This is a genomic window from Streptomyces sp. SM10 (assembly GCF_002910915.1).
Taxonomy (GTDB): domain Bacteria; phylum Actinomycetota; class Actinomycetes; order Streptomycetales; family Streptomycetaceae; genus Streptomyces.
Genome location: NZ_NEUF01000048.1, coordinates 170155 through 285497, shown reverse-complemented (window position 1 = coordinate 285497; position 115343 = coordinate 170155). Strand labels below are relative to the sequence as shown.

95 protein-coding genes and 6 pseudogenes (2 of these 101 only partly in view) are annotated in these 115343 nt (G+C 71.1%); 45 read left to right on the top strand and 56 right to left on the bottom strand.

Annotation, left to right across the window (positions count from 1 at the left end):
* From B9S57_RS06380 to B9S57_RS06335, 9 genes are all read right to left on the bottom strand, one after another.
* A protein-coding gene (locus tag B9S57_RS06380; RefSeq protein WP_103514533.1) for a ThuA domain-containing protein crosses the window boundary here: on the bottom strand, nucleotides 1-692 show its beginning. 3016 nt of this gene lie to the left of the window's left edge; only the first 692 of its 3708 coding nucleotides appear in the window; the start codon lies at nucleotides 690-692; its stop codon lies off the left edge, out of view.
* Between the two features lie 359 nt (nucleotides 693-1051).
* Complete coding sequence (locus B9S57_RS06375; protein WP_103514532.1) at nucleotides 1052-2056, bottom strand: sugar phosphate isomerase/epimerase; 1005 nt, start codon at nucleotides 2054-2056, stop codon at nucleotides 1052-1054.
* 12 nt (nucleotides 2057-2068) lie between these two features.
* On the bottom strand, nucleotides 2069-3289 hold the full coding sequence (locus tag B9S57_RS06370; protein WP_103514531.1) for a Gfo/Idh/MocA family protein: 1221 nt from the start codon (nucleotides 3287-3289) through the stop codon (nucleotides 2069-2071).
* 47 nt (nucleotides 3290-3336) lie between these two features.
* Nucleotides 3337-4374 (bottom strand): substrate-binding domain-containing protein, encoded by a 1038-nt coding sequence (locus tag B9S57_RS06365; protein ID WP_103514530.1) that lies wholly within the window; start codon nucleotides 4372-4374, stop codon nucleotides 3337-3339.
* Nucleotides 4375-4471: 97 nt separating this feature from the next.
* A complete protein-coding gene (locus B9S57_RS06360; protein ID WP_103514529.1) occupies nucleotides 4472-5524 on the bottom strand; it encodes an ABC transporter permease in 1053 nt (350 codons plus the stop codon).
* A complete protein-coding gene (locus B9S57_RS06355) occupies nucleotides 5521-7044 on the bottom strand; it encodes a sugar ABC transporter ATP-binding protein (RefSeq protein WP_103514528.1) in 1524 nt (507 codons plus the stop codon). Before B9S57_RS06355 ends, B9S57_RS06360 begins: the two co-directional genes overlap by 4 nt.
* A 300-nt stretch (nucleotides 7045-7344) precedes the next feature.
* Nucleotides 7345-8526 carry an ROK family transcriptional regulator gene (locus B9S57_RS06350; RefSeq protein ID WP_103514527.1) on the bottom strand — a complete coding sequence of 394 codons (1182 nt, stop codon included), beginning with the start codon at nucleotides 8524-8526 and terminating at the stop codon, nucleotides 7345-7347.
* A 615-nt stretch (nucleotides 8527-9141) separates the two neighbouring features.
* Nucleotides 9142-9819: a GntR family transcriptional regulator gene (locus B9S57_RS06340; RefSeq protein WP_103514526.1), complete on the bottom strand. Its 678-nt coding sequence runs from the start codon at nucleotides 9817-9819 to the stop codon at nucleotides 9142-9144.
* 74 nt (nucleotides 9820-9893) lie between these two features.
* Nucleotides 9894-10844, bottom strand: coding sequence for a beta-ketoacyl-ACP synthase III (locus B9S57_RS06335; protein ID WP_103514525.1), 951 nt, complete (start codon nucleotides 10842-10844; stop codon nucleotides 9894-9896).
* A gap of 242 nt (nucleotides 10845-11086) precedes the next feature.
* Between B9S57_RS06335 and B9S57_RS06330 the strand changes: the two are divergent.
* Both B9S57_RS06330 and fdhD read left to right on the top strand, forming a co-directional pair.
* A pseudogene (locus tag B9S57_RS06330) lies at nucleotides 11087-11371 on the top strand (4Fe-4S binding protein); the annotation flags it as partial.
* A 6-nt stretch (nucleotides 11372-11377) separates the two neighbouring features.
* The gene (gene fdhD, locus B9S57_RS06325; protein ID WP_103514524.1) at nucleotides 11378-12226 is read left to right on the top strand and encodes a formate dehydrogenase accessory sulfurtransferase FdhD; all 849 of its coding nucleotides are present in this window, start codon (nucleotides 11378-11380) and stop codon (nucleotides 12224-12226) included.
* Between the two features lie 81 nt (nucleotides 12227-12307).
* Here fdhD and B9S57_RS06320 read toward each other — a convergent pair whose 3' ends face one another.
* Complete coding sequence (locus tag B9S57_RS06320; protein WP_103514523.1) at nucleotides 12308-13339, bottom strand: bile acid:sodium symporter family protein; 1032 nt, start codon at nucleotides 13337-13339, stop codon at nucleotides 12308-12310.
* 116 nt (nucleotides 13340-13455) lie between these two features.
* Between B9S57_RS06320 and B9S57_RS06315 the strand changes: the two genes are divergently transcribed.
* The 3 genes from B9S57_RS06315 to B9S57_RS06305 all read left to right on the top strand — a co-directional run bounded on the left by B9S57_RS06315 (nucleotide 13456) and on the right by B9S57_RS06305 (nucleotide 17338).
* Nucleotides 13456-14349, top strand: a complete 894-nt coding sequence (locus B9S57_RS06315; protein WP_103514522.1) for a LysR substrate-binding domain-containing protein — start codon at nucleotides 13456-13458, stop codon at nucleotides 14347-14349.
* A 228-nt stretch (nucleotides 14350-14577) separates the two neighbouring features.
* Nucleotides 14578-16377: a long-chain fatty acid--CoA ligase gene (locus B9S57_RS06310; protein ID WP_103514521.1), complete on the top strand. Its 1800-nt coding sequence runs from the start codon at nucleotides 14578-14580 to the stop codon at nucleotides 16375-16377.
* 124 nt (nucleotides 16378-16501) lie between these two features.
* Nucleotides 16502-17338 (top strand): aldo/keto reductase, encoded by an 837-nt coding sequence (locus B9S57_RS06305; protein ID WP_103514520.1) that lies wholly within the window; start codon nucleotides 16502-16504, stop codon nucleotides 17336-17338.
* A 59-nt stretch (nucleotides 17339-17397) separates the two neighbouring features.
* On the opposite strand, the gene B9S57_RS06300 is transcribed toward B9S57_RS06305, so the two are convergent.
* From B9S57_RS06300 to B9S57_RS06275, 6 genes are read right to left on the bottom strand one after another with little or no spacing between them, the layout of a single operon-like run.
* Entirely contained in the window at nucleotides 17398-20427 is a 3030-nt protein-coding gene (locus B9S57_RS06300; protein WP_103514519.1) for a glycoside hydrolase family 38 C-terminal domain-containing protein, read from the bottom strand.
* A 48-nt stretch (nucleotides 20428-20475) separates the two neighbouring features.
* A complete protein-coding gene (locus tag B9S57_RS06295) occupies nucleotides 20476-22542 on the bottom strand; it encodes an endo-beta-N-acetylglucosaminidase (RefSeq protein WP_103514518.1) in 2067 nt (688 codons plus the stop codon).
* Nucleotides 22543-22596: 54 nt separating this feature from the next.
* Entirely contained in the window at nucleotides 22597-23856 is a 1260-nt protein-coding gene (locus B9S57_RS06290; protein WP_103514517.1) for a glycosyl hydrolase, read from the bottom strand.
* A 40-nt stretch (nucleotides 23857-23896) separates the two neighbouring features.
* On the bottom strand, nucleotides 23897-24757 hold the full coding sequence (locus B9S57_RS06285) for a carbohydrate ABC transporter permease (RefSeq protein WP_103514516.1): 861 nt from the start codon (nucleotides 24755-24757) through the stop codon (nucleotides 23897-23899).
* Nucleotides 24754-25773 carry a carbohydrate ABC transporter permease gene (locus tag B9S57_RS06280; protein WP_258036247.1) on the bottom strand — a complete coding sequence of 340 codons (1020 nt, stop codon included), beginning with the start codon at nucleotides 25771-25773 and terminating at the stop codon, nucleotides 24754-24756. The genes B9S57_RS06285 and B9S57_RS06280 overlap by 4 nt, the downstream gene beginning before the upstream one ends.
* Before the next feature lie 6 nt (nucleotides 25774-25779).
* The gene (locus B9S57_RS06275) at nucleotides 25780-27066 is read right to left on the bottom strand and encodes a sugar ABC transporter substrate-binding protein (protein WP_103514515.1); all 1287 of its coding nucleotides are present in this window, start codon (nucleotides 27064-27066) and stop codon (nucleotides 25780-25782) included.
* A gap of 405 nt (nucleotides 27067-27471) precedes the next feature.
* Here B9S57_RS06275 and B9S57_RS06270 point away from each other — a divergent pair, with 405 nt between their 5' ends.
* Complete coding sequence (locus B9S57_RS06270) at nucleotides 27472-28518, top strand: LacI family DNA-binding transcriptional regulator (RefSeq protein ID WP_103514547.1); 1047 nt, start codon at nucleotides 27472-27474, stop codon at nucleotides 28516-28518.
* Between the two features lie 97 nt (nucleotides 28519-28615).
* Here B9S57_RS06270 and B9S57_RS06265 read toward each other — a convergent pair whose 3' ends face one another.
* Complete coding sequence (locus tag B9S57_RS06265; RefSeq protein WP_103514514.1) at nucleotides 28616-29359, bottom strand: class I SAM-dependent methyltransferase; 744 nt, start codon at nucleotides 29357-29359, stop codon at nucleotides 28616-28618.
* A gap of 63 nt (nucleotides 29360-29422) precedes the next feature.
* On the opposite strand from B9S57_RS06265, the gene B9S57_RS06260 reads away from it, so the two are divergent.
* A complete protein-coding gene (locus B9S57_RS06260; protein WP_103514513.1) occupies nucleotides 29423-30391 on the top strand; it encodes a LysR family transcriptional regulator in 969 nt (322 codons plus the stop codon).
* Nucleotides 30392-30437: 46 nt separating this feature from the next.
* Here B9S57_RS06260 and B9S57_RS06255 read toward each other — a convergent pair whose 3' ends face one another.
* The 5 genes and pseudogenes from B9S57_RS06255 to ligA form a co-directional block, all read right to left on the bottom strand.
* On the bottom strand, nucleotides 30438-30743 hold the full coding sequence (locus B9S57_RS06255; protein ID WP_103514512.1) for a 4a-hydroxytetrahydrobiopterin dehydratase: 306 nt from the start codon (nucleotides 30741-30743) through the stop codon (nucleotides 30438-30440).
* A 113-nt stretch (nucleotides 30744-30856) separates the two neighbouring features.
* The gene (locus B9S57_RS06250) at nucleotides 30857-31600 is read right to left on the bottom strand and encodes a DUF1275 family protein (protein ID WP_103514511.1); all 744 of its coding nucleotides are present in this window, start codon (nucleotides 31598-31600) and stop codon (nucleotides 30857-30859) included.
* 169 nt (nucleotides 31601-31769) lie between these two features.
* Complete coding sequence (secD, locus tag B9S57_RS06245; protein ID WP_103514510.1) at nucleotides 31770-34061, bottom strand: protein translocase subunit SecD; 2292 nt, start codon at nucleotides 34059-34061, stop codon at nucleotides 31770-31772.
* Nucleotides 34062-34716: 655 nt separating this feature from the next.
* Nucleotides 34717-34998, bottom strand: a pseudogene (locus B9S57_RS06240) (rod shape-determining protein); the annotation flags it as partial.
* A 119-nt stretch (nucleotides 34999-35117) separates the two neighbouring features.
* Nucleotides 35118-37214, bottom strand: a complete 2097-nt coding sequence (ligA, locus tag B9S57_RS06235) for an NAD-dependent DNA ligase LigA (RefSeq protein WP_181011247.1) — start codon at nucleotides 37212-37214, stop codon at nucleotides 35118-35120.
* 369 nt (nucleotides 37215-37583) lie between these two features.
* Here ligA and B9S57_RS06225 point away from each other — a divergent pair, with 369 nt between their 5' ends.
* A complete protein-coding gene (locus B9S57_RS06225) occupies nucleotides 37584-38639 on the top strand; it encodes a LacI family DNA-binding transcriptional regulator (protein ID WP_103514509.1) in 1056 nt (351 codons plus the stop codon).
* Between the two features lie 13 nt (nucleotides 38640-38652).
* On the opposite strand, the gene B9S57_RS06220 is transcribed toward B9S57_RS06225, so the two are convergent.
* Nucleotides 38653-40962, bottom strand: a complete 2310-nt coding sequence (locus tag B9S57_RS06220; protein WP_181011246.1) for a phage holin family protein — start codon at nucleotides 40960-40962, stop codon at nucleotides 38653-38655.
* Nucleotides 40963-41067: 105 nt separating this feature from the next.
* Complete coding sequence (locus B9S57_RS06215) at nucleotides 41068-41469, bottom strand: hypothetical protein (protein ID WP_103514508.1); 402 nt, start codon at nucleotides 41467-41469, stop codon at nucleotides 41068-41070.
* 173 nt (nucleotides 41470-41642) lie between these two features.
* Here B9S57_RS06215 and B9S57_RS06210 point away from each other — a divergent pair, with 173 nt between their 5' ends.
* Both B9S57_RS06210 and B9S57_RS06205 read left to right on the top strand, forming a co-directional pair.
* Nucleotides 41643-42419: an MBL fold metallo-hydrolase gene (locus B9S57_RS06210; RefSeq protein ID WP_103514507.1), complete on the top strand. Its 777-nt coding sequence runs from the start codon at nucleotides 41643-41645 to the stop codon at nucleotides 42417-42419.
* Nucleotides 42416-43036: a DedA family protein gene (locus B9S57_RS06205; protein ID WP_103514506.1), complete on the top strand. Its 621-nt coding sequence runs from the start codon at nucleotides 42416-42418 to the stop codon at nucleotides 43034-43036. Before B9S57_RS06210 ends, B9S57_RS06205 begins: the two co-directional genes overlap by 4 nt.
* Nucleotides 43037-43079: 43 nt before the next feature.
* Here B9S57_RS06205 and B9S57_RS06200 read toward each other — a convergent pair whose 3' ends face one another.
* The 4 genes from B9S57_RS06200 to B9S57_RS06185 all read right to left on the bottom strand — a co-directional run bounded on the left by B9S57_RS06200 (nucleotide 43080) and on the right by B9S57_RS06185 (nucleotide 47100).
* Nucleotides 43080-44105, bottom strand: coding sequence for an MBL fold metallo-hydrolase (locus B9S57_RS06200; RefSeq protein WP_103514505.1), 1026 nt, complete (start codon nucleotides 44103-44105; stop codon nucleotides 43080-43082).
* Between the two features lie 13 nt (nucleotides 44106-44118).
* Nucleotides 44119-45357 (bottom strand): aminotransferase class I/II-fold pyridoxal phosphate-dependent enzyme, encoded by a 1239-nt coding sequence (locus tag B9S57_RS06195; RefSeq protein WP_103514504.1) that lies wholly within the window; start codon nucleotides 45355-45357, stop codon nucleotides 44119-44121.
* A 118-nt stretch (nucleotides 45358-45475) separates the two neighbouring features.
* On the bottom strand, nucleotides 45476-46330 hold the full coding sequence (locus tag B9S57_RS06190; RefSeq protein WP_103514503.1) for an SMP-30/gluconolactonase/LRE family protein: 855 nt from the start codon (nucleotides 46328-46330) through the stop codon (nucleotides 45476-45478).
* Nucleotides 46327-47100: an IclR family transcriptional regulator gene (locus B9S57_RS06185; protein WP_103514502.1), complete on the bottom strand. Its 774-nt coding sequence runs from the start codon at nucleotides 47098-47100 to the stop codon at nucleotides 46327-46329. The genes B9S57_RS06190 and B9S57_RS06185 overlap by 4 nt, the downstream gene beginning before the upstream one ends.
* Nucleotides 47101-47337: 237 nt before the next feature.
* Here B9S57_RS06185 and B9S57_RS06180 point away from each other — a divergent pair, with 237 nt between their 5' ends.
* The 3 genes from B9S57_RS06180 to B9S57_RS06170 all read left to right on the top strand — a co-directional run bounded on the left by B9S57_RS06180 (nucleotide 47338) and on the right by B9S57_RS06170 (nucleotide 50154).
* Nucleotides 47338-48834 carry a bifunctional phosphatase PAP2/diacylglycerol kinase family protein gene (locus tag B9S57_RS06180; protein ID WP_103514501.1) on the top strand — a complete coding sequence of 499 codons (1497 nt, stop codon included), beginning with the start codon at nucleotides 47338-47340 and terminating at the stop codon, nucleotides 48832-48834.
* Nucleotides 48835-48930: 96 nt separating this feature from the next.
* Complete coding sequence (locus tag B9S57_RS06175) at nucleotides 48931-49740, top strand: methyltransferase domain-containing protein (RefSeq protein ID WP_103514500.1); 810 nt, start codon at nucleotides 48931-48933, stop codon at nucleotides 49738-49740.
* A gap of 60 nt (nucleotides 49741-49800) precedes the next feature.
* A complete protein-coding gene (locus B9S57_RS06170; RefSeq protein WP_103514544.1) occupies nucleotides 49801-50154 on the top strand; it encodes a VOC family protein in 354 nt (117 codons plus the stop codon).
* Nucleotides 50155-50589: 435 nt separating this feature from the next.
* On the opposite strand, the gene B9S57_RS06165 is transcribed toward B9S57_RS06170, so the two are convergent.
* The 8 genes from B9S57_RS06165 to B9S57_RS06130 form a co-directional block, all read right to left on the bottom strand.
* Nucleotides 50590-51678: a glutamate--cysteine ligase gene (locus B9S57_RS06165; protein ID WP_103514499.1), complete on the bottom strand. Its 1089-nt coding sequence runs from the start codon at nucleotides 51676-51678 to the stop codon at nucleotides 50590-50592.
* Between the two features lie 199 nt (nucleotides 51679-51877).
* Nucleotides 51878-52111 carry a LapA family protein gene (locus B9S57_RS06160; RefSeq protein ID WP_103514498.1) on the bottom strand — a complete coding sequence of 78 codons (234 nt, stop codon included), beginning with the start codon at nucleotides 52109-52111 and terminating at the stop codon, nucleotides 51878-51880.
* 114 nt (nucleotides 52112-52225) lie between these two features.
* Complete coding sequence (locus B9S57_RS06155) at nucleotides 52226-54001, bottom strand: CocE/NonD family hydrolase (RefSeq protein ID WP_258036244.1); 1776 nt, start codon at nucleotides 53999-54001, stop codon at nucleotides 52226-52228.
* A gap of 131 nt (nucleotides 54002-54132) precedes the next feature.
* Nucleotides 54133-55077, bottom strand: coding sequence for an LD-carboxypeptidase (locus tag B9S57_RS06150; protein WP_103514496.1), 945 nt, complete (start codon nucleotides 55075-55077; stop codon nucleotides 54133-54135).
* Nucleotides 55074-57074, bottom strand: coding sequence for a prolyl oligopeptidase family serine peptidase (locus B9S57_RS06145; protein ID WP_103514543.1), 2001 nt, complete (start codon nucleotides 57072-57074; stop codon nucleotides 55074-55076). The genes B9S57_RS06150 and B9S57_RS06145 overlap by 4 nt, the downstream gene beginning before the upstream one ends.
* A gap of 78 nt (nucleotides 57075-57152) precedes the next feature.
* Complete coding sequence (locus B9S57_RS06140; RefSeq protein WP_103514495.1) at nucleotides 57153-58496, bottom strand: M20/M25/M40 family metallo-hydrolase; 1344 nt, start codon at nucleotides 58494-58496, stop codon at nucleotides 57153-57155.
* Nucleotides 58489-59322: a M55 family metallopeptidase gene (locus tag B9S57_RS06135; protein WP_103514494.1), complete on the bottom strand. Its 834-nt coding sequence runs from the start codon at nucleotides 59320-59322 to the stop codon at nucleotides 58489-58491. Before B9S57_RS06135 ends, B9S57_RS06140 begins: the two co-directional genes overlap by 8 nt.
* A 201-nt stretch (nucleotides 59323-59523) precedes the next feature.
* Entirely contained in the window at nucleotides 59524-60525 is a 1002-nt protein-coding gene (locus B9S57_RS06130) for an aldo/keto reductase (protein ID WP_103514493.1), read from the bottom strand.
* A gap of 124 nt (nucleotides 60526-60649) precedes the next feature.
* Here B9S57_RS06130 and B9S57_RS06125 point away from each other — a divergent pair, with 124 nt between their 5' ends.
* The gene (locus B9S57_RS06125; RefSeq protein WP_103514492.1) at nucleotides 60650-61543 is read left to right on the top strand and encodes a LysR family transcriptional regulator; all 894 of its coding nucleotides are present in this window, start codon (nucleotides 60650-60652) and stop codon (nucleotides 61541-61543) included.
* Between the two features lie 6 nt (nucleotides 61544-61549).
* Nucleotides 61550-61978: pseudogene (locus B9S57_RS06120) on the top strand (acyltransferase); the annotation flags it as partial.
* A 48-nt stretch (nucleotides 61979-62026) separates the two neighbouring features.
* Here the strand turns inward: B9S57_RS06120 and B9S57_RS06115 are convergent.
* Together B9S57_RS06115 and B9S57_RS06110 are read right to left on the bottom strand one after the other, a co-directional pair.
* Complete coding sequence (locus B9S57_RS06115) at nucleotides 62027-64504, bottom strand: MFS transporter (protein ID WP_103514491.1); 2478 nt, start codon at nucleotides 64502-64504, stop codon at nucleotides 62027-62029.
* Between the two features lie 200 nt (nucleotides 64505-64704).
* Entirely contained in the window at nucleotides 64705-65148 is a 444-nt protein-coding gene (locus tag B9S57_RS06110) for an SRPBCC family protein (protein ID WP_103514490.1), read from the bottom strand.
* A gap of 148 nt (nucleotides 65149-65296) precedes the next feature.
* On the opposite strand from B9S57_RS06110, the gene B9S57_RS06105 reads away from it, so the two are divergent.
* The 6 genes from B9S57_RS06105 to B9S57_RS06080 all read left to right on the top strand — a co-directional run bounded on the left by B9S57_RS06105 (nucleotide 65297) and on the right by B9S57_RS06080 (nucleotide 71169).
* Nucleotides 65297-66328 carry an Rv2578c family radical SAM protein gene (locus B9S57_RS06105; protein ID WP_103514489.1) on the top strand — a complete coding sequence of 344 codons (1032 nt, stop codon included), beginning with the start codon at nucleotides 65297-65299 and terminating at the stop codon, nucleotides 66326-66328.
* A 127-nt stretch (nucleotides 66329-66455) separates the two neighbouring features.
* The gene (locus tag B9S57_RS06100) at nucleotides 66456-68030 is read left to right on the top strand and encodes an alpha/beta hydrolase (RefSeq protein WP_103514488.1); all 1575 of its coding nucleotides are present in this window, start codon (nucleotides 66456-66458) and stop codon (nucleotides 68028-68030) included.
* A 37-nt stretch (nucleotides 68031-68067) separates the two neighbouring features.
* Nucleotides 68068-68655, top strand: coding sequence for a GNAT family N-acetyltransferase (locus B9S57_RS06095; RefSeq protein ID WP_258036243.1), 588 nt, complete (start codon nucleotides 68068-68070; stop codon nucleotides 68653-68655).
* Between the two features lie 82 nt (nucleotides 68656-68737).
* A complete protein-coding gene (locus tag B9S57_RS34125; RefSeq protein ID WP_146057720.1) occupies nucleotides 68738-68995 on the top strand; it encodes a hypothetical protein in 258 nt (85 codons plus the stop codon).
* Between the two features lie 303 nt (nucleotides 68996-69298).
* Entirely contained in the window at nucleotides 69299-70522 is a 1224-nt protein-coding gene (locus B9S57_RS06085; protein WP_103514487.1) for an AAA family ATPase, read from the top strand.
* A complete protein-coding gene (locus B9S57_RS06080) occupies nucleotides 70519-71169 on the top strand; it encodes a hypothetical protein (protein WP_258036242.1) in 651 nt (216 codons plus the stop codon). Before B9S57_RS06085 ends, B9S57_RS06080 begins: the two co-directional genes overlap by 4 nt.
* A 35-nt stretch (nucleotides 71170-71204) precedes the next feature.
* Here B9S57_RS06080 and B9S57_RS06075 read toward each other — a convergent pair whose 3' ends face one another.
* The 3 genes and pseudogenes from B9S57_RS06075 to B9S57_RS36330 form a co-directional block, all read right to left on the bottom strand.
* Nucleotides 71205-71456 carry a DUF397 domain-containing protein gene (locus B9S57_RS06075; protein WP_103514486.1) on the bottom strand — a complete coding sequence of 84 codons (252 nt, stop codon included), beginning with the start codon at nucleotides 71454-71456 and terminating at the stop codon, nucleotides 71205-71207.
* Nucleotides 71410-71616: pseudogene (locus B9S57_RS35215) on the bottom strand (hypothetical protein); the annotation flags it as partial. The pseudogene B9S57_RS35215 and the gene B9S57_RS06075, both read right to left, overlap by 47 nt.
* A 133-nt stretch (nucleotides 71617-71749) precedes the next feature.
* Nucleotides 71750-72475: a protein kinase gene (locus B9S57_RS36330; RefSeq protein ID WP_365910683.1), complete on the bottom strand. Its 726-nt coding sequence runs from the start codon at nucleotides 72473-72475 to the stop codon at nucleotides 71750-71752.
* Here B9S57_RS36330 and B9S57_RS35210 point away from each other — a divergent pair.
* Nucleotides 72437-72595, top strand: a complete 159-nt coding sequence (locus B9S57_RS35210; protein WP_258036241.1) for a hypothetical protein — start codon at nucleotides 72437-72439, stop codon at nucleotides 72593-72595. The genes B9S57_RS36330 and B9S57_RS35210 overlap by 39 nt on opposite strands.
* 162 nt (nucleotides 72596-72757) lie before the next feature.
* On the opposite strand, the gene B9S57_RS06060 is transcribed toward B9S57_RS35210, so the two are convergent.
* Nucleotides 72758-73330 carry an adenylosuccinate lyase gene (locus B9S57_RS06060; protein WP_374935914.1) on the bottom strand — a complete coding sequence of 191 codons (573 nt, stop codon included), beginning with the start codon at nucleotides 73328-73330 and terminating at the stop codon, nucleotides 72758-72760.
* A gap of 348 nt (nucleotides 73331-73678) precedes the next feature.
* On the opposite strand from B9S57_RS06060, the gene B9S57_RS06055 reads away from it, so the two are divergent.
* Both B9S57_RS06055 and B9S57_RS06050 read left to right on the top strand, forming a co-directional pair.
* Complete coding sequence (locus tag B9S57_RS06055; protein ID WP_103514483.1) at nucleotides 73679-75460, top strand: 3-hydroxyacyl-CoA dehydrogenase family protein; 1782 nt, start codon at nucleotides 73679-73681, stop codon at nucleotides 75458-75460.
* 139 nt (nucleotides 75461-75599) lie between these two features.
* Nucleotides 75600-76415, top strand: a complete 816-nt coding sequence (locus B9S57_RS06050; protein WP_103514540.1) for a TetR family transcriptional regulator — start codon at nucleotides 75600-75602, stop codon at nucleotides 76413-76415.
* 19 nt (nucleotides 76416-76434) lie between these two features.
* Here the strand turns inward: B9S57_RS06050 and B9S57_RS06045 are convergent, their stop codons facing one another.
* Nucleotides 76435-77187: a restriction endonuclease gene (locus B9S57_RS06045; RefSeq protein ID WP_103514482.1), complete on the bottom strand. Its 753-nt coding sequence runs from the start codon at nucleotides 77185-77187 to the stop codon at nucleotides 76435-76437.
* 127 nt (nucleotides 77188-77314) lie between these two features.
* Between B9S57_RS06045 and B9S57_RS06040 the strand changes: the two genes are divergently transcribed.
* The 9 genes from B9S57_RS06040 to B9S57_RS06000 all read left to right on the top strand — a co-directional run bounded on the left by B9S57_RS06040 (nucleotide 77315) and on the right by B9S57_RS06000 (nucleotide 88544).
* Nucleotides 77315-78100, top strand: coding sequence for a GNAT family N-acetyltransferase (locus B9S57_RS06040; RefSeq protein WP_103514481.1), 786 nt, complete (start codon nucleotides 77315-77317; stop codon nucleotides 78098-78100).
* A 364-nt stretch (nucleotides 78101-78464) separates the two neighbouring features.
* Nucleotides 78465-79802, top strand: coding sequence for a crotonyl-CoA carboxylase/reductase (ccrA, locus tag B9S57_RS06035; RefSeq protein ID WP_181011244.1), 1338 nt, complete (start codon nucleotides 78465-78467; stop codon nucleotides 79800-79802).
* 8 nt (nucleotides 79803-79810) lie between these two features.
* Nucleotides 79811-81823: a protein meaA gene (locus B9S57_RS06030; RefSeq protein WP_103514480.1), complete on the top strand. Its 2013-nt coding sequence runs from the start codon at nucleotides 79811-79813 to the stop codon at nucleotides 81821-81823.
* Complete coding sequence (locus tag B9S57_RS06025; RefSeq protein ID WP_103514479.1) at nucleotides 81820-82797, top strand: CoA ester lyase; 978 nt, start codon at nucleotides 81820-81822, stop codon at nucleotides 82795-82797. The genes B9S57_RS06030 and B9S57_RS06025 overlap by 4 nt, the downstream gene beginning before the upstream one ends.
* Nucleotides 82798-82799: 2 nt before the next feature.
* Nucleotides 82800-83327 carry a MaoC family dehydratase gene (locus B9S57_RS06020; RefSeq protein ID WP_103514478.1) on the top strand — a complete coding sequence of 176 codons (528 nt, stop codon included), beginning with the start codon at nucleotides 82800-82802 and terminating at the stop codon, nucleotides 83325-83327.
* Between the two features lie 2 nt (nucleotides 83328-83329).
* Nucleotides 83330-84535 carry an acyl-CoA dehydrogenase family protein gene (locus B9S57_RS06015; protein ID WP_103514477.1) on the top strand — a complete coding sequence of 402 codons (1206 nt, stop codon included), beginning with the start codon at nucleotides 83330-83332 and terminating at the stop codon, nucleotides 84533-84535.
* Nucleotides 84536-84717: 182 nt separating this feature from the next.
* Nucleotides 84718-85365, top strand: coding sequence for a phosphatidylserine decarboxylase (locus tag B9S57_RS06010; protein WP_103514476.1), 648 nt, complete (start codon nucleotides 84718-84720; stop codon nucleotides 85363-85365).
* A gap of 22 nt (nucleotides 85366-85387) precedes the next feature.
* On the top strand, nucleotides 85388-86206 hold the full coding sequence (gene pssA, locus B9S57_RS06005; protein WP_181011249.1) for a CDP-diacylglycerol--serine O-phosphatidyltransferase: 819 nt from the start codon (nucleotides 85388-85390) through the stop codon (nucleotides 86204-86206).
* 196 nt (nucleotides 86207-86402) lie between these two features.
* A complete protein-coding gene (locus B9S57_RS06000) occupies nucleotides 86403-88544 on the top strand; it encodes a SpoIIE family protein phosphatase (protein WP_103514474.1) in 2142 nt (713 codons plus the stop codon).
* Nucleotides 88545-88683: 139 nt separating this feature from the next.
* Here B9S57_RS06000 and B9S57_RS05995 read toward each other — a convergent pair whose 3' ends face one another.
* A complete protein-coding gene (locus tag B9S57_RS05995; protein WP_103514473.1) occupies nucleotides 88684-90057 on the bottom strand; it encodes a glycoside hydrolase family 5 protein in 1374 nt (457 codons plus the stop codon).
* Nucleotides 90058-90340: 283 nt separating this feature from the next.
* Between B9S57_RS05995 and B9S57_RS05990 the strand changes: the two genes are divergently transcribed.
* Entirely contained in the window at nucleotides 90341-92692 is a 2352-nt protein-coding gene (locus B9S57_RS05990; RefSeq protein WP_103514472.1) for a discoidin domain-containing protein, read from the top strand.
* A 60-nt stretch (nucleotides 92693-92752) separates the two neighbouring features.
* On the opposite strand, the gene B9S57_RS05985 is transcribed toward B9S57_RS05990, so the two are convergent.
* From B9S57_RS05985 to B9S57_RS05965, 5 genes are read right to left on the bottom strand one after another with little or no spacing between them, the layout of a single operon-like run.
* The gene (locus B9S57_RS05985) at nucleotides 92753-94006 is read right to left on the bottom strand and encodes an ABC transporter substrate-binding protein (RefSeq protein WP_103514471.1); all 1254 of its coding nucleotides are present in this window, start codon (nucleotides 94004-94006) and stop codon (nucleotides 92753-92755) included.
* Nucleotides 94003-95130: a branched-chain amino acid ABC transporter permease gene (locus B9S57_RS05980; RefSeq protein ID WP_103514470.1), complete on the bottom strand. Its 1128-nt coding sequence runs from the start codon at nucleotides 95128-95130 to the stop codon at nucleotides 94003-94005. The genes B9S57_RS05985 and B9S57_RS05980 overlap by 4 nt, the downstream gene beginning before the upstream one ends.
* On the bottom strand, nucleotides 95123-96013 hold the full coding sequence (locus tag B9S57_RS05975; RefSeq protein ID WP_103514469.1) for a branched-chain amino acid ABC transporter permease: 891 nt from the start codon (nucleotides 96011-96013) through the stop codon (nucleotides 95123-95125). Before B9S57_RS05975 ends, B9S57_RS05980 begins: the two co-directional genes overlap by 8 nt.
* Nucleotides 96010-96795 carry an ABC transporter ATP-binding protein gene (locus B9S57_RS05970; protein WP_103514468.1) on the bottom strand — a complete coding sequence of 262 codons (786 nt, stop codon included), beginning with the start codon at nucleotides 96793-96795 and terminating at the stop codon, nucleotides 96010-96012. The genes B9S57_RS05975 and B9S57_RS05970 overlap by 4 nt, the downstream gene beginning before the upstream one ends.
* Nucleotides 96783-97580, bottom strand: a complete 798-nt coding sequence (locus B9S57_RS05965; RefSeq protein ID WP_103514467.1) for an ABC transporter ATP-binding protein — start codon at nucleotides 97578-97580, stop codon at nucleotides 96783-96785. The genes B9S57_RS05970 and B9S57_RS05965 overlap by 13 nt, the downstream gene beginning before the upstream one ends.
* Before the next feature lie 183 nt (nucleotides 97581-97763).
* Here B9S57_RS05965 and B9S57_RS05960 point away from each other — a divergent pair, with 183 nt between their 5' ends.
* Nucleotides 97764-98543 carry a helix-turn-helix domain-containing protein gene (locus B9S57_RS05960; RefSeq protein WP_308457382.1) on the top strand — a complete coding sequence of 260 codons (780 nt, stop codon included), beginning with the start codon at nucleotides 97764-97766 and terminating at the stop codon, nucleotides 98541-98543.
* A gap of 37 nt (nucleotides 98544-98580) precedes the next feature.
* On the opposite strand, the gene B9S57_RS05955 is transcribed toward B9S57_RS05960, so the two are convergent.
* Entirely contained in the window at nucleotides 98581-99696 is a 1116-nt protein-coding gene (locus B9S57_RS05955; RefSeq protein WP_103514465.1) for a glycerate kinase, read from the bottom strand.
* Between the two features lie 131 nt (nucleotides 99697-99827).
* On the opposite strand from B9S57_RS05955, the pseudogene B9S57_RS05950 reads away from it, so the two are divergent.
* The 5 genes and pseudogenes from B9S57_RS05950 to B9S57_RS05925 all read left to right on the top strand — a co-directional run.
* Nucleotides 99828-99968, top strand: a pseudogene (locus B9S57_RS05950) (NUDIX hydrolase); the annotation flags it as partial.
* A 163-nt stretch (nucleotides 99969-100131) separates the two neighbouring features.
* Entirely contained in the window at nucleotides 100132-101532 is a 1401-nt protein-coding gene (locus tag B9S57_RS05945) for a site-specific integrase (protein WP_258036240.1), read from the top strand.
* 180 nt (nucleotides 101533-101712) lie between these two features.
* A complete protein-coding gene (locus B9S57_RS05935; protein WP_146057718.1) occupies nucleotides 101713-103485 on the top strand; it encodes a hypothetical protein in 1773 nt (590 codons plus the stop codon).
* Nucleotides 103482-105839, top strand: coding sequence for a hypothetical protein (locus B9S57_RS34120; protein ID WP_146057717.1), 2358 nt, complete (start codon nucleotides 103482-103484; stop codon nucleotides 105837-105839). The genes B9S57_RS05935 and B9S57_RS34120 overlap by 4 nt, the downstream gene beginning before the upstream one ends.
* Entirely contained in the window at nucleotides 105839-106243 is a 405-nt protein-coding gene (locus B9S57_RS05925) for a hypothetical protein (RefSeq protein ID WP_103514460.1), read from the top strand. The genes B9S57_RS34120 and B9S57_RS05925 overlap by 1 nt, the downstream gene beginning before the upstream one ends.
* Nucleotides 106244-106357: 114 nt before the next feature.
* On the opposite strand, the gene B9S57_RS05920 is transcribed toward B9S57_RS05925, so the two are convergent.
* The gene (locus B9S57_RS05920; RefSeq protein WP_103514459.1) at nucleotides 106358-107017 is read right to left on the bottom strand and encodes a response regulator transcription factor; all 660 of its coding nucleotides are present in this window, start codon (nucleotides 107015-107017) and stop codon (nucleotides 106358-106360) included.
* Entirely contained in the window at nucleotides 107014-108183 is a 1170-nt protein-coding gene (locus B9S57_RS05915) for a sensor histidine kinase (protein WP_103514458.1), read from the bottom strand. The genes B9S57_RS05920 and B9S57_RS05915 overlap by 4 nt, the downstream gene beginning before the upstream one ends.
* A 133-nt stretch (nucleotides 108184-108316) precedes the next feature.
* Between B9S57_RS05915 and B9S57_RS05910 the strand changes: the two genes are divergently transcribed.
* The 4 genes and pseudogenes from B9S57_RS05910 (at nucleotide 108317) to B9S57_RS05895 (ending at nucleotide 111420) form a co-directional block, all read left to right on the top strand.
* On the top strand, nucleotides 108317-109228 hold the full coding sequence (locus B9S57_RS05910; protein ID WP_181011243.1) for an ABC transporter ATP-binding protein: 912 nt from the start codon (nucleotides 108317-108319) through the stop codon (nucleotides 109226-109228).
* The gene (locus B9S57_RS05905) at nucleotides 109225-110088 is read left to right on the top strand and encodes an ABC transporter permease subunit (protein WP_103514456.1); all 864 of its coding nucleotides are present in this window, start codon (nucleotides 109225-109227) and stop codon (nucleotides 110086-110088) included. The genes B9S57_RS05910 and B9S57_RS05905 overlap by 4 nt, the downstream gene beginning before the upstream one ends.
* A 174-nt stretch (nucleotides 110089-110262) precedes the next feature.
* Nucleotides 110263-110622, top strand: a pseudogene (locus B9S57_RS05900) (NUDIX domain-containing protein); the annotation flags it as partial.
* 69 nt (nucleotides 110623-110691) lie between these two features.
* A complete protein-coding gene (locus tag B9S57_RS05895; protein WP_103514454.1) occupies nucleotides 110692-111420 on the top strand; it encodes a Sir2 family NAD-dependent protein deacetylase in 729 nt (242 codons plus the stop codon).
* Nucleotides 111421-111439: 19 nt separating this feature from the next.
* On the opposite strand, the gene B9S57_RS05890 is transcribed toward B9S57_RS05895, so the two are convergent.
* On the bottom strand, nucleotides 111440-112279 hold the full coding sequence (locus B9S57_RS05890) for a glycoside hydrolase family 16 protein (protein ID WP_258036239.1): 840 nt from the start codon (nucleotides 112277-112279) through the stop codon (nucleotides 111440-111442).
* Nucleotides 112280-112326: 47 nt separating this feature from the next.
* Nucleotides 112327-112737: a (2Fe-2S) ferredoxin domain-containing protein gene (locus B9S57_RS05885; protein ID WP_103514452.1), complete on the bottom strand. Its 411-nt coding sequence runs from the start codon at nucleotides 112735-112737 to the stop codon at nucleotides 112327-112329.
* 316 nt (nucleotides 112738-113053) lie between these two features.
* Between B9S57_RS05885 and B9S57_RS05880 the strand changes: the two genes are divergently transcribed.
* The gene (locus tag B9S57_RS05880) at nucleotides 113054-113638 is read left to right on the top strand and encodes a TMEM165/GDT1 family protein (RefSeq protein ID WP_103514451.1); all 585 of its coding nucleotides are present in this window, start codon (nucleotides 113054-113056) and stop codon (nucleotides 113636-113638) included.
* Between the two features lie 87 nt (nucleotides 113639-113725).
* On the opposite strand, the gene B9S57_RS05875 is transcribed toward B9S57_RS05880, so the two are convergent.
* A complete protein-coding gene (locus tag B9S57_RS05875; RefSeq protein WP_103514450.1) occupies nucleotides 113726-114244 on the bottom strand; it encodes a methylated-DNA--[protein]-cysteine S-methyltransferase in 519 nt (172 codons plus the stop codon).
* 19 nt (nucleotides 114245-114263) lie between these two features.
* Nucleotides 114264-115343, bottom strand: partial view of an AlkA N-terminal domain-containing protein gene (locus B9S57_RS05870; protein WP_103514449.1) — the 3' portion only. It continues 393 nt past the right edge of the window; 1080 of the gene's 1473 nt are visible here — the last part of the coding sequence; the start codon falls outside the window, past its right edge; the stop codon is at nucleotides 114264-114266.

Here is a 115343-nt window from a genome sequence, read left to right as displayed (position 1 = left end):
GGGTTGCGGTCGGCCCGGTCGTCCAGCGGGGAGAAGCCGTCGGAGGCGAAGGGGTTGGAGTCGTCACCCGTCGACAGGTAGAGGTTGCCCTGCGCGTCGAAGTCGATGTCGCCACCCACGTGGCAGCACATGCCGCGGGTGGTCGGGATGTCGAGGACCTTCTTCTCGCTGGCGTTGTCGAGCGTGCCGTCCTCCTTGAGCACGAAGCGCGAGAGGCGGTTCACCCCGTCGAACTTCGCGAAGTCGGCGGCCGTGCCGTTCTCCGGGGCGTCACCGGCCGGGGTGTCCAGCGGGGGCGCGTAGTAGAGGTAGACCGCCCGGTTCTCCTCGAAGTCCGGGTCGATCCCGACGCCCTGGAGGCCCTCCTCGTCGTGCGAGTAGACGGGGATGGTGCCGGAGACCCGGGTGTTGCCCGCGCTGTCGGTGATGCGCAGCTCGCCGCTGCGCGAGGTGTGCAGCACACTGCGGTCGGGGAGCACCGCGAGCGAGATCGGTTCACCGGTCTCGGCGGCGCCCTTGGCGAGGGTGACCTGCTGGAAGTCCTCGGCGGCGTCCTGCGCGGCCGGGGCCTGCGGGGCGTCTGCGGTGGCGGCCGGCGAGGAGCCCAGCGTGAGGGTTGCGGCGGCGAGCAGTCCGCCGGTGAAGAGGGCGAGTGTCTTTCGGGCGCGGAGCCGTCTGCTGCTTCTGTGCACGTGCGTCCTCCGGGGGTGCCGGTTGTTCGGGCGGGTGCGGTCTGCCGTTCCGCGCGGGGACTGCCGCGCTCGTCACCAGGGGTGGTTGAGCCCCCCGGTGACGCGAGTCATGTTGTGTACACGTAAGGGACGGTAGCTGCGATCGTCCTGTACGGAAAGCCCTTGCGCACGGGGTGAGTTGAACTTTTCCCCGCGAGAGGACAAAGGCGTTTCAGGGCATGGCGAAGCGCCCCCGGGCGCCGGTGCAGGGCGGGGCCGGGCACGGCGGGCCACCCGACAGCCGGCGGAACCCGTCGGCAGTCGGGCACGGGACCGGGAGACCCGGAGTGCCCGGGGGCCTGGACCCCCAGGCGTCCCTGCTAGTCGCCCCCGCCGAACGCCGCGTCGAAGGACGCGCTCGGCGGATCGAAGTCGAAGCGCTTCAGCGAGGCCAGCGCCTCCGGCGCCCCCGTCAGCCGGTCCATGCCCGCGTCCTCCCACTCCACGGACACCGGCCCCTCGTAGCCGATGGACCGCATCATCCGGAAGACGTCCTCCCAGGGCACGTCGCCGTGGCCCGCCGAGACGAAGTCCCAGCCGCGCCGTGGATCGCCCCACGGCAGGTGGGAGCCGAGGCGCCCGTTGCGCCCGTCGAGGCGCTTGCGGGCCTCCTTGCAGTCCACGTGGTAGATCCGGTCCCGGAAGTCGTAGAGGAAGCCGACCGGGTCGAGGTCCTGCCACACGAAGTGGCTCGGGTCGAAGTTCAGCCCGAACGCGGGCCGGTGGTCCACGGCCTCCAGGGCGCGGTGCGTGGTCCAGTAGTCGTACGCGATCTCGCTCGGGTGCACCTCGTGGGCGAAGCGCACCCCCTCCGCGTCGAAGACGTCCAGGATCGGGTTCCAGCGCTCCGCGAAGTCGTCGTAGCCGCGTTCGATCATGTGCGGCGGGACCGGCGGGAACATGGCGACCAGGTGCCAGATGGACGATCCGGTGAAGCCGATGACGGTGTCGACCCCGAACGCGGCCGCCGCGCGGGCGGTGTCCTTGATCTCCTGGGCGGCCCTTCGGCGTACGCCCTCGGGCTCCCCGTCCCCCCAGATGCGGCCGGGCAGGATCCCCTGGTGGCGTTCGTCGATCGGGCTGTCGCAGACCGCCTGGCCGACCAGGTGGTTGGAAACGGCCCAGCACTTCAGGCCGTACGTGTCGAGCAGCTGCCGCCGCCCGTCGAGATAGCCGGGGTCGGACAGGGCCTTGTCGACCTCGAAGTGGTCTCCCCAGCAGGCGAGTTCGAGTCCGTCGTAGCCGAAGTCCCGGGCGAGCCGGCAGACCTCCTCCAGCGGCAGGTCGGCCCACTGGCCGGTGAAGAGAGTGAAGGGACGGGGCATGCGCACAACCTCCTAGAAGGCGACCGGGGTATGGACGGAGTTCTTGGCGGCGCTCTCCTCGACCGCGGCGAGCACGCGCTGCACCTGGAGTCCGTCGGCGAACGACGGTACGGGGGTGCGCCCTTCGACGATCGTGCGCACCACGTCCCGGGCCTGGTGGACGAAGGTGTGCTCGTACCCCAGGCCGTGGCCGGGCGGCCACCACGCCTCCAGGTACGGATGCTGCGGCTCGGTGACGAGGATCCGGCGGAAGCCCGCGCTGGTGGCGGGTTCGGTGTGGTCGTGGAAGGAGAGTTCGTTGAGCCGTTCCAGGTCGAAGGCGATCGACCCCAGCTCCCCGTTGATCTCCAGGCACAGGGCGTTCTTGCGGCCCGCCGCCATCCTGGTCGCCTCGAAGGAGGCGAGGGCGCCCGACGCCAGCCGTCCGGTGAAGAGTGCCGCGTCGTCGACAGTGACCGCCCCCCGTGCGGCACTGTCGGCGGTGCCCGAGAGCCCCGCGGCCGCCCCGGCGAGCACGGGCCTCTCCCGTACGAAGGTCTCGCTGACCGCGGAGACCCCGGTCAGTGGTTCCCCGGCCAGGTACTGGGCGAGGTCGACGATGTGCGCCCCGAGGTCCCCCAGCGCCCCGGAACCGGCCCGCTCCCGCTGCAGTCGCCAGGTCAACGGCGACTGCGGGTCGACGAGCCAGTCCTGGAGGTAGGTGGCCCGCACGTGCCGCAAGGCGCCCAGCCGACCCTCCTCGATCATCGCGCGGGCGTAGGTGAGGGCGGGCACCTTGCGGTAGTTGAAGCCCACCATCGCCACCTGGCCGCGGGCGGCGGCGCGCTCCGCGGCCTCCACCATGGCCTCCGCCTCCGCCACCGTGTTGGCGAGCGGCTTCTCGCACAGCACGTGCTTGCCCGCCTCCAGTGCGGCGATGGCGATCTCCGCATGGCTGTCGCCTGGGGTGCAGATGTCCACCAGCTGCACGTCGTCCCGGGCGATCAGAGCGCGCCAGTCGGTCTCCGCCGCCGCCCACCCGTGCCGGGTGGCGGCGGCCTCGACGGCCGAACGGTCGCGCCCGCAGATCGCGGCGAGAGCGGGTCTCACCGGCAGGTCGAAGACGTGTCCCGCGGTGCGCCACCCCTGCGAGTGGGCAGCGCCCATGAACGCGTATCCGACCATGCCGACGCCGAGTGTCGCCGTCGGCGGCGGTGCCTCGGTCTCCTGCTCCGACTCTTCCCTACGGGCCATGCGGGCTTCCTCCTCGTCGGTGGTTCGGTGGCGGCGGCGGTGCGGGATCAGCTGAAGCCCGTCGGCAGGTACTGGTCGATGTTCTCCTTGGTGACCACGGCGGAGTACAGCGTCAGCGAGGTCGGGATCTCCATCTCGGAGAGGCCCGCCACGCCCTTGTTCTGGCCCAGGGCCCGCGCCAGGTCGATGGCGGAGGCCGCCATCGTCGGCGGGTAGAGCACGGTGGCCTTCAGGACGCTGTCGTCGGCCTTGATGGCGTCCATCGCGGACTTGGCGCCCGCACCGCCGACCATGATGAACTCGTCGCGCCCGGCCTGCTGGATGGCCCGCAGCGCGCCCACGCCCTGGTCGTCGTCGTGGTTCCAGAGGGCGTCGAACTGCTTCTGGGCCTGGAGGAGCTGCGCCATCTTGGCCTGGCCCGACTCCACGGTGAAGTCCGCGGCCTGACGGGCCACCAGTTTGATGTTGGAGTAGTTCTTCAGGGCGTCGGCGAAGCCCTGGCTGCGCTGCTTGGTGAGTTCGAGGTTGTCGATGCCGGCGAGCTCGACGACCTTGGCGTTCGCCTTGTCCTTGAGCTGCTCGCCGATGTAGTGGCCGGCGTTGAGGCCCATACCGTAGTTGTCGCCGCCGACCCAGCAGCGGTAGGCCTGCGGAGAGGCGAAGACGCGGTCCAGGTTGACGACCGGGATGCCGGCCTTCATGGCCTCCAGGCCGACCTGGGTGAGCGCCTTGCCGTCGGCGGGGAGCACGACGAGGACGTCGACCTTCTTGTTGATGAGGGTCTTGACCTGGCCGATCTGGGCGGCGGTGTCGTTGGACCCCTCGGTGATCTCCAGGGTCACCTCGGAGTACTTCTCCGCCCGCGACTTGGCGTTGACGTTGATCGCGTTGAGCCATCCGTGGTCGGCCTGCGGTCCGGCGAAGCCGATGGTGACGGGCGTGCCCGGTTTGTCGTCGGCTGCGGGCTGGTTGCTCGGCGCCGCTGCCGCCTCCTTGGGCTCGTTGCTGGTGCAGGCGGTGAGGAAGGCTCCCGCGGAGACGGCCGCGGTGCCGAAGAGCAGTCCTCTGCGGCTGGTTTCTGGCATGGCTGTCGAACCCTTCATCCGGTGTGGTGCGTACGGAACAGCGGGTGAGTGATCAGTGCTCTGGTACGGGAGAGGTGCTCGGGCGCGGAAGCGGTGCTCAGGTCTCGCCGCCCCGCAGCGTGCGGCGCTGGACGAGGACGGCGGCGACGATGATGGCGCCCTTGGCGATCTGCTGGACGTCGCTCTGGAGATTGTTCAGGGCGAAGATGTTGGTGATCGTGGTGAAGACGAGCACGCCCAGGACGGAGCCGACGATGGTGCCCCGGCCGCCGCTGAGGAGGGTGCCTCCGATGATCGCGGCGGCGATGGCGTCGAGCTCGTACAGGTTGCCGTTGGTGTTCTGGCCCGACCCGGACAGGATGACGAGCATGAAGGCGGCGATGCCGCAGCAGAGTCCGGAGAGCAGGTAGAGGTAGAGCCGCTGGCGGCGTACGTCGATGCCGGCGAGCCTGGCCGCTTCGGCGTTGCCGCCGACGGCGACCGTGCGGCGTCCGAAGGTCGTGCGGTTGAGGATGAGCCAGCCGGCCACGGTCACCGCGGCGAAGACGAGGACCAGCGGCGGGATGCCGAGGACGTAGCTGTCGGGCAGGCCGAGGTCCAGGACGGACTGCACGGTGACGATCTGGGTCTTGCCGTCGGTGATCTGCAGGGCCAGTCCGCGGGCCGAGGCGAGCATGGCCAGCGTCGCGATGAACGGGACCATTCCGCCGTACGCGATCAGGAGTCCGTTGACGAGACCGGCGGCGAGGCCGACGACCATCGCGGTGAAGAGGATGCCCGCGAAGCCGAACTCCTGGGTCGCGAGGGTCGTCGCCCAGACGGAGGCGAGGGCGACCATCGCGCCGACCGACAGGTCGATGCCACCGCTGATGATGACGAAGGTGACGCCGACGGTGACGACCCCGATGACGGAGGACTGCGTCAGGATCAGCTGGAGGTTCCCGGTGTCCAGGAACGCGTCCGGTTCGGTGAATCCGCCGACGGCTATCAGGACGGCTAGGACACCGAGGAGCGACAGGTTGCGGACGTCGGCGCGCAGACCGAGTGCGCGCGGACCGCCGCCCTTCTTCGAGGGCGGTGCGGCCGCGGGGCCGGACACGGACCCCTTCTCCGGCCCGTGGTGCTGCGCCGACGGTGCGGGCTGTGTCATGACGTCGGGCTCCCTTCCATGACGAGGTCGAGGACACGGTGCTCGTCGAGCTCCCCGGCGTCGGCCGTGTGCACGACACGGCCCTCCCGGAGCACCAGCACCCGGTCGGCGAGGCCCAGCACTTCGGGCACTTCGCTGGATACGAGCAGAACGGCGAGGCCTTCGTCGGCCAGCCGGCGGATCACGGCGTAGAGCTCGGCGCGGGCGCCGACGTCCACACCGCGGGTCGGTTCGTCGAGCAGCAGGACCCGGCAGCCACGCAGCAGCCAGCGGGCCAGGACCGCCTTCTGCTGGTTGCCACCGGACAGGGTGCGGACGGCGGCGTCCGGGTTGTCGGGGCGCAGGGAGAGCTCGCGGGTGGCGGTCCTGGCGGCCTCGCGCTCGGCACCCCGGTCGAGCCAGCCGGCGCGTGCGAAGCGGGACAGCGAGGAGACGGAGACGTTGCGGGTCACCGATTCCGTCAACAGCAGGGCCTGCGCCTTGCGTTCCTCGGGAGCCAGACCGATTCCGGCGGCCACGGCGGCCCGGACGCTGCCGGGGCGCAGCGGTGTCCCGTCGACGAGGACGCGGCCGGCGGTCGGCTTGCGGGCGCCGTAGACGGTCTCCAGGATCTCGGAGCGTCCGGAGCCCACGAGTCCGGCGAGGCCGACGATCTCGCCGGGCCTCAGCTCGAGGTCGACGGGCTCGAACTCGCCCTTGCGGTAAAGCCCTTCGACCGTCAGCACCGGGGCGGCCGTGCCCCGGGTGCCGGGGGCGGGCCGCTGGGGGAAGACGTATTCGACGTTGCGGCCGGTCATCATGGCAACGATGTCGCGTGTGGGGGTGGAGACGGCGGCCAGGCCGACCGCGACGGCCCGGCCGTCCTTGAGCACGGTCACCCGGTCACCGATGCGGCGGATCTCCTCCAGCCGGTGCGAGATGTAGACCACGGCCACTCCGTCGGCGGTGAGCCCGTCGACGATGCGGAAGAGGTTGTCGACCTCGTCGGGGTCCAGGGCCGCGGACGGCTCGTCCATCACGATCAGCCGTACGTCGTGGGAGAGGGCCCGCGCCATGGAGACGATCTGTTGGTGGGCGGCGGAGAGGTCGCCGACGAGGCGGGCCGGGTCGATCTCCGGGTGCCCGAGGCGCTTCAGGAGCGATGCGGCCATGGTGCGGGCCTCGCGGGTGCGGACGAGGAAGCCCGCGCTGGTGGGCTCGTGTCCCAGGAAGACGTTCTCGGCGACCGACAGGCCCTCGACCAGGTCGAGTTCCTGGTAGATGGTGGCGATACCCAGCCGCATGGCGGTGATCGGCGAGGACAGCTGGACGGTCTCCCCGCTCCAGGTGATGGTGCCGTCGTCGGGCTGGTGGGCGCCGGCCAGCACCTTGATGAGCGTGGACTTGCCGGCGCCGTTCTGGCCGAGGAGACAGTGGACCTCACCGGCCTGCACCTCCAGGTCCACACCGTCGAGGGCGCGCACACCGGGGAACGACTTGGTGATGCCGGACATCGTGAGCAGGGGTGGTTCTGGTGCCATGACGAATCCCCTCGGCGAACGAGGTCTCCCCCGCCCGGGCGGGAAGCCCGGGAAGCGTGGAGGAGGCCGGTGAGCGGGCAGGGCGCAGTGCCGGCGGTGCCGTACTGCTGACGGAACTGCTGGTGGTTCGTCTGTGCTCGTGCGGTGCGATCGGGCTCGTGCGGTACGGAGGTGCTCGTGCGGTACGGAGGTGCTCGTGCGGTGCGATCGGGCTCGTGCGGTGCGGGCCCCGGGCGGAGCTCGGGAAGGTCTACGGAGGTGGCTGCGGAGCGTGTGCCTGGCAGCGCGCCGGCCCGGACATCAGGCCGGCGAGAACAGGTGGTCGCTGATGAGCCTGCCCGCACCGGTCACTCCGGCGACGGGCCCCAGCTCACCGAGGACGATGGGCAGGTTGCCCGTGGCCAGGGGCAGGGACTGCCGGTAGACCTGGGTCCGGACACTGGCCAGCAGGTTGTGGCCGAGTCCGGTGACCCCGCCGCCGATGACGACGAGGCCCGGGTTGAAGAAGCTGACGAGTCCGGCGATGACCTGGCCGACCCGGTTGCCGCCTTCTCGGATCAGGTCCAGCGCCGTCGGGTCACCGGCCGCGGCGGCCGCGGCCACGTCGACGGCGGAGAGCTTTCCGGCCGCGTCGAGACGGGCCGCCAGGCCGGCAGAGAGGCCGGCGCGGGCCGCGTCCTCCGCGTCGCGGGCCAGGGCCGCACCACTGAAGTGGGCTTCCAGACAGCCTCTGTTGCCGCAGGCACAGGCGCGCCCGTCCGGCTCCACCTGGATGTGGCCGATGTCTCCGGCGCTGCCCGTCGTGCCGCGGTAGACCTCGCCGCCCACCACGATGCCGCAGCCGATGCCCGTACCGATCTTGACGCAGAGGAAGTCGCCCACGGAACGGGCGACGCCCGCGTGCTGCTCCCCCAGCGCCATCAGGTTCACGTCGTTGTCGACCATGACGGGGCAGCCGAGTTCCTGGCTGAGTGCCTCGCGGACCGGGAAGCCGTCCCACCCCGGCATGATCGGCGGCGCGACGGGCACACCCTCGGGGAAGCGGACGGGTCCCGGTACGCCGATGCCGGCACCGTCGAAGCCTTCGGCGAGTCCGGAGGCCCGGAGTTTGGCGGCCATCGACAGCACCTGCTCGAAGACCGCGACGGGGCCCTCCCGCACGTCCATCGGGTGATTGAGGTGTCCGAGGACCTCCAACTCGGCGTTGGTGACGGCCACATCGACGGATGTGGCGCCGATGTCGACCCCGAGGAAGCGAAGCCCCGGGGCGAGCCTGATGTTGTGGGAACGGCGTCCGCCGCGGGACGCGGCGAGCCCGTCGGCCACGACGAGACCGGTCTCAAGGAGCCGGTCGACCTCGACGGCGAGCTTCGAGCGCGAGAGGTCGATCTGGTCGCCGAGCTGTGCGCGGGAGTTGGGCCCCCCGTCGCGCAACAGCCGCAGCAGTCGCGCCTGATGCGTGTTCGCGGGTCGTGCCGTCATGCGTCTCACGCGTCCCTCCCCCGCCAATCCGGCCAGTCCGTCGGGCTTTCGAGGGGAACGTAGCAGCGGTTTACCCGAGTGGGAAGAAGTTGCGCACGAATCCGGTCCAACTTTCTCCACACTGAGGACAAAGGTGGGCCGTCGGGTGGCGGATCGCCGTCGAGGGCCGGCCGTGCAGAGTGCCGCCGGCCCTCGGCCCGCCGCCGAGACCGCCCGTTCTCACGCGTAGGTGCGCGGTTCGGGCCCGACCAGGGCACCGGCCGCGAGCCACCACCGTGTGTCGCCGGGCGGCCGATCCGCACGACCACGAGGGTGATCGCCGCCCACGCGAGCACCTCGCAGGACGTGGTGTTGGCGATGTGCGCGCCGCCCGGCAGCACGGGCATGGTGGCCGTCGCGATCGCCGCGAGGAACCGGGCCCGCCGCGCGCCGCCGAACTCCCGCGCGGTCATACCGCCGACGAGGACCGTGCCCGCGGCGGCCGGCGCGGGCCACATCCGCAGCCCCGCCTGTGGCCGGCAGGGGCCCCCTCGGCAGCCGGTGAGGTGCCCCGGCCGCGGGACGAGCACGACCGGGCCTGGACGCCGGTGCGTTCAGGCCCGGTCACCTCTGCTCTCAGGCCTGTTCGCGCCGGTGGTAGGTCTGGCGCGTGTGCTCGGTGTGGGCCCGCATGATCTCCGTCGCCCGCTGCTCGTCCCTGGAGGCGATCGCCGCGATCAGCTCCCGGTGCTCGATCCAGGACCGGGTGCCGCGCTGGCGGGCCACCGGCGTGTAGTACCAGCGGACCCGGCGGTCCACCTGGCCGGCGAGCTCGGACAGGACGACATTGCCCGCGAGCTCCATGACCTTGGCGTGGAACGCGGCGTTCGTGGCGACGGCGAGGTCCACCTGGTCGGCGGCGACCGCCCGCTCACCCTGGGAGCACAACTCCTCGAGGGCCTCGATGCCCGGCCGCCCGGCACGGGCGGCCGCCAGCCGGGCGGCCTCGGCCTCCAGGAGCGTGCGGACCGAGAGGAGCTGGTCCGCCTCCTCCTCGGTGGGTTCATGGACGAAGGCGCCCTGCGCCGGACGCAGATCGACCCAGCCCTCGGTGTTCAGCCGCTGGAGCGCCTCGCGGACCGGTTGCCGCGACACCCCCAGATGCCCGGCCAGTTCGCTCTCGACCAGATGCTGACCGGGCCTGAGCGCACGCGTGGTGATCAGCTCCAGGAGCGCCTCGTAGACACGCTCGCGCAGCGGCCCGGGCCGCTCCAGCTTCGGCACCGTTCCTTGCGGCAGTCCTGCGGACAACATCGCGGTCCCCCTCCGGGCGCCCGGCCATTGCTTATCGTCTACAGTCTACCGAGCACAATGCCACGGCGGGGGCATCAGGGGCAGCGGATCACCTGACCCGCGTACGAAAGATTGCCGCCGAAGCCGAAGAGCAGGGCCGGCGCACCGCTCTCGACCTCCCCGCGTTCCACCAGTTTCGACAGCGCCATCGGGATCGACGCGGCCGAGGTGTTGCCCGAATCCACGACGTCCCGTGCGATGACCGCGTTGACCGCTCCGATCCTCCGGGCGACGGGCTCGATGATCCTCAGGTTGGCCTGGTGCAGCACCACCGCGGCGAGATCCTCGGGCGTGACACCTGCCCGCTCGCACACCTTGCGGGCGATCGGCGGCAGTTGGGTGGTGGCCCAGCGGTAGACCGACTGCCCCTCCTGCGCGAACCGCGGGGGCGTGCCCTCGATGCGCACGGCGTTGCCCATCTCCGGCACCGAGCCCCACAGGACGGGACCGATCCCGGGCCGGTCACCCCCGTCCGGGTCGGCGGTGACGACGGCGGCGCCCGCTCCGTCCCCCATCAGGACGCAGGTGGAGCGGTCCGTCCAGTCGACGATGTCGCCCATCTTGTCGGCGCCGATGACGAGGGCGCGGGTGGCGGCACCGGCCCGGATCGCGTGGTCGGCGGTGGCCAGGGCGTGGGTGAAGCCCGAGCAGACGACGTTGATGTCCATCACGGCCGGCGCGCTCATGCCCAGGCGCGCGGCGACGCGCGCGGACATGCTCGGTGAGCGGTCGATGGCCGTGGAGGTGGCGACGAGAACCATGTCGATGTCCGTGGGCTGCAGTCCGGCCGACGCCAGCGCCTTGGCCGCGGCGTGTGCCGCAAGTTCGTCCACGGGTTCGTCCGGGCCGCCCACGTGCCGGGTCCTGATGCCGACCCGGCTGGTGATCCACTCGTCGCTGGTGTCGACCATGGCCGCCAGATCGCCGTTGGTGAGGACCTTGGCAGGCTGGTAGTGGCCGAGCGCCACGACACGTGAGCCGGTCATGTACGGGTTCCCCTCGCTACGTTTGGCAGGAACTATCCAGTCTTGGTTGCTACCGCCCGGTACAGAGGCACGTAACCCCACAGGAATCCGGGCCCGAGGTTGGAGCGTCTCGAACAGCCGCCGGGGAACTTTCGCGGACATCCCCGCGGCAGCACCGCAATGGCGGATGGACACGGCACCCGCTGTCACATCCCTTGACCCTGCGCAAAGGCATACTGTCGACAATATTCTGTCGCGCCCCCGACTCGGCCTGTGTCTTCTGCGGCAACTGCATCGAGGTGTGCCCGACCGGTGCGCTGTCGTTCAGCACCGAGTTCGACATGCGTGCTGCGGGGACGTGGGACGAGCCCGCGCAGACGCGGACCACGGCCGTCTGCGCCTCCTGCGGTGTGGGCTGCAACGTGGCCCTCCACGTGCAGGAGAACGAGATCGTCAAGGTCACCTCACCGCACGACAACCCGGTGACCCATGGCAACCTCTGTATCAAGGGCCGTTTCGGCTTCCAACACGTACAGAATCGGGATTGACGGCTTATGGGACGGGTCACCGAGCGTCGCCGCACCATCCGCGTCCGCGACGGGGCGGTCACGGCCCGCCCCGACACCCTCGTCGCCGAGGAGCCCCTGGAGATCCGGCTGAACGGCAGGCCGCTCGCCATCACCATGCGGACCCCGGGCGACGACTTCGCTCTGGCGGCCGGCTTCCTGGTGAGCGAGGGCGTGATCGCTGTGGGATCCGAGGTGCAGTCGATCGTGTACTGCGCCGGGGCGACGGCCGACGGGGTGAACACGTACAACGTGGTGGACGTGAAACTAGCGCCCGGCGTCGAGGTCCCCGACATCACTCTGGAACGCAACGTCTACACCACCTCGTCGTGCGGCCTGTGCGGCAAGGCGAGCCTCGACGCCGTCCGGACCACGACCCGTCACCCGGTCGCCGACACTCCCCCGGTCCGTGTGGAGCCCGCCCTGCTGTCCGCCCTCCCCGACCGGCTGCGCGAGGCACAGCGGGTCTTCGACCGGACCGGGGGTCTGCACGCCGCCGCACTGTTCTCGCCGGAGGGCGAGCTGATGGACGTCCGGGAGGACGTCGGCCGGCACAACGCGGTGGACAAGCTCGTGGGACGCGCCCTGACGGACGATCGGCTGCCTCTGTCGCAGTCGATCCTGCTGGTGTCGGGCCGCGCCTCGTTCGAACTCGCGCAGAAGGCGGTGATGGCGGGGATCCCGATGCTCGCGGCCGTCTCGGCGCCGTCGTCGCTGGCCGTGGATCTCGCGGCCGAGAGCGGACTGACCCTCGTGGGATTCCTGCGGGGACAGTCCATGAACGTGTACGCGGGTGACCACCGGATCGCTCTCGGGGCGTCGGTGGGGCAGGGCTGAGACGGCCCGCCCGCCGCACGGGGCAGGGGTCCGGCCGGCGGGGAGCGCCCCCTGCGCCGGCCGGTCCCTCTCCTGCGTGCGTCAGCTCACGGTGACGGGGTGCCGCGACACGGACCCGGTGTCCGGCAACGGGTCGCGTGAGCGGCGCTTGGCGATCACCGCGCAGACCATCAGCTGCATCTGGTGGAAGAGCATCAGGGGCAGCACCGCGAGACTCGCGTGCGCACCGAACAGGACGCTGGCCATCGGCAGTCCGGCCGCCAGGCTCTTCTTCGACCCGGCGAACTGGATGGCGATCCGGTCCTCACGCCCGAAGCCGAGCCGCTTCGCGCCGTACCAGCTCACGCTGAGCATGAGGGCCAGGAGTACGGCCTCGGCACCGAGCAGCCCGCCGAGCCGGAGCGGGGTGACCTGGTGCCAGATCCCGGCCACCATGCCCTCGCTGAAGGCCGTGTAGACGACGAGCAGGATCGAGCCGCGGTCGACGTAGCCCAGCACCGTGCGGTGGCGCCCGATGAAGCCGCCGACCCAGCGGCGCAGCAGCTGTCCCGCGAGGAAGGGCACCAGGAGCTGCAGGACGATCTTCACCAGGGAGTCCGCGGAGAACCCTCCCGCGCTGCCGCCGAGGAGCACGGCGGCGAGCAGCGGGGTGAACACGATCCCGGCGATGCTGGAGAAGGAGCCGGCGCAGATGGCGGCGGGCACGTTGCCGCGGGCCATCGAGGTGAAGGCGATCGACGACTGGATGGTCGACGGGACCAGGCACAGGAAGAGGAAGCCGTCCTGGAGCTGCGGGCTCAGCACCTGGGGAGCCAGTCCGCGGCCGGCGAGCCCCAGCAGCGGGAACACCATGAAGGTGCAGGCCAGGACGGTGAGGTGGAGCCGCCAGTGCTTCAGTCCGTCGAGCGCCTCGGCGGTCGACAGGCGCGCCCCGTAGAGGAAGAAGAGCAGGGCCACCGCTCCGGTCGACGCTCCCCCCGCCACCTCGGCGCCGGTCCCCGACACGGGCAGCAGGGCCGCGAGTACCACCGTGCCGACCAACGCCAGGATGTACGGGTCGACCGGGAGCCAGGACGGCAGTGCGGGGATGCGGCGGCTGGTGCGGCGGCTCATGTGCTCCGTGCTCTCTGGGTCGGGGTCGTGCCCTCCCCATCGTGCTCCCCGACACCTCGATCGGGAATCCGGTATACCGCACTTACTGTCATCACGATTCGCGATAGCCTCGGTCCATGTACGACCCCGTCCAGCTCCGCACCTTCCTGGCCGTCGCCCAGACCCTCAGCTTCACCCAGGCGGCGCGCCGGCTAGGCGTCCGCCAGTCCACGGTCAGCCAGCACGTCCGCCGACTGGAGTCCGAGGCCGGACGGCAGCTGTTCAGCCGGGACACCCACCGCGTGGACCTCACCGAGGACGGGGAGGCCATGCTGGGCTTCGCCCGGACGATCCTGCAGGCCAACGAGCGGGCGGCGGCGTTCTTCACCGGCACCCGGCTGCGCGGCCGGGTGCGCTTCGGAGCGTCCGAGGACTTCGTCCTGACCCGACTGCCGGAGATCCTGGAGTCCTTCCGGCGCGAGCATCCCGACGTCGAGCTGGAGCTGACGGTGGAACTGTCGGGCGCGCTGCACCGGCAGCTCGCGGCGGGCCGGCTCGATCTGGTGCTGGCCAAGCGGCGCACCGGGGACACGCACGGTGAGCTGGTCTGGCAGGACACCCTGGCCTGGATCGGCGCTCCGCAGCTGAGGATCGACCCCGACCGTCCGCTCCCGCTGATCGCCTACCCGCCGCCCGGCATCACGAGGGCGCGCGCCCTGGAGGTGCTGGAGGAACACGGCAGGTCCTGGCGCTTCGCGTGCACGAGCGCCAGCCTGAGCGCCCTGGTCGCGGCCGCGCGGGCGGGCCTGGGGGTGATGGCGCACACCCGGGGGCTGATCCCGCCGGGACTCGTGCCGGTGCCGCCCCGGGCCGGGCTGCCGGAGCTCGGAGATGTGGATTTCGTGCTGCTGCACGGGCGTCGCAGGGACAGCGCCCAGGAGGCGGCGGACGCACTCGCGGCGGCGATCCTGGCGGGTGGAGACCGTCTTCACCGCGCCCCGGTCATGCCGCCGCACCGGGACTCGGCGTAAGTGGCGCGTACAGATTCGGTGGAGATTCCCGCCCGAGCCACGTACTCCGTGGTCAGAAGTGCGCCCGAGCCTTGCCCATCTGGCCCGATTTCTACGGTCGGCCTGGCCAGATGCCACGTTTTCCGGAGACTTCGGACTCTCCCACGGCCCCGCCCGGTGAGGTAGCGTCGCGGCGCCGTGCGGAGCGCCACAAGGAGCAGGTCATTGCGCGAGTTCACTGTCCCACCCATGGCCGCTGCCCCTCAAGTCGGCGGTCTTGCCGATACCGTCTTCGATTTCGCGGAGGAAGATCCCCACCGGACGGCCCTCGGCCGCAAGGACGCGGAAGGTCGCTGGCACGACGTGTCGGCCGCCGCCTTCCGCGACGAGGTGATGGCTCTCGCCAAGGGCCTGATCGCCCAGGGCGTCCGGTTCGGTGACCGGGTCGCCCTCATGTCCCGGACGCGCTACGAGTGGACGCTGTTCGACTTCGCCCTCTGGGCCGTGGGCGCCCAGTCCGTACCGATCTATCCGACGTCGTCGGCCGAGCAGGTCCTGTGGATGCTGCACGACGCCGAGGTCGCGGCCGTCATGGTCGAGCACGAGGACCACGCGATGACGATCGGTTCCGTGATCGACCGGCTGCCGAATCTGCACCGCCTCTGGCAGCTGGACGCCGACGCGGTGACCGAGCTCACCGAGGCCGGGGCGCTGATCGACGACGAGGTCGTCCACCGGCACCGCCGCGCGGTGACCCCCGACTCGGTGGCGACCGTCATCTACACCTCCGGCACGACGGGGCGCCCCAAGGGCTGTGTCATCACCCACGCCAACTTCATGTTCGAGGCCGACACCATGGTCGCCCGCTGGCACCCGGTGTTCCTCTCCAAGCCGGGCGAGGAGGCGGCCACACTGCTCTTCCTGCCGCTCGCGCACGTCTTCGGCCGCATGGTGGAGATCGCGGCGCTGCGCGGCAGGGTGAAGCTGGGCCACCAGCCGGAGCTGTCCGCGAAGGCGCTCATGCCGGACCTGGTGTCCTTCCGGCCCAGCTTCATCCTGGCGGTGCCGTACATCTTCGAGAAGGTCTTCCACGGCGCGCGGCGCAAGGCGGAGTCGGAGGGGCGTGTCGGGGCGTTCGACAAGGCCGTCGAGATCGCCGTGAAGTACGCGGAGGCCCTGGAGGAGCGTGCCTTCGGCACCGGTCCCGGGCCCTCCGCCGGGCTGCGCATGCAACACCAGTTCTTCGACAAGGTCGTCTACCGCAAGGTCCGCGACGCGATGGGCGGCCGGGTGCGGCACGCCATGTCGGGCGGTTCCGGCATGGACCGGCAGCTCGGGCTGTTCTTCGCCGGCGCGGGAGTCACGGTCTACGAGGGATACGGCCTCACCGAGACGACCGCAGCGGCCACGGCCAACCCGCCGGAGCGGACCCGCTACGGCACGGTCGGCCAGCCGATCCCCGGATCCACGGTGCACATCGCCCGGGACGGCGAGATCTGGGTACACGGCGCGAACGTCTTCTCCGGCTACCTGGGCGACCCGAAGGCCACGGACTCCGTGCTGCACGACGGATGGCTGGCCACCGGCGACCTCGGCGCGCTCGACGAGGACGGCTATCTGACCATCACCGGGCGCAAGAAGGAGATCCTGGTGACCTCCGGGGGCAAGAGCGTGGCCCCGGGCGGTCTGGAGGAACGGGTGCGCGCGCATCCGCTGGTCGCACAGTGCATCGTCGTCGGGAACGACCGGCCCTACATCGCGGCGCTGGTCACCGTGGACCACGAGGCGGTGGAGCACTGGCTCGCCATGCAGGGCCGTACGCCGATGCGCGCGGCGGACCTGGTCCGCGATCCCGAACTCGAGATGGAGGTGCGCCGGGCGGTGGTGGCGGCGAACACGGCGGTCTCCCAGGCGGAGTCCATCCGTACGTTCCGCATCCTGGCGCACCAGTTCACCGAGGAGCACGGGCTGCTGACCCCCTCGCTCAAGCTGAAGCGGAAGGCGATCGAGACGGCGTACTCGGCCGAGGTCGACGCCCTGTACCGGTGACCGCACCGGGGAAGGTCCCACGGCCGGCCGGAGGCGCTTTTCGATCGTGGGGGCCGGGAATGCTCGGGCCGCCCCGATCGTTCCCCCGGGGAGAACCGACCGACAACGTAAGGATCGACTGCTCGTGAGCCAGGTCCCCACCCTCACCCTCAACAACGGCCTCGAGATGCCGCAGCTCGGCTTCGGTGTCTGGCAGGTGCCGGACGACGAGGCCACCGCGGCCGTGACCACGGCCCTGGAGGCCGGGTACCGGAGCATCGACACCGCCGCGATCTACGGGAACGAGGCGGGTACCGGCAAGGCCGTCGCCGCCTCCGGTGTCCCCCGCGAGGAACTGTTCGTGACCACCAAGCTGTGGAACAGCGAGCAGGGTCACGACTCGACGCTGCGCGCCTTCGACGCGTCGCTGGACAAGCTGGGTCTGGACTACGTCGACCTCTACCTCATCCACTGGCCGGTGCCGGCCAAGGACGCCTACGTCGACACGTACAAGGCGTTCGAGCGGATCCTCGCCGACGGCCGCGCCAAGGCCATCGGTGTGTCCAACTTCCACCCGGAGCACCTGGAGCGCCTCCTGGGCGAGACCTCCGTCGTCCCGGCGGTCAACCAGATCGAGCTGCACCCGCAACTCCAGCAGGCCAGGTCCCGCGCGGTCCACGCCGAGCACGGCATCGTCACCGAGGCCTGGTCGCCGCTGGGCTCGGGCAAGGGCCTCCTCGAGGTCCCGACGGTGGTCGCCGTCGCGCACAAGCACGGCCGGACCCCGGCCCAGGCCGTGCTCCGCTGGCACCTGCAGACCGGCCACGTGGTGATCCCCAAGTCCGTGACGCCGTCGCGGATCGCGGAGAACATCGACGTCTTCGGCTTCGAGCTGGACGACGACGACCTGGCCGCGTTCGCCGCGCTCGACGAGGGCAAGCGCCTCGGCGCGGACCCGGCCGAGTTCAACCTCGGCGCCTGACCCACCGCACACACGAAAGGCGCCCCCACCGCGTGCGGCGGGGGCGCCTTCGCGCGGGGTCAGCGGCGGGCGAGCCGCAGGGTGACCAGCTCGAACGGACGCAACGTCAGGTTCACTGCCCCCTCGGTGAGTTCCGGCACCGTGACGTCGTCGAGCGGCCGCTCCAGCAGGTCCGTCACCGTGAGGCCCGCGGCCTCGAACCCGAGGCCGACACGAACCTTCGCCCGGCCTCCGGTGGACTCGTAGAGCCGCACGACGAGATCGCCGCTCGCGTCGTCGGCGAGCTTGACCGCGCTGACGACGACCGTGTCGTTGTCGAGCGTCACCAGCGGCTCGACCTCACGGTCGCCGGACACCCGGCGCTCCGGCAGGTTGATGCGGAAGCCCTCCCGCACCGCGTCACCGATCCCCGCGCCCGGGGCCAGGGCGTGCCGGAAGCGGTGCACGCCCTGGTCCGTCTCCGGGTCGGGGAACCGCGGGGCGCGCAGCAGCGACACCCTCAGTGTCGTGGTGGTGCCCGCGTCAGAGGGCCTGACCGTCCGGGTCACGTCGTGTCCGTACGTCGAGTCGTTGACGAGCGCCACGCCCCAGCCGGGCTCCTCCAGGTGGACGAACCGGTGGTTGCAGGCCTCGAACTTGGCGGCCTCCCAGCTGGTGTTCGTGTGCGTCGCCCGGTAGAAGTGCCCGAACTGGGTCTCGGAGGCGTAGCGCTCGGCGTGGACGTCCAGCGGGAAGGACGCCTTGAGGAACTTCTCCGTCTCGTGCCAGTCGACCTCGGTGTCGATGTCGAGGCGCTTGGCGCCGGGAGCAAGCGTCAGCAGCTGGGTGACCTTCGATGCGCCGAAACCGCGCACGATCCGGACACCGACCGTGCCCTCGTCCCGGACCTCGGTGAGCTCGTCGAGCGCGGTGAGGTCCGTGACGGTGTTCCGGTAGAACTCGTCGACGTCCCAGGCGTCCCACATGTTCGGGAAGTCCGGGTGGATCTGGAGCAGGTTGGCGGCCTCCCCGGGGGCGACGGCCTCCCGCTCGGCGCCGATGTCGTACGCGGAGACGACCAGGCCGCGGGCGTCGATCTCGACCTGGAGCAGGCCGTTACCGAGCACGAAGCCGCCGCCCTCGCGCGCGGCCAGCTGTCCCCCGCTGCCCGGGACGACGGCGCCGGCTCCACCCGCCGGGACGCCGTCGCGGGCGTGCGGGGCGGAGTTGAACCGGAGGGTCCCCTCCGCGGATGTGTCGCCCGCCAGGGCTCGCTGGGCCGCGTCCACGATGCCGCCCAGCTCCTCGGCGACGGCCGCGTACGTCTTCTCGGCCTCGCGGTGCACCCAGGCGATCGACGACCCCGGCAGGATGTCGTGGAACTGGTGCAGCAGGACCGTCTTCCAGATCCGGTCCAGCTGCTCGTACGGGTAGGCGAAGTCCCCGCGCACGGCGGCCGTGGCGGCCCACAGCTCGGCCTCCCGCAGCAGGTGCTCGCTGCGGCGGTTGCCCTGCTTGGTCTTCGCCTGGCTGGTCAGGGTCGCGCGGTGCAGCTCCAGGTAGAGCTCACCGACCCAGACCGGCGGCTCCGGGTACTCCGCCTCGGCCTTGGTGAAGAACTCGGTGGGCGTCTCCCACCCGACGGTGGCCGAGCCCTCCAGGCTGCGCATCCGGGCGGCCTTCGCGATCATCTCGCGGGTGGTGCCGCCGCCGCCGTCCCCCCAGCCGGTCGGGGCGAGCGAGTGGCGGGCGACGCCCTTGTCCTTGAAGTTGTTCGCCGCGTGGGCGATCTCGCTGCCCTTCATCGAGCAGTTGTAGGTGTCGACGGGCGGGAAGTGGGTGAAGATCCGCGTACCGTCAATGCCCTCCCAACGGAAGGTGTGGTGCGGGAACTTGTTGGTCTGGCTCCACGAGATCTTCTGGGTGAGCAGCCACTTGGAGCCGGCCGCCTTGATGATCTGCGGCAGCCCGGCGGCGAAGCCGAAGGTGTCGGGTAGCCAGGCCTCGTCGTTCTCGATGCCGAACTCGTCGAGGAAGAACCGCTTCCCGTGGACGAACTGACGAGCCATCGCCTCGGACCCGGGCATGTTGGTGTCGGACTCGACCCACATACCGCCGGAGGGCACGAACCGGCCCTCGGCGACCGCCTTCTTGACCTTGGCGTACACCTCGGGGCGGTGCTCCTTGATCCAGGCGAACTGCTGCGCCTGCGACATCGCGAAGACGAAGTCCGGCTCGTCCTCCAGCAGGGCCGTCATGTTGGACGTCGTGCGGGCGACCTTGCGGACGGTCTCACGCAGCGGCCACAGCCAGGCGGAGTCGATGTGCGCGTGTCCCACGGCGCTGATGCGGTGGGCGGACGGCTGGGCGGGCGTGGCGAGCACCTCGGTCAGTTCGGCGCGGGCGGCCGCCGCGGTGCCGTTGACGTCCTGGAGGTCGACGGCGTCGAGCGCGCGGCCGATGGCGCGCAGGATGTCCCAGCGCCGGGCGCCCTCGACGGGCAGCTCCGCCATCAGTTCCCCGAGCACCTCCAGGTCCTGGACCAGGTTCCACACGTGCTCGTCGAAGACGGCCAGGTCCATCCGGGCCAGGGTGTACTGGAGTCCGCTGCCGGCGGTGGTCTTGTCACCGAGCGGCGTCGGCAGGAAGGGGTGGTAGTCCAGGATGACGGGGTTGGAGGCGGCCTCGATGTGGAGCAGGACCTCTTCGCCGCCCTCGACGGGTGCCCCGACGCGGACCCACTGGTTGCGCGGGTTCAGGCCCTTCACCGGGGTGCCGTCGGGCCGGTAGACGAGTCCTTCGCACTGGAAGCCCGGCATGTTCTCGTCGAAGCCGAGGTCGAGGATCGCCTCGACGGTCCGTCCCGCCCAGTGCGCGGGAACGGTTCCGGAGACGCGGAACCAGCAGGTGCTCCAGGGCGCCCCCCACCGGTCACCGGCCGCGATGGGCCCGGTGGGGCCTGCCAGCCCCTCGGCGACGGGGACGGGCTCGCCCGGCGCGTTCCAGACGGCGACGTCCAGCGGTACGGATTCCGGGTATACGGCGGGTCGGATGCGCTCGTCCAGGACACGCTTCAGACGGGCTTCGACCAGGCTGCGGTCGTCGTGCATGAGGGTGACTCCGTTGTGAGGGTGTGCGGGTGTGCGGGTGAGGGCGGGCTACCAGCGGTGCGCGGTGACCGCGGCAGTCGAGGGGGCGTACAGCTCGTCCACGGCCCTGACCTCGAAGCGGGCGGACCTCTCGCCCGGTTCGCGGCGGATGCCGGACAGGAAGAAGGCCGTGCCGCAGGCGCCTCCGAGGAAGCGCCGGGTGCCGTCGGGCAGGATCCGGTGCACCTCGTAGTGGCGTACCGGCCCCGGGGCGCGGCGCCAGCGCAGGCGCAGTTCCGTGCCGTCGGCGCCCGTGGCGGTGCCGGTGACGCGCAGGGCGGCCGGCGGGTGCGGCTTGCCGACCGTATCGCGTACGGCCAGCGCGCCGAGCCTCCACCGCACCGGGCCCGCACCGGTGAGCCGGACACCCACTGCGTGGACGGTGCCGCGCAGGGAGTGCGGCCGCAGCGTCGCGGTGGACCAGCCCCCCGCGGCGGGCCGCAGCTCTCCGGCGGGCAGGTAGGTGTACGCGAGCGGGTCGCCCGGCCGGTCGGGTTCGCGCAGGGCCACGGCGAGTTCGACGGTGACCGGACCGGAGCCCGGGTCGATGCGGTGGACGAGCTCGACGACCGTCCGCCGGGTGAGTGGCAGCCGGGTCCCGAACAGCTCGACGGTGGCGGGGGCGTCCAGGTCGCCGTCGACGAGGAGGCTGCTGCCGCCGTGCCAGGCGTCGTCGAAGTCGAAGGCGACGGACGGGGTACGGCCCTCGGTGCGCACGACCCAGCGGCGGCCGGGAAGCCGGTCCTGCAGGCCGAGGTGGTTCCACGCGGAGTCGGAGAGCGGCCGGCCGTCCTCGTACCACCGCAGGCCGTGACCGGTGTTGAAGGTCGTGGCGAAGGGGAGCCGGTCGACCGTGGAGCGGTCGGCGACCGACGTCGCCGGGGCGCGCCAGGTGTCGGATCCGTCGGGCCTGGCCGGGTCGAGCGAGCTGCCGGTCCAGAACCGCTGGTCGGCCGCGTGGAACTGCCCGGGCGTGCGGTCCTCGGGCAGATGGCTGAGCGTCCACTCGGGGCGGTAGAAGCCGTAGGAGACCGTGTGGTCGCGGTCGGTGGGGACGATCGCGTCCCAGTCGACGGCCCGGTTCCAGCCGGTCGACTCGACGTCGACCCCCGCCCACAGCTCGTAGCGGCTGCGGCCGGCGTCCTCGGCCCGTCCGCCGGAGTCGGCGAGCGTCTGCGGCGTCCAGCGGAAGTCGACGAACATCGAGTCGGCCTCCTGGAAGAGCGCCGTGTTCTCCGCGTCGAGCGCGCCCTGCCAGCCGACCTGGCCCTTCACGGTCATGGCGTCGTACCAGGTGACGCGCAGCCCGGCGGCCTCACCACGGGCGCGCAGGTCGGTGACGAAGGCGAGCATGTCGGCGCCGAGCGCCTCGTCGCCGCCCTCCGTCTCGGCGTTGAGGAACCAGCCGTCGAAGCCGTAGGCGGTGGCGACCTCCACCAGTTTCGCGGCCAGCGGGAAGCGGCCCGCGTCATCGCGCTGCACCAGGTCACGGGTCCAGCGGAGGTCGCCGCCGTGGTGGACCGGAGGCAGGAAGACGGTGCCGAGGACGGGCACCCCGTTGCGGTGGGCGGCGTCGACGACCGGGGCGTTGGGCGCCAGGACGAGTCCCTCGCCCGCCGAGCCACCCCAGAAGACGAGTTCGTCGAGGTAGGCCCACTGGCTCAGTGCGTAGTGGTCGGCGGTGGCCGATCCCTGGGCGGGGTTGCCCGCGGTGTGCCCGAAGGCGACCAGGGAGGCGATGCGCGCCTGGCCGGTGCGGGCGGTGGTGTTGACCGGGACCGGGGTGAAGCGGTCGGCGAGCGGCACGGTCGAGGTGTTGAACTCCAGGTCCCGGTCGTCCTCGGCACGCCAGCTCTTCAGGCTGCGCCAGGTGACGCCGTCGCCGGGGGTGCCGGTGGGCAGCGAGTCGGGGAACCAGTACGAGGCGTAGGGCTGGAGCTTCCCCGGAGCCTGGGCGGTGGCCGCCGCGGCCGTGCCGGGGAAGGCGGGTGCCAGGAGGGCGGCCGCGGCGCCGGCGCCCGCGAGTACCACGGTGCGTCGGGCCGGGGCCACGGGGTGCGGCAGGGGCTGGGTCATGGTCTGCTCCGTATCGTGCGAGAGGCGATTCCGGTGCTGTGCGGGGGCGGTGCGTCAGGCCCCGAGGACCTGGCCGGGGGTGACGACCTCGGTGATTCCGCGGCCGGCGAGGTGGGCCGGATCCTCGGCGTGGCTCGCCAGGACCGTGGTGGGGCGGACGCCGTCCTCCGTGAGGCGGGCGAAGGCCTCGAAGACCGCACCGCCGGGGGCACAGACCGAGCGGTGGGGTGCGGTGTCGTCGTCCCCGGCGTCGACGACGACTGCGGTGGTCCGGGGCGCCGGGCGGTGGGGGGCGGCGCGCCGCTCCTGGACGATCCGGGCGACGGCGTGCCCGGCGGGTTTGACCTGCCGGTCGTTGGTCAGCAGACCGAGGCCGTACTCCAGCTCGGGGAAGTCGGCCAGGGAGCGGGAGACGTCGTGGGAGCACCACCAGGTGACGCCCCACACGTCCTCGCAGTCCAAGGCGTTGGCGATGGTCGCCTCGGTGAACGCGGCGGCGTGGTCGGCGGGGATCAGGGGGGCGGGCGCGCCGACCTCCTGGAGCCAGACCTGGCGGTGCGGTTCGCGCGCCCAGGCCTTGGAGAGCTCGGTCAGGTACGCGGCGTGGTGCTCGGTGGCGGTCCCGGCCCGGCCGTGCCGCTGGGCGGTGCCGTTGAAGACCCAGGAGTGGACGGCGGTGACCGCCCCGATGCGCGCGGCGTGCGCGGGGGTGAAGGCGTGGTCGTCCTGGTACCAGGAGGCGTCGTACTCGGCGTGCAGGTGGAGCTTGCCGGGTGCTCCCTCCTCGCACGCGTCGAGCAGGGTCCGCAGCCAGGTGCCGGCCTGGGCGGGGGTGATCCGGTCGGGGTCGGGGTGCGGGTCTCCGGAGAACTGGTTGATCTCGTTGCCCAGGGTCATGCCGATGAAGTGGGGCCGGTCGGCGAGGGCGGCGGCGAGGGTACGCAGGTACTCGGCCTGCCCGGCCACGACGTCCGGATCGGTGAAGAGGTTCCGCCGGTGCCAGGTCTGTGTCCATGCGGGCAGGAAGTCGAAGCTCGACAGGTGCCCCTGCAGGCCGTCCACGCTGACGTCGAGGCCGCGTTCGGCCGCGGCGTCGGCCAGCTGGACGAGTTGTTCGACGGCGCGCGGGCGGATCAGCGTGCGGTTCGGCTGGAAGAGCGGCCAGAGGGGGAAGACCCTGATGTGGTCGAGGCCGAGCCCGGCGATGGAGTCCAGGTCGGCGCGCACGGCGTCGAGGTCGAAGTCCAGCCAGTGGTGGAACCAGCCCTGGCTGGGCGTGTAGTTGGCGCCGAAGCGCGGCGGTGCGGAGCTCATGAAGGGGGATCCTGGTTCTGTGGTGCGGGGACGGCCGGTGTCAGCCCTTGACCGCGCCTTCGCCGACTCCGCGGAAGAAGAAGCGCTGCAGGCAGGCGAAGAGCGCGATGAGCGGCGCCACGGCGATGATGGTGCCCGCCGCGACGAGCCGTTCGTCGTTGGCGAAGGTGCCGTGCAGGTAGTTCAGTCCGATGGTGAGGGTGAAGTTCTCCGGATCGCTGAGCACGATCAGCGGCCACAGGAAGTCGTCCCAGGCGCCCATGAAGGCGAAGATCGCGACGACGGCGAGGGTGCCCTTGACGGAGGGCAGGGCGATCCGGAGGAAGCGCTGCCAGACGTTGGCACCGTCGACGAACGCGGCCTCCTCGACCTCCTGTGGGAGGTTCAGGAAGGCGTTGCGCATCAGCAGGACGTTCATCGCGCCGATGGAGCCCGGCAGGAGCACGCCGAGCAGGGTGTTGTTCAGGCCGAGGTCCCGCATGGTCGTGAACTGGGCGATGATGATGCCCTCCACGGGGACCAGCATCGCGAGGATGAACGCCAGGGTGGCGGCCCGGCGGCCCCGGTAGCGCAGCCTGGCCAGCGCGTAGCCGGCCAGGGCGGCGCCGACGCAGTTGGTGACCACGTTGGCCGCGGCGACCTTCAGCGAGTTGAACGCGTAGTCCCAGACCGGGATGGTGTCGGCGACCCGGGTGTAGTTGTCCAGGGTCGGATCGTCGGGCAGGAAGCTCGGCGGGGAGCTGAAGATGTCCTCACCCGGGCCCTTGAGCGACGTCGAGAGCTGCCACAGGAAGGGCCCGACGGTCAGCGCGAGGACGAGGAGCAGCAGTACGTACCGCAGGACGAGTTGCCAGACCGGGATACGGCGGCCCTCGGCGTCGGTGGTCCTCAGGATGCTCACGCGTCCTCCTTGCGGTCGGCGCGGAGCACGAGCAGCATCAGCCCGACGGTGACGACGAAGATCACGACCGAGATGGCCGAGGCGTACCCGACCCGTCCGGTCAGTCCGGTGCCGACCCGCTGGACCAGCATCACCAGGGTGGTGTCCTCACCTGCCGGGCCTCCGGAGGGACCGGCCATCAGATAGACCTCGGAGAAGACCTTGAAGGCCGATACCGAGGCCAGGGCCGCGACCAGCACCATCGTGGAGCGGACGGCGGGGACGGTGACGGTGAGGAAGCGGCGCACGGCTCCTGCTCCGTCCACGGCGGCCGCCTCGTGCAGTTCGCGTGGCACGTCGGCCAGCGCGGCGAGGTAGATGATCATGTAGTAGCCGAGGCCCTTCCAGACCGTGACCGTCATCGCGCTCACCAGCAGCAGCCACTGGTCGCTGAGGAAGCCGACCTTGCCGATGCCCACCGCCTCCAGCAGGGAGTTGATCAGGCCGCGGTCGTCGAGCATCCACACCCAGATCAGGCCGACGACGACGATGGAGGCCACGACGGGTGTGTAGAAGGCGGAGCGGAAGAAGGAGATGCCGGGGATGTGCCGCTGGACGAGCATCGCGAGCAGCAACGGCAGGACGACCAGCGCGGGAACCACACCGAGGACGTAGAGCGTGCTGTTGCGGAGGCCGATCCAGAACATCTCGTCGTGCAGCAGTTCCTGGAAGTTGGCCAGGCCGACGAACTTCCCGGGAATCAGGGTCCTGCGGTCGGTGAAGGCGTTGACCAGGGTGCTGAAGAACGGGTACAGGCTGAACGCGCCGACGACGAGCAGCCCGGGCGCCGCGAACAGCCACGGGCTGAGCGGCAGATGGCGGCTGATGCGACCGACGGGCCGGACGCCGGCCGCCTGGCGGCCGGCGCCGCGACGGCGGGGTGACCCGCCCGCCGTCGGGCCCGTGCGAGGCCCCGGAACGTCGTCGGCCGCCGGGCCAGGGCGCGTGGCGCCGGAGGGGGTGGCAGGGGGTTTCATGAGGTCTCAGCTCTGCTGCAGGAGCCGGTCACACGCCTTGACAGCGTTGTCAAGAGCTTCCTTCGGGCTCTGCTTCCCCTGGAGCGCCTTGGCGATCTGGTTACGGAGCTCGGTCTTCATCTGCTCGCTGAACAGGACGGGCGTGTAGTTGACCGCCGTCTTCAGCGACTTGGCGGCGGCCACCCGGACGCGGGTCTCGTCGGTGCCGTCCTCCTCGGTGAAGTAGGGGTCGTCGAGCGATCCCTGGGTGCTCGGGAAGATGGCGACCTGCTTCGCGAACTCCATCTGACGGGTGGCGTCGGTGACGTAGTGCGCGAACGCCACGGAGGCCGGCTTCTGCTGGGTCCGCGCGTTGACCATGAGGCCCATGACGTACATGTTGGCCTTGCCGGTGTTGCTGACCTGTTCGGTGATCCCGATGTTCTTGTAGAGCCCGGGTGCCTGCTTCTTGAAGTTGGCCAGGTCCAGCGCGCTGCCGGGGTTCATGGCCACCGACTCGGTGAGGAACTTGTGCCCCGACGACTCGGGGGTCGCGGTCAGCGCCTGCGGGTCGAGCGCCCTGGCGTCGTACAACTCCTTGTATTTGGTCAGGAGTTCGACCCCCTTTGCGTCGTTGAAGGCGAAGCCGGTGCCGTCCTCGTTCATCAGCTCGCCGCCGTAGCGGCCGAAGTCCTCGATGGTGGGCACGTTCGCCAGGGCGGCGACCTTGCCCTTGCTCGCCCCGGCCAGCTTCATCCCGGCGGCGAAGACCTGGTCGTAGGTGGCGGGCGGCGTCGCCGGGTCGAGCCCGGCATCCTTCAGCAGGCGCTTGTTGTAGAACATCGGCCCGGTGTTGAGGTACCAGGGGAAGGCGAACGTGCCCTCGGTGCCCGGCACCTGATGGCTCGCCCAGGCTCCCGGGAGGTACTCCTTCGCGTACGTCGGCGCCGCCTGGTCGAGGTCCAGGGCGAGCCCCGCCTTGGCCAGCGGGGCCACCAGGTCGGGCGAGACGTTCACGACGTCGGGGAGGGTACCCCCGGCCGCGTCGGCGCTGATCTTGTCGGCGTACCCCTCCCCCGGGCGGTCGACCCACTTGACCTCGGTGCCCGGGTACTTCTTCTCGAAGCCGGCGATCACGCCGTCGAAGTAGTCCTTGAAGTTCGCCTGCAGGTTCCAGGTCTGGAAGGTGATCTTCCCTTCGACCTTGCCGGACGCGTCGGAGGAGCCCGTGCCGGAGCCGCCCCCGCAGGCGCTCAACGGCAGGACGGCGGCGAGGACGACGGCAGCGATGGCTGCTCTTCGGGGGATGCGCACGGTGAACGGCTCCTTTGCTCGGACCAGGCATGCGGTCGGCAGCGGGGTCGCGGACCACCGACCGCCTTCGCTCGGCTGAGACTGCAAGGCGGTCGGCGGAAAGTCAATACATTCACCGTAAGTTCAACCATGACTTCGCCATTTTTACAGGTCAGCGGAGTGCAACTCCCCTGCGAAGAGTGGTAACTAAAGCGCATTAGGGCACTTCAACTCAAGCGCTTTAGGTGTCGGTTCACTTCTCTCGCCCCGGAGAGCCGTAAGGCTTACACTGCGTCGGGGCCGAGCGAACGCGCCGCCCTCTTGGGGACCACGGGGAACGCGGGAAGGAGGCACCGGGTGACACCGCAGGGGCCGCCGGCCGAGGACATCTCGCCGGCCAGACGCACACCGGTACGCCGGCCGACCATGAAGGACATCGCCCAGCGCGCGGGCGTCTCGGAGAGCGCCGTGTCGTTCGCGCTCAACGGCCGCCCGGGCGTCTCGGAGATCACCCGCGACCGCGTCCGGCGGGTCGCCGAACAGCTGGGCTGGCGGCCCAGTACGGCCGCGCGGGCGCTGTCCGGCGAGGGGTCGGCCACCGTGGGTCTCGTGGTGGCGCGGCCGGCCGCCCATCTGGGCGTGGACTCGTTCTTCCTGCAGCTGATCTCGGGCGTCCAGGAGGTACTGGCCGAGCGTCAGCTCGGGCTGCTCTTCCAGGTGGTGGAGGACGTACCGGCCGAGTGCGCCGTCTACCGGCGCTGGTGGGCGGAGCACAGGGTCGACGGAGTCCTCGTGGTCGACCCGCGTACGGACGACCCGCGCGCGGCGCTGCTCGACGAACTGGGTCTGCACGCCGTCGTCATCGGCACCCTGTCCGAAGGGGACACCGGTCCGCACCCCGGCCTCTCGCAGATCCGCGCGGACGACGCGGGCGCCATGGCGGAGGTCGTCGGCCGGCTGCACGAGCTGGGCCACCGGCGCATCGTGCACATCGCGGGCCTGTCCACACTCGCCCACACCGACCGGCGCATCGAGTCGCTGCGGATCGAGGCCGACCGCCGCGGCCTCGCCGAGGCCCACTCGGTGACGACGGACTACTCCGACATCGAGGGGGCGGCGGCGACCCGGCGGGTGCTGGAGCAGCGGACCCCGCCGACGGCCCTGATCTACGACAACGACGTGATGGCGGCGGCCGGGGCCGCCGTCGCCGTGGGCCTCGGGCTCTCGGTCCCCGAGGACGTGTCCGTCGTGTCCTGGGAGGACTCGGCGCTCTGCCGGCTGACCTCGCCGTGGCTCACCGCGCTGTCCAGGGACCCGGTCGCGTTCGGGAGGCTCGCGGCAAGGGAGTTGACCGCGCTGATCGACGGCGGCCCGGCACGGACGGTGCAGGTGCCCCTGCCCCGGCTGATCGAGCGGGACAGCACGGCGCCGGCCCGCGGCGACGGGGAACACGCGGGCGGCGCGGACGGGTGATCCCGGTCGCCTCCCCGTGAAAGACCGTGCGGCGTACGCGGAAGACGTCAGGAACGGCCGTTCACCCGGGGGCGCGCAACGTGTCGAGCACGGTCGTTCACCCTGGTGCGCGGAACGCCGTCAGCCGGAACACGGGGTCGGGCCGCGCCCGGTCGGGCCCGGGCAGAGCGAGGAGTTCCGCCGCGAGCCGTTCGGCCGTCCGCCCGGGGAGCGCCAGCCGCGACGCGTACTCCCCACGCAACACGGCGCGAGCGGCGCGCCGTGGGGAGCGGCCCTGCCCGTGGCCGGCGAACACGGCGCCCCCGGCAGGTTCCAGGCCGAGGCCGGCGGCGTAAGCGCCGACGAGACGGGACGCGTCGGAAGGACACGGGCTGAGGCAGGGGGCGAGCACGGCGTCGATGTCGCTGCCCACGTCGTGGCCGGCGTCCTTGTCGACCGTCGCGACGAACACCCCGCCGGGCCGCAGCACCCGGGCCGCCTCGGTCACGACCTCACGCACCTGCCCTTCGCCCCGCAGCAGATGGAGCAGCCAGACCGCGCTGACGGCGTCGAGCGCCGCGCCGGCCACCGGGAGCCTCCGGGCGTCGGCCAGGGCGACCGCTCCGACCCGGTGGCGGGCCAGCCGCACCATCCCGTGGGATGCGTCCGCCCCGTGCACCCGGAGTCCGGGGCGGCCGCGGGCCACGCGCTCGGTCACCAGCCCTGTGCCACAGGCGATGTCGAGCAGCGTACGGGCGGTCGGGGGCACGAGCGCGAGGACGGCACGGGCGGCGGCCTCGGCGCGGGGAACCCCTCCGCGGGTGGAGTCGTAGCGCGCGGCTTCTGCGTCGTAGTCCAGCACGAGGCCATTCTAGAGCGGCCCCCATGTGTTGCCGGTGAGTGCCGTCGGCCATAACGTGCCCGCATGGAGCTGGAGTTGCGACATCTGCGCACCGTACGGGCCATAGCCGACACGGGCAGCCTCACCAAGGCGGCGGCGGCACTGGGCCTCGCGCAGCCTGCGCTCAGCGCCCAACTGCGGCGGATCGAGAAGGCGTTGGGCGGACCACTCTTCGAGCGGGACCACACGGGCGCGCGGCCGACCCTCCTGGGCGAGTTGGTGCTGGAGCGAGCCCGGGTGGTGCTGCCCGCCGTGAGCGGGCTGCAGGAGGAGGCGGTGCGCTTCGCCAACGCCTGGGCCACCGTGGAGCGCTTCCGGCTCGGTGGCACGCACGGACCGCTGCTCGGCGGTCTCGTCGACCGGCTGGCGTCCGCCCATCCGACGGCTCCGGTGACCACCCATACCTCGTGGTCGGTGACGGAGATCGCTTCGCTGCTGGTCGACGGCAGGCTGGACTACGCGCTGATCGGCACCTGCGGGGAGAGCCCGCCACCGCGGGAGGACCGGCTGGTCTGGCAGGTCATCGGCGTCGACCCGGTGTTCGTGATGCTGCCCGAGAACCATCCGCTGGCGAACCGGCCGGAGCTCGAACTCGCCGCCCTGGCCGACGAGTGCTGGGCCGATGTGCCCGGCGACGGCTGCTTCGCCGACTGCTTCGCGGCGGCCTGCGCGCAGGCGGGCTTCACTCCCGTGTCGGTGTACGAGACGGATACGGCGTCCGTCGTCCATCTGGTCCAGGTGGGCCGGGCGCTCGGACTGTGCCGGGCCACCTTCCCGCCGGCGCCGGGCCTGGTGACCCGGCCGCTGGCGGGCTCGCCGCTGAGCTGGCGTCATCTGCTGGGGCGGCATCCCCGGTCCCCGGGCGCGAGCGCCGAGGCGGCCGCGGCGGCGGTGACCGGGCACACCCGCGCGGCGTACGCGGAGGCGGTGCGGCGCAGCGCCGGCTACGCGGACTGGCTCACGACGCACCCTCGCTTCGGCCCGGCGGACTGAGCCGGCCCGTACGACACCCGGGCCCGCACGAGGGGCCCCGGGCGCGCTACCTCGCGCCGTGCCCGGCGGCGACCGCCTCGACGCGCGCCGCCAGGGCGAGGTCCTTCCGTGTGACCGCGCCACCGGCGTCATGCGTGTGCACCGCGAGAGCCACCGTGTTGTAGCCCAGGGTCAGGTCCGAGTGGTGGTTGAGCTCGTCCTGGATCCCTGCGATGTGGACGGTCAGCCCGGCGGCGGCGAAGTGCGAGGGAAGCCGGTAGGTGCGGGTGATCCGGTCCCCCTCCAGCTGCCAGCCGGGCAGCTCGCGCAGCCCGGCCTCGACGTCGTGCGCGGACAGCGGTTCGGTGGGCATACGCGACTCCTCGGCGTATCGGTGTTGTCGTCGGTGCCTTGTGACGTTACGGTCCGGGAACCTCGGCTGTCGCGTCCGACACGGGTGACGGCGGTCGCCGCGGCGCAGTGTGCTCAGGCAGCGGCGCCCGGCTTCGTCCAGGGCGCGTCACCCCGTACCAGCAGGGACGCGATCGTGCTCACCGCGGCCAGGAGGAGCAGCGCGAGCAGCAGCGGCAGGGCGGGATGCCCGGTCCGCACGGCGAGCGCGCCGCAGGAGGCTCCGGCGAGCAGCGAGAGGGCCGACAGTCCCCGGCGTCCCGCCCTTCCGCCCGGCCCCCTGGCCAGCCGGCTGTCGGCAACGGCCCCGGTGAGGGTGCGGGTCAGGACGGTCGTGGTGAGGTCGGGCACGGCCAGCGCCCGGACGGCGGCGTTCTGCACACCGAGTCCGAGGCCGAGCAGGGTGATGAGCACGAGGCGGACGCCCCCGGTGTACGGCGCGCGCGAGACCAGCACCAGGATCGTGGCGGCGGTGACGAAAGCGGTCTGCAGGAGCAGGGCGCACTGCAGCTGCCGGCCCCGGTGCGCGCGGGCGAGGTGGACGACGGTCCCGCCGGCCAGCGCCCCGGCAGCGAACGATCCGAACGCCAGGACGGAGGCGAGGAGCGGGAACCCGGGGGCACCGGCCAGGGCGAAACCCGTGAAGACCACGTTCCCGGTCATGTTGGCGACGAAGACCCTGCCCAGGACCAGGAAGCTGAACGCGTCGACGAGCCCGGTGAGTACGGTCAGCGCGAGCATCAGCGGCGGCAGCGGGCCCTGGGGGCCGGTCATGTCGGGTACGAGCGTGGCCCGGGCCTCGCGCAGCACGACGGACATGAGCGGCACACTCCGATCGCTGGACGTGATCAGGATTGTGCCGCAGTCCGCCGGCCACGCCCCGCGTACGCGCCCGGGACCGTCCGGACGGTCCCGGGCCCGGGCCGCTCACGCGGGTCAGGCCTGTCAGTGGAGGACAGGGAGACCGGCGCGACCCGGACGACAGGACCTAGACGCGCGCCCCGTTGTCCGCGGGGTCCCCGGGGGACCGCCCGTCCGCGGGCCGGCGCCTCGGCGCCCTCTTCGCGGCCGGGGGCGGGGCCTTGCCGGTCCGCTCCAGGAGAAGTGCCGCGGGCACGGCGGTCAGCACGGAGGAGTACGTCCCCACGCAGACGCCGATGAGCAGGGCGAGCGCGAAGTCCGCCAGCGAGTCGCCGCCGAGCGCCGCGAGGGCGACCAGGATGAACAGCGCGCCCATCCCGGTGTTGACGGTGCGTGGGACGGTCTGCAGCACGGCGCGCTCGGCGATCCGGTCGACCGGTGTACGGCGGTTCCTGGCCCACAGCTCCCGCACCCGGTCGAAGACCACCACGGAGTCGTTGACGGAGTAGCCGATGACGGTGAGGAGGGCGGCGAGGAAGATCCCGTCGACGGGACGGCCGAGCCACGCGAAGGCTCCGACCAGCAGGATGACATCGTGCACCAGCGCCCCGACCGAGGCCACGGCGAACGTCCAGCGGAACCGGACCACGAGGTAGACGAGTTGCACGGACACGGCGACCGCGAGGGCGATCAGGGCGTTGCGTCGCAGTTCGTCGCCGAGGCTGGGCCCGATCAGCTCGTCGCTCACCTTGAGCGTCTCGCCGCCTTCCCGGGAGAGCGCCGCCCGCAGCGCGTGCTCCCCCTCGTTGTCCAGCGTGCCCGTGCGTACGGAGAGGTCACGCTCGCCCGCGGTGGTGACCTCGGCGTCGGTGAAGCCGGCGGCGGTGATCGCGTCCCGGGCCGTCTCGACACCGACGGGACGGCTGGTGGAGTACTCGACGAGCCGCCCGCCGGTGAATTCGACCCCCAGGTCGACCCCGCGCACGAGGATGCCGGTCATGGCGACGAGGACGAGTGCCGTGGAGAGCGTCAGCCAGCGGTGCGGTGAACGGAACAGCCGGGGGTCCCGGACGCGCAGCCAGGTGCGGACACGGCCGGGCCGGCCGATGCCGTTGACGCCCCGGTAGTCGTTGACGAACCGGGAGCCCGTCGCGATCTCGGTGAGCGCGCGGGCGACGACGAGCGCCGAGAACATCGAGGCCAGGACCCCGATGGCGAGCGTGACGCCGAAGCCCTTGACCGGGCCGGAGCCGAGGAGGAACAGCAGGGCGGCGGCGATGAGGGTGGTGACGTTGGAGTCGACGACGGCGCTGCGGGCGTTGCGGAATCCGGCCGTGAGCGCGGAGCGCAGCGTCCGGCTCGACCGGTCGGCGTACTCCTCCCGGGCCCTCTCGAAGACGAGGACGTCGGCGTCGACCGCCACGCCGACCGCGAGGACGAATCCGGCGAGGCCCGGCAGCGTCAGGGTGACCCCCAGGGCCACGAGGGCGGCGTAGGAGATCACGCCGTAGGCGGCGAGGGCGAGGGCGGCGAGTGCTCCGAAGAGCCGGTACACGACGGTGATGAAGAGCGCGGTGGCTGCCGCGCCGATGAGTGCGGCCCGGGCGCTCGCGTCGATGGCCAAGGCGCCCAGTGTCGGGCCGACGGTCCGCTGTTCGACCGTTTCGACGGGTACGGGAAGTGCGCCGCCCTTGATGAGCAGCGCGAGGTCGTGTGCCTCGTCGGCGCTGAAGGATCCGGTGATCCGGGTGGAGCCGGAGGGCAGGCCGCTCCCGCAGCCGGTCGACGGGTCGACCTGTGGCGAGGAGATGACCCTTCCGTCGAGGACGATCGCGACGCGGCGCCGTTCGTCTCCGGCCGGGTGGCAGGCGGCGTCGCCGGTGAGCCGCTTCCACTCCTGGCCCGCGTCCTCGTGGAAGTCGAGGGAGACGGTCCAGCCCGTGCCCTGCTGGGCGTGGAACTCCGCGGTGGCGTCCTTGACCCCCGCGCCGGAGAGCCGCTCCGGGCCGAGGGAGAGGAGACCTCCCTGTTCGTCGGGCAGCGTCGTCGCTCCGTCCTGCCCGGCGCCGGTTGTGCCCACCGCGTGGAAGCCGAGCTGAGCCGTCCTGCCGAGGACCTCGGCCGCCTGACGCGGGTCCTGGACATCGGGCAGCTCGACGATGATCCGGTCCTCGCCGGAACGCGTCAGGACCGGTTCGGCGACACCCAGCGAGTCGATGCGCTGCCGCAGGACCTCCAGGGTGCGATCGGTGCTCTCCCGGTCGGCCTTCGCCGTACCGGAGTCCTTGGCCTGCAGCACCATCCGGGTGCCGCCCTGGAGATCGAGGCCGAGTCTGGGCGGCATGGTCAGCGTGATGAACACGGAGACGAGCAGCACGGCGGCAGCCAGCACCGCTCGCACCGCGGTGGCGCGAGTCATGGAAATCCCCTCGGGTGGGCGTCGCCCGCCCCGGACTCAGAAAGGGCGCGACGACAGGTCGGTGGAACAGGACCGGTGAAGGACCGGCTGACCGGCCGTCACCCGAGGAGGCCCCCGTACGCCCGGCAGCGCCGTCCGGATCCGTACGACCACGACGGGTCCGGGTCCCGCGGCCACGCACGAGGCGCCCCTCGGCGGGTCAACCCCCTGCGGGTGCGGCGGCAGTGCGCCGTGGGCGGGCGGCGGCACCTGGTGCGGGACGTGCGGCCGGTCGGCATGCGCGCCGGAACGAGCCGGGCGGTGGCCGGCGGCCGGAAGACCGGTGCGGCACCGCCGGGCGCATGTGCGGCGCCCACGACGGTCGGCGCCGTGCGCGCGGAGGGAGCCGTCCGGGAAGACGCGAGCGGGGCTGCGGGCCGGGAGGCCGGTCGCGAGAGGTGCGTGGCGTGTCCGGCAACGGACACGGTGGACGGGGCGGTCTCCGTGGCTGCGGGGCCTCGCACAGGGAGCGCGGCTCCGGGTGCCGAGGGCGCGCCGCCGAGAAGGGGCAGGAGGGTGAGGAGCAGCCCGGCGAGGAGGGCCCTCGCCCGGTGCGGCGGCGTGCTGTGCCGCTCCCCCGGGGGAGCGTTCCCCCGGGGCGCGCCCCGGAGGGGGCTCACCTCGTCCGGACCGGGACGACCGGCACCGCAGCCGCGCCCGTACCCGCGCTCGCGGGGCTCGGAGCGGAGCCCAGGATCAGGGCAGCGCCGCGGACGACAGCGGTCGCCGGGTCGCTGTCGACACGCACCGGCACACCGAGGTGGGCGGCGATCGTGCCGGTGACATCGTTCCGGAGCGCTCCGCCGCCGGTGAGCAGGGGGCCACGGCGTAGCGCGCCGCGCAGAGCGCCGTGCCGGTCCTCACGCCGCATGGACGAGACCATGTCGAGCACGTTCCGGCCCCTCACTCCAGGCCGAGCTACTGATAGCAAGGCATGATCGAACCCTCACTATGCAATACAAGGTCAGAAAAGGCCAGAGCCTTCATCATTCCTGGAGCCATGCTCGCCTGCGACTTTCACACCTCCGGGGCGAGGTGGGCCTGGACCAGCTCGGCGAACTCCTCCGGCGCGGCTATCCGGACCCCCAGATCCTCGGCCTTGGCCCGCTTGGATCCGGCCTTCTCCCCGGCGACGAGCAGACTCGTGCGCTTGGAGACGCTGGAGGAGGACTTCCCGCCGGCCCGCTCGATCAGTTCGTTCATCTGATTGCGCGAGAGCTTCTCCAGAGCTCCGGTCATGGCTCCGGTGACCACGACGGTCATACCGGCGAGCGGCAGCCCGGCCGCACCCTCGGCCTGGACACCGCCCTCCGGCTCGGCCCCGGGCTCGGGCGGCGGGGTGGCGCCGGGCTCGGTCATGTTGACCCCGGCCGCCACCAGCTTGCCGATCAGCGGCGCCAGCTCCTCCAGCTCACTGACGACCGCCGCCGCCTTCTCCTTGCCGATGCCGTCTACCCGCTGCAACTCCTCCGCGTCGGCGGCGGCGATCCGGTCCATCGACGCGAAGTACCGAGCGATCCTGCGGGACATGGAGCGGCCCGTGCCCCGCACACCCAGCGCGCAGAAGACGCGGGACAGCGGGCGGGTCCTGGCCGTCTCGAAGGCCGCCAGCAGATTGTCGGTGGACGTCTCTCCCATCCGCTCCAGGGCGAGCAGCTGATCGCGCTCCAGCGTGAAGAGGTCGGCGAAGTCCTGGACGAGGCCCGCGTCGACGAGCTGGACGACCCGGGTGGCACCGAGACCTTCGATGTCGAGCTGATCGCGCCCGGCCGCGTACGAGATGGAGGCCACCAGACGGCAGTTGCGGCCCCGGGTACAGCGCCAGCGCTGCTCGCTCGCGTCGATCTCCGAGCCGCACCGGGGGCAGGCCTCGGGGAATTCGATCGGCTTCTCGTCACCGGTGCGCAGATGGGCGACGGGCGCCTCGATACGGGGGATGATGTCGCCCGCCTTGTAGACCATCACCTGGTCACCCAGACGCAGATCGCGGCGGGTGATGTCGGCCGGATTGTGCAGCGTGGCGTAGCCGACGGTGGATCCGTCGATCTCCACGGGCTCCAGCACGGCGCGCGGTGCGATGATCCCGGTCCTGCCGACATTCCACTCCACGCCCAGCAGCCTGGTGACCTTCTCCACGGCCGGCAGCTTGTAGGCGATGGCCCAGCGCGGCGCCCGCGTCCCGGAGCCCGCGTCGCGCTGGTCCGCCGCCAGATCGGCCTTGATCACGATCCCGTCGATCCCGAACGGCAGCGAGGCGCGCAGAGCGGCGATGCCCTCGACCCCGGCCTGCACCTCAGCGACCGTGGTGACGGTGCGCGGGGCGACCGCGGTCTCCGCCGCCGTGTGCACGCCGAGCCCCGCGACGTACTCCAGGACCTCGCCGTGCGGCAGGGCGGCCAGCGCGGCCGTCAGCTCACCCGAATCCGGGAGCGCGAGCGCTCCGTACGCGAAGAAGGTCATCTCCACCCGGTACGGCCGGTCCTTGGCCCGCAGCGTGCCGGCGGCGCCGTTGCGCGGATTGGCGAAGGGCGCCGCACCGTGTTCCGTACGCACCGTGTTGGCCTGCTCGAACTGCTCCTGGGTCATGAGGATCTCGCCACGCACCTCAAGGGTGACGGACTCTCCGAGCCGCTCGGGCAGGCCGAGCACCGTGCCGATCGCGTGCGAGACGTCCTCCCCGGCCGTCCCGTCCCCGCGGGTGATCAACCGGTCGAGGCGGCCCTCCTGGTAACGCGCGGCGACAGCGAGGCCGTCGAGCTTGGGCTCCACACTCCACGCGGCGACGGGTCTGCCTATCCGCCGCTCCACGGACGCGGTCCACGTGACGAACTGCTCGGCGGAGAAGACGTTGTCCAGGGAGAGCATCGGGACGGTGTGCGGCACGTCCCCCGACATCGCGCCCCCCGCGACCTTCCCGGTCGGCGAGGCGTCCAGCACCTCCTGCGGGTGCTCCTCCTCGTAGGCCGCGACCCCGCGCACCAGCCGGTCGTACGCGTCGTCGTCGAGCCTGCTCTCACCTGCGGTGTAGTACGCGGCGGCGGCGCGCTTGACCTCCTCCACCGCGGCGGCGTAGGAGGCGGTATCGGCGAGCGCACCAGCTGAGTTCGTCGTCATGACCACCATCCTGCCGCCCACCACTGACAACGCCCCACACCCTCCGCCCGGACCACCTCGGGAGAGAACGCTCCCCCATGATCACAACCAGCCAACTCCTCACAAGCGGAAGGTAATTGAGGACCGCCCCCAAAGTATTGACATGCCTAAGTCATGCTTCTGCGTTCACTGAGAGAGCGCTCTCCATCCTGGTCGGACAACCGGTCAGAGGAACCCCACTTCCTCGGAACAGGAGGGCCGTGCTCTTCCTCAAGAGACACACGACCGAAGGGAAGCAACTGGCCGCGCTGAGGGCGCTGTGCGCGGGCAAGGCCGCTGACGTGCCGGAACCCTTCGCCTGCCCGTCGGATCACCCGGTATAAAGACTGCATGACTGCCGACGTCTCACCGCCCGTGCGCCCCGCCACCTTGGAGGACGTGGCCGCGGTGGCGGGCGTCTCCCGGGCCACCGTGTCCCGTGTGATCAACGGTGCGACCACGGTGGACCCGGCCCTGCGGCGCGTGGTGGAGGAGGCGGTGGCCACCACCGGCTACGTCCCCAACCGTGCGGCGCGTTCACTGGTGACCCGGCGGACCGATTCGATCGCCCTGGTGGTGTCCGAGCGCGAACGGCGCTCCGTGTCCGAGCCCTTCATCGGCCGGATGTTCTCCGACCCCCACTTCGGGCGTGTGGTCGCCGGGCTGGTGGACGTACTGCGGCCCGCCGGCATCCAGATGGTGCTGATGCTGGCCGACGACGAGGCCTCCCGCAGACAGCTGCTGTCGTATCTGCGCCAGGGGCACGTCGACGGGGTCGTGCTGATCTCCTCGCACGCCGACGACCCGCTGCCCGGCCTGCTCCACGGCACCCGGCTGCCCGCCGTGCTGGCGGGCCGCCCCCGCCGGCACACTCCCCTCACCTACGTCGAGGCGGACCAGCGGGCGGGGGCCCAGATGGCCGCCGAGCATCTGGCGTCCCTGGGCAGGCGGCGTATCGGGACGGTGGCGGGCCCGCAGGACATGCCGGCGGGGCAGGTCCGCCTGACCGGCTTCCTGGACGCTCTCGAGCAGCACGGCATCAGGGACGTGGTGACGGCCGAGGGCGGCTTCACCCACGCGGGCGGGGCCTCGGCGATGCGGCAGCTCCTGCGTGAACGGCCGGATCTGGACGGGGTGTTCATCGCCTCCGACCTGATGGCGCTGGGCGCTCTGCCGGTCCTGCTGCGTGCGGGCAGGGAGGTGCCCGGCGACGTGGCCGTGGTGGGCTTCGACGACAGCAACGCGGCGGTGGCGTGCGATCCGCCGCTGACGACCGTCCGTCAGCCGGTGGAGGAGATGGCGTCCGAGATGGCCCGGCTCCTCCTGAAGCAGATCGGCAAGCCCGGCGACGGTCCCGCACCGTCCGTGGTCTTCCATCCGACGCTGGTGCGGCGCGCGTCCGCCTGACGCCCGCCGCTCCTCACCCGCGTGTGCCCGGTACGGCGTCGCCGGGGTCGGGAAGGGCTTCGAGCGGTTCGACCTCGCGGAGCGACCCCTCGGAGCGGGCGACCGGCCCCTCGGAGGAGGCCGGGTGATCGGCTGCCTCCGCTGCGGCGCCCTCGATCGGGGAGGACCCGTCGATGTAGGGCTCGTCCGCCCGCACCGCTCCTGCGAACCCTTCCTGCCGGAGCGGCACCTGCGGCCCGGAGAGCTCCCGCAGCCAGCGCGCGAGCACCCGGTGCACGGCCTCCGCGCCCACCGGTCCGGCCGGGGGCACCCCCGGCGGGCCGTCCGGGGAGGTCCCCCGCGGGGTCTCCGCCGCCACGGCGTCGAGCGGATCCGTCAGCGTCCGGGGCCACAGCAGGAACGGCCGGGACTGTTCGCCGCCGAGCCCGCCGTGCGAGCCGATCTGCTCCTCGAAGGCGTGCACGCGGCCGGTTCCGGGGTCGTACATCGAGTTGACCATGACGTCCGCGACGTGCGGGAAGCCGTCCGTCCGCCGCACCGCGTCGGCCGCGCCGGCCCCGAAGACGGCGATCGGGCCCTCTCCGTCCGTCAGCTCGGCCACCGGGACCTGCGCACCGTCGCGTCCGAGCACCACCGAACCGTGCTTCTCGCTCCGTACGAGCAGGAAGCCGATCCCCGGATGGGCGGCCAGCGTGCCGAGCAGGGCGGGGTATCGGCGGTCGAGCTGCTCGCGCGAGGCGCGCCCCTCTATGTCCGGGAACGACAACAGTCCCAGATTGCCCGAGGCGAGCACGACGGGGTCGAAGGACTTGGGCTGTTCCGCGTCCTTCTCCCCCACGACCGGCCTGTGCAGCGCGGTGCGCACGGCGTCACGAGCCTCTGAGGCGCTGCGGGTGCGCTGCGCCCTGCGGGGTACGGGCAGTCCGCAGCCGGCCCGCACCAGGTCCTTGAGGGTGAGGCCGTACCGTCCGGCGAAGGTCTCCCCGGGACTCTGGCCGTGGTCGGACAGCAGCACGATCCGGTAGCCGCGCGGGGTGTGGTCGGCGATCTTCATGATGAGGCCGAGCGAACGGTCCAGGCGGGAGAGGACCTTCTCGGCGTCCCTGCTGTGCGGCCCGGAGTGGTGGGCCACCTCGTCGTAGGCGACCAGGTCGGCGTAGACGGCGGTGCGCCCCGCGAACATGTCGCCGATCACCGCCGCGACCACGACATCGCGTTCCACGACGGTCGCGAAGGCCCTGATGAAGGGGTAGAGCCCGCCGCGCTTCACCCGGGGGGACTCCTTGCGCACCCGTGCGCGGACCGACTGGCCGACCTCACGACCCACCTCGGCGACGAAGGACAGCGCGGTGCGGACGGCGTTGGCCGGGTCGGAGAAGTAGGCGAAGTAGCCGGCCCGCGAGCGACGCCCCTTGCCCAGCCGGGCGGCCATCGACAGGACCAGGGCGAGCTGGTCGGCGCCGCCGCTGAAGAGGTTGCCCCGGCTCGCGCCGTCGACGGTGAGCAGGCCGCCGTCATGGGTGCGGGCGATGGCCCTGCGCTGCAGTTCGAGGGCGCTCGCCGGTCTGCTGGAGACCATGACGGTGCCGCTCTCCTTCTCGAACCAGCGGAAGGCCGGCACATCGAAGTTGCTGCCGTGCAGGATGCCGAGCTGGCTGGCACCGGTCTGGCTGGACCAGTCGGTCGTCCAGGGGGTGAGCCGGTGGCCCGCCTCGTCGGCGAGCAGGCCGGCCACGGTCGGCATGAGGCCGTCGGCCGCGGCCTGTTCCAGGACGTCGTGCCCCACCCCGTCGAGCTGGACGAACACGATCCCGGGCGGGCCGGCGCGCCCTCCGTCCGGGCTGCTCGGCACCCCGCTGCGTCTGCGGCGCCGGTCGGCGAGCCGGGAGAGTCTGCGCCGGTAGGCGTCGTCGTCGCGCACCGCGAGGGCGGTGGAGACCGCGGAGGCCACGGCGGACATGACGGCGGCCACGACGACGGCGGTCTCCGGGGCGGCGTCGCCGCGCCCGTCCGGGATGAGCCGAAGGGCGATCAGCAGCAGGGAGCCGTTGAGGAAGAAGACCAGGGCGCCCAGCACCAGGGCGGGCACGACGAGCAGGGCCCGGACGAGCACGGGCCACACCAGGGCGGAGAGCAGACCGAAGGCTCCGGCGCCCCAGGCCGCGGTGAAGGCGGTCCTCGTGATGGTGTCGCCGTCGTCCGCCTGGAGCTGGAAGTCGGGCAGGATTCCCGCGAGTGCGAGCAGGGTGAGGGTGGAGACGGCCCACACCGAGATCACGCGTATGAGGGCTCCCCCCGCCTCACGCCATCGCCCGTCACTCACGCCGTTCCACCTCACGTCCGGGCCCGGTGCTCGTCATGGGCCCGCATCAAGCCTGTCACAGCCCTTTTCGGGACCTTTCGGGACCCCGGCCCCCCTCCGGGGGATTCAGCAGCCGTCGTACCCCGCGGTCGGCATGGAGAGTCCGCGGTGGACGCCGGCCTTCGTGCGCGCCGTGTACACGGGCTCCTCCAGGTCGGCGAATTCCAGACGGACGCCCTGGTCCTCGCACTCCGCGGCGAAGCCCCCGGCCGAGGCGGGCGCCCGCGCGAGCACCCGGTCGTTGGCTGCCACGAAGACCTCGACCTGCCCGTCCCCCGAGCCCTGCCACGGCGCGCGGTGGTCGGGGCGCAGCCCGTGGACGCGGAGCTGGCGGGTGACGACGTACCCCCGGTCCGCGGCCCAGCGGGCGCACAGGGGGTCGACGAGGAAGGGGTCGCCGTCGAGCTCCTCCAGCGGTGTGAGGCTGGCGATGGCCGCCACCCGTACGTCTGCGACGACGTCGTCCATGAACGGATCCCCCCGCACTCGGATACTGACCCCGACCCTACCCCCGCCGTAGCACTCCGTAACCGTCGACAGCCGGACCAGGACCGGTGTGAAGGGGCGCTCAGGCGTGGGAAGGGCGCAGAGCGCCTACCCTCGTACGCGTACGGGAACGGCGTGGAGGAGGAGGCGGGGCGGTGGAGGTCACCTGGTGGGGTCATGCCACCTGCACCATCGAGGACACCGGGGTCCGGGTACTGACCGACCCTCTGTTCGCGCGGCGCTTCGCGCACCTGCGCCGCCGCCGGGGCGAGCTCCCGCCGCCCGAGGCCGCGGTCGCCGACGCGGTGCTGATCTCCCACCTCCACTCCGACCATCTGCATCTCCCCTCCCTGGCCCGTCTCGCCCCCGGCAGCCGGCTGATCGTGCCCCGGGGTGCCGTCGGGGCCGTCCCGGGCCTGCGGCTGCTGCGCCGGCTCCGCGGGCTGCGTGTCACCGAGGTCGGGCCGGGGGACGTGGTGCGGGTCGGCGAGATCCTGGTCCGCGCGGTCCCGGCCCTGCACGACGGACGCCGCCTGCCGCTCGGCCCGCACCGGGTACCCGCTCTCGGGTACGTCGTCGAGGGCGAGGCCCGCACCTACTTCGCCGGGGACACCGGGCTGTTCGGCGACATGGCCGAGGCGGTGGGACCGGTGGACGTCGCGCTGCTGCCGGTCGGCGGCTGGGGGCCCAACCTGGGCCACCACCACCTGGACGCGACGCGCGCGGCACAGGTGCTGACGATGCTGGAGCCGCGGTCGGCGGTGCCGGTGCACTACGGCACGTACTGGCCGATCGGGATGGACGGGGTCCGGCCGCACGAGTTCCACTCGCCGGGGGACGAGTTCGTGCGGCAGGCGGCGCGGGTGGCACCGGACGTGGCGGTGCACCGGCTGGGGCACGGCGAGCATGTGAGGCCGGTGGCCCGTAGGTGATAGAGGAAGTGCTGCGGCAGCTGCCGACGGAGTCGACGCAGCAGGTCGTCGGCTATCCGACGTTGTTCCTGCTCGTGGCGGTGGGGTCGCTGGTGCCGGTGGTACCGACGGGGGCCCTGGTGAGTACGGCGGCCGTGGTGACGTTGCACCAGACGTCACCGTTCGCCCTGCTCGTGGTCTTCGCCGTGGCCTCCGGGGCGGCGTTCCTCGGGGACATCTGCCTCTACTGGCTGGGGCAACGCGGGGTGCGGTCCAGGAACGGTTCGAAGTGGCTGGAGGCGATCACCCGCCGGGCCGCCCCCGAGCGGCTCGCGCAGGCGCAGAGGAAGCTGGACGAACACGACACGATGGTGCTCGTGCTGTCCCGGCTGGTGCCGGCCGGGCGCATCCCGGTGATGCTGGCCTGTCTCCTCGGCCGGATGCCGCTGAAGCAGTTCGCCCGCGGGGACGTGCCCGCCTGTCTGGCCTGGGCGGCGACGTATCAGCTGATCGGGATCCTGGGCGGCTCGCTGTTCGCCGAGCCGTGGGAGGGCGCTCTGGCCGCGGTCGTGCTGACGGTGCTGATCAGCGGGACGCCGGCGCTCTGGCGGCGGCTGCGGGCGCGCATGGCCGGCTGAGCGGCGGGAGCGCGGGCCGGACACGGCCGGGCTTCCGGAGCGGTCAGGCGTCCAGGACACGTGAGCCGCCGACCGGCAGGTCCCAGAGGTCGGTGCGGGGGTGTCCGGCGCGCTGCCAGGCGGTGCGGAGCCGGGTCAGCGGTTCGAGCACCGGTTCGGCGGAGAGCACGAACGTCGCCCAGTGCATCGGGGCCATGGCGCGGGCCCCCAGGTCCTCGAAGGCCTGTACGGCCTCTTCGGGGTCGGTGTGCACGTCCGAGAGCCACCAGCGCGGTTCGTACGCCCCGATCGGCAGGATGGCCAGGTCGAGGCCGGGATAGCGGCGGCCGATCTCCTCGAACCAGTGGCCGTAGCCGGTGTCCCCCGCGAAGTAGAGGCGCCGCCCCCGCGCGTCGCCGATCACCCAGCCGCCCCAGAGGGACCGGCAGGTGTCCAGGAGGGTGCGCTTGGACCAGTGGTGGGAGGGCACGAAGTCGAAGCGGACCCCGCCCAGTTCCGCCGACTCCCACCAGTCGAGCTCGGTGACGCAGGTGAAGCGGCGGCGCCGGCACCAGCGGCCGAGGCCCGCGGGGACGAAGAGGGGGGTGTCCCTCGGGAGCCTGCGGAGCGTGGGGGCGTCGAGGTGGTCGTAGTGGTTATGGCTGATCAGCACCGCGTCGATGTGCGGCAGTTCCTCCCAGGGGACACCGACGGGGGTGATCCTGGCGGGGGTGCCGAGGATCCGCCGCGACCAGACCGGGTCCGTGAGGACGGTGAGTCCGCCGATGCGCACGATCCAGCTGGCGTGTCCGGCCCAGGTGACGGCCAGTGTGTCACTGTCCACGGCGGGCAGCGGCTGGGGGGCGTAGGGCAGCCGGTGGATCCCGCGGAGCCCCTCGGCGTTGGGCCGGAGGGCGCGCTCCCTGGCCAGACGGGTCATGCCCCTGACACCCGGGAGCGGGGCCGTGAGCCGGTCGGCGAAGGTGCGGGGCCAGGTCCGGAGCTCGCCGAGACGGCGCGGAGCGGCGGCGGGACGCCCCGGGGGCGCGTGGCCGGCTCCGGCGAACGGACGCTCGGTCTGTTCCGTCATCGAGAGGCTCCTGTCATCGGAGTTCATCGAGGGCTGCTGCGAAAATGCTCAGTGCTCTGGCGACATGGGGCAATTTCAAGGGCTCCACCGCAGTGAGGGACTCCGTCTGCTGCTCCGGGGTTGAGCCGAGCAGCGGTCCGGTGCTCAGCCGCACCCGCAGTGCGCCCAGTTCGTCGCCGAAGCGGTGTCCGCCGGGAGCGGGGGCGCCGAGCCGTTCCGTCAGGTACTCCTCCAGCTCCATCGAGTCCGTGACGCCCCGGGCGGCCAGCCGGGTGCGCAGCGGGCCGAGGTCGGCGTAGAGATGACGGCCGGCCTGCGGCGGTCTGGCCAGTGCGCCGACGGTGAGCACCGCCCGGTGTGCGGCGGAGGCCACCTGGGCCTGGAGGCGGGCCGCCTGCCGGATCCGGGCCGTGACGGCCTCGGGTTCGCCCAGCGCGTGGGCGGCGGCCCTGGCGACCGGTTCGGCGACCAGGGCGCCGAGCGCGGTGAGGATGTCGAGCACCCGGGCACGGCGCGCGGCGGCGCGCGCGGTGGCCGGGAAGCGTGCGACGGCGACCGGCCAGGCGGACGGGGTGAGCGCTCCGGCCAGGTCGGACAGGACGGTGACGTCGTCGGGGCACATCTCGGCGGGGCTGAGCAGGACGGTGTCGTGCGGCCGGTGCAGGGTGTCGCGCCAGGTCTCGTCGCTGACGATGTGCAGCCCCTCGGAGACCGCGGCCTCGCACGCCTCGCGCACGAGCTCCGGCGGGGCGAGGGTCGCGGTCGGGTCGTCGGCCACGGAGAGCAGGAGCAGTCGGGGCCGGCCGCCCTCGGCGCGCACCCGGCGCACGGTCTCCAGCAGGGCGTACGGGTCCGGGATGCCGCCGCACTCGGCGGGCGTCGGCACGTGGTAGGCGGGCCGGCCCAGCAGCCGGGCCTGCGGCGTCCACGTGGCGGGGCAGGGCCGGGGCATGAGCACATCGCCGCCGTGGGCGGCGATCAGCGCGAGGAGCAGGGGCTGGGCGCCCGGGGCCGCCGCGATGCCGTCGGGGCCGCCGTGCAGGCCCCGGCGGCCCCAGTAGCCACAGGCCGCCTCCCGCAGGATCGTTCCGCCACCCGGCGGCTCGGGACGGGTACGCGCGGCGGAAGCGGCCAACACGCCGACGAGCTCGGGCAGCACCGGGAGACCGGGATCGGGGGCGGGCGGCCCGTACCGGACCGGGCCGTGGTCCTCCCCGAGGGGGTGGGGCCGCGTCCGCTCGCTCCCGTGCATCCCGGGGCCTCCCTCCGCCTGCGTAGCCCTCAGGCCCCTTTATACGGAGGTTCCCCGGCGTCCGCCCGCGCACCGGCTGCGGAAAGCGGCAGAAATACGCATCCCGGCCACCGGGCGCTCATCCGGCGAACGGCGTCCCCGGCAGACCCTGCCCCGCGTCCGGCAGGACGAGCAGGGAGCCCGACAGCGGGTGGGGGGCGTCCAGGCCCGTCCGGGCGGTGGACACGTACAGGTCGCGGAGACCGGGCCCGCCGAACGCGCACGCCGTGGGGCGCCGGACCGGCAGCTCCACGACCCGGTCCAGCCGGCCGTCGGGGGTGTAGCGCCGTAGTGCCGCACCGTCCCAGAAGGCGACCCACACACAGCCCTCGGCGTCCACGGTCAGCCCGTCGGGCCACCCGGCCCCCTGTCCGACGTCGGCGAAGGGGCGCCGGTTCAGGACGCGCTCTCCGTCCACGTCGAAGACGTCGACACGCCGCGTGGGGGTGTCGACGTAGTACATCAGCCGGCCGTCCGGGCTCCATCCGGTGCCGTTGCTGACCGTCACCGCGTCCTGGACGCGGCTCACCGCGCCGTCCGGGGCGATCCGGGACAGGCTGCCGCCCCCTTCCGCCTCGTCGTAGCGCATGGTGCCCGCCCAGAGAGCGCCGTCCGGAGCCACCGCCGCGTCGTTGCCCCGCCGCCCCGGGACGGGGTCGTGGACCAGCCACGCGAAGGAGCCGTCGGCGTCGTACAGTCCCGCGCCGTCCCGCAGGACGACCACCAGGCCGCCGCCGGACCGCGGCTTCGCCGCTCCCACGTGCTGCCCCGTGGCCATGACCGTACGGCGACCGGTCGACGGCTCGTAGGTGTGGACGCGGGCGGAGAGGATGTCGACCCAGATCAGGCGCCCTGCGGCCTGGTCCCAGGTGGGGCCTTCGCCCAGCTCCGCCTGCTCCCGCACGGCGACGGCCACCTCGGGAGACCTGCTCACATCTGGCTCCGGTGGTGTCCCAGCCGACCGGACAGCGCGTCGGCGCCGCCCGCCGCGAGCTGCGCGAGTTCCGCCTCGCGCTCCTCGCTCCAGCGGATCATCGGTACGGAGATGGAGAGCGCGGCGACGACCCGCCCGGACCGGTCCCTGACAGGCGCGGCCACACAGCTGACGTCGGGGTTCGACTCCCGGTGCTCGACCGCTATGCCCCGCTTGCGGACAACAGCGAGCGCGGCCCTCAGCTCGCCGGGTTCGGTGAGGCTGTTGTCGGTCATGGCGATGAGCTCGCGTCCGTCGAGTCGGACGTCGAGCTCCGGCTCCGGCAGCGCGGCGAGCAGCAGCTTGCCGACGGAGGTGCAGTGGGCGGGGAGCTTGCGGCCGGCGGCCGAGACCATGCGGACGGCGTGGGTGGAGTCCACCTTGGCGATGTAGATCACCTCGGTGTCCTCCAGGATCGCCACGTGGACGGTCTCGCCACAGGTCTCGGCGACCTCGCGGGCGACCTGCTGGCCCTCGGCCGCGAGGTCGAGCTGCTCGGCGTAGCGGCTGCCGAGCTGGTAGGTACGCACGCCCAGCCGGTAGCGGCCGGGTTGCTCCGGGACCGTGACCAGGTAGGACCGTGCGGCGAGCGTGGTGAGCAGTTCGTGGACGGTGGTCCGCGGCAGTTGGAGCTTGCGCGTGACCTCGGGAGCGGACAGGGTTCCCTCGCCCTGGAGGAAGAGTTCGAGAACATCCAGCGCCCTGGTCACCGCAGGGACGAGTCGCCCCATGATCGCCCGCCAATCTCGTTCGACACTCCGGCCAATGGCCGGAATCACGAACGCAGGCTAACGGCAGGGAACTTGTCCGGGCAACGCCCGCGGTACGACGGAGCGGGCCGGAGAGGGGCAAACCACCGCACTTCGCATGTTTCACCCGGGAGTCCGGCGGGATTCGACCAGGAGCCGATCGGGCGGCCTGCGCGCGCCTCCTGGTTCACCACCCGGTCGCAGGGTATTCGCTGTCCCATGTCGACAACGAGCAGTCTCCCTCCTCCCGGCCGCATGCGGGCCTGGTTCCACCAGCGCGACCTTGCCGTGTTCCAGCGCGTGGCCGAAAGACACTGGCCCGGCGCCGAGCCGGTCCTGCCACGGCTGAGCCGCAGCGCCAACCACGGCCTGCTGTGGTTCGGGGCCGCCGCGGGGATGGCCGCGCTGGGCTCCAGCGCGAGGTCCCGCAGGGCGGCGCTGCGCGGAGTGGCCTCGCTGGCCGTGGCCTCTGCCGCGATCAACACCGTGGGCAAGGGCGCGATCCGCCGAGAGCGCCCGATAGTGGACCTGGTCCCGGTCATAAGGCAGCTGAAGCGCCAGCCGTTCACCACGTCCTTCCCTTCGGGGCACGCGGCGTCCGCCGCGGCCTTCGCGACGGGCGTCGCCCTGGAGTCCAAGGGATGGGGCGCGGTCGTCGCCCCGGTGGCGCTGGCGGTGGCCGCGTCACGCGTCTACACCGGCGTCCACTATCCGAGCGATGTCGTCGCCGGTGCGGCGCTCGGCGTAGGGGCGGCGTTCGCCCTGCGGGGCGTCGTACCGACCCGTGGACAGCTGCCCGCCCCGGGTCGGCCGCCGGCCGAGGCCCCGGCCCTGCCGGACGGCCGGGAACTGGTCGTGGTCGTCAACCGGGAGTCCGGGTCCGCGACCGCGGCGGCGGCCGTGATCCGCGACGCGCTGCCGCTCGCGGAGACGGTGGAGTGCGCCCCCGCCGACCTGTCCGCGTGCCTGGAGAAGGCGGCACGGGAGGGCAGGGCTCTGGGCGTGTGCGGCGGCGACGGAACCGTCAACATGGCGGCGGCCGTCGCGGCGACCCATGGCGTGCCGCTCGCCGTGTTCCCCGGCGGGACCCTCAACCACTTCGCCTACGACCTCGGCATCGAGACCGTGCACGAGACGGCGACGGCACTCACCGCGGGCGACGCGGTCCGGGTCGATCTGGGCCGGTTCCGGCCGGGCCCGCAGGGGCCGGGCGGGGCGCACGGCTACTTCCTCAACGCCTTCAGCCTGGGCGTCTACCCGGAGCTGGTGCGGACGCGCGAGCACTGGGCGCCCAGGATCGGGGGCTGGCCAGCGGGTGTGCTCGCGGCCTTCGAGGCGCTCCGCGGCGCCCGCCCGCTGACCGCCGAACTACAGGGAAGGCGCAGGCCGTTGTGGCTGCTCTTCGTGGGCAACGGACTGTTCCAGCGGGTGGGCCCCGCTCCGGGCCGCCGGCACAACCTGGCGGACGGACTGCTGGACGTACGCGTGGTCCACGGCGGCCGGACCCCCGGACTCCGGCTGCTCGCCGCGGCGATCGCCGGCCCCCTGACGCGGTCACCCGTCCATGCGGCCGTACGGCGCCGCAGGGTGAAACTGGCCGGCCTCACCCCGGGCACCCCGTACGCCTACGACGGTGAAGTCGCGCACTCCGGAGAGGAGTTGCTGATCGACAAACTGCCGGAGGCGCTGACGGTGTACTGCCCGATGCCGGTGTAGCTGTCCACATCTCAAGACACCCATCTCAGGATACGACACCGCGGCGTACCTTTGGTCCATCGCCTGCGACTGAGGTCCGAGAGAGGACGTACGGCCATGCCGAAGGAATCCGCCGTCTACACCCACGGCCACCACGAGTCGGTGCTGCGCTCGCACCAGTGGCGCACCGCCACCAACTCGGCCGCCTACCTCATCGCCGAACTCCGCCCCGGCCAGGCGGTTCTGGACGTCGGCTGCGGGCCGGGCACCATCACCGCGGACATCGCCGCGCTGGTGGAGCCCGGCCGGGTGACCGCTGTCGACACCAGCCGCGGCATCCTGGACCGCGCGGCGGCTGCGGCCTCCGAACGCGGTCTGGACAACGTGGAGTTCGCCATTGCGGACGTCCACTCACTGGACTTCCCCGACGACTCCTTCGACGTCGTCCACGCCCATCAGGTGCTCCAGCACGTGGGCGATCCGGTGCAGGCACTGCGCGAGATGCGGCGCGTGGCCCGGCCCGGCGGCGTCGTCGCGGTCCGCGACAGCGACTACGCGGCGATGACCTGGTATCCGGAAGTAGCCGGGATGCGGGAGTGGCAGGAGCTGTACGACCGGGTGGCCCGCGCCAACGGCGGCGAGCCCGACGCGGGCCGCCGGCTCCTGTCCTGGGCCCGGCGGGCCGGCTTCACCGACATCACCCCGACGGCGGCGGCCTGGTGCTTCGCCACCCCCGAGAACCGCGCCTGGTGGAGCGGACTGTGGGCGGACCGCACGACCGCGTCTGTGTACGCGAAGCTGGCGGTGGACGGCGGGCACGCGAGCCCGGACCAGCTGACGGAGATCGCGGAGGCCTGGCGCGCCTGGGGCGAGGAACCCGACGGATGGTTCATGGTGCCGCACGGCGAGTTGCTCTGCCGGGTCTGATCCGGCGGTGGGAGCGGGAACCGATCACATCGCGCCGGGTCGGCAACTACCCTCGTGGGCATGGAGATCCTGGGAACCACGCTGCGTATCTGCGTCGACGACCTGGAGGCCTCGGTGGCCTTCTACGAGGGGCTGACCAGCACTCCGGCCCTGCGCTTCGAGCGCGGCGGGGTCTCGGTGGCCGCCATCGGCTGCTTTCTGCTGATGAGCGGTCCCGAGGCGGAGCTGGAGGTGTTGCGCAAGGTGTCGGCGACGATCGCGGTGAAGGACGTCGACGAGGCCAACGCGGCACTGACCAGGGTGGGTGCGAAGGTCATCGCGGGCCCGGTACCCACCCCGGTGGGCCGCAACCTGATCGCTCTCCACCCGGACGGCTCGGTCTTCGAGTACGTCGACCGCAACGTGTCCGCATGAGCGCGGCCGGCCGCGGCTGAGACGGCTCGTCCGTGGGCCTGGACGAGGGGTCCGGCCGGCGGGGGCCTCGGCCACCGCCGGGACCCCCGGTCGGTCACCGGGCCGGCGGTTCCGGCTCGGCATCCTCGCCGCCCAGGACCGGGGTCGTCCCGGCTTTCAGCGGTTGCCCCCGCACCTTTCCGGCCGGTCCGCACCCGCTCGGACGACCGTGCCGGAGTCCTGCGCGGCGACGGCGTCCCTGGCACGGTCCGCCACGGCGGCGACGGTCACCGGCGGGTTGCAGTCGGCCGTGGCGCCCGGGGATCAGGGCGCCGTCGAGGTCGCACGGACCGCGTCGGCCTCGTCCGTGCGACGCTCCCGCGGCCGCCGAACGCCCGTGGAGACACCTCGCCTGCCCGACGGCGGCTCCGTCCACGCCCTGCTGCGGACGCACGGTCAGCCGAGCGTCCTGGCGGCGCACTCGGTGACGACGGTCCGGAGACTGCCCGAGCCCCGGAACAGCTCCCGCTGGACCTGGGCACCGGTGCCCAGGTCCAGCACGCTCCGCAGCGCCCTCTCCGCCGGCGCGAGGTCCCCGCTGTCCTCCAGGGCGTCGCCCACATGGGCCAGCAGCGCCCGTGCGACGTCGGCGGCGGGCTCGGGGCTCATGGTGAGGGGATGGAGCAGGCTTCCTTCCAGCCCCGATCGCGCGGCCTGCCAGGAAGCGACGCGCAGGAGGCTCACCGCGACCGGGTCCGGCGGGTCACCGGTCCGCCAGGCGCGTGCGGCCGTCTCGACCAGGCCGCGGACCAGCGTGGCGAGCAGCACGGTGACGGCCGGATCCAGGCATACGTCCGCCACCCTGATCTCCACGGTGGGATAGCGGTGCGAGAGGCGCGCGTCGAAGTAGATCATTCCCCTGTCGCGCAGGACCGTGGTGTCGACCAGGGTCCTGACCTGCTGGTGGTAGCGGTACGCGGATCCGAACACCTCCACCGGTCCTGCCGACGGCCACCGGCCCCAGACCCTGTTGCGGTAGCTGCCGTACGCGGTGTCCTGCCCCTGCCAGAAGGGGGAGTTCGCGCTCAGCGCCAGCAGGACCGGCAGCCAGGGGCGCACCCGGTCGAGCACGGCGACGCCCTCCTCGTCCGACTCCACGGACACATGGACATGGCAGCCGCAGGTCAGCTGCTCCTGTGCGGTCAGTCCGAACCGCTGAGCCAGCCACCGGTACCGTTCGTCCTCCCCGATGGCGGGGCCGGCCGGAACCGGAGACGTCGCGAGGGCCGCCACCGTCGCGCCCGCCTCGGCCGCGCTGCGGGCGGCCTCCGCCCGCCGGCGACGGATCTCCTCGGCGAGATCGCTCATCGCCTCACGCGGCTCGGTGCCGAACTCCAGTTGCTGGTCGTGCAGTTCCGACTCGAACGCGGAGCCACCCCCGGCACGGCGCTCCGCCAGGGCCAGTACCGCTGTCGACACGGTCCGGGGGTCACCGCTCTCCGCGTCGACGAGCAGGAGCTCTTCCTCGACTCCGACAGTACGCACGTCCGTGTCCTCTCCGCCGCCCGCCGCCGTCCGGTACTCCGGAGCGGGTGATGAACACGCGCGTACCCCCGGCGGCACCTTTCAGGCCGGGCGCACACCCACCCGGCGGAAGACGGTGCACCACCGGGCTGCGGGGCGGCGAGGAGCGCGCCGGAGTGTCACCCGGCGCGCTCCTCGCCCCCGGCCGGCCGGGGGCGCGCTACCGTGCGGCGCGCCTGCGGAAGAGATAGGCCCCGCAGAGCCCGCCGGCCACGAAGACCCCCAGCAGCGCCGCCCAGAGCGGCATCGTGACCTTGGGGATGATGACGCGGATGGTGACGTCCCCCGTGTTCACGCAGATGAAGACGATCGTCAGCACCGCCAGCACCGTCACGGCGATCCTGGCCGGGGTGAAGGCGCTCGAGTTACCGCTGGATACGTCCTTGGGGCTCATGAGCCGCCCTCCCTGGGTCCTGGTGCCGGGGCCGGGGAACGGCGGGTCCCCGGACCTCAGGATGACTCCGTCCCGGGTCCGGGGAGCTGTGGAGCAGGGCCGTTCGGGTGACGGTCAGCCGACCACGGGGAGCTCCAGCACTCCGGTGTCCTGGGGAGCGCTGACGACGGTGACCGGTTTGACGCCCCGGTTGCCGAAGTACGCCGTGTCGCTCCCGGCGATCACGAAGCGCAGCCGGTGTCCGGCCTCGTAGCGGTGCACGATACCGGGCAGCTCGACGGTGAAGGGGCGGGTCACGTCGGGGACGCGCACCGGGGCGACCAGGCGGTTCACCAGTTTCTGGGTCCCGTCGGGCGCCACGTCGTAGACCTTCGCGAACAGGACGAGCTTGTCCGCGGCGTCGCCGCTGTTCTGGACTCGTTCCGTCTTCCGGGAGACGACCTTCAGGGTCGCCTTCGGTGCGCCGACGACGTCGACCGGGGCGGTCAGCGGGGCGCTGGTCCAGGCGAGGTGCGTGCCCTTGGTGTCGTACGGCGCCGGGTCGGGGAGTCCGATGATCCCGGCGAGGGAGCTCTCGGAGTGGCTGGTCGGCAGGGGCCAGTTGGTGTACTGGCGGCTGCCGCGGGTGACCTTCGCGCGGCTGTCCACGAGGGCGCCGTCGCCGGAGAGGTACATCGTGCGGGACGGGGCGGGTACGGCGTCCGCCGTGCCGTAGCCGCTCTCCCAGTCGCGGTAGTAGGCGAACTCGGGCCCGGTGACGGTGTCCTCGTCATGGTGGAGGTAGCGGTCGAACCAGGCGAGGATCCGCTGTCCGACGTAACTCGTCCCCAGGTTCCCCTGGCCGAGGTCGAGTTCGCCGGGGACCTGCCCGCCGCTGTGGCCCCAGGCCTGCCAGATCATCTTCGTCGTGGTGCCCTGGGCCTCCAGTGCCCGGTAGGTGGCGGTGGCCTCGTTGAGGTTGAACAGACTGTCGGCCTGCCCCTGGACCAGCAGGGTCGGCGCGGTGACTCCGGACAGGTAGGAGGCCGGTGAGACGCTCCGCGCGTACGTCAGCATCTCCTGCGTCGCGGCGGCGGGGTAGCGGCCGGAGTTCAGGAGGCGGATGGTGTCGCAGGCCTTCGCGGCGAAGTGCAGGCAGCGCAGACTGCCGAAGCGCGAGGGGTCCAGGCCAGGGACCAGAAGCGGCTGCGCCTCGCCCATCAGGTAGAAGCCGTTGGTCCACTGCCACTTGAAGACGCCGGGCGTGCCGGAGGAGACCCCTCGGGCCGCCCCGGTGCTGTTGGGGGCGAGCGAGTACGCCAGGTCGTTCCAGGTGATCAGGGGGACGAGCGCGTCGACCCGGTGGTCGGCGGAGGCGGTCGCCATCTGGATGGCGCCGCCGTACGAGCCGCCGATCATGCCGACCACGGGGTCGCCCGGTGCGTCGGAGGTGACGTAGTCGGCCTTGGTCCCGTCGTCGGCGGCCCGCGTGCCGGCGAGGAAGTCGACGAGTCCCGAGGCCGCCTTGCCGTCGATCGCCGGGTCGTCGAGCGTGATGAGGCAGCCGGACTCGCCGAAGCCCAGGCCCGAGTAGACGAGCGAGACGTATCCGCGCTCGGCGAAGGACCTGCCGATGACGTCGGTGGAGCCGTCGTCCTTGCTGCCGCCGAAACCGTTGGTGGCGAGGACGGCCGGGGCGGGGTGCTGCGCGTCGGCTCCGGCCGGACGGTAGAGGTCGGCGTCGACGGTGCAGGACCGCTCGCCGGCCCGCACGGTGAACTCCAGCGGGGTGACGGTGTACCGGTCCGCCGCCGACGCGGACGGAGGGGCCGTCAGGGCGAGCGGGGCGAGAAGCGCGGCCCCGGCGAGCAGGGTGAGGGGACGGCGGAACCTGGACACAGCACGCGACACATGGGCCTCCACACCGAGGACACATTACCGACCGGTAAGTACCGGGCCCGGCCCATGCTGTGACACACCTCATACCGCTGTCAACGCGCAGGAGCCGAGTTTCCCGAGATGATCCGCCCGCCGACAGGTCGTCAGACCAGCGCGGGCACCTGGGAGGTGAGCGTGCACCGGCCGCCGTCGGCCGGCGCGTCCAGCACCGCGGGCACGCCGAGCGGGACGGTCAGCGCCGTGGGGCCGTGGCCGAAGCCCAGCTCCTCGACGACCGGGATCCCGAGGCCGCCGAGCCGGTCGGCGAGCACGGCCCGCACCCCCTCGTAGGGTCCGCAGGCCTCCCAGGAGCCGCACACCACCCCGGATATCCCGTCGAGGGCGCCGATGCGCAGCAGCCGGGTGAGGATGCCGTCCAGCCGGTACGGCTCCTCCCCCGTGTCCTCGAGCACCAGGAGTCCGCCCCGGGCGGTGGTGCGGGCACCCGGAGTGCCGGCGTCGGCGGCGAGCAGGGTGGCGCAGCCGCCGAAGGTGATCCCCCGCGCCGTGCCGGGGACCAGCGCGGCCGCCCCGTCCAGTCCCAGGGTCCGCACCGACTCGGGCGCGAACAGGGTGGAGTGCAGGGCCTCCTGGGCGGCGGTGTCCTTGAGGAGCAGCTCGGTGCCGATCATCGGGCCGTGCAGGGTCGAGAATCCGGCCCGCAGGGCGAACGCCTCGTGCAGCACGGTGATGTCGCTGTATCCGACGAACACCTTGGGCCCGGCCGCCCGCATCGCGGACCAGTCCAGGAGGTCGACCATGCGGTGGGCGCCGTATCCCCCGCGGGCGCAGAACACGGCGTCCACGGACGGGTCGCACCAGGCGTCCTGGAGGTCCCGGGCACGGTGCTCGTCCGTACCGGCGAGGTGGTCGAGCTCCGGGTGGACGTCGAGGGCGTGGGGGGCCACGACGGGGTCGAGGTCCCAGCCGCGCAGCAGATCGAGGCCGCGCTCCATCCGTTCGGCGGGCACGGGACCGCTGGGGGCGACGACCGCGACCCGGGCGCCGGGGCGCAGCCGGGCCGGGCGGGCGAGGGGCTCCAGGGTCACTTCTTCAGCTCCAGCCGGGGTACGTCGGTGCGTTCGATGCCGAACGTCTGCGCGTACAGGGAGAGTTCCGCCTCCAGGGCCCGCTTCACGGTGTCGGCACGGCGGAAGCCGTGGCCCTCCCCCTCGAAGGAGAGGTAGGCGTGCGGGATTCCGCGGCCCTCGATCGCCGCGAGGAAGCGCTCGCACTGGACGGGCGGGCAGATCGGGTCGTCGAGCCCCTGGAGCAGCACGAACGGCGTGGTGAGCTCGTCCGTGCGGTGGACGGGCGAGCGCTCCCGGTACCGCTCGGGCACCTCGGCGTACGGGCCCACGAGCGATTCCAGGTACTGGGACTCGAAGTCATGCGTCTCGCCGGTGGCCCAGCCCTCCAGGTCGAGGATCGGGTAGCTGATGGCTCCGCAGGCGTACACGTCCGTCTGTGTGAGGGAGGCGGCCGTGGTCCACCCGCCGGCGCTGCCGCCCCGGATCGCCAGCCGGTCGCGGTCCGCCGAGCCCTCCTCGGCGAGCCCCAGGGCGACGGCCGCGCAGTCCTCCACGTCGACCACGCCCCACTGTCCGCGGAGCCGTTCGCGGTAGGCCCGGCCGTAGCCGGTCGAGCCGCCGTAGTTGACCTCGGCGACGCCGATGCCCCGGGAGGTGAAGTAGGCGATCTCCAGATCGAGCACGAGCGGGTCGCGGCCGGTGGGCCCGCCGTGCGCCCAGATGACGTACGGCGGCAGCTCACCGTCGGGCCCGGTGCGGTCGGGGTGGCGCGGCGGGTACACATGGGCGTGGATCTCGCGGCCGGCGGGCCCGGCGAAGGTGCGGATCTGCGGCTCGGGGCAGTAGGCGGGGTCGACCGCGTCCTCGTGGGGCACGCCGATCGTCCGGGTGTGGCCGGTGGCGGTGTCCAGCTCCACCACCTCGTACGACGTGTGGGGGCTGGCGGCGATGCCGATGACCCTGGTGTCCTGCACGGCGAGCGTCTCCGCCCACGCGGTCCAGGGGCCCACGGCGTCGACCAGTTCGCCCGTCTCCGGGTCGAGCACGCCGAGCCGGGTGGTGCCCCGGCCGTGGATGACGGCGATCAGCCCGTTGTCCAGGAGGTGGAACCAGCGCAGGCCGATCTTCCACATCGGCCCGCCGAACTCCTCGCTCCGGCCGGTGCAGAGCCGGCTCGCGGGAACGACCGCGCCCGCGACGGCGTCGGGCCTGAGCCGCTGGAGTTCCCACCAGCCGCCGACGTCCGACACGAAGAGCAGCGAGCCGTCCCGGTCCCACTCCACCTGCACGACCGACTCGTCGAGGTCGCCGGCCAGGGGCCGGACACCGGTGAAGTCCCCCTCCGCCGTGACCTCGGCCATCTTCACGACGGTGCCGTCCCACGGCATCCGCGGATGGTCCCATGCGATCCAGGCGGCCCTGCCGCCGTCGGGCGACAGCTTGGGTCCGGTGACGAACCGGTTGCCGCAGTCCGTGAGTTCGCGTACGGCGCCGCGGTCGTCCGCGGCCGATCCGTCCAGGGGTACGGCGGCGATCAACCGTCGCACGTCGGTGGGGGACTCCCCGGTGAACTCCTCCAGGACACACCACACTTCACCTCGCCCGAGGTGCAACTGAGGGTCCACCCAGCGCAGTCCGCCGCCGATGCCGGAGACCGGGGTGAGCGGCCACGGCGCGTCGGGGCCGTCCGGTGCGTAGGCGTAGAGCCGCTGGTCGGGGAAGTGGACGAAGACGACCAGCGGCCCGCCCTCCTCGCGCGCCCCGCCCGCCCAGGGCAATCCGCCGTACTCGATGACCCGGCTGCGCGGGTTCCACGGTTCGGGGAGCACCGACCGCGTGCCGCCGTCGGCCCTGCGGCGTACGAGCGCGCGCCGGCCTCCCTCGGCAGGGCGCGGTTCCGTCCACCACACCTCGTCGCCGACGGTGCCGACGAACTCCGGCCTGCCGTCGTGCGAGGCGGCGAGCTCCGCGTCGATCGGTGACGGCCATGTGCCGTACGCCGCTGTGGCCACCATGGTCGGTTCCCCCATTTCGTCAGGCGGTCCGGTTCCCCGGACGGTCGGGTCGGTCGGTGTGATGCGTGGTGCGGGTCGTCAGGCGGTGCGCAGGAACTGGTCCAGGACCCGCACACCGAAGTGCAGGGCCTCGACGGGGACCCGCTCGTCGACGCCGTGGAAGAGCGCCTGGTAGTCGAAGCCGACCGGCAGCTTGAGCGGGGAGTAGCCGTAGCCGGTGATGCCGAGGCGGGAGAACTGCTTGGCGTCCGTGCCGCCCGACATGCAGTAGGGGACGACGTGCGCCCCCGGGTCGAACAGCTCGATGGCCGTGCGCATCTTCCGGAACGTCGGCGAGTCGACCGGGGCTTCGAGGGCGACCTCACGGTGCTCGAACTCCCAGGTGACACCGGGGCCGGTCAGCCGGTCCAGCGTCTCGCGGAACTCGTCCTCGCCGCCGGGCACCATGCGCCCGTCGATCTGGGCGGAGGCGTGACCCGGGATCACGTTGACCTTGTAACCGGCTTCCAGAATCGTCGGGTTGGTGCTGTTGCGGACGGTCGGCTCGATCAGTGCGGCGGCAGGTCCGAGCTTGCCGAGGATCTCGTCCACGTCGAATCCGGGGGCGTCGGGGTCGACGCGGATGTGGTGGAGTGCGGCGATCTCGGTGAGTGCCGCCCGTACGGTCGGGGTCAGCCGTACCGGCCACTCGTGCGCACCGATGCGGGCGACGGCGGCGGCCAGCCTGGTGACGGCGTTGGCACGGTTGACCTTGGAGCCGTGGCCGGCCTTGCCCTCGGCGGTCAGCTTCAGCCAGCCCGTCCCGCGCTCCCCAGCCGCGACGGGGTAGAGCGACATGCCGGGTCCGGCGTGGAAGGTGAAGGCCCCCGACTCGCTGATGCCCTCGGTGCAGCCCTCGAAGAGCTCCGGGTGCCGGTCGGCGAGGAAGCCCGCGCCGTCGTTCGCGCTCGCCTCCTCGTCCGCCGTGTAGGCGATGACGATGTCGCGGCGCGGGCGCACACCCGCACGCGCCCAGGCCCGGACGACCGCGAGGATCATCGCGTCCATGTTCTTCATGTCGATGGCCCCGCGCCCCCATACGACACCGTCGCGCACCTCGCCGGAGAACGGGTGCACCGTCCAGTCGTCGGCCATGGCGGGCACCACGTCGAGGTGACCGTGGACGAGGAGGGCGTCGGCGGACGGGTCGGTGCCCTCGATCCGGGCGACGACGTTCGTCCGTCCCGGCGTGCGCTCCAGGAGCACGGGCTCCAGGCCGGCACCGGCCAGGCGCTCGGCGGCGTACTCGGCGGCCGGGCGCTCCCGGCAGCTGCCGTCGCCGCGGTTGGTCGTGTCGATCCGGATCAGCTCGGAGGTGAACGTCACCGACTCGTCGAGCGCACGCTCGTCCACCGGTCCGATGGGGTGGTCCGCCTCAGCCATACTGCTCCTCCACGGCGGCCGACACGATCGTCGTCACCGCCTTGAACATGCGAATACCTTCGTACATCGTCCCGCTCGTGTAGGCGACGCGCCTCTCTCCGCTGGGCGCCACGCCGGGGACCACGGTCGCGGCGGCCGCCAGGTGCTCGGCGTCGAACTCCAGCTCCACCGTGTAGGAGCCGCTCGTCACGGGTGCGTGGCGTACGGCGAGCGCGGTCGCCTCGGCGGCGGCGGCCCTGATGTCGGCGGCCGTACGGGCGGGGGTGCGGCACACGGCGGCGTAGCGCGACACGTGGTCCTTGACCGCGACCGTGCGTGCCTCGGGCGCGTAGCCGGCGGCGTCCACGCAGGTCAGGTCGTCGCCGGTGACCAGGATGACCGGCACGCCGTACTCCGCCGCGACATGGGCGTTGAGCAGGCCCTCACTGGCACGGACGCCGTTCAGCCAGACCCCGGTGATCGAGTTGGCGAGGTAGGTGTGGGCGAGCACGCCCTCCGTGCCGGCACCCGTGTGGTAGCCGACGAACGCCACGGCGTCGACGTCGCCGTGCTGGATGCCCTCGACCATGGAGAGCGACTTGTGCTTGCCGGTCAGCATCTGGACCCGCTCGTCGAGCCGCTCCAGGAACAGGTTGCGCATGCTCCAGTGCGCTTCGTTGACCAGCACCTCGTCCGCGCCCCCGTCGTAGAAGCCGAGCGCCGCGGCGTTCACGTCGGAGGTGAACAGGGAGCGGCACCGCTCCCACTGCGGGGTGCCGGGCAGCACATCGGCGGGCCAGGTCACTCCGGTGGCGCCCTCCATGTCGGCGCTGACGAGGATCTTCACGGTGCGCGGTCCTGTCCCTGGTCGGTCGCTCCTCCACCCGTCGCCGGGAAGAGGATCTTCGTGCCGGATCACGGTACGCGCCGGGACAGCGCCGGACCAGAGCCTCCGTGATCTGTCACTGGTCCAGTCCGGTGACGCCGTCCGCCGCCGGGGGGCCGGGCGGCGGACGGCCGGGGCCGGCGGCGGCGGACCGCTCGTGGGTCAGGGGCGGGCGGTGCCCTTGACGAGCTCCTCGATCCGGGCGAGTTCGTCGTCGCCGAACTCCAGGCCCCGGACGGCCTCGACGCTGTTCTCCAGCTGCGCGACACTGCTGGCGCCGACGACGGCGGAGGTGACCCGGCCGCCGCGCAGCACCCAGGCGAGCGCCATCTGGGCGAGGGACTGGCCGCGCTCCCGCGCCAGGCTGTTCAGCGCGCCCAGCCGGTCCACGAGGTCCGGGGTGACCGCCTCGGCGGAGAGGAAGGGGCTGCTCCCCGCCGCGCGCGATCCCTCCGGGATGCCGTTCAGATAGCGGTCCGAGAGGATGCCCTGCTCCAGGGGGGAGTAGGCGATGGAGCCGGTGCCCAGCTCGTCCAGGGCGTCCAGCAGCCCGTCCTCGACCCAGCGGTCCAGCATGGAGTAGCGCGGCTGGTGGATGAGGAGGGGGGTGCCCAGCCCGTCCAGGATGCGGGCGGCCTCGCGGGTCTGCTCGGCCGAGTAGTTGGAGACGCCCACGTAGAGCGCCTTGCCCTGGCGCACCGCCGCGTGGAGGGCGCCCATCGTCTCCTCGAGCGGGGTGTCGGGGTCGAAGCGGTGGGAGTAGAAGATGTCGACGTAGTCGAGGCCGAGCCGGGTCAGGCTCTGGTCCAGCGAGGAGCGCAGGCTCTTGGCCGAGCCCCACTCCCCGTAGGGGCCGTCCCCCATGTGGTAGCCCGCCTTGGTGGAGATGACCATCTCGTCCCGGAGTCCGGCGAAGTCCGTCCGCAGGGCGCGGCCCATGGCGGTCTCGGCGGAGCCCGGCGGGGGGCCGTAGTTGTTGGCGAGGTCGAAGTGGGTGACGCCGAGGTCGAAGGCCCTGCGGAGGATCTCGCCCTGGCTCTCGGGGGTCCGGTCGCCTCCGAAGTTGTGCCAGAGGCCGAGGGACAGCGCGGGGAGCAGCAGGCCGCTGCGTCCCGTACGCCGGTAGGGCATGGCGGTGTAGCGGTCGGCGGACGGAAGATACATGCGGGCACTCCACGGGACACGGCGTAGCGCGCCAGGTCTGGTGCGCGCTCCCCAGACTGGCGGAGATGGATCCAGCGGTCCAACAGGAGATTCCGCTGGGATTCATCGGATAAATTGCTCAATCATGGAACTGCGTCAGCTGGAGCACTTCGTCGCCGTGGCGGAGGAGCAGCACTTCACCCGGGCGGCCGAACGTCTGGCCGTCTCCCAGTCCGGGCTGTCCGCGTCGGTGCGCGCCCTGGAGCACGAGCTGAGGACACCGTTGTTCAGCCGTACGACGCGCACGGTCCGGCTCACCGAGGCCGGAGCCGCCCTGCTGGTGGAGGCGGAGCGCACGCTGGCCGGGGCCAGGGCCGCGCGGGACGCCGTCGACGCCGTACGGGGACTGCTGCGCGGCACGCTGACGCTGGGGGTGGAGCAGTGCGTGGCCGGGGTCAGCACGGCACGCCTGCTCGCGGCCTTCCACCGGGAGCACCCGCACATGGAGATCAGACTCCGGCAGGAGGGCACGTCCAGCCTGCTGGAAGGGGTGGCCGGAGGACGGCTGGACCTCGCCTTCGCCGCTACCGTGAGCCCGCCGGAGTGGCGGGGCGAGCTCGTGCCACTGGCACGGGAGCCGATGGTCGTCCTGTGCGCCCCCGGGCACCGGCTCGCCCGCGAGGGCGCGGCCGTGGAGTGGAGCGAGCTGCACGGCGAGTCGTTCATCGACTTCCACCCGGACTGGGGACCCAGGCGCGCCGCGGACGAGGCGTTCGCCGGGGCCGGGGCACGCCGCACCGTGGCGCTGGAGGTCAACGACGTGCACAGCCTGCTGGAGCTGGTCCACGAGGGCCTCGGCATCGCCGTCGTCCCGCACCACTTCTCCCGCAAGCCCGAGGCGCTCGGACTGGTAGCCCTGGAGCTCGGAGGGGCGGACCGGCCGGTCTACGAGAGCGTCGTCGTACTTCCTCCCGCACGGGCCATGAGCCCGGGGGCCAAGGCACTGATGACGCTGGTCCGGGAAGCCCCGCTGCGCTGACCGGGAGCGGTGGCCGCCTCGGTGCCGCTGATGGCCGCCGGCGCCTGGTGGGCGTCCGGGCACCCGGTGGGCGGGACGTTCGACCTGGACGGCATCCCGCTCGCCCAGGCGCTGTGGTCGGCGGGGTTCGTGCCGCTCCTGCTGCGCTTCCGGCCGCGCTTCGACGAGCTCGTGCGCCATCCGGTGGCCGACCGGACCGTGACGGTGTTCAACGCCCGTGCGGTCACGGTCTACCTCTGGCACGAGGTGGCGCTGATGGCCTCGGTGCCGGTGATCGACCTGATGTGGGAGGTGCCGGCGCTGGAGCGGCATCTGCCGGTGGAGAGCCTGTGGTGGCAGTTCGGGGTCGCCTGGGCACTGATCGCGGTCGCCGTGGCGTGCTTCGGCTGTGTCGAGGACGTAGCGGCGAGGCGGAGACCCCGCCTGCTCCCGTGAGAGCGGGGTGCGGGCGCCCCGCACGCACCCCGCCGCCCTGCTTCGCCCTCAGTCCTCGTGCCCCAGCTGGAGGTCGCGTTCGGTCCTGCCCCCTCCGGGGAGCTGGAGCACGGTGGCGACCGGCGGGTAGCCGGCGGCGATGACGGTGTACTCGCCGGTCGAGAGGTCCACGAACCGGAAGGCCCCGTCGGAGCCGGTGGTGAGCGTGTCGACCACGTTGCCCGCCGCGTCCAGGAGCGTGACCCTGGCGTCCTCGACGGCCCTGCCGCCGGGGGCGCGGACGATGCCGCGCAGCACCGCTCCGCCGGCCAGCTCGATGTCCTGCCTGGTCTCCCGGGCGGCCTGCACACTGACGGGGAGAGCGGCCGGCCGGAAGGCGTGGGCGCTGGCCGCCAGGGTGTACTCCCCGGCGACCAGCTCACTGATGACGTAGGCGCCCTCGCGCCCGGTCCGGGTCGTCGCGACGACTTCGCCCCGTACGTCGGTGAGGGTGACCGCCGCGTCGCGGACGGGGGCACCGTCGGGTGTGAGGACCGCTCCCGCGAGCCGTCCCGCGCCGCCCAGGACCACGTCGAGCTCCACCGGCCGCTCGCCGACCGTGACGCTGACGGCCTGCGGCTGGTGCCCGCCCGCGGCGGCGATCAGCACATAGGCGCCGGCGGCCGGCGCGCTGAGCGCGTAACCCCCGTCGTCACCGCTCGCGCCCCGCCCCACCTGCCGCCCCTGGCCGTCGATGAGGGTGAGGGCGGCTCTGGCCACCTTCGTGCCGTCGGGGTGCTGGACGCATCCGCGCACGAGCACTCCGGAGAGCGGGCCGGGCTGCGGCGGACCGGTGTCGATGCGGGCCGTCGGGATCGTGGACTGCGTCGCGGACGGGTCGGCAGCCGTGGGGGAGGTGGGGTGGGACACCAGGGGTTTCTCCTTGAGGAAGAAAGCGAGGAACAGGCCGAGCAGAAGCACCGGCACGAGGTAGAGGAAGATCCGCGGCATCGCGTCGGCGTACGCCTGGATGTACGCGTCGCGCAGCGCGGGCTCCATGGTGTGGACCAGCTGCGGGGTGATCGACTCCGCGTCGGGCAGGTCGGCGCCGGAGGGGAGCCGCACCCCGAGCGCGTCGGCGAGCCGGCCCGCGAAGAGCGTGCCGAAAACGGCGGCGCCCACGCTGCCGCCGATCTGCCGGAAGTAGTTGTGTGCGCTGGTGGCGGTGCCGAGGTCGGAGGGGCGGACGGAGTTCTGCACGGCCAGCACCAGGATGGACATGACCAGACCGATCCCGATGCCCAGTACGGCCTGCCAGAGGCCGTACTCCAGCGCGGAGGTGCCGGTGTCCAGGTGGGAGAGCAGCCACATGCCGACGGCCGAGACGGCCCCGCCGACGATCGGGTAGACGCGGTAGCGGCCGGTGCGCGAGACGAGTTGGCCGGAGACGACGGAGGCGACGACGATGCCGCCCATCATGGGCAGCATCAGCAGCCCGGACTCGGTGGCCGACACCCCCTCGACCATCTGGAGGTAGGTCGGCAGGTAGCTGGCGGCCCCGAAGAGCGCGACCCCGACGACCGCGCCCACCAGCGAGGTGACGTTGAAGACCGAGTCCCGGAACAGCCGCAGCGGGATGATGGGTTCGGCCGCCCGGTGCTCGACGACGAGGAAGAGCAGGGCCGTTGCGGCGGCACCGGCGGCGAGCCCCACGATCGTGCGCGACCCCCAGGCGTACTCCGTACCGCCCCAACTGGTGAGGAGGACCAGGCAGGTCGACGCCGCGGCGAGCAGCAGCGCCCCCAGTACGTCGAGGCGGGGGCGGACGGACGGTTTGGGCAGTTTGAGCACGAGCGCGATGACGGCGAGGGTGACGATGCCGAACGGCACGTTGATGTAGAAGCACCAGCGCCAGGAGGCGTGGTCGGTGAAGAAGCCGCCGAGGAGGGGCCCGGCGACGGAGGCGAGGCCGAAGACCGCCCCGATGAGGCCCATGTAGCGGCCCCGCTCCCTGGAGGGGACGACGTCGGCGATGATGGCCTGGACGCCGATCATGAGGCCGCCGCCACCGATGCCCTGGACGGCCCGGAAGGCGATGAGTTCGTCCATGGTGCGCGACCAGCCGGCGAGGGCGGAGCCGATGACGAAGACGACGATCGCGAACTGGAAGACGCCCTTGCGGCCGAAGAGGTCGCCGAGCTTGCCGTAGATCGGCAGACCGATCGTGGAGGCGAGGAGGTAGGCGGTGACCGCCCAGGACATCTTGTCCAGGCCGTGCAGCTCACCGACGATCTTCGGCAGCGCGGTGGCCACGATCATCTGGTCCAGCGCCGCGAGCAGCAGGGTGAGCATCAGGCCGAGGAAGACCAGGCGGACCCTGCGGGGGCTGATCTCCTCCGCGGCCCCCGCGGTGCCCGGTGGCGGGGGCGGCCCGGGCTCGGCACCGGTCGCGGGCGCCTCCCCGGCGTCGGCCAACGGCCAGACCCCGGGCGGCCCGCACTTTGTGCCCTCCGGCTCGTCCTTCACCAGAGTGATCCCACCCACCACGTGACGCTCCCCTCGTCGCAGCTGCGCCGCCCATTTCTCGCATCAGGCGGTAAGGCGGGGCAAACGCGACCAGGCGCACGCACGGCGCGCGCAGAGGGCTTATGCGCCGGTGGGAGGCACTACGGCGCACAACCGGCCACTCCGGAAAACCACCCGTTCCGGTGAGGCCGGCCGTGACGCCAACAGCAGCAGGAGCAGGGCTACTTCTCGACCTCGGTGGCGAGGTTCTGCAGCAGTTCGTCGTAGATCCGCCCGAGACCCTTGGGCGCGAAGGTCTTCTCGAAGAACCCGCCGACGCCTCCCGCACCCTTCCAGACGGTGGTGACGACGGCCTTGGAGCTGCCCTCGCCCGCCGGGGTGACCGTCCAGGTGGTGACCATCGTGGAGTTGCGGTCCTTCTCGACCAGCTGCCCGTCGGTGGGCTCGGTGACCTCGAGCAGGCAGTCTCGGACCCTCTTGCTCGTGGCCTGGAGCTTCCAGTGGACGAGCGTGCCTTCGCCGTCCCCGCCCTCGCGCACCTCGTACTCGCTGAAGTGCCCGGTCAGCACCTTGCCCCGGACCTCCTTGTAGTCGGCCAGCGCATCGAACACCGTCTCTGCGTCTGCCGCGATGATCCGCTCCGTCGTGGCCTCGACCTGCGCCATGCCTGCTCCTCCAGCACTCGGTTGTTCGGGGTGCTGCTGAGCCAACCACCTCGGGCACGGCCCCTCAAAATCGGGTCCGGCTTCCCACCGGGCACGATCAAGGGAACGTATGTTCTATTCTCTGCGGAGTGCTACCGAGGAGGCGTTCATGCGCTGGGACAATCTGGCAGAGAACACCACGAAGACGGGTGACGGCGCGCTCTTCGCCGCGGACGCGGTGACCACGCGCACCTTCGACACGCCGGAATTCAGGGGGATCACCTTCCACGAGATCCGGGCCCGCTCGATCGTGAACCGGGTGCCCGGGGCCTCCCGCATGCCGTTCGAATGGACCGTGAACCCGTACCGGGGATGCAGCCATGCCTGCGTGTACTGCTTCGCGCGCAGGACCCACAGCTATCTGGACCTGGACACCGGGCTGGGATTCGACTCCCAGATCGTCGTCAAGGTCAACGCCCCCGAACTGCTGGGCCGCCATCTGGCCTCCCGCCAGTGGCAGGGCCAGCACATCGCGATGGGGACGAACGTCGACTGCTACCAGCGCGCCGAGGGCCGCTACCGGCTGATGCCCGGCATCATCGCCGCCCTGCGCGACCACGCGAACCCGTTCTCCATCCTCACGAAGGGCACCCTGATCCTCCGCGACCTCGACCTGCTGCGGCAGGCCGCCGAGGTCACCGAGGTCGGCGTCAGCGTCTCCGTCGGCTTCACCGACCCCGAGCTGTGGCGAACGGTCGAACCGGGCACCCCCTCCCCCGAACGCCGCCTCGACGTCGTGCGGGCCATGGCGGACAACGGGATCGGCTGCGGAGTGCTGATGGCCCCGGTCATCCCCTTCCTCGGCGACCACCCCGACCAGCTCCGCGCCACGGTCCGCGCCATCGCCGCCGCCGGGGCGACGTCGGTGACCCCGCTCGTCCTGCACCTGCGGCCCGGCGCCCGCGAGTGGTTCACGCAGTGGCTCGCGCGGCACCATCCCGACCTGGTGCACCGGTACGAGCGGATGTACGCCGACGGGGCGTACGCGCCGACCTGGTACCAGCGGTCCATCACCCGCCGGGTGCACGAACTGGCCGCGGAGTTCGGCATCGGCCCGGCCGACCGGGGCGGCTCCCGCCGCACCACGCGCGAGACGCCGACGGCTCCCGCCCCGGGCCCCACCCAGCTGAGCTTGCTCTGACCGCATCCGTCTCCCGGCCCGAACGGGTCAACTCTCGGCCTCACGTGTCCTCCGGCTCCCGGATCCGGGAAGCATGCCGCGGGAGCTGTGCCACCCACAGCCGCGTTGCCCCATCACGGGAGGCCCCATGACGAAACGTGCAGGAATTCTGGTTGCCGTCGGCGCCACGGTCGCGGGTCTGGTGACCGCCGCGCCCTCCACCGCGTCCGCACCCTCCACCGCCCCCGCCGCCGCGCCGCTCACGTGGACCGGCTGCGGGACGAAGGCGTACCCGACGCTCCAGTGCTCGACGGTCACCGCACCGCTCGACCATGACAACCCGTCGGGCAGGCCGGTCACCCTCGCCCTCTCCCGGATCCCGCACACGGCGAAGACGTCGCAGGGGCCGCTGCTGGTCAACCCCGGTGGCCCCGGCGGCAGCGGGCTCTCCATGGCCGGGTTCGTGGCAGGCTCGCTGCCGAAGAAGCTCGCCGCCCAGTACGACGTGATCGGGTTCGACCCGCGCGGCGTCGGGAAGAGCCGCCCCGCGCTGGACTGCGTGCCGAAGTACTTCGCGCCCGTGCGCCCCGACACCGTGCCGGACTCCTACGAGGCGGAGAGGACCGCGCGCGACCGCGCCGCCTCCTTCGCCGCCGCGTGCGGCGAGAAGCACGGCGACCTGCTGCCGTACATGGACACCGTCAGCGCCGCCAAGGACCTCGACGTCATCCGGAAGGCCCTCGGGGCGCGGCAGATCAACTACTTCGGCTACTCCTACGGCACCTACCTCGGCGCGGTCTACGCCAAGTTGTTCCCCGAGCACGTACGCCGTCTGGTGCTCGACTCGGTCGTCGACCCGGACGGCGTCTGGTACGAGGACAACCTCGCCCAGGACCACGCCTTCGACGCCCGCCACAAGGCCTTCATGGCCTGGGTCGCGAAGAACGACGCCACCTACAAGCTGGGCAGCGACCCCGCGGGGGTGGAGGCCGCGTGGTACGGGATGCGCGACGCGGTGAAGAAGCACCCCGCGGGGGGCAAGGTCGGGCCGGGCGAGCTCGAGGACACCTTCATGCCGGGCGGCTACTACGACGGCTACTGGCCCCGCCTGGCCGAGGCGTTCGCGGCGTACGTGAACGACGAGGACGAGGACGCGCTCGCCACCGCGTACAAGGACTTCGCCGCCGTCGACAAGAGCGGGGACAACGGGTACTCCGTCTACGCGGCCGTGCAGTGCCGTGACGCCGGCTGGCCCCGGACCTGGAGCACCTGGCGCAACGACACCTGGGAGGCGCACGCCAAGGCGCCCTTCATGGCATGGAACAACACCTGGTACAACGCCCCCTGTGCCACCTGGCCGGTGGAGCCGCTGGAGCCCCTGCGGGTCACCAACGACGAGATCGGCCCCGCGCTGGTCTTCCAGGCGACCGACGACGCGGCCACCCCGTACGAGGGCGGCGTCACCATGAGCCGCGAGCTCAAGGGCTCGGGCCTCGTCGTCGAGCAGGGCGGCGGGAACCACGGCATCACGCTGAGCGGCAACAACTGCCTGGACAAGCACCTGGTGCGCTACCTGACGGACGGCACGCTCCCCGCCGACGCGGGCAGCGGGCCGGACGCGGTCTGCGCGGCCCTGCCGGAGCCGAAGGCGACCGCGGCCACCGAGGCGGGCGCGAGCACGAAGGGCAAGACGCTGCACGGACTGCTCGGCTTCCGCGGCTGAGAAATCACGATGCCCCACGTCGGGGGCGTACGCCAGGATGGACCGCGTGACGACACGCCCCACCCTCGCGTACGCCCCCGGCCTGCGTATACGCGCCATGACACTCGACGACTGCGCCGCCGTGGCGGACCTCCGGGTGCGCGGCTGGCGGGCGGCGTACGCCGGGGTGATCCCGCAGGGGTATCTGGACGCGATGGACATCGACGAGGACACCGAGCGCCGGCGCGCGTACCTCACGGCGGGCGGCGGGCCGCTGAACCTGGTGGCGGAGACGCCGGACGCCGCGGTGACCGGCTGGGCCTGCTACGGCCCCTGCCGCGACGAGGGCGCGCGCCCCGGGAGCGGGGAGCTGTACGCGCTCTACGTCCACCCGGCGCGGACCGGCACGGGGACGGGGCGCGCGCTACTCACGGAGGTGAACTCCCGGGCCTCGGCCGAGGGCTTCGGCGAGATGGCGCTCTGGGTGCTGAAGGAGAACGTGCGGGCCCGGCGCTTCTACGAGCGGGCGGGCTTCCGGCCCGACGGTGCGGAGGAGGCGTTCGAAGCCGGTGGAACCAGGGTGCCCGAGGTCCGGTACGTACGCCCTCTCAGCTCGCCGGCAACGTGGCCTGGCAGCAATTCGTAACGCACCATTGACAGCCTGTCACCTGCAGCGAACCATGCGTAGCGGGGGATCACCGCAGCTGACTCGACACGTGGGGGGGCACATGTCAGAGGGGCTGTACGGATGGCTTGTCACTGCTGTCGCTGAATTCGGCAGGGCGTCCAAGGTCAAGCTGTCCGGTGGGGGCAGCCCTGAGGCATCGGTACGCGGTCCGCTCGAAGCCCTGCTCAAGGTTGTCGGTGAGCGGTTGCCGAGGTCCTTCCTGATTCACTGCTTCACGACGGCCAAGGGGCAGCACCCGGCATCAAACATGAAGGGTCATGGGACATTCGACCACACCGTGATCGTGTGGTGCGTGTGAACGAGGACTCGCTTGCAAGCCGGCAGTCCCTGACGGGTTCAACGGGCGGAGCCGCACGGGCCCCTCTTCTATACCCGGTCCTCGTCAGCGAGCAGGGCGTCATCGAGGCACTGGCCGCCTACTCTTCTACAAGGCAGACCGCGAAACCGAGATGCGCGCCGCCCACGCCCACGTTCAGGCCCGACTGGACGCCGAGATCGCCGCAGGTCGCTGGTCCCCACCCGGGCCGGCCCTCACCCAGGAAAGCGCGCCCGTCCCCGAACGACATGACCGCCGCCCCACTCACCCGATAGGTTCGCGACCATGCCCGGCCGTCTGCTCGAACTCCATGTGGAGAACTTCCGCAGTCTCCGCGACGTCACCGTCCCCCTCGGCCCCCTCACCGTCCTGGTGGGGCCGAACGGGGTCGGCAAGTCCAACCTGCTGAAGGTCTTCGACCTGCTCTCGGACATCATCCGGACCGACCTCCAGCCCGCCCTGGACGCGCGCGGCGGCTTCGACGAGGTCGCGTTCTGGGGTGGTCCCAAGCCACCCACCTCCATGACGATCCGTCTCAAGGCAACCTGGACGACGCACGCGAGCGTGAACGCGCCCGACGAGTACGACCTCACCGTCCGCCGCCGCAAGCTCCGCAGCAGCGATGACGCATACAGCCTGTCCCGCATCGAAAGCTTCCAGTTCAAGCGCACCCAAGGACGCGGTCGTCGTATCACCGTCTCCGGCGAGGAAGCCAAGGTCGTCGACAAGCGGGCCGGTAAGGAGTCCGACAGCGGAAGCTTCGGCATCCAGCGGCTGAGCAGTGGTCTCTCCACTCTTCCCCGCCTAGCCAGTTCGGACGGCGGCGAAGAGGTCTCCAAGGTCGCCCAGCAGCTTTCCACGTTCCGCGTGTTCGACGTCGACGTACCCGCCGCACGGCTCCCTGCCCGCCTCCGCCGCAGCCGCTTCTACGATCTCTCGCCCGACGCCGACAACCTCGCGGAGTTCCTCTACTACCTCAGCTCCGCCGAGGAGACCTGGCAGGACCTGGTAACTGACGCCCGGACCGTGCTGCCCCAGCTCGACGACATCGAGTTCGCGCGGCTCGGCGGCTCCGCCGACCAGGTGACCGTCATCCTCCGCGAACGAGGCCTGCGCCGGCCCACCCCGCTCGCCGACGCCTCGTACGGAACCGTCCGCCTGCTCGGCCTCCTCGCCATGCTCTACGACCCGGACCCGCCGGCCCTCACCTGCGTCGAGGAAATCGACCACGGCCTGCACCCCCAGGCCCTGGAACTGATCGTGGAACGGCTACGCGAGGCCTCCACACGCAGCCAGTTCCTCGTCGCCACCCACTCCCCCGCCCTGGTGGACCGGTTGGAGCCCGAGGAGTTCATCGTCTGCGACCGTGACGAGGACGGGGCCTCGATCATCCCGGCACTCACCACGGACGAGGTGCACGACATCGTCGAGGAGTCCGGCGACCAACCACTCGGCGAGCTGTGGTTCTCCGGCGTGCTCGGAGGCGACCTCACCGGCGGTGAACTGTGAGCCGCAGGGCACCGCTCATCCCCCGCCAGGGCCGAGGCGTCATCGTGCTCGCGGGTGAGGACGCCAACGACTGCGACATCCTGGCGTCCATCATCCGCCAGCACCACCCGAACCTGGGCTCGGCGAAGATCGTGCGCATCAACGACCCGGTGCGCCTGAAGAAGAAGACCGGACGCGAACTCGCCACAGCGGTGGGCACACTGGTCGGCAAGGCCAAGGGTAAGGCGCTCCAGCAGCGCGGCCCGCTGGTCGGCCTGGCCGTCCACGAAGACCTGGACGGCTTCACGGACCACCGCTACCGCACCGTACGCAGGACTCTGTCCGAAGAGCTCGCGCGCCAGAGCCCCTGCGATGCGGCCCTCGCTTTGGCGGCCTGGGAGTCGGAGGCATGGTTACTCCTCTTCCCTGGCGCGTTTCCGCACGTCCGCCCGCGCTGGAAGGTGCCGGCCCAACTACGCGGGAACGACACGGGGATGCTCAAGGACCCCAAGGAGACCCTGAAGAGCAAGCTCGGCTCGCCCACCTTCCGCGAGAGCGACGGTGCGCTGATCGCGAAGACCGCGTACGAGCGAGGGCTGCTCGCGAAGCCTCAGGGCAAGAACCGCTCGTACGACGACTTCGTGGCCGAGCTGACCACGTGGGGCTGAGGGGCCGGGCAGGCCGACGCGCCGCCCAGACCGTCTCACACCTCGCGGGCGAATCCGACGAACGCGGTCCAGGCCGTCGGAGCGAGGGCCAGGGGAGGACGCGCCACGTCCTTCGAGTCGCGGACATGGATGGTGCTGGGGCAGGCTGCTACCTCAACGCACTCCCCACCCTCACCGCTGCTGTAGCTGGACTTGTACCAGGCCGGAGTCACTTCAGCGCACTCCCCACCTTCCTCACTGCTACAGCCGTTCCTGAACCAGCGGTGCGCGACTCCGATCGTGGTCATTTCTCTGCTCTCCAGGCAACGTCGCGACAAAATCCAGCGACTCACGCGGAGTCAGCGCCTGAGCTCGCAAGAGCCCATAAGGCCTCCCTTCGAGCTCGCGGACCGAGCTCCGGTCGGTGTAGAGACGGCTGTCCCTATGCGCCTCCACATAGGCAGTCCTCCACCGGTGGCAACGTCCCACAGCTGGAAGGCGTCAACCAGAACGCTGGTGGCGACAGTTCTACTGTCGGGGCTGAACGCCACCGAGGTAATGGCCTTGGTGTGGCCGGTGAGGACTTCGTCCGCCATATCCGCTACGGCACCGTCGTCGTCGGCGAGGACGAGTGCGGTGGGTATCGCGGCGGCGGCGAGTGTGCCGAGGCCGGCGAGGAGAAGCACGCGACGCTGCGGCAGGGATCTCGACGCGGACCCGGGCCGCGACCCGGGATTGGCTGGACGGTCGGGTACGGCGGGTGCGATGGCTTGAGCAGTGAGGGTCGGCAGTTGGTGGGCGGGGCACGGTTGTCGGAAGCGACGGGTGTGTGGCGTACCGGTTCGGGCTGGGTATGCGCGGGTGCGGTTTGCGTGGCGGCGGTAAGCGCTTGGCGGGCCTGCCCCAGGGTGGCGCGCTGGTCGGGGTCCTTGGTGAGGAGGGCGGCCAGTGCAGGAGCGAGGACGCCGACGTGGGGAGTGGGCTCGGGGTCCTGCGTGAGGATGGCGACGTACAGGGCAGTCAGGGTGGTTGCGGCGAAAGGGGCCCGGCCCGCGACAGCGGTGTGGAGGGTGGCACCGAGTGACCACAGATCGCAGGCAGGCGTAGGGCGCCCGCCTTCGAGTTGTCCGGGAGCCATGTAGGCGGGTGTGCCGGGGGTGGTTCCCGTGTTGGTGAGCGCTGTGGTGGCGTCGGCCATGCTGGCGATGCCGAAGTCGGTGAGGACAACCCGACCGCTGGTAAGGAGGATGTTGTCGGGCTTGAGGTCGCGGTGGACGATGCCGGCGGCGTGAGCGACAGCGAGGGCTTCCAGGACGGCGAAGCCGATCTCGGCGACCCGCCGGGGCGGGAGCCGGCCCTGCTGCCGGATCTGGTCGGCCAGCATCGGCACTTCTGGCACGGCGCACCGAGCCCCTTCCTGGCGCCGCTGGTGGCCGCCGGACGGTGATGGGTCGCCGACCGCTGCGGTCTGCCTGCGGGACGGGAAACGGGCGTTGCGGGTGCTCCGCCGGTGTGCGGCGCGCGGTCATCGCGGAGCCCGGGAGAGGTGGGTAGGACGACAGAGCCGCGTGCACCGTTGCTGCGGACGCGATGCGGTCTTCAGCCTCCCTCACCCCGCCGGCAGCCGCCTGAGGGCCACCGCCGCCGCCTGCCCGAGTCGGGGGTGGGGCAGCGCGGCCTCCAGGACCGGCCTGGCCCTGCCGTCGCCCAGGCTGCCCAGCCCCTCGACGCAGGCCAGCGCGACGCGCCAGTGCGGCTCGCCGGGGACCAGCAGCCGGTGCAGGGTGCTGACCAGGGCGGGTACGGACTCCGGCGCGCGCAGGGCCGTGAGCAGGCGTACCGGGTGCAGGGCGTAGGCCGTCCGCAGGCTGTTGGTGGCGAGCGCCGCCGCGGCCCGGGGGGTGCGGGGGTCGTTCAGCAGCCTCAAGGCGTGCGCGGCCGAGACGCAGCGCTCGGGATCGCGGTGGTTGAGGAGGAGCACCAGCGCCTCGAAGGCCCTGCGGTCCCCCCGGCAGCCGAGCCGGAACGCCGCGATCTCGCGGGCCCACAGCGGGCGTTCGCGCTCGACGAGCACCCCGGCCAGTTCCTCGTCGTCCTCGGTGACGAGCAGCCGGGAGAAGGCCTCCGGCTCACCCGCCTCTTCACCGAGCCGGTCCGTCAGCGAGCGGAACTCCTCATCCATGACGGTGAGTTTATCCGCGCGCACGTACCGTGTTCGCGGAACTGTGTGCCAGCGCACAGTCGGCCAGGGCTGGCGCGCTCGTTACTCGCCGGTTAAGCTCAGGTGAGCGGGACACACACCCGCCGGCTCAGGTGGCCTGGTGACGCAGCCACCCGGAGTGCTTGTCGGTTCGGCAGTTCGTGAGACGCGGCTCGGGACAGAGCCCGTCACCTCTTTCCCCGGTGTGCCCCGTGCACCCGGGACCGTGCACCACGACGTGCAATGTCCGCGCACAGAGCGCCGGTTGTGATTTCGGCCCCGCGCGCCGCCGTGCTCCTCTTCAGTCGTCACTCACCCTGGAGTCCCGTGATGGACACCCCGCTCACCACCATTGCCGTCGTCGGCCTCGGCACCATGGGAACCGGCATCGCCGAGGTCCTGGCCCGGGCCGGCCGCGAGGTCATCGGCATCGACGTCAGCGAGGCCGCCGCCCGTCAGGCCGTCGCCTCCCTGGAGGCCTCCACCGCACGTGCCGTGCTCCGTGAGCGCATCACGGAGCAGGAGCGGCGCGACGTCCTCGCCCGGTTCCGCACCTTCTCCGACCTGCAGGCCGCCGCCGACGCGGAGCTGGTCATCGAGGTCGTGCCCGAGACGTACGAGGTCAAGCAGCAGGTCTTCCGCGAGCTGGACGCGGTGGTCTCCCCCACCGCGATCCTCGCGACGGGCACGAACGCCCTGTCGGTGACCCGGCTGGCCGCCGAGTCGCGGCACCCCGAGCGGGTGCTCGGCCTGCACTTCTTCAACCCGGCCCCCGCGATGAAGCTCGTCGAGGTGGTCTCCTCCGTCCTCACCGCCCCGCCGGCCGTGGAGAGCGTGACCCGGCTCGCCCGCGAGCTCGGCAAGGAGCCGGTCGCGGTCGGCGACCGTCCGGGGTTCGTCGCGGACGGCCTGCTGTTCGGCTACCTCAACCAGGCCGCGGCGATGTACGAGGCGAACTACGCCTCCCGTGAGGACATCGACGCCGCCATGAAGCTGGGCTGCGGGCTCCCGATGGGTCCCCTGGCACTGCTCGACCTGATCGGCATCGACACCGCCCGCACGGTCCTGGAGGCCATGTACACGGCGTCCCACGACCGGCTGCACGCCCCGGCCCCGGTGCTCGGGCAGTTGAGCGAGGCGGGGCTGACCGGCCGCAAGGCCGGCCGCGGCTTCTACACCTACGACGCCCCCGGCGGCCAGGACGTGGTGCCGGACGCCCTGACTCCCGCGTCGAGCGCGGGCGCGGTGGCCGGGCGCACGGTCTCCTCGGTCGGCGTGGCCGGTTCGGGCACGATGGCGTCGGGCATCGCCGAGGTCTTCGCGAAGGCCGGGTACTCCGTGGTCCTCGCCGCGCGCAGCCAGGAGAAGGCGGACACGGCCAAGGCCCGCATCGCCAAGTCGCTGGGCCGTTCGGTCTCCAAGGGGCGGCTGACGGAGGAGGCCCGGGACGAGACGCTCGCCCGGATCACGTCCGCGGGCACGCTGGACTCCTTCGCCGACGTCGATCTCGCGGTCGAGGCGGTCGCAGAGGACCTGGAGGTCAAGCGGGAGCTCTTCGCGACCCTGGACAAGGTCTGCAAGCCGGGTGCGGTGCTCGCGACCACGACGTCGTCGCTGCCGGTCGTGGCGGTCGCACGGGTGACCTCGCGCCCCGAGGACGTCATCGGGATGCACTTCTTCAACCCGGCGCCCGCGATGAAGCTGGTCGAGGTGGTCCGCACGGTGCTGACCGCCGACGACGTGCACGCCACCGTCCGCGAGGTCTGCGTCAAGGTGCGCAAGCACCCCGTGGACTGCGGCGACCGGGCCGGCTTCATCGTGAACGCGCTGCTGTTCCCCTACCTCAACAACGCGATCAAGATGGTCGAGGAGCACTACGCGACGCTCGACGACATCGACGCGGCGATGAAGCTCGGCGGCGGCTACCCCATGGGGCCGTTCGAACTCCTGGACGTCGTCGGTCTGGACGTCTCGCTCGCCATCGAGAAGGTCCTGCACAGCGAGTTCCGCGACCCGGGTCTCGCCCCGGCGCCGCTGCTCGAGCACCTGGTGGCCGCGGGCTGCCTCGGCCGCAAGACAGGACGCGGCTTCCGCGAATATGCCCGCCGCTGAGGTGCCGGTGGCAGGCGGCGCCTCGTCGCCCGCCACCGGGCCCCCCGGGCGGGGGGCCCGGTGGGGCGGGCTGCTCGGCCCCTCGGGTGATCCGCCCCCGCAGGGGCACTCCCCTGCGGCGATGGGTTACGTTCACCTCATGTCCCAACCCGCCAAGTCCCCTCGTTCCTCCGCCGCGACGGACGCCCCGGAGAGTGCCGCGAGCACCCGGGCCGCCGCCCAACGGCTCAAGATGCGCCGCGAGCTGGCCGCGGCGGCGATGGAACTCTTCGCCACGAAGGGGTACGAGGCGACGACGGTCGACGAGATCGCCGGTGCCGCCGGGGTCGCCCGGCGCACGTTCTTCCGCCACTTCCGCTCCAAGGAAGAGGCCATCTTCCCGGACCACGACGACACCCTCGTCAGGGCCGAGGCCGTCCTGAACGCCGCTCCCGCGCACGAGCACCCGCTCGACACGGTGTGCCGCGGCATCAAGGAGGTCATGAAGATGTACGCGGCGAAGCCCGCGGTCTCCGTGGCCCGCTACAAGCTCACCCGTGAGGTGCCCACGCTCCGCGAGGCCGAGATCGCCTCGGTGGCCCGTTACGAGCGGCTGTTCACGCGCTACCTGCTGGGCCATTTCGACGAGCGCGACCATCACGTCGGCAACGACGATCCACTCCTGGCCGAGGTGGCCGCGTCCGCCGTGGTGACCGCCCACAACCACGTGCTGCGGCGATGGCTGCGGGCGGACGGCCAGGGCGACGTGGAGACACAGCTCGACCACGCCTTCGCGATCGTGCGGGAGACCTTCGGCACGGGCATCGGAGCGGGGCGGACCGTGGGCGGTGACACCGGGAGGGCGCCCGCGGCGTCGGTGTCCAGGGAGGGCGAGGTGCTGGTCGCCGTGGCCCGTACGGACGCGCCGCTCGACGAGGTCATGCGGACGATCCAGCAGGCCCTGAAGGAGACCTGAGCCCGGCCAGGGACCCCTCTCAGCCCTCGGCGGGCCGCACGTCCGCACCCGCGTACCAGGGCGGTGGCACGGAGCCCTCGCTCCACGCCGTGAGCTCGTCGAGACCGACGCAGAGGATGCCGCACTGTTCGGCGTACTCGAGGGCCGGTTCGGTGAACTCCCCGGTGGTGACGACGAGGGCCACCTCGGCCCCGTGGACGGCGTAGCAGGTGCCGCCGAAGCGCTGGAGGTCCTGGGAGCCGACCTTGTTGTCGCTCGTGTACCTCTTGCACTGCACGATCAGACGGTGCCCGTCCGGGGTGGTGGCCACCACGTCCGCGCCGAGGTCGCCGGCGCCCCCGACGACCTCGGCGTCCGCACAGCCGTCGCGCCGGCAGAGCCCGGCCACGGCCTCCTCGAAGTCGTACGGATCCATGGCCGCGTAGTCGACGGGCCGCGACGGCTCGGGGTCCGGGAGGCCGTCGGGCGCCGGCAGCTCCTCCAGGGTCGCCTCCACGACCTCGTACGCGGTCTCGACGGCCGCCTCGGCCGCCCGGCCCGCCGCCCTGCGGCTGCGGCGCTCACGCAGGAGCACCGCGACGGCGAGAACCAGCCCCGCGGCCGAGAGGGCGGCGACCACCGGATGCCGTCCCGCGCTCTCCAGCGCCATGCGCACCGCGAGCCCCACGCCGCAGACGAGCACGGCGAGGAGCGCGAAACCGAACGCCGTCCGCCGCACGTCGAACACGGCCCGACGGCCCTTCCTGGCGCCTCTGCGCGTCCGTATGCCCATCGCGTACCCACCCCTGTTCCTCTGACCACACCAAGATCACTTCCGTCTGCCCCGTACGGCCGGGTCGACGCACCGGCGGCGGGAAACCCGGTGGTCGGGGCGGTGGCGTCCGTGCTCGGATGCGCGCATGGACTCTGACGAGATGCTGGCCCTCTTCGACCACGAGATGCGCGAACACGCCCGCCCCGAAGGTCCCGGCGTACGGGTCGAGCGCAATTTCGACGTCGTCCGCCAGGTCGGCTCCACCGACGACTGGAACGGGGTCGTCTGGACGGCTCCGGACCTCGGTCCCGCGCGGGCCGAAGCGGCGATCGCCGCGCAGGTGGAGCACTACACCTCCCTCGGGCACGCGGAGTTCGAGTGGAAGCTGTACTCCCATGACCGGCCCGCCGATCTGGGAAGGAGGCTCCTGGCCGCCGGTTTCGCGGCGGAGGAACCGGAGACCCTGTTCGTCGCCCCGGTCGCCGGGCTGCCGACCACAGCGGGACTCCCGGCCGACACGGAAGCGCATACGGTGTCCGACGCGGCGGGGGTGGAGCTGATGGTCCGGGCCCACGAGCTGGCCTTCGGCACCGACGGTTCACGGCTGCGCCATCAGACCCTGGCCCGCCTGACCGACGACACCTTCCTCGCGGTCGTGGTCCTCGCGGACGGCGAGCCCGTGAGCTCGGCCCGGATGGTGCTCCACCCCGGCACCGACTTCGCAGGCCTCTGGGGCGGCGGTACGGCGCCCGGGTGGCGCGGCAGGGGCATCTACCGGGCCCTGATCGCCCACCGCGCCCGCGTCGCCGCCGAGCGCGGCTACCGCTTCCTCCAGGTCGACGCGACGGATCAGTCGGCCCCGATCCTGCGGCGGCTCGGCTTCACGGCGCTGAGCACGACGACGCCGTACGTGTACCGCACCGCGCCGTAGCCGCCACAAAAGAGGGACCAACGCGACATACGGCCCATGATGTTGCTCATGCGTGCCTACGAGATGACAACTGAGAGAAATTGTTGGCACTGGGTGCCTTGCCACCTGTCACGCAGTGCCATACGTTGAAGGCGTCCGGGCGGCCGGCGTGCAGAGATCTCATCTACGCCGGCTGTCCCCGCAGACCACGTGTCAGCGCGCCCGGGCGCCTGCGTCACAGGCAAACCCTTCTGCTCCACCGAGCAGGCACAGAGCACCACCCGCCGAACCGACGGCACACCTCCACACCGCACCACCCCCCTGCCCACAGGGGACCTCCGACGTTCCCTCGACGCCGGAAAACCGATCTGCCGGAGGCATCACCGTGAAGGAAATCCTGGACGCGATCCAATCGCAGGACAGCACGGCCGCGGACTTCGCGGCGCTGTCCATCCCCGAGTCGTACCGCGCGGTGACCGTGCACAAGGACGAGGCGGAGATGTTCGCCGGGGTCGCCAGCCGCGACAAGGACCCGCGCAAGTCCCTCCACGTGGAGGACGTGCCGGTTCCCGAGCTCGGTCCGGGCGAGGCCCTGGTCGCGGTCATGGCCAGCTCGGTGAACTACAACTCCGTCTGGACCTCGATCTTCGAGCCGGTCTCGACCTTCGGCTTCCTGGAGCGCTACGGGAAGCTCAGCGATCTCAGCAAGCGCCACGACCTGCCGTACCACGTCATCGGATCCGACCTGGCGGGTGTCGTCCTGCGCACCGGACCGGGCGTCAACGCCTGGAACCCGGGCGACGAGGTCGTCGCGCACTGCCTCTCGGTCGAGCTGGAGTCCTCCGACGGCCACAACGACACGATGCTCGACCCCGAGCAGCGCATCTGGGGCTTCGAGACCAACTTCGGCGGCCTGGCAGAGGTCGCGCTCGTCAAGTCCAACCAGCTGATGCCGAAGCCGAAGCACCTCAGCTGGGAGGAGGCCGCGTCCCCGGGCCTGGTCAACTCCACGGCGTACCGCCAGCTCGTCTCGCGCAACGGCGCCGGCATGAAGCAGGGCGACAACGTGCTGATCTGGGGCGCGAGCGGCGGACTCGGCTCCTACGCCACGCAGTTCGCACTGGCCGGCGGTGCCAACCCCATCTGTGTCGTCTCCAGCGACCAGAAGGCGGAGATCTGCCGGAAGATGGGCGCGAACGCGATCATCGACCGCAACGCCGAGGGCTTCAGGTTCTGGAAGGACGAGCACAACCAGGACCCGCGCGAGTGGAAGCGCTTCGGCAAGCGCATCCGTGAGCTCACCGGCGGCGAGGACGTCGACATCGTCTTCGAGCACCCGGGCCGCGAGACCTTCGGCGCGAGCGTGTACGTCACCCGCAAGGGCGGCACCATCGTCACCTGCGCCTCGACCTCGGGCTACAACCACGAGTACGACAACCGCTACCTGTGGATGTCGCTCAAGCGGATCATCGGCTCCCACTTCGCCAACTACCGCGAGGCCTGGGAGGCCAACCGCCTGATCGCCAAGGGCAAGATCCACCCGACGCTCTCCAAGGTCTACTCCCTGGAGGACACCGGCCAGGCCGCCTACGACGTGCACCGCAACCTCCACCAGGGCAAGGTCGGCGTGCTCGCGCTGGCGCCCCGCGAGGGCCTGGGCGTGCGGGACACGGAGCTTCGCGAGCAGCACATCGACGCCATCAACCGCTTCCGCAACGTCTGAGGTCCACCATGACCGAACGTCAGAAGGACCGTCCGTGGCTCATGCGGACGTACGCCGGTCACTCGACGGCCGAGGCGTCCAACGAGCTGTACCGGCGCAACCTCGCCAAGGGCCAGACAGGTCTCTCGGTCGCCTTCGATCTGCCCACGCAGACCGGCTACGACCCGGACCACGTCCTCGCCCGCGGCGAGGTGGGCCGGGTCGGCGTGCCCGTCTCGCACCTCGGTGACATGCGGCGTCTGTTCCAGGACATCCCCCTGGAGCAGATGAACACCTCGATGACGATCAACGCCACCGCGATGTGGCTGCTGGCGCTCTACCAGGTGGTCGCCGAGGAGCAGGGGGCGGATCCCGACAGGCTCCAGGGCACGACGCAGAACGACATCGTGAAGGAGTACCTGTCGCGGGGGACGCACGTCTTCCCGCCCGGCCCTTCGCTGCGGCTGACGACCGACATGATCACCTACACGGTCAACCGCATCCCGAAGTGGAACCCGATCAACATCTGCAGCTACCACCTGCAGGAGGCGGGGGCCACTCCGGTCCAGGAGATCGCGTACGCCATGTCGACGGCCATCGCGGTGCTCGACGCCGTGCGTGACTCGGGTCAGGTGCCCGAGGAGCGGTTCGGTGACGTCGTCGCCCGCATCTCCTTCTTCGTGAACGCGGGGGTCCGCTTCATCGAGGAGATGTGCAAGATGCGCGCCTTCGGCCGCATCTGGGACCAGGTGACGCGCGAGCGGTACGGCATCGCGAACCCCAAGCAGCGCCGCTTCCGCTACGGCGTGCAGGTCAACTCGCTGGGGCTCACCGAGGCGCAGCCGGAGAACAACGTCCAGCGCATCGTGCTGGAGATGCTTGCCGTCACGCTCTCCAAGGACGCGCGCGCCCGTGCCGTGCAACTGCCCGCCTGGAACGAGGCGCTGGGGCTGCCGCGTCCGTGGGACCAGCAGTGGTCGCTCCGCATCCAGCAGGTGCTGGCACACGAGAGCGACCTGCTGGAGTACGAGGACATCTTCGCCGGTTCGCACGTCATCGAGGCCAAGGTCGAGGAGCTGGTCACCGACTCACTGGCCGAGATCGACCGCATCCAGCAGATGGGCGGCGCGATGGCCGCCGTCGAGTCGGGCTACCTCAAGTCGGAGCTCGTCTCCTCGCACGCCGCGCGGCGGGCCCGGATCGAGGCCGGCGAGGAGAAGATCGTCGGTGTCAACATCTACGGGACGACGGAGCCCAACCCGCTGACCGCCGATCTGGACGCGGCGATCATGACGGTGGACCCCGAGAACGAGGCCCGGGTCGTCACCGCGCTGCACGAGTGGCGCGACAACCGTGACGAGGCCCGTGCCACCGAGGCACTGACGGCGCTGAAGAAGGCCGCGGCGGGCACCGCGAACATGATGGAGGTGACCGTCGAGTGCGCCCGGGCGGGCGTCACCACCGGCGAGTGGGCCTGGGCCCTGCGCGACGTCTTCGGTGAGTTCCGGGCGCCGACGGGCGTCTCGTCCGCACCGGTGGCGGTCACCGCCGAGCCCGGCACCCCTCTCGCCGCGGTCCGTGAGAAGGTCTCCCGCACCGCCCAGGACCTGGGGGTGGGACGGCTGAGGCTGCTGGTCGGCAAGCCCGGCCTGGACGGGCACTCCAACGGGGCGGAACAGATCGCCGTACGCGCCAGGGACGCCGGTTTCGAGGTGGTCTACCAGGGCATCAGGCTGACGCCCGAGCAGATCACGGACGCGGCGCTGGCCGAGGACGTGCACTGCGTCGGCCTGTCCATCCTCTCCGGTTCGCACGCCGAACTGGTGCCCGACGTGCTGAACCGGCTGCGCGAGGCCGGTGCGCCGGACATCCCGGTGATCGCCGGCGGCATCATCCCGGGGGCCGACGCGCGCGCCCTCATCGAAGCCGGCGTCGCCGCCGTCTTCACCCCGAAGGACTTCGGCATCACCGAGATCATCGGCCGTATCGTCGACGAGATCCGGAAAGCGAACAAGCTCGACCCTCTGGAGGTCCCCGCATGACCACGCCCAGCCCGTCACCCGTGAACCGTCTGCGCCCGCGGCGCTCGTGCCTGGCCGTACCCGGATCGAACCCGCGGTTCCTGGAGAAGGCCCAGGGCCTCCCGGCCGACCAGGTGTTCCTGGACCTGGAGGACGCGTGCGCGCCCCTCGCCAAGGAGGGAGCCCGGCACCACATCGTCGACGCGCTCAACAACGGCGACTGGACGGGCAAGACCCGGGTCGTGCGGGTGAACGACTGGACGACGCACTGGACGTACCGCGACGTCATCACGGTCGTCGAGGGCGCCGGCCCGAACCTCGACTGCATCATGCTGCCGAAGGTCCAGGACGCGCAGCAGGTCGTCGCGCTGGACCTGCTGCTGACGCAGATCGAGAAGACGATGGGCTTCGAGGTCGGCAGGATCGGCATCGAGGCGCAGATCGAGAACGCCAAGGGCCTGGTGAACATCGACGACATCGCCGCCGCCTCGCCCCGCCTGGAGACCCTCATCTTCGGCCCGGCCGACTTCATGGCCTCGATCAACATGAAGACCCTCGTCGTCGGCCAGCAGCCGCCCGGCTACCCGGCGGACGCGTACCACTACATCCTGATGCGCATCCTCATGGCGGCCCGCACGCACGACCTGCAGGCGATCGACGGACCGTTCCTCCAGATCCGTGACGTGGACGCCTACCGCGAGGTCGCGGGGCGTGCGGCGGCGCTGGGCTTCGACGGCAAGTGGGTGCTGCACCCCGGCCAGGTCGACGCCGCGAACGAGGTCTTCTCGCCCTCCCAGGAGGACTACGACCACGCCGAGCTCATCCTCGACGCGTACGACTGGTGCACCTCGGAGGAGGGCGGCAAGAAGGGCTCGGCGATGCTCGGCGACGAGATGATCGACGAGGCCAGCCGCAAGATGGCCCTGGTCATCGCGGGCAAGGGCCGCGCGGCCGGCATGCGGCGCACCTCCAAGTTCGAAGCCCCGGAGGCCTAGACATGCAGTTCGGACGCACCTATGAGGAGTTCGAGGTCGGTGCTGTCTACAAGCACTGGCCCGGAAAGACGGTCACCGAGTACGACGACCACCTCTTCTGCCTGCTGACCATGAATCACCACCCGCTGCACATGGACAGCAATTACGCCGAGAAGACGACGGACTTCAAGAAGAACGTCGTCGTGGGCAACTACATCTACTCGCTGCTGCTCGGCATGTCGGTGCCGGACGTCTCCGGAAAGGCGATCGCCAACCTGGAGGTGGAGTCGCTGAAGCACGTCGCGCCGACCTTCCACGGCGACACGATCTACGGCGAGACGACCGTGCTCGACAAGACGCCGTCGAGGTCGAAGAGCGACCGCGGCATCGTGTACGTGGAGACGAAGGGCTACAAGCAGGACGGCACCCTCGTCTGCGTGTTCCGCCGCAAGGTGATGGTGCCCACAGAGACGTACATCAAGGAGCGCGGCGGGGAGCAGCCCGGCCGCCCGGAGATCGTGTCCCCGTCGAGCAAGAACGCGGAGAAGTAGCCATGAGCCGACTCGCGCAGACCGCCGGTCTGACGGATGTCCAGCAGGAAATTCTCTCCACGGTCCGGGATTTCGTCGACAAGGAGATCATTCCTGTCGCGACCCAGCTGGAGCACCGCGACGAATATCCGACGGAGATCGTCGAAGGGCTCAAGGAGCTCGGCCTGTTCGGGCTGATGATCCCGGAGGAGTACGGCGGTCTGGGCGAGTCGCTCCTCACCTACGCGCTCTGCGTCGAGGAGATCGCCCGGGGCTGGATGAGCGTGTCGGGGATCATCAACACGCACTTCATCGTGGCCTACATGCTCAAGCAGCACGGCACGCAGGAGCAGAAGGACACGTTCCTGCCCCGGATGGCACTGGGCGAGGTGCGGGGCGCGTTCTCGATGTCGGAGCCGGCGCTGGGTTCCGACGTCTCCGCGATCACGTCCAAGGGCGTACGGGAGGGTGACGAGTACATCCTCAACGGCCAGAAGATGTGGCTGACGAACGGCGGCACGTCGACCCTGGTCGCCGTTCTCTGCAGGAGTGACGAAGGACACCCCGAGGGAACGGCCGCGCACAAGTCGATGACGACTTTCCTCGTGGAGAAGGAGGCGGGATTCGGCGAGGTCCGTCCCGGTCTCACGATCCCGGGGAAGATCGACAAGATGGGCTACAAGGGCGTCGACACGACCGAGCTCATCATGGACGGACTGCGCATTCCGGCCAATCGTGTGCTGGGCGGCACGACAGGCCGAGGTTTTTACCAAATGATGGACGGTGTCGAGGTCGGGCGGGTGAATGTCGCCGCACGTGGCTGCGGTGTCGCACAACGTGCGTTCGAACTGGGCGTTTCGTACGCCCAGCAGCGCCAGACCTTCGGCAAACCGATCGCCCAGCACCAGGCGATCCAGTTCAAACTGGCCGAAATGGCCACCAAGGTCGAAGCGGCGCATGCGATGATGGTGAACGCAGCGCGCAAAAAGGACTCCGGGGAGCGGAACGACCTGGAGGCAGGGATGGCGAAGTACCTCGCCTCCGAGTACTGCAAGGAAGTCGTCGAGGACGCCTTCCGTATCCACGGCGGCTACGGCTTCTCCAAGGAGTACGAGATCGAGCGCCTCTACCGTGAGGCTCCGATGCTGCTGATCGGTGAAGGTACCGCCGAGATCCAGAAAATGATCATCGGTCGCCGGTTGCTCGAGGAGTACCGGTTCCAGGGCTGAAATGTCCCTTACGAGGTGATTTGGTGGCGAAGAACATCACACCCGGTCATCTCCGTCGGGAGCCTTTCAGCTGTCCGACTCGGCTGCTGGCTTGCCCAGTTGCCGCTCGCACCCGATAGCATCGCCGGAAAGCCGCCGTCCCCCCGTTGCCAGCGCGGCATCATCCGCTACGAAGGTCATCCATGCCCGACAGCCAAATCCCTGCAACGCGCGGCGGGGTCCGCCTCGCCCGTGGAGCATCGCCGTGGCTCCTCCCGACCGTCGCCACCGCGGCACTCAGCCTCGCCCGGGCCCGTAGGTCCGGACGCTGGGCCGCCGTGGCCGTGCCCACCACCGCGCTCGCGGCGGGCATGCTCTGGTTCTTCCGCGACCCCGAGCGCGAGATCACCCAGGGTCGCGTCATCTCGCCGGCCGACGGCGTGGTGCAGAGCATCATGCCGTGGAAGGACGGGCGCACCCGTGTCGCGATCTTCATGAGCCCGCTGAATGTTCACGTCAACCGGGCCCCGCTGGCCGGCACCGTGACCTCGGTCGAGCACATCGCGGGCGGGTTCGTCCCGGCGTTCAACAAGGAGAGCGAGAACAACGAGCGCGTTGTCTGGCACTTCGACACCGAGCTCGGCGACATCGAGATGGTGCAGATCGCGGGAGCGGTCGCCCGTCGGATCGTGCCCTACATCCCGCAGGGCACGAAGGTGGAGCAGGGCGAACGCATCGGTCTGATCCGCTTCGGCTCGCGCGTGGACATCTACCTTCCGGAAGGTGTCGATGTCGCGGTCGAGGTCGGCCAGGCCACCACCGCGGGGGTGACTCGAATTGACCGTAGTTGATCCTGAGACGCAGGCCGGATGGGTGCCGGAGGCCGACGAGGAAGACGACGCCGAGGACATGCCGCTCTCGATGCGGCTGTCGATAGCGGACACCCTCACCCTCGGTAACGCCACGTGCGGTTTCATGGCCGTGTACTTCACCACCACGGGCATCCTCATTCCGCACCTCACCGGCAGTGACGAGTCGGGCATGGCCCGTCACTCCGCTGCCACCGCGGTGATCCTCATGCTCATGGCGGCGGTGTTCGACCTCTTCGACGGCCTCGTGGCGCGCAAGCTGCGTTCCTCGCCGATGGGTGCGGAGCTGGACAACCTCTCCGACCTCATCAGCTTCGGCCTGGCGCCGGCGTACTTCGTGCTGGTCTACGGCATGGTCGCGGACGACGCACACCAGCGGGTGTCGGCGCTCGCGGCGATCGTGGTGCTGCTGGCGGTGGTGCTCAGGCTTGCGCGCTTCTCGTGCGTGACCTTGAAGGACGGCATGTTCCAGGGCATGCCGAGCCCCTTCGGAGCACTCACGGTCGTCTCGATCGTGCTCCTGGAGCTGCCCTTCGTGCCGACGCTGCTCGCGATCATCGGAGTGGCGTGGCTCATGGTCAGCCGGGTCGAGTACCCGAAGCCGCGGGGTGTCCTCGCGGTGGCGATGCTCAGCTGGATCGTGGCCGCGATGGGGCTCCTCGCCGCATGGGCGTTCGACGCCCCCGGCGGACAGCTGCTCCTGCAGACCGGCTGTGCGCTCCAGGTCGTCCTGGGGGCGGTGATCCCGCTCTTCGCCACGGCACGGCGGGTGAACACCTTCCGCGACAACCGGCGCGAGGCACGGGCGGCTCAGCTCCCGTAACACCGCACCGCACACGTACGAGGGCCCGGATGCTCCCCAGCATCCGGGCCCTCGTACGTGCGGGGGCGGACCGGCTGGGCGCACCCCGCACGGTCCGCGCCGGCGGCGTCGGCCGTGCGTGTGCGGGGTGCGCGGCCGTGCGGGGTGCGCGGCCGTGCGGGTGCGCGGCCACGTGTCACGAGGGACGCTGGAGAGCGTGCAGGACGAAGCAGCGTCGGTCGCCGCGACGGGTTCGGGCACGGAGCTGCTGGACAGCGCCGTGGCCCACGTCGTGCGTGTGACCGGCGCGTCCGTGGCGATGCTGTACCTGCGCTCGGAACACGACGCCGCGCTGCACCTGGCCGTGCTGGCCGGGGTTCCCGGCCAGCTGGCGGCTCCCTGGACCCGGGTGCCGCTGTCGGCCCCGATACCGGTGGCCGACGCCGTCCGCCTGGGGTGCCTGATCTGGCTCGGCAGCCAGGAGGAACTCGCCCGCCGCTACCCCCGCCCCGCACTCGTCCTGCCGTACCAGTTCGCGCTGGGCGCCGCCCCCATCCGGACCGGCACCGGCTCCGGCGCCCAGGGCGGGCTCGTCCTGATGTGGCCCGGCTCCCACTCCTCGGAGCTGTCGCCCGAGGAGCGCGCCGCCATGGTCGGCGGATGCCACGGCATCGGCATGCTGCTGCGGCAGGCCGAAAGCAGCGGTTACCCGGTCCGCCCGGGCAGCCAGCCTCGCGTGCTGCTCCCCCCGGAGCCACCCCGGCCGGAGCCCTCGGAGGCCGCTGCCGCGGCGGAATTCCTCCAGCGGCTGCCCGGCGGGAGCTGCGCGCTGGCACTCGACGGAAGGGTCACCTACCTCAACGACGCCGCCGCGGACCTCCTGGGGGTCCCGGCCGAGGAGATACTGGGCACCCTGCCCTGGACGTCGCTCCCCTGGCTGAACAACCCTTCCGTCGAGGACCACTACCGGGCCGCCGTCATCGGCCGTCAGCAGACGTCGTTCACCGCGGCACGGCCGCCTGACCGGTGGCTGGCCTTCCACCTGTTCCCGAACGCCACCGGGATCAGCGTGCGCATCCTGCCCACCACGCGGCCCCGCCCCGCCGAGACCCCGCCGGACCGGCTGGCGCCGGTCACGGACGTGCCCAGCCGGGCCACCGCGCTCTACCACCTGATGCATCTGGCGGCGACGCTCACCGAGGCGGTGGGCACCCAGGACGTGATCGACCTGGCCGGCGACCAGGTGATGCCGGCGTTCCGTATCCAGACGCTCGTCGTGATGACGTCGGTGGAGGGACGGCTGCGGGTCGACGGCCGACGCGGGAGCCACCCGGGGCTCATGGACCGTTTCGACGGCGCCCCACTGAGCTCGGCCACCCCTGCCGCACACGTGCTGACCACCGGCATCCCCGAGTTCTACCCCACCTTCACCGAGCTGGAGCGCGCCTATCCCTCGGCGGGTCTCCGCAACGCCGTCGCCGCCTGCGCCTTCCTCCCGCTGATCGTCTCCGGGCGCCCGGTCGGCTCGCTGGTCCTCGCCTACGACCGGCCGCATCCCTTCGAACCCGAGGAACGCGCCCTGCTGACCTCGATCGCGGGGCTGCTCGCCCAGGCGCTGGACCGCGCCCGCCTCTACGACGCCAAGGACCGTCTCGCGCACAGTCTGCAGGCCCACCTCCTGCCGCAGACGCTGCCCGCGATCGCCGGCCTGGATGTAGCGGCCCGCTACATCCCGTCGACCCGGGGCATGGGCATCGGCGGGGACTTCTACGACCTGATCCGGCTCGACGACACCACGGCCGCCGCGGCCATCGGCGACGTACAGGGCCACAACGAGAACGCCGCCGCGCTCATGGGCCAGGTCCGCACCGCCGTGCACGCCTCCGCGGGCGCACCGCCCGACGAGGTCCTGGCCCGCTGCAACCGTCTGCTCACCGACCTCGACCCCGGCCTGTTCACCAGCTGCCTCTACGTCCACTTCGACCTCGCCGGACACAGCGCGCGCATGGCTACGGCCGGGCATCCCCCGCCGCTGCTGCGGCAGCCGGACGGGCAGACCGAGGTCCTCGATCTGCCGCCCGGCCTCCTCCTCGGCATCGATCCGGCGTCGCGGTACCCCACGACGGACGTCCCGCTCCTCCCCGGCTCGGCACTCGCCCTGTTCACCGACGGGCTGGTGGAGGCTCCGGGGGTGGCCTTCGACGACGCCACCGCCGAGCTGGCCGCGCACTTCGCCCTCGCCCTGGACCAGGACATGGAGTCGGTCGCCGACACACTCGTGCGATACGCGAAACGGGCCACGCCCGGCACCGACGACATCGCCCTGCTCCTGATCAACGCCCTGCGGACCGACGGCTGACGGCTGACGGCTGACGGCTGACGGCTGACGGCCTGTCGTACCGCCTTCCGGAAGGTGGAGGGCCCTGAGGTGCCGAGGCGGTGGGACTCATCGGCACCCCAGGACGTTCGGGGGTGTGGCGCAAGGGTCTGCGCGGGGTTCAGCCTCCGTAGAGATCGCTCAGGCTGATGCCGGTCGTACTGGCCGCGCCGCCCAGCCTGACCTCGTGGTCGAGGCTGACGAACTTCCCGCCCGACTGCCAGAGCGCGGGCTTGAGCACCGCGTACTTCGCCTCGTCCCAGGTGGCCCAGTCGTAGCCCAGCAGACCACCGGTGTCACCGGAGTTGGGGTTGAGGCACCAGAAGGTCTGGTGGATGCCGTTCTCCACGATCAGATCCCGCAGGGCGGTCATCCACTTCTGGTTGGGGCCGTTGTCGAGGTGGCCGCCCCACTCACCGATGAACAGCGGCGCGGTGCCGTCCTTGTGCAGGTAGAGCCAGTTGGGGTCCCAGACGTCGCGCTCCAGTGTCGTACGGTCCCACTCCCCCTGGAACCAGGGCTGCTGGTAGACCAGCGGCCCGTAGTCGTGCGGGGAGTAGACCAGTTGGTCCTGCTGGGAGCCGAGATCGACCGGATGGTCCTTGGCCCCGCGCAGATTCCCGCCCCACCACATGCCGTGGTAGTCGGTCGCCGTGGTGGACGACCAGTTCGTGCCGTCCTTGGGGTAGATCTCGATGCCTTCGCACAGGACGAGGAGACGGGGGTTGACCGCGAGGATCCGCTTTCCCGCGGTCTCGCAGGCGTACTTGAAGTTGTCCTGGTCCGTGGAGCCGTCCCACTTGGCGCGGGGACTGTCGGACTGCTTGCCGTGCGGCTCGTTCTTGACGTCCATCGCCACGAGCGTGTCGTTGCTCCGGTAGCGCGCGGTCACCCACTCCCAGGCGGTGTAGAACTGCTCCGGGGTGATCGAGCCCTTCCACCAGACCGGGTGGACATGGCCCGAGTTGTCGGCCTCGGCGCTGTGCACGTCCAGCATGACCTTGATGCCGTACTTCTCGGCCACGCCGAGGAAGGCGTCGAAGACGCCCAGGGTCGTCTTGCCCTCGAGTTCGGGGTTGGCCCAGGTGTTGACGGCGCTGGAGGTCGCGGCCTGGCCGTTCTTCCACTCCAGCAGGAGCTGGGTGGAGATGGGCACACGGACGATGTTGATGCCGCGCTCCGCCATCTGACGGGTGACCGTGTCCAGGTTGGCCGACCAGAGCCCGTGGAAGACCCTCTCGGTCGCGTTGAAGCCGAACCAGTTGACGCCGGTGAGCCAGACCCGGTTGCCCTGCTCGTCGACGATCCGGTTGCCCTCGGTGTGCAGCCAGTCGGTGCCGGCGCCCGCCGCGGGCGTCACAGCCGACTGCCGGGACGCGGGGCCGTCCGGCGCCGGCTGCGCGGCGACCGGCCCGGACGCCGTCATCAGCAGGGCGGTAGCGGTGACGGCGGCGGCCAGCGCCCTGCCCAGTCGTTCTCTCGTCCGTGGCTTCATCCGTTGTCGCCTTTCATGGGGGTGAGGCGGTCAGCCTGGATGGGAGCGCTCCCATACCGTTGCCCATATGAAGCCAGGACCACGGAACGGCTGTCAATGGACATGACAATCTTCACTTCTTGAAGACGTATGCCCGCCGCGACCGCTCGCTATTCCCGCACTTGAGTCATTTATTTGAGTGAAGAAGACGAAATTTTGCGCAGCACCGTGGACTTCTTTATTGGCGTGCTCCTAGCCTGTGGGGCGTCCGCAGAGCCCATCGAGCCGCAAGGACGACCCACACGTGACCCCACCACCGCCTGGACCACGACTCCTCGGACGCTCCCTGTCCGCGTCCCTCTCCCTCGCACTCACCGCGGCCGGAACCGCCGCGGCGTTCGTACTGGCAGGCGCTCCCTCCGCGCAGGCCGCCGCGGTCCCCGCCCCTTCGCCCGTCGGGATATCCGGGCGGGGGGCCACTGTCCCGTTCAAGGAGCAGGAGGCCGAGTACGCCGCCACCAACGGCACGCTGATCGGACCGAACCGCCTCTACGGCACCCTGCCGTCCGAGGCGTCGGGCAGGCAGGCCGTCACGCTCGACGCCGCCGGTGAGTACGTCGAGTTCACGCTCACCGCCCCCGCCAACGCGATGACCTTCCGCTACTCGCTGCCGGACAACGCGGCCGGGACGGGCCGGGACGCCTCTCTCGACCTCCGGGTCAACGGCAGCTCGCTCAAGAGCGTGCCCGTGACGTCGAAGTACGGCTGGTACTACGGGGGTTACCCCTTCAACAACAGCCCGGGCGACACCAACCCGCACCACTTCTACGACGAGACGCGGACCATGTTCGGGTCCACCCTGGCCGCCGGGACGAAGATCCGGCTCCAGGTGACCTCGACGGCCGCCTCACCGTCGTTCACCATCGACCTGGCGGACTTCGAGCAGGTCGGCGCCCCGGTCGGCAAGCCATCGGGCGCCCTGGACGTGGTGAGCGACTTCGGCGCCGACCCGACGGGCGGGGCCGACTCCACGGCGAAGATCCAGGCCGCGGTCGACGCCGGGCGCACCCAGGGCAAGGAGGTGTACATCCCGCAGGGCACCTTCAAGGTCCAGGACCACATCGTCGTCGACAAGGTGACCCTGCGCGGCGCCGGCCCCTGGTACAGCGTGCTGACCGGCCGTCACCCCACCGACCGCAGCAAGGCGGTGGGCGTCTACGGGAAGTACGCGGCACAGGGCGGCAGCAGCAACGTCACGCTCAAAGACTTCGCCATCATGGGCGACATCCGTGAGCGGGTGGACAACGACCAGGTCAACGCCATCGGCGGCGCCATGTCCCACTCGGTCGTCGACAACGTCTGGATGCAGCACACCAAGTGCGGCGCCTGGATGGACGGCCCCATGGACGACCTCACCATCAAGAACAGCCGCATCCTGGACCAGACCGCCGACGGCGTGAACTTCCACTACGGCGTCACCAACTCCACGGTGACCAACACCTTCGTCCGCAACACCGGTGACGACGGACTGGCCATGTGGGCGGAGAACGTCCCGAACGTGAAGAACAAGTTCACGTTCAACACGGTGATCCTGCCGATCCTCGCGAACAACATCGTCACGTACGGCGGCAAGGACATCACCATCTCCGACAACGTCATGTCGGACACCGTCACCAACGGCGGCGGGCTCCACATCGCCAACCGCTACCCGGGCGTCAACTCGGGTCAGGGAACGGCCGTCTCGGGTACGCACACCGCGGCACGCAACACTCTGATCCGGACCGGGAACAACGACTTCAACTGGCAGTTCGGCGTCGGCGCGATCTGGTTCAGCGGGCTCAACGAACCCATCGACAACGCCACGATCAACATCACGGACAGCGAGATCCTGGACAGTTCCTACGCCGCGATCCACCTGATCGAGGGCGCGAGCAACGGGCTGCACTTCGACAACATCAAGATCGACGGTGCCGGCACGTACGCCCTGCAGATCCAGGCACCGGGCACGGCCTCGTTCAACAAGGTCGTCGCCACGCACATCGCCCAGTCCAACCCGATCCACAACTGTGTCGGAAGCGGCTTCCAGATCACCCAGGGCACCGGCAACTCGGGCTGGTACGCGAACCCGCCCGCCTGCACGGGGGTGTGGCCCGCCCCGGTGTGGACCAACGGCGGTGTTCCCGGCGGGTCCGGCGGGCCCACCGATCCTCCGGACCCGACCGACCCGCCCGAGGAGACGGGCAACCTCGCCCAGGGCCGCCCCATCACCGGGACGAGCCACGCCGACGTGTACGGCGCGGGCAACGCGGTCGACGGCAACGCCAACAGCTACTGGGAGAGCCGTAACAACGCCTTCCCGCAGTCCGTCACCGTGGACCTCGGTGCCGCCAAGGCGGTCAAGCGGCTGGTGCTGAAGCTTCCTCCGGCAGCCGCCTGGGCGACGCGCACGCAGACGGTCGGTGTCACGGGCAGCACCGACAACTCCGCGTACGGCACCATGAAGGCACCGGCGGGATACACCTTCAACCCGTCGAGCGGCAACACCGCGACGGTGACGCTCAGCGGGACACCCGTCCGGTACCTTCGGCTGACGTTCACCGCGAACACCGGCTGGCCCGCGGGCCAGTTGTCGGAGGTGGAGGCCTACACCAGCTGATCACGCACCCACGACGACGGGCCCGGCCATCACGGCCGGACCCGTCAGCGTGCGGGAGGATCAGGGCTTGAGCGAGAAGGACTCGGCGGCCGGGGCCACCTCGGCCGGGCGGACCACCTTGAGGCCGCCGGGGGCCTTGGCGTCCGGCTTCATGATGACGGTCTCCTTGGTGGAGGGCGCCGCCGGGTCGGTGAAGTCGTGCGAGATCCCGAAGTCCGCGCCGAAGTCCTTGATGGTGAGCAGGGCCTTGTCGACACCCTCGCGGGTGAGGTCCTTCGACTCGCAGGCCGCCTTCAGCGCCTCGCCGAAGACCGTCGCCGCGTTGTATCCGGCGATGACGCCGTTGTCGAGTCCGTCCTTCGGGTACTTGGCCGCGTAGGCCTTGGCGAGCTTCGCCGGGCCCTCGGCCGGGTCACCGATGGGCAGGGTGGAGGAGCCGATGTAGTAGTCCTTCTGCAGCGCCGCGCCCGCCTGGGTGGCCAGGAGCTGCGGGGCGTACGCCGAGTTGTTGCCGACCACCGGGACGTCGAAGCCCGTGGCCGCGGCCACGCCCACCAGCGAGGCGGCCTGGCGCGGTCCGGCGCTGATGACGATCGCCTTCACACCGGCCTGCTTCAGCGCGGAGACCTGGGCGGTCATGTCGTTGTCGGTCGGCTTGATCTTCTGCTCGACGACGGTCAGGCCCGCTTCCTCGGCCGCGTGCTTCGAGCCGGCCAGGGCGTTCTCGCCGTAGTCGCCCTCGAAGTAGACGTGACCGATCTTGTCACCCTTGGCGATGCGCTTCTCGTCCAGGAGGAAGTCGATCAGGTTGATCGTCTCGACGTCGTACGTGGCGCCGATGACGCGCACGTACTTGGACCCGACGAGGTTCGCCGACCAGGCCTGCGGCAGGACGATGCCCTTGTCCTGGCCGTCGATGCGCGACTCGACCGCGGCGACGAACGGGGAGCCTATGAACTGGGTGAAGCCCAGGACGTTCGGTTCCAGCTCGGTGTAGGCGCCGATGGCCTTCTGCGGGTCGTACGCGTGGTCGCGGACGGTCAGTTCGATCTGCCGGTCACAGATGCCTCCGGCCTTGTTGGTCTCCTCCACCCAGAGCTGCTGGGCCTGGGTGACGCTCTTGCCCAGCGAGGCGTAGACCCCGGTCATGTCGGTGAGGGCCCCGAGGGTGATCTTGGAGTCGGTGACCCCCTCCCCGGCCTTCACCCCGTTCTTGTCGGCGGCGCCGTCGTCCGACGACTTCGCCTTCTCGCTGCATCCCGCGAGGGTGAGGGTGAGAGCCGCTACGACGGCTCCGACAACACGTAGCTTCATTTCTTCTTCTCCCCTGGAGTCTTCAGACGCGCAATGCCGCCGGGCAGGAACAGGACGACCGCGACGACCGCGGCGCCGTACAGATAGCGGGACGCCTCCCCGGGTGCGATGCCGCCCGTACCGGGGGCGGACACCAGGGGGAGGGAGTCGCTGTAGTGGGTGAGCACCTGAGGGAGCAGCGACACGAACGCGGCGCCGATGACGGCTCCCGCGACGCTGCCCAGCCCGCCGATGACGATCATGGCGAGGTATTCGAGGGACAGGACCATGCCGAAGTACTCGGGCACGGTCCGCTGGAAGACCAGCGCGAGCAGGACGCCCGCGAGGCCCGCGTACATGGAGGACAGGACGAAGACACCGGCCCGGTAGCGGGCCACCGGCACACCCATCACGCCGGCGGCGATCCGGTGGTCCCTGATGGCGTTGAGCGCGCGGCCGGGCCGGCCGCGCAGCACTCCGCGGGCGAAGAGCCCGCTGACCAGAAGGGCTCCGAGGCCCAGGTACCAGAGCTTCTCGGACGACTGGAAGGGCACTGCGGCGACGACCACCTCGGCGTCGTCGAAGGTGAATCCGAAGAGCGAGAGCGGCGGCACCGGGCGGCCGTTGAAGCCGCCCGTGAGCGACTCCGCGTTGAAGAGCACGTGCTGGCCGATGAAGATCAGCGCGAGCGTGGCGATCCCGAGGTACGCTCCGCTCAGCCGCCCCGCGATGGGGCTGAAGAGCCCTCCCGCCGCGCCTGCGAGGAGCACGGCCAGGATGGCCGCGAGCCAGGTGGGAAGGCCGAGGCCGGTGATGCTGTGCCCGTTCTCCGTGCTGCTCTCCCCTGCCAGGATGCAGTAGCCGTACGCGCCCACCGCGAGGAAGAAGGCGTGCCCCATGGAGAGCTGGCCGGTGGAGCCGGTGAGGAGGTTGAGCCCGATGGCCCCGATCGCGGCGGCCATCGCGAACAGTCCGGCCTGGAGCCAGAACCGGTCCAGGTAGAACGGGAACAGCAGGAGCAGGACCGATCCTGCCAGCCAGAGGTAGGGAGCGGGGCGGCGCAGCCGGCCGGTGAGCGGCGCCCCGGTGGCGGGCGCGGCGGCGGTGGGGGCGGGCGCGGTGACGTCCTTGGTGGCTTCAGACACGGGACAGCTCCTTCGTACCGAAGAGTCCCGCCGGCCGGACCAGCAGGACGACCACCATCACCAGGTAGGGCGCGAGATCGCCGATGCCGCGTCCGAGGAAGGAGAGGTCGCTCTGGTAGCCCGTGGCGAGTGATTCGGTGACTCCGACGAGGAGCCCTCCGACGAGCGCCCCGGTCGTGGAGTCGAGGCCGCCGAGGATCGCGGCGGGGAACGCCTTGAGCGCGGCGAGTGAGGTGGCCCGCTCCAGGCCGGGGGTCGGGAACACCGTGAGGAAGAGCGCGGCGACGGCGGCGAGTGCCCCGGCGACCGCCCAGGCGGAGAGGGATACCCTGCCGAGCCGGATGCCCATCAGCGCCGCGGTCTGCGGATTCTCGGCCGCGGCCCGCATGGAGACACCCCACGAGGTGAAGCGGAAGGCGAGCAGGAACACGGTGATGAGCAGCCCCGCGACGAGGAACGCCGCGATGCGGGTCTCGGCGAGGGTCACGCCCCCGATGGTGACGACGTCGTCGCCCCACGGGTCGCCGAGCGACATGACGTCCGTCCCCATGCGCCGGACGAGTTCGGTGGTGAGGAGGATGTCGACGCCGATGGTGACGATGGCCAGCACGCTCTGGTCGCTGCCCCGGTAGCGGCGCATCACGAAGAACTCGACCGCGGAGCCGACGACCGCCGCCCCCGCGATCCCGACGCCGAGGGCCGGCCAGAAGCCGATGTCGTCGTGGAGGACGGCGGTGACGTAGCCGCCCGCCAGGAGCAGCGAGGCGTGGGCGAAGTTGACGACCTCGGTCGCCTTGAAGATGACGACGAAGCCCAGGGCGATCAGTGCGTAGACCGAGCCGATGGACAGGCCGCCGAGGAGGAGTTCGATGAAGGTGGTCATTCCTGTGCCCCCAGGTAGGCCTGCACGACGGCCGGGTCGTTCTGGACCTCGGCGGGCGTACCACCCGCGATCCTGCGTCCGAAGTCGAGTACGGTCACCGCGTCCGCGAGCCGCATCACCACCCCCATGTCGTGTTCGACCATGACGATCGAGATGCCGAGGCTGTCGCGTACGCCGGCGACGACGGCCGCGGTGCGGCGGCGCTCGTCGGCCGTCATGCCCGCGATGGGTTCGTCCAGGAGCAGGACCTCGGGCTCCATGCACAGGGCGCGGCCCAGCTCGACGAGCTTCTGCTTGCCGTACGGGAGGGCCGCTGCCGGGAAGTCGAGTTCCTTGTCCAGTCCGATGAACTCGGCGATCTCCCGGACGCGTTCGAGATGGCGCTGTGCCTCGCGGGTCGCGGAGGGCAGGCGCAGCCCGGAGGCCACGAACCCGGCGCGGGTGAGCCGGTGGCGGCCGAGCATGAGGCTCTCGGCGACGGTTGCGTGCGGCGGCAGGGCCAGGTTCTGGAAGGTGCGGGCCACGCCGAGGTCGGCGATCCGGTGCGGGGAGAGCCCGGTGAGTTCGGTGGACCCCAGGTGCACGCTGCCGGACGTGGCGCGGTAGACCCCGGAGAGCACGTTGAACGTGGTGGACTTGCCCGCGCCGTTGGGCCCGATGACGGCGTGCACGCTGCCGGGTTCGACGGTGAAGGACACCGCGTCGAGGGCGGTGAGTCCGGCGAAGCGCACGGTCACGTCGCGCACGGAGAGGGAGGCCGGGGCGGTCGTCACGCGGACCACCTGCTCAGGGCACGGGTGACGCCTTCCGCCTGTGCGGCGTCCTCGGCGGCGTCCTCGTCGACGACGCCGAGATAGCGGCGGCGTACCTCGTCGGATGCGGCCAGCTCGTCGGCCGGCCCGTCGAGTGCGACCTCGCCGACGTCCAGGACGTACGCGGTGGAGGCGAGCCGCAGCGCGATGGCCGCGTTCTGCTCGACGAGCATGACCGAGGTACCGCCCGCGTTGATCTCCTGGATCGTCTCGGCGATCTTCGCCGCCATGAGCGGTGCGAGGCCGAGGGACGGCTCGTCGAGCAGGAGCAGGCGGGGCGCGGCCATCAGGGCGCGGCCCATCGCCAGCATCTGCTGTTCGCCTCCGGAGAGCAGACCGGCGCGCTGGTGCGTGCGCTGGGCGAGCACCGGGAAGAGTTCGTTCACGCGCTGGAGGGCGGCGGCAGCGGCCTTGCGCCCGCCGCGTGCCCCGAGGGCACCCGCCCGCAGATTGTCCGCCACCGTCATCCGGGCGAACACCTGCCGCCCTTCCGGCACCTGGATCACTCCCGCCGCCACCACCTGGGCGGGGCGGAGCCCGTCCAGGGGGCGGCCGTCGAAGCGGATGGTGCCCGTGCCCGTCCCGCGGTGGAAGCCGAGGGTCCGCGACACGGCCCGCAGCAGCGTGGTCTTGCCGGCGCCGTTGCCACCGAGTACAGCGGTGATCGCGCCGGCCGGCACGTCGACGGAGACGTCGCGCAGGGCCCGTACCGGGCCATAGCCCACGGACAGTTCGCGGATCTCGAGCGTTGCCATGCGTCCTCCTCCTTCCGACTGGTCGTTGTGGTGCCACAGACCAGCAGCGGGCGGAGCGCGCGTCCACGGCCCGGGGCGCAATCGCTGCGGGTGACCAGTCTTCGACGGGCCCCGTTGTGCGGGCGCACAGAGGGAGGTGATGCGCGCTCGTCCCCGGCGTGGCCGGTGACATCCTCACCAGCCATGAGCGGCTGGGCTGCGGAACGGAGCGAGGACATGCGGCGGCGCGGTGACGAGCGGGGCCGGGCACTGCTCGACGCCCTGCTGGAGGACCGGGCGGAGCCGGACCTCGCGGCGCGCGCGGCACACTGTCTGGGTCTGCCGGAGCGGGGCCGTTACGCGGTGGCGGTGCTGCGGCCGGGCGGGCAGGCGGGGGTGGCCATGGAGGCGGACGGTCTGCGCTTCCTCCGCAGGAGGCGGGCGGACCGCGAGGTCGTCGTCGTCGCCCTGGGGGACCGGGATCCTTCGGTGCTCTCGGGGCTGCTGGTGCGCTGGTGTCCGGGCCCCGGCGGAATCGGCCCGGTGGCGGACGGTCTGGCGGGCCTGGGGACGGCGCACCGACTGGCGGAGACGGCTCTGCTGACCTGCCCGCCGGGCACGACGGAGATCGTACGGCTGGAGGAGCGGCTGTCCACGGCGCTCGTGGCGAGCCAGCCGGAGCTGTCGGCCCGGCTGGTCGCGGAGGTCCTCGGCCCGCTGCTGGCGCTGGACCCGGCGGACCGGACGCTGCTGGTGCGCACGCTGGAGGCGTGGCTGGAGTGCGGGGGGTCGGCGGGGCGGGCCGCGGGGCGGCTGTACTGCCACCGCAACACGGTGCTCAACCGCCTGCGCCGGCTGGAGCGGCTGACCTCGCGGTCGCTGTCGCGGCCGCGCGAGCTGGTCGAGATGATGCTGGCGCTGGACGCGTTGAGGCTGACGGCACCGCAGCCGTCAGGGCCCCTCACCGGAGGGGGCACGCCGTGAGGGGGTGCCCGGCCGGGCACCCCCTCACGGGACCGTGTCAGGACAGGAAGTCGCGGGCGATCGCCTCGGCCGCGCGTTCCAGCAGGGGGCCGGCCTGCGCCATGCTGACGGCCGGGTCGGGCTCCAGCTCCGACAGGGCGTAGGCCCGGCTGATGCCCGCCTTCTCCAGGGCGTCCGCCGGGAGGGCGAGGCGGCCGCACACGGCGACGGCCTCCACACCGGCGGCGCGCGCCGCGGCGGCGACACCGGCCGGGGCCTTGCCGTGGAGGGTCTGCTCGTCGAGCGAGCCCTCACCGGTGACGACGAGCGTCGCGCGGGCCAGTGCGGGGGCGAAGCCCAGGACGTCGAGCATGACCTCGATGCCCGGCCGGAAGCGTGCGCCCAGGGCGACGAGCGCCCCGTAGCCGATGCCGCCGGCCGCGCCTGCTCCGGGCAGCCCGGCCGTCTCGGGTCCCAGGACGGACGCGTAGTGGACGAGCGCCGCGTCGAGGACCGCGATGTCGTCCTCGGTGGCGCCCTTCTGCCGCCCGTAGATCTCGGGTGCGCCCTTCGGGCCGGTCAGCGGGTTGTCCACGTCGCTGGCCAGGATCAGGTCGATGCCGGCGAGCCGGGGGTCGAGCCCCGACAGGTCGGCCTCGGCGAGGCCGGCGAGTGCGCCGCCGCCCGGGCCGACGGGCTTGCCGTCCCGGTCCAGGAAGCGTGCCCCGAGGGCGGCGAGCATGCCCGCGCCGCCGTCCGTCGTGGCACTGCCGCCGACCCCGAACACGATGGTCCGGGCGCCCGCGTCGAGCGCGGCGGCCAGCAGCTCGCCGGAGCCGTACGTGGTCGCCGTGAGCGGGGCGAACTCCCCCGCGGGAAGATGTTGGAGCCCCGAGGCCTCGGCCATCTCGACCACGGCGGTGCTGTCGCGCACCGCGTACGCCGCGGTGACCGGCGTCCCGAGCGGCCCGGTCACCCGCGCCTCACGGCGCTCGAATCCGGCGGCCACCGCCGCCGCGACCGTGCCGTCGCCGCCGTCCGCGACGGGCAGGGTCTCGACCCGCACCCCGGGGACGACACGCCGAAGCCCGGCCGTCACCCGCTCCGCGACCTGTACGGCCGTGAGCGAGCCCTTGAACTTGTCCGCCGCCACGAGCACGTGGGGGGTCTCCATCACTGCTCCGTCCGTCACCTTGTATCCCTTTGCTTTCGAACAGGCAGTCGCGCCGCCCCGACCCTATCCGGACCACCCCTGATCTGCCCATGGCTGTCCGAAACCACGGGTGCGCCGCCTACGCTGCGTCTGTGACCACCTCTGACTACGCCACGTACATCGCAGGTCTCCCCCGTGTGCTGGCGGCGGCCGCCACTCTGCTCAGGGACGGGCGGGGCCGGGTCCTGCTCGTCGAACCGAACTACCGGGAGGGCTGGGCGCTGCCCGGCGGTTAGGCAAAGTATCCCCAGATGTCTCAAGGACATCGACCCAGCAGCTACCTTTTCGCTGGAGAGTCGTTAGCCACATGGTCACCTCGTTGTCTCAGGGAGAGCCATGGACTACTTCTTCACTTCACACACCACCGCACGTCGCCACTACCAGGCAGTACCCGGGGTGGCCCTGGACGGGGCCACGTACACGAGCCGGAGCAGGGCTCTCAAGGACGGCACTCCCTTCTTCCTCGGCGCGGACATGCGACCGCTGGAGCCGCACTGCTCGTTCTTCTACGAACTCGCCAAGACCCTTGAGGCCAAGTCGCTGCGGGACTACACCTACGACTTCCTCGACCTGGACGACTTCCTCGCACGCCTTGATCCCCCGGCCGACCTGCTGTCTGCCACCGAGGACGATCTGATCGCCTACCGCGATTACTGCATCGAGTACCGCGACGAGCCGATGGCGCCGGCTACCTGGAAGCGCCGCAGGGCCACGATCAACAGGTTCTACGACTGGGCCGTCGATGAAGCCCGGCTCCTCGACCGGCGCCCGTACTATCGCAAGAAGAACGGCCGCGACATCCTCAACTGGGGACCGACCAGCGAACTCGATGTACGCCATCTGACGTTTGAGCAGTGGTGGTTCCTCGACCGGGTCGGCCTGCGTGGGCTGCTACCCGACGGCACGGCTGATCCCACCTTCCGCTCCGGTCATGCTCTGCGGGACAGCTGCGGCGGGAATCTCTCCATCACGACAGGCCTGCGGCTGCGAGAGTTCAGCGCGTTGCTCGACATCGAAGTCGGCTCCCCTCGCCGGGACGGCTCGACCAAGAAAGTCGAACTGCAGGCGATCGCGAAGTTCGGCCTTCCCAGAACCACCGAGATCCAGGACGCCACGCTGCGCGAACTGGACTGGTACCGACGGACCGAGCGGGCCGGTTTCCTTCGCAAGGCCGCAAAGAACCTGCACCAGCAGCGCGATGAGCTGTTCGTGGTCGATGACATCGACACGCGCGCGATGAAGGTCAGCGGCATCCAGGACGGCCGGCGACGCACGTACAGGATCAAGGCGATGAAGGCGCCACTGCGGCGGATCACGGTCGTCGAGGGCGATCACGGGCTGGAATCGATGGCTCTGTTCGTCGGTCGCAACGGACGGATGATCAGCAGCCAACGCTGGGAGCAGATCTTCGCCGGCGCACACGCGAGAGCGGTGCGGATCGCAACCGAACACAACCTGCCGCTGGAGATGCCGGGGCAGGTCCGCATCCATGATCTTCGCCATACCTTCGCCGTATACATGCTGGAGCAACTGACCGAGTTGGTCCGCGACCAGGACGAGGAACAACAGCGCCGCACCGGCCGCCCGCACGCCTACGCGGCGGATCACGTGTCCCGTAACCCGTTCCTGACCGTCATGCGGCTCCTCGGGCATCGCCGTCCCGAATCGACCATGCGGTATCTGACCTACAAGCGAAAGACGAACCTGCTCGTCTCCCGTGCGGTGAAGGACTGGAACGATCAGGACCGCACGTACGCCGACTTGGCCGCTCGCCAGGCCGCAGGGTGGAGCGCCTGATGCCGCGCCGAGGAGAACGCAGATCCCAGTCCGCGACGCTACCGCCGCGGCTGCCCGCTCCACGCGCGGCCAACCACGTCGGAGTGCGGGAATTGACTGTGGTGCAGCGGGGGCACTCCACGACGCGGGATCAATCCGGGAGAGTACCAATGTCGGGCGCTGGTGGCTCAACTGGCAGACGTGTGGATCGAGTATCACCACAAAGCAGCCTTGAAGAACAGCGACAGATATCTCGGAGCGGTTCGCTCATTCGCGAAGTTCATCGGCCCCTATCTCACGGCTCGAGGCCTGGACCCGGCTGATGCCCGTCTAGACACCGACCACATCGATCTCACCGAGGCCATCTACGCGTGGGAGAACGACCTCCTCGCCCAGTTCCCCGAGAATTCGTCGCAGCCGTGGGCGTTGTCACGCTCGCTGCTCGGCTTGGTGCACCACCGGGCTGAGCGCGATGCGCGCGTGCCTGACAAGTTGCGCAAGCGTGCTGCGGCACCACCCACTCTGCGCAAGGCCACTGGGGAACCACTGGACGAGTTCTCCAACTCCGAACGCCTCGCACTCAAGGGCGCCGCCCAGGATGACCTGCGAGCCCTCGAGAAGCGTCTTGCCCAGGGAAGGAAACTCCTGGAGGCCGGTCAAGATCCGCGAGGGTTCGGCTGGAACGAGCTGCCGAATCTGGTCTGGTCCGCCCGTCACCGTCTGTTGACCATGAACGAACTCCGTGTACACCTCCCCGCGCACGCCAAGCGCTGGCCTCAGGAACTACGGGATGTGCGGCCGGCCGACAACGGTGCGCTCGGCGGCTTCTACGGCCTCTTGCGGGGCGTGCATGCCTTGCTCTATCCGCAGGAGTTGGACCTGCACCCGTTTCGAGTCCTGCTGCTGCTGGCCATGCTCGACTGCACGACCGAGGAACTACATGCGCTACGGGTTCCTGATCTGGAGTTCAGCAATCAGGGCGTACGTATTGTCCAGACCAAAAACCGCGCGGACCGCGTCCGCGCCGACTACCACGTGGTCGACCTGCCCTTGGAGGAGGGCGAGGTGCCTGGGGAGCTTGTTTACGAGGGCCAAGGTGATTGGGATGTTCCTGGCCTGCTGCGACGCCTTGTGACGGCCACCGCGCTGACGCGCGAAGTGTTCGGCGGCGTGCCGTGGCTGTTCACCGCTGTCGAGTATGCGAAGAACCGCAGCATCATGGATGCGCGGTTCGCCCGCTTCGTCGATCCTGGTCGCCGCTTCACGCACTGGATCGCCTCCCATCTCGATGCGGACGGCCAACCCGCCTTGGCCATCTCCGAACCGCACGCGGCGCCTCGACTGCGCAAGACCGCGAAGACCACGCGCGTCGTTGCCCTGGGGGGCACGTTGTCCGACATGGCAGGGGATGATCACAGCATCCAGGTGTTCCAGGGCTACTACGCTCACGGCACCACAGCTCGGGTCCTGGCCGGAGCGGCGATGAACCGCGCCCAGCAGCTCGTGTTCGACCGGCTGGCCGGCAAGCCGGTTCTGGTCGCACCGGATGTACAGTCCCGCCTCGGTGAACCCGAAGTTGCGCACGCGCTGGGGGTGAGCCCTGAACAGGGGGCCTCCCTGAGTGCCGGCGAGCTCGACATGGGCGTCACCAACTGCAAGAACCCTCATGACTCGCCGCACAGCACTCCCGGCAAGCTCTGTCATGTAGCCCCGGCCATGTGCATGGTCTGCACCAATGCGGTCGTGTTCGTCTCCCAGCTGCCGCAGCAGTTGTTGCTGTCCGATCACATCGAGCGGATGCGCCTGACGCAGCCGCCACCGGTCTGGGATGCGGTGTGGGGACGCCAGGCCAAGGCGCTGGCCGAAGTGTTCGAGGAATGCGCTGAGCACATTCCCACAGCGCGCCGGGCCATCCAGGAGCATGACATCCGACTGAACCTGTCGTTGGGCATGCGAACGGAGTACGACCGATGACCGTTCCCACCCCGATGGACAGGCCGGTCTCTCAGGCCTTCGCTGACGATGAACCCGTCTACGCCAGTATGCCGGGGCAGCTCCCCGGCGTTCGGGGACCGTCCTTCGGGCGCATCGATGAGTGGCCCTGCGATTGCCTCCGACGACCGGCGAACAAGATCCCGGCACAGTGGAAGTGTGTGTTCCCGATCGATCCGGTCTGGAACTTGCGTGTGCGGGAAGTGGCGTTCAGCATGCTCAACCCCAATCACCAAGCTCTGCGGAATGCAGGAATCTTCCTGCCCAGAAAGAAGTGGGCCACCGCCACGGTCATCAAGGTCTGCTTCAGCGTGTCGCAGCTCGGGGCCTGGGCACGTCGCGAGGGGATGCCGGACGGCTTGCACTTCTGGTCGGTCGAAGACTGGCAGGCCTACATCGACCACTGTGCGTCAAGCACAAAGCCGGAGTCCGTACGCAGTGCGGTGGGAGCTGTACGCCATCTGGTCCGCTTCGCCGCCGTCCTCACAGGCACCGCCCCGCTGGAAGACCCCTGGCCAGGTCGGACAGACAGCGACGTGGCCGAAGTCGCCACTGATGGCGAGCTGGCCACACCCTCGATCGCGCCGGAAGTCTGGTGGCCGTTACTACGGGCCGCCTGGTCCTATATCGATCGGCATTCCGCGAGCATCCTGGATCAACGCGACCGCGAAGCAGAGCGTGCATCGGCCCCCCGGCTGACCCAAGCCACCCTCGGTGCCGAAGTTATCAACGAACAGCTGGAGTTGTGGCTGACCAACCCGGCCAACTTGGTACCCGTCAGCGACCGCGAGAACAGGTTCAACCCGAAGGGCTCACCCATCTGGAGCTCCTTGAGCCGAGCGGTGACGGCAGGAGCGAGCTCGACTGTCTTCGCCACCAAGAACAACCGGCAAGGCACGGAACGTCGGCGGAAGGTCATACGGATGATCGAAAGGACGGACCGGATCCGACCTGTCCGCCCTGCCGCCGCCAAGCAGTTCGAATCGGACTACGCCGACTACGCGACACGCCGCCGCTCATCACAATCCATGGATGCCGTGCTCCAGAAATGGCTTGCCAACCCGGCGAATCTCGTCCCCGTTCACCCCGAAACGAGTCGGCTCGCTCCCGGAGAGCCTGTGTGGTCGGCGATGGAATCCCTGCTCTATGACACCTCGGGGCGGGTGGATCTCTTCGGCAGCGGCAGCAAACAGGGGCGCCGTCGACGCGATCTGGTGCTGCGAGCCGCAGTCGGCGAGCGCCGGATCGTGTACTTGGACAATCAACTGGACAGGGATCTGCGGATGCTTCGGGCATCCTGCTACATCTTTGTGGCGGCGTTGAGTGCGATGCGGGATAGCGAGATCCAGGAAATCCAGCGCGGTGCGCTCACGCAGCACTACGGAGCACCGGCGATCAGCTCCCACAAGTCCAAGGGAGATCTTTCACGACCGCGCGCCAACTGGTGGATCATCGAGCCGGTCGCCCAAGCCTTGGCAGTGGCCGAACGGTTGACCTGGCACGACACGCACATCTTCGCCTCGATGACGCCTCCCAGCGAGGACGGGCATGCCGGACGAGCACGCGCCGGGATCTCAGCAGCCGACGACATCGACTTCTTTATCGAGACGGTGAATACCACCCGGCACCTCACCGGCCTGGAGGAGATCCCTCCTGGGCGGGTACGTCCGCACATGTTCCGCAAGACCATGTCAATCATCGCCAGCCAGCAGCCGGACGGCGACATCGCCCTGGGTATTCAGCTCAAGCACGCCGCGCGCCGGGCGCTGGCCAATCGCCTCACCGGTGCCTACGGCAAGACCGATGCCAAGTGGGCGAAGGAGTTCGACACCGATCTGCAGACCGCAGCGGCCCAGAAGCTGGCCGGACTCCTCAAAGCCCGCCGAAGCGGAGCCACCATCGCGGTCGGCCCCGGTGCCGCCCGTTTTCACGCCGGGCTCGACAAGGTCAACGCCCTCCTCGCACAAGGCCCCACACTGCGTGCCCAGGTCGCCGACGAGCGGCTGGAAGTCACGCTCTTGCGGGACGAGTTCGCGAACCTCCACCTGGGCACGGTCAACCACTGCCTCTGGAACGCTCCCACCGCGGAGTGCCAGAACCAACTCCCACCCGCTCAGCGCGGTCAGGCCCCGCTGCTGGGCGCCTGCCAACCGTCCCGTTGCCGCAATTCCGTCCTCACCCTGTCGCATGAGCGGATCTGGCGCATGGAGGAGGCCGACTTGATGGAGTTCTTGGGGAAGAAGCTCTCCAAGCCGCTGCGCGAGCAGGCACAGACTCGTCTCGACGAAGTCCGCACCGCCACCGCGCAGATCGACAAGTTGAAGGAGAACCTCTGATGCCGGTGTCCGCAGCCACTGCCGCCAAACTCCGGGAGGCCATGGCCCGGCTGCTGGCGGGAGAGCCCCTGCACAGCGACGGTGCGCTCACCAAGGAGAACCTGGCCCGCGAAGCCCAGGTCAGCCACGCCAGCGTCCACCGGGCCGAGGACATCCTCGCCGAGTGGAACGCCCGCATCCCGCAACCAGTCCTCCGGACGCCTGGCGAGGTTCAGCGCGACGAAACCATCGCTGAACTCAAGGGAAAGCTCCGGAAAGCCAACATGAAGGTCAGCGAGCTACAGAGCAAACTCGACGCCCTGGCCACGGTGACAGCCAACCTCTACCACGAGAACATCGATCTGAAGAAGAAGCTGAGTAAGCAGCAGCAGAGCCGCCTCACCGTTCTCAACGGCGGAGTATGACGAGTCGGGATGCACACGCTGAGGTGCGTACGTAGCCGAGAAGCACGACGGCAAACGGCTCGGAAACCGGATTGGGCGGATCACTGAGGCCGAGGGGACATCTGCGGGTGGACCTCACCGTGTGGGCGCGACCAGGCCGATCTCATAAGCGAGGATGACGAGGTGGACCCGGTCGCGTGCGTCGAGTTTGGTGAAGAGTCGTGCGAGGTGCGCCTTGGCCGTGGCCACGCTGATGGAGAGCTCCTCCGCGATCTCGGTGTTGGACAGGCCGCGGCCGACAAGGGTCAGGACCTCGCGTTCCCGGCCGGTGATGCTGTCGACTACCACCCGGCTGGCGAGGGTGGGCTCGGGCCGTGTGGCGAACTCCCCAATGAGACGGCGGGTGACGCTCGGAGCTATGAGAGCGTCACCCGCGGCGACGATCCTGATCCCGTCGAGGATGGTCTCCAGCGGCATGTCCTTGACGAGGAAACCGCTCGCTCCGGCGCGCAGCGCGCCGTAGACGTACTCGTCGTCGTCAAAGGTGGTGAGGACGAGTACACGGGTCTTCGACTCCGGATCCGCGTTGATCCGGCGGGTGGCCTCGATGCCATCCATTTCGGGCATGCGGATGTCCATGATGGCGACGTCCGGCCTTAGCCGTTGAACCAGTTCCACCGCCTCGGTGCCGTTCCCAGCCTCACCCACTACCTGCAGGTCGGGGGTGTCGGCGATGAGGACGCGTAGGCCGCTACGGATCAGGGGCTGGTCATCGATCAGAAGGACACAGATCATCGTCCTGCCTCCACAGGCACAGGCAGCCGAGCTGCCACGCGGAAGCCGCCTTCCGGGCGCGGCCCGGCGCTGAATTCGCCCTGCAGCAGACTGACCCGTTCACGCATGCCGGCGATGCCGTATCCGGAATCTGCGACGGTGCCGCCGCAACCGAGGTCGACGATATCGACGGACAGTTCGTCGAGGCGGTAGTCGACCGTCACGCTGCAGTCCCGGGTGCCGGAATGTCGCACCACGTTGGTGACCGCCTCCTGGACGATACGGAAGGCCGCGAGGTCGACGTCGGAGGGCAGATCACGTCGGTCCCCCCGCCATCGGACGTCGACCCGGACCCCGGCGGCTGCGGTCTTCCCAACCAGTTGATCAAGGGCGGCCAGACCCGGGGTCGGGTCGAGCGGCGCGGACTCCTGGTCGCTCTGCCGGAGTGCGCCGAGCATCCGCCGCAGGCCGAAGAGGGTCTCCCTGCTGGTGGCCTCGATGGCGTTGAGCGCGTTGCGCGTCTCGGCTGGCTGGGTGTCCATGACCCGGCTGCCCACACCAGCCTGGATGGCGATGATGCCGATGTTGTGCGCGACCATGTCGTGCAGCTCCCGGGCGATCCGCAGCCGCTCGGCCGTGACCGCCTGCTCGGTGGCCTGGGCGCGCACTGTGTCTGCGTGCGCCCGGTTCTGATGGACCGTGTTGCCGATCAGCCAGGCGATGACGACGGTCGACGCGAGGGCGGCCGGGACCGCGAGGTTGAAGAAGTAGCCACTAGCAAGCCGCCAGAACGTGTAGCCGGCCAGTATGCCGACCGGCAGCGCGGCGGCGAGTACCGAGACGCGCCGTGAACGGGTCGCAGCGGTGTAGCCCACGGCCGCGTCGGCCAGGAGGAAGAGTGCGACGGGTGTCTCCCGTACCGGCATCCCGAGGGAGAAGACAGTACCCGTGAGCGCCACGGCTACGGCCGCCAGCGGCGCGCGGAACAGGAGCAGCGCCCCCAAGGTCGTGACGACGGCGGTGACCAGGAGCGGCGCGTCTTCAGTGTTGCCGTTGTACCGGAACAGGCGCTGCAGCTCGTCCGGCCGTTGGAACATGCGCACCAGGATGAGGGTCGACCAGAAGGCCGCCACCCACACACCCGGTGGCACGCGTTTGAGCCGGGGTGCATGAGGAGTGGCGATCATCGCTCGATCCTATCGATGCACGTCCGTCGGGGCATTGGCCCACGAACGTAATCCCCCGGGCTACCAGCCGGGCTCATAAGTGTGAACCACCGGCCGATGCCGGCTCCGCGCCCTCCCCGGCAGCTTGGACCCCGTGATCGAATCCACCCGACTGACCAAGCGATACGGCGACACCGTCGCCGTCGACAACCTGACCTTCACCGTGGAACCGGGCAAGGTCACCGGCTTCCTCGGCCCGAACGGCGCAGGCAAATCCACCACGCTGCGGATGATCCTGGGCCTGAACGCCCCCACCCGCGGGTCCGTCACCGTGGACGGGGTTCCCTTTTCGCACCGCCCGCGCGGACTGCGCCACGTCGGCGCGCTGTTGGACGCTCAAGACGTCCACGGCGGACGCAGCGCACAGGCGCACCTGTCCGCTCTGGCCCGTAGCAACCGCATCCCGTTGTCCCGCGTGGACGAGGTCCTCCAGGAGGTCGGGCTGGCGAAGGTTGCGCGGCGCCGGATCGGGGGGTTCTCCCTCGGTATGAAGCAACGTCTCGGCATCGCGGGGGCTCTGCTCGGCGATCCGCCAGTGCTCCTGTTCGATGAGCCCCTGAACGGTCTGGACCCCGAGGGCGTGCTGTGGGTGCGTGGTCTGTTCCGTCGTCTGGCGTCCGAGGGCCGCACCGTGTTCGTCTCCAGTCACATGATGGCCGAGATGGAGCACACCGCCGACCGGCTCATCGTCATCGGCCAGGGCCGGCTGATCGCCGACCAGACCCTGGAGGACTTCTCGGCCCGCAATACCTCCCTGGGCGTGACCGTGCACTCGCCCAACCTGGAGGCCCTGGAGGCCGTGCTGATCGCCGAGGGTGCGTCGGTGCGCCGGGAGAGCGACCAGGCAGTCCGGGTCACCGGTCTGACCTCGGCCCGGATCGGCGACCTTGCCCACCGGCACCGCCTGGTGCTGCACGAACTCGCCACCCACACCTCGTCCCTGGAGTCGGCGTTCATGTCCCTCACCGCCGACAGCGTCGAATTCCTCGCAGGAGAAGCCCGATGAGCACAACGACGTTCTCCGGCACCAGGCCGTCCGAGCGCGCCGCCGAACCGGTAGCCAGGTTCGTCGACCTGCTTGCCGCTGAGTGGATCAAGATGCGGTCGCTCCGGTCCACCTACTGGGTGCTCGCCCTCAGCGCCGTCGTCGCCATCGCGATCAACGTGAACGCCGTCCGCTCCGACCTGACGTACATCGACCAGCCGCATCCCCCGCTGCCCGGTTTCCCGCCCTTCAAGTACGACCCGCTGTTCCACGGCCTGGGCAGCATCGCCGCCGACGTCATGGCACTGGCCGCGGCCAGTTTCGGTGCCATTACGGTCTTCGGCGAGTACGCCACCGGAATGATCCGTACCACGCTCGCCGCCGCCCCCGACCGGCGTGCGGTGATCACGGCCAAGGTGGCTCTCGTCACGGCGATCACGCTCGTTCTCGGTGTGATCGTCTCCGTGACGTCGTTCTTCACCACCAACGCGATGCTGGCCTCACGCCACGTCGGCCTCTCGATCCACGACCCCGGCTGTCTGCGGGCCGTTGCGGCATACGCGCTGGTCATCCCGGTCTGCGCACTCATCGGCATGGCGCTCGGCGCCGTCCTACGACACGCCACGGCCTCGATCGTCGCAGCAGTAGGCATGCTCTTCATCCTGCCCATGCTCTTCGGTGGCGAGAGGTACAGGTTCTTGAAGGAGATCGGCAACCACCTGCCGCTCGCCGCCCAGGGCCGGCTGGCGCTCAACCCCGACTCCAACGCCAGCGTGGGCGCATACCCCGCCACGATCACGGGCTCCTGGATAGCGCTCGCGGCCTGGGCGCTCGTCTCGGTGTCCGTCGCCATGATCGTCGTGCGGCGCCGGGATGTCTGAGACCGGCTCGGCTGTATGCAGACCCTCTCCGCCCAGTACAAGGGGAAGCCGAACCTGCAGGATTCTGGAGTTACCGCTGAGACACACGACCCTCATCCATACCTCCTTGAGTCGCGCCGTGCAGCGCGTCCGCTGAGACAGTTGGGGGGTTGAGACATGCGAACTGTTCATAACGGCGGCACCGTCGAGTCGGGCGAAGGCGAGAGCCCCCGGCAGGGTGCCCGCCGCGAGACGCTGGAGGAGATCGGTCTCGACCTGGCGCCGGGCCGGCTGCTCGCGGTCGACTGGGTGCGCGGTCCGGCACGCCCGCCCATCGTCGCGTACCTGTACGACGGCGGCGTGCTGGCCCAGGAGCGGTTCGACGCGATCCGCCTCCAGGAGGAGGAACTGCTCTCCTGGAAGCTGGTCGACCGCACCGGCCTCGCCGCCCACCTGCCCGGCCGGCTCGAGCGACGTGTCTCGGCGGCGCTGGAGGTGCTGGACTCCGGCGCGGGAGCTGCCGAGCTGGAGGACGGCCTGCCGGTCTCGGGGTGAGGGTCAGCCCTGGGGGGCGCCCGCGGAAATGTCGTCGCGGCGGGACCGGGCCGTCCGTAGGCTCGGGCCATGACTCTCGTCGCGATCCTCAGCGGCGCCGGCATCTCCACGGACTCCGGCATTCCCGACTACCGGGGTCCGCAGGGCCTGTGGACCAAGGACCCGGAGGCGGAGAAGCTCGTCACCTACGACTTCTACATGTCCGATCCGGAGATCCGCCGCCGGTCCTGGCTGATGCGCCGCGATGCGGCGACGTGGGGCGCCGAGCCGAACGCCGCCCATCGCGCGGTGGCCGCGCTCGAGCGGTCCGGTACCCCGGTCCGGGTGCTCACGCAGAACATCGACGGCCTGCACCAGCGGGCGGGGCTGTCCGCCCGCAAGGTCGTCGAACTCCACGGCACGGCACGCGAGGTGGTCTGCACGCGGTGCCATGCCCGTTCCGCGATGGACGACACACTGGCCCGGGTCGAGGCCGGTGAGGCGGACCCCTCGTGCACGGTCTGCGGCGGGATCCTGAAGCCGGCGACGGTGATGTTCGGCGAGCGGCTCGACCCGGAAGTACTCGCCGAGGCCATGGCGATCACGAAGGCGAGCCAGGTGTTCGTCGCCGTGGGGACGACACTCCAGGTGCAGCCGGCGGCCTCGCTGGCGGGGATCGCGGTGGAGCACGGCGCACGGCTCGTCGTCGTCAACGCCGAGCCGACGCCCTACGACGAGCTGGCCGAGGAGACCGTCCGCGAACCCATCGCGACGGCGCTGCCCGCCCTGCTGGAGCGGCTGTCCACGGAGCGGGGATGAACCCGCCACCCGCGGACCGTCATGCGTGGCCCGTGCCGTAGAAGCGCACGTGGTCGACCGTCATCGACGCGGGGGCCGGCGTCGAGGCGTCGGGAGGACCGGGCCAGTCGCCCCCGACCGCGACGTCGAGCAGTAGGTGCATGTCCTGTTCGAAGACCCAGTCGTGCGGTGAGGGCAGCATCGACGGGGTGAGGGTGAAGTACGGCTCTCCGTCGACGGACCAGGTGATACGGCGCGGCTGCTTGTCGACGGCGTAGGTGTGGAACGCCTCCGAGGCGTCGGCCGCGAGGGTGGTGGAGCCGCCCATCCCGTTCTCGTTGAAATAGGTCGGACCGTGCGCGGTGCCGTACGCCGTGCGCGGTTCCCCGCCGACCACTTCGCAGATGTCGATCTCGCCCTGTCCGGGCCACTCCACTCCGTTGTCGCCCAGCATCCAGATCGCCGGGAGCAGTCCGGTGCCGGTGGGCATCTTCGCGCGGACCTCCACCCGTCCGTGCGTGAGCGCGACCTTTCCCCCGGTGGTCAGGCGCGCCGACGTCCAGGTGCAGAACTCCTGTGTGAAGCAGGGAAGTTCGGAACCAGCGGGGGCGGGCCGGGCCGAGATCACGAGGTGACCCTCGCCGTCGAGTGCGGAGTTGGCCGCGTCGTCCGTGTAGTACTGCAGTTCGTTGTTGCCCCAGCCCTCGGCCTCCCGGTTCCCGGATTCGGCCGTCCAGGACTCCTCCGGGGGGCGGGTGGCCGCGGGCCCGTCGAACTCTGCCTGCCAGAACGGCAGGTCCCCGGCCGCGGGGGGTTCCGTGTGCGCGGGAGCGGACCCGCATCCGCTCAGCAGTCCGACGAGCGCCGGCACGAGTGCCACGCGGGTCCACCTGCGCGTCGCCGCGCTCCTGCCGCCCGTCCGGGCCTTCACGCCTGCTCGCCGTCCAGTCCCGCCCGGATCCGGCGCGAGGGACTGAAGGCGTACAGGTCCAGGATCTCCGGCGGGTCGGCGAGGCCGGGTCCGCCCTCCCCCGCCCAGGCGGCGATGTCGGCCACGGCGTGCGGATCGTTGACCAGCCCGAGCCAGACGGGGCGGCCGCCCGCCCGCCGGCCTTCCGCCGAGGGCTGCACGACGATGACGTTGCCGTGTTCGCACGCGTCGAGGCACTCCACGGCGCGCACGGTCGCGGCCCCGTCGAGGGCCTGCCGCAGCTGGGCGAGCTGCCCGGCGTGGTCCACGCCGGGGATCTTCGGGGTGCCGCAGCAGCAGCCCCGGCAGACGCTCACCGTGGGCCGGGAGGGCCCGGTACCGGCGGCCTTGCGAGGACGGCGGCTCATTCGGGTGCACTCCCGGGGACGGCGCGGATGATCACCGTAGGACTCTACCGAGCGGCTGCCCCGCAGGTCCGATGGGGTAGTGTTGACGGCTGCGAAGGGGAGTAGCCCCGCAAACCGGTCGTCGACACACTGGAGCCTCCGGGTTCCCGGTGGCCGGGCTCGTGGATTGTCACGGGTGGGCGAGACCTTCGGTCAGGTATGACACGCCCGCGCCCTGCGGGCGCCGCCGTCATGCCGGGCCGAGTGGTCCTCCGAAAAGCCCCTGTGGCACTTCGCGGAAGGCCCGGGGCCCGGCTCTCACAGAAGGCCACCCGGAATGCATCTCGACCCCCTGGCGATCCTCACCGCCTTCGGGCTGATCTTCCTCGCGGAGCTCCCCGACAAGACGATGTTCGCCTCGCTGGCCATGGGCACACGCATGCGCCCGCTCTACGTCTGGTTCGGTACGTCGTCCGCGTTCATCGTGCACGTCGCCATCGCGGTCGGGGCGGGCGGGCTGATCGGCCTGCTGCCCGACTGGATCGTCAAGCTCGTCTCGGCCCTTCTCTTCGCGTTCGGCGCGTTCATGCTGCTGCGCAGCGGTGGCGGGGACGACGACGAGGACGAGGAGATCAAGACCGTCACCGGTTTCTGGCCGGTGTACTCGACCGCCTTCATGGCGGTCTTCATCAGCGAGTGGGGCGACCTGACGCAGATCACCACCGCGAACCTCGCCGCGAGCAACGGCGCCTGGTCGACGGCGATCGGGTCGGCCATCGCCCTGATGTCGGTGTCCGCGCTGGCCCTCCTGGCGGGGAGGTTCATCGCCAAGCGGGTGCCCCTGAAGACGGTGCAGCGCATCGGCGGGCTGTGCATGCTGGGCCTGGCGATCTGGTCGGTCACCGAGATCTTCACGGGCTGAGCGCCGGCGAGGGCCGGACGGTGCCGGATGTCCGGCCCCGTCCGCCCCGCTCGGAACAGGCCGGGCACCCCGCTCTCCGTGCCCCGCTCAGAACAGGGCGGGCACCCCGCTCTCCGTGCCCCGCTCGAAGGCGAGCAGCCGCTGCTTGCGGTCCAGCCCGCCGCCGTACCCGGTCAGGCTCCCCGAGGCCCCGATGACGCGGTGGCACGGGACGATGATCCCCACCGGGTTCCTGCCGTTCGCCAGGCCGACCGCGCGGGAGGCTCCGGGCTTCCCGAGACGGTCGGCCAGTTCGCCGTAGGAGCGGGTCTCCCCGTAGGGAATCCGTACGAGTTCGGCCCAGACGCTGCGCTGGAAGGCGGTTCCCTCCAGACGCATCGGCAGGTCGAAGTCCGTCAGCTCGCCCGCGAAGTAGGCGTCGAGCTGACGCACGGTCTCCCCGAAGGGCCGCGGGTCCGGCGCGCCGAAGGTCTCCTCGGGCGGGCGGTGCCGCTGTGCGGTCATGTACAGACCGCAGAGCGCACCGTCCGTCGCGACCAGGGTGAGCGCCCCGTACGGGCTGTCGACGACCGTGTGCTGCCGGGTCGTCGTGGGTGTGCTGGTCATGGTTGTCGTCCTCACGCCCTCAGGCGGGCAGATGGTTGATGGGGTGGTCGTCGACGGTCCACAGGTACTGCACGGCGTAGGCGCGCCAGGGGCTCCACCGGGCGGCGCGCGCGGTGAGGGCCGCGGGGGTCGCCGGGAGGCCGAGCTGTCCGGCCGACCTGCGGATCCCCAGGTCGGTGGGGAGGAAGGCGTCCGGGTCCCCGAGGGCCCGCATGGCGATGACCTCGACCGTCCAGGGGCCGAATCCGGGCAGCGCGGCCAGTTCCGCGCGGCTCCTCTCCCAGTCGGCGCCCTCCCCCAGGTGCAACGATCCGTCGTCGAGGGCGGCCACGAGGGTGGTGAGGGTGGTGCGGCGACTGCGGGGCAGGGCGAGCGTCTCGGGGTCGAGCCCGGCCAGTGCGCCGGAGGACGGGAAGAGATGGGTCAGGCCTCCCTCGGGGTCCTCGACCGGCACCCCGTGGGCGCGGACCAGCCGGGCCGCGTGGGTGCGTGCGGCGGCTGTGGAGACCTGCTGGCCGAGCACCGCGCGCACGGCGAACTCCGCAGCGTCGACCGTGCGCGGCACCCGCCGTCCGGGAGCCGCGTCGACCAGGGGGGCGAGCAGCGGGTCCGACCGCACCTGCCCGTCCACGGCGACGGGGTCGGCGTCCAGGTCGAGGAGTCTGCGGCAGCGGCTGATGGCCTGGGTGAGGTCCCGGGGGTCGGTGAGGGAGAGCCGGCAGTCGATGTGGCCGGACCCCGGTGAGAGCGACACGATGCCGTGGCCGTTCGGGAGGCTCAGGGTGCGGCGGTAGGCGCCTTCACGCCATTCCTCGACGCCGGGGACGGCGGTCGCGGCCAGGTGCCCGAAGAGGTTGCTGGGGTTGAGCGGGGCCCGGTAGGGCAGCCGCAGGGCGATGACGCCGGGGGCGCCCGCTGTCCGGGGACCTCGTGCCGCGCGGGCGCGCAGTTCGCCCGGGGCGAGTGCGAACACCTCCCGCACCGTGTCGTTGAACGTGCGGATGGACGAGAAGCCGGCGGCGAACGCGACCTCGGCCATGGGGAGTCCGGTCGTCTCGATGAGCACCCGGGCGGTCTGGGCCCGCTGGGAGCGGGCCAG

Coding starts and splice junctions, on each gene's coding strand:
- B9S57_RS06375 (WP_103514532.1), bottom strand. CDS start 2,056: ATGCCCCGTCCCTTCACTCTCTTCACCGGCCAGTGGGCCGACCTGCCG.
- B9S57_RS06370 (WP_103514531.1), bottom strand. CDS start 3,289: ATGGCCCGTAGGGAAGAGTCGGAGCAGGAGACCGAGGCACCGCCGCCG.
- B9S57_RS06365 (WP_103514530.1), bottom strand. CDS start 4,374: ATGCCAGAAACCAGCCGCAGAGGACTGCTCTTCGGCACCGCGGCCGTC.
- B9S57_RS06360 (WP_103514529.1), bottom strand. CDS start 5,524: ATGACACAGCCCGCACCGTCGGCGCAGCACCACGGGCCGGAGAAGGGG.
- B9S57_RS06355 (WP_103514528.1), bottom strand. CDS start 7,044: ATGGCACCAGAACCACCCCTGCTCACGATGTCCGGCATCACCAAGTCG.
- B9S57_RS06350 (WP_103514527.1), bottom strand. CDS start 8,526: ATGACGGCACGACCCGCGAACACGCATCAGGCGCGACTGCTGCGGCTG.
- B9S57_RS06340 (WP_103514526.1), bottom strand. CDS start 9,819: ATGTTGTCCGCAGGACTGCCGCAAGGAACGGTGCCGAAGCTGGAGCGG.
- B9S57_RS06335 (WP_103514525.1), bottom strand. CDS start 10,844: ATGACCGGCTCACGTGTCGTGGCGCTCGGCCACTACCAGCCTGCCAAG.
- fdhD (WP_103514524.1), top strand. CDS start 11,378: ATGGGACGGGTCACCGAGCGTCGCCGCACCATCCGCGTCCGCGACGGG.
- B9S57_RS06320 (WP_103514523.1), bottom strand. CDS start 13,339: ATGAGCCGCCGCACCAGCCGCCGCATCCCCGCACTGCCGTCCTGGCTC.
- B9S57_RS06315 (WP_103514522.1), top strand. CDS start 13,456: ATGTACGACCCCGTCCAGCTCCGCACCTTCCTGGCCGTCGCCCAGACC.
- B9S57_RS06310 (WP_103514521.1), top strand. CDS start 14,578: ATGGCCGCTGCCCCTCAAGTCGGCGGTCTTGCCGATACCGTCTTCGAT.
- B9S57_RS06300 (WP_103514519.1), bottom strand. CDS start 20,427: ATGCACGACGACCGCAGCCTGGTCGAAGCCCGTCTGAAGCGTGTCCTG.
- B9S57_RS06295 (WP_103514518.1), bottom strand. CDS start 22,542: ATGACCCAGCCCCTGCCGCACCCCGTGGCCCCGGCCCGACGCACCGTG.
- B9S57_RS06290 (WP_103514517.1), bottom strand. CDS start 23,856: ATGAGCTCCGCACCGCCGCGCTTCGGCGCCAACTACACGCCCAGCCAG.
- B9S57_RS06280 (WP_258036247.1), bottom strand. CDS start 25,773: ATGAAACCCCCTGCCACCCCCTCCGGCGCCACGCGCCCTGGCCCGGCG.
- B9S57_RS06270 (WP_103514547.1), top strand. CDS start 27,472: ATGAAGGACATCGCCCAGCGCGCGGGCGTCTCGGAGAGCGCCGTGTCG.
- B9S57_RS06260 (WP_103514513.1), top strand. CDS start 29,423: ATGGAGCTGGAGTTGCGACATCTGCGCACCGTACGGGCCATAGCCGAC.
- B9S57_RS06255 (WP_103514512.1), bottom strand. CDS start 30,743: ATGCCCACCGAACCGCTGTCCGCGCACGACGTCGAGGCCGGGCTGCGC.
- B9S57_RS06250 (WP_103514511.1), bottom strand. CDS start 31,600: ATGTCCGTCGTGCTGCGCGAGGCCCGGGCCACGCTCGTACCCGACATG.
- secD (WP_103514510.1), bottom strand. CDS start 34,061: ATGACTCGCGCCACCGCGGTGCGAGCGGTGCTGGCTGCCGCCGTGCTG.
- ligA (WP_181011247.1), bottom strand. CDS start 37,214: ATGACGACGAACTCAGCTGGTGCGCTCGCCGATACCGCCTCCTACGCC.
- B9S57_RS06225 (WP_103514509.1), top strand. CDS start 37,584: ATGACTGCCGACGTCTCACCGCCCGTGCGCCCCGCCACCTTGGAGGAC.
- B9S57_RS06215 (WP_103514508.1), bottom strand. CDS start 41,469: ATGGACGACGTCGTCGCAGACGTACGGGTGGCGGCCATCGCCAGCCTC.
- B9S57_RS06200 (WP_103514505.1), bottom strand. CDS start 44,105: ATGACGGAACAGACCGAGCGTCCGTTCGCCGGAGCCGGCCACGCGCCC.
- B9S57_RS06195 (WP_103514504.1), bottom strand. CDS start 45,357: ATGCACGGGAGCGAGCGGACGCGGCCCCACCCCCTCGGGGAGGACCAC.
- B9S57_RS06185 (WP_103514502.1), bottom strand. CDS start 47,100: ATGGGGCGACTCGTCCCTGCGGTGACCAGGGCGCTGGATGTTCTCGAA.
- B9S57_RS06180 (WP_103514501.1), top strand. CDS start 47,338: ATGTCGACAACGAGCAGTCTCCCTCCTCCCGGCCGCATGCGGGCCTGG.
- B9S57_RS06175 (WP_103514500.1), top strand. CDS start 48,931: ATGCCGAAGGAATCCGCCGTCTACACCCACGGCCACCACGAGTCGGTG.
- B9S57_RS06170 (WP_103514544.1), top strand. CDS start 49,801: ATGGAGATCCTGGGAACCACGCTGCGTATCTGCGTCGACGACCTGGAG.
- B9S57_RS06160 (WP_103514498.1), bottom strand. CDS start 52,111: ATGAGCCCCAAGGACGTATCCAGCGGTAACTCGAGCGCCTTCACCCCG.
- B9S57_RS06145 (WP_103514543.1), bottom strand. CDS start 57,074: ATGGTGGCCACAGCGGCGTACGGCACATGGCCGTCACCGATCGACGCG.
- B9S57_RS06140 (WP_103514495.1), bottom strand. CDS start 58,496: ATGGCTGAGGCGGACCACCCCATCGGACCGGTGGACGAGCGTGCGCTC.
- B9S57_RS06130 (WP_103514493.1), bottom strand. CDS start 60,525: ATGTATCTTCCGTCCGCCGACCGCTACACCGCCATGCCCTACCGGCGT.
- B9S57_RS06125 (WP_103514492.1), top strand. CDS start 60,650: ATGGAACTGCGTCAGCTGGAGCACTTCGTCGCCGTGGCGGAGGAGCAG.
- B9S57_RS06110 (WP_103514490.1), bottom strand. CDS start 65,148: ATGGCGCAGGTCGAGGCCACGACGGAGCGGATCATCGCGGCAGACGCA.
- B9S57_RS06105 (WP_103514489.1), top strand. CDS start 65,297: ATGCGCTGGGACAATCTGGCAGAGAACACCACGAAGACGGGTGACGGC.
- B9S57_RS06100 (WP_103514488.1), top strand. CDS start 66,456: ATGACGAAACGTGCAGGAATTCTGGTTGCCGTCGGCGCCACGGTCGCG.
- B9S57_RS06095 (WP_258036243.1), top strand. CDS start 68,068: ATGGACCGCGTGACGACACGCCCCACCCTCGCGTACGCCCCCGGCCTG.
- B9S57_RS34125 (WP_146057720.1), top strand. CDS start 68,738: ATGTCAGAGGGGCTGTACGGATGGCTTGTCACTGCTGTCGCTGAATTC.
- B9S57_RS06085 (WP_103514487.1), top strand. CDS start 69,299: ATGCCCGGCCGTCTGCTCGAACTCCATGTGGAGAACTTCCGCAGTCTC.
- B9S57_RS06075 (WP_103514486.1), bottom strand. CDS start 71,456: ATGACCACGATCGGAGTCGCGCACCGCTGGTTCAGGAACGGCTGTAGC.
- B9S57_RS06060 (WP_374935914.1), bottom strand. CDS start 73,330: ATGGATGAGGAGTTCCGCTCGCTGACGGACCGGCTCGGTGAAGAGGCG.
- B9S57_RS06055 (WP_103514483.1), top strand. CDS start 73,679: ATGGACACCCCGCTCACCACCATTGCCGTCGTCGGCCTCGGCACCATG.
- B9S57_RS06050 (WP_103514540.1), top strand. CDS start 75,600: ATGTCCCAACCCGCCAAGTCCCCTCGTTCCTCCGCCGCGACGGACGCC.
- B9S57_RS06045 (WP_103514482.1), bottom strand. CDS start 77,187: ATGGGCATACGGACGCGCAGAGGCGCCAGGAAGGGCCGTCGGGCCGTG.
- B9S57_RS06040 (WP_103514481.1), top strand. CDS start 77,315: ATGGACTCTGACGAGATGCTGGCCCTCTTCGACCACGAGATGCGCGAA.
- B9S57_RS06030 (WP_103514480.1), top strand. CDS start 79,811: ATGACCGAACGTCAGAAGGACCGTCCGTGGCTCATGCGGACGTACGCC.
- B9S57_RS06025 (WP_103514479.1), top strand. CDS start 81,820: ATGACCACGCCCAGCCCGTCACCCGTGAACCGTCTGCGCCCGCGGCGC.
- B9S57_RS06020 (WP_103514478.1), top strand. CDS start 82,800: ATGCAGTTCGGACGCACCTATGAGGAGTTCGAGGTCGGTGCTGTCTAC.
- B9S57_RS06015 (WP_103514477.1), top strand. CDS start 83,330: ATGAGCCGACTCGCGCAGACCGCCGGTCTGACGGATGTCCAGCAGGAA.
- B9S57_RS06010 (WP_103514476.1), top strand. CDS start 84,718: ATGCCCGACAGCCAAATCCCTGCAACGCGCGGCGGGGTCCGCCTCGCC.
- B9S57_RS05995 (WP_103514473.1), bottom strand. CDS start 90,057: ATGAAGCCACGGACGAGAGAACGACTGGGCAGGGCGCTGGCCGCCGCC.
- B9S57_RS05985 (WP_103514471.1), bottom strand. CDS start 94,006: ATGAAGCTACGTGTTGTCGGAGCCGTCGTAGCGGCTCTCACCCTCACC.
- B9S57_RS05975 (WP_103514469.1), bottom strand. CDS start 96,013: ATGACCACCTTCATCGAACTCCTCCTCGGCGGCCTGTCCATCGGCTCG.
- B9S57_RS05965 (WP_103514467.1), bottom strand. CDS start 97,580: ATGGCAACGCTCGAGATCCGCGAACTGTCCGTGGGCTATGGCCCGGTA.
- B9S57_RS05960 (WP_308457382.1), top strand. CDS start 97,764: ATGAGCGGCTGGGCTGCGGAACGGAGCGAGGACATGCGGCGGCGCGGT.
- B9S57_RS05955 (WP_103514465.1), bottom strand. CDS start 99,696: ATGGAGACCCCCCACGTGCTCGTGGCGGCGGACAAGTTCAAGGGCTCG.
- B9S57_RS34120 (WP_146057717.1), top strand. CDS start 103,482: ATGACCGTTCCCACCCCGATGGACAGGCCGGTCTCTCAGGCCTTCGCT.
- B9S57_RS05925 (WP_103514460.1), top strand. CDS start 105,839: ATGCCGGTGTCCGCAGCCACTGCCGCCAAACTCCGGGAGGCCATGGCC.
- B9S57_RS05920 (WP_103514459.1), bottom strand. CDS start 107,017: ATGATCTGTGTCCTTCTGATCGATGACCAGCCCCTGATCCGTAGCGGC.
- B9S57_RS05915 (WP_103514458.1), bottom strand. CDS start 108,183: ATGATCGCCACTCCTCATGCACCCCGGCTCAAACGCGTGCCACCGGGT.
- B9S57_RS05905 (WP_103514456.1), top strand. CDS start 109,225: ATGAGCACAACGACGTTCTCCGGCACCAGGCCGTCCGAGCGCGCCGCC.
- B9S57_RS05895 (WP_103514454.1), top strand. CDS start 110,692: ATGACTCTCGTCGCGATCCTCAGCGGCGCCGGCATCTCCACGGACTCC.
- B9S57_RS05885 (WP_103514452.1), bottom strand. CDS start 112,737: ATGAGCCGCCGTCCTCGCAAGGCCGCCGGTACCGGGCCCTCCCGGCCC.
- B9S57_RS05880 (WP_103514451.1), top strand. CDS start 113,054: ATGCATCTCGACCCCCTGGCGATCCTCACCGCCTTCGGGCTGATCTTC.
- B9S57_RS05875 (WP_103514450.1), bottom strand. CDS start 114,244: ATGACCAGCACACCCACGACGACCCGGCAGCACACGGTCGTCGACAGC.